Origin of the sequence: Ruegeria sp. YS9 (genome assembly GCF_024628725.1) — a bacterium.
GTDB lineage: Bacteria > Pseudomonadota > Alphaproteobacteria > Rhodobacterales > Rhodobacteraceae > Ruegeria > Ruegeria atlantica_C.
The window spans coordinates 2,432,194-2,545,522 of sequence record NZ_CP102409.1; the positions used below are offsets into that span (position 1 = coordinate 2,432,194).

Below are 113,329 nucleotides of genomic sequence, written 5' to 3' on the forward strand. Positions count from 1 at the left end.
TGATTTCGATCTTCTTGGCGGTGCCCAGCATGTCCATGGTGACGGATTCGAGCTTCATGCCCAGATCTTCGGAGATGACCTGACCGCCGGTCAGGATTGCGATGTCCTGCAACATGGCCTTGCGGCGATCACCGAAGCCAGGTGCTTTGACGGCAGCGATTTTCAGGCCGCCGCGCAGCTTGTTGACAACCAGAGTTGCCAGCGCTTCGCCTTCAACATCCTCGGCAATGATCAGCAGCGGTTTCTGCGACTGGATCACCTGTTCCAGCAGCGGAACCATCGGCTGCAACGAGGACAGTTTCTTTTCGTGCAGCAGGATCATGCAGTCGTCGAGCTCTGCGATCATCTTGTCTGCGTTGGTGACGAAGTAAGGCGACAGGTAGCCACGGTCGAACTGCATACCTTCGACAACGTCGGTCTCGGTTTCCAGACCTTTGTTTTCTTCGACGGTGATGACGCCTTCGTTGCCGACCTTCTGCATCGCGTCTGCGATCTGCTGGCCGATTTCGGCTTCGCCGTTGGCCGAGATGGTGCCAACCTGAGCAACTTCTGCCGAGTCTTTGACTTCGCGCGAGGCTTCTTTGATGCCTTCAACAACCTTGGCGGTTGCCAGGTCGATGCCGCGCTTCAGGTCCATCGGGTTCAGACCCGCTGCAACCTGCTTCAGGCCTTCTTTTACGATCGCCTGTGCCAGAACGGTTGCGGTGGTGGTGCCGTCGCCGGCTTCGTCATTGGTGCGGCTGGCGACTTCTTTCACCATCTGCGCGCCCATGTTTTCGAACTTGTCTTCCAGTTCGATTTCCTTGGCAACCGAAACACCGTCCTTGGTGATGCGCGGCGCGCCGAAGGATTTGTCCAGAACCACGTTGCGGCCTTTGGGGCCCAGGGTCACTTTAACCGCGTCGGCCAGGATGTTCACACCCTTCAGCATACGGTTGCGGGCATCGGTGTCGAATTTGACGTCCTTTGCAGCCATGTCGTTTCTCCTTGAGAAATAAGTTTGAAATGAAGATCAGAGAAAGCGCGCGGGCTTACTCGATGATCCCCATGATGTCGCTTTCTTTCATCATCAGCAGCTCTTCGCCGTTGACGTTGACCTCGGTGCCCGACCATTTGCCGAACAGGATCTTGTCCCCAGCTTTGACAGCCATTGCGATCAGTTCGCCGCTGTCCTTGCGCGCGCCTTCGCCGATTGCGACGACTTCGCCTTCGCTTGGCTTTTCTTTTGCGCTGTCAGGGATGATCAGGCCGCCTGCGGTTTTCTCTTCGCTCTCTACGCGGCGAACCAGCACACGGTCATGAAGCGGTTTCAATGCCATCTTTGCAGCTCCTTGGGCTCAAAGTTTATCTATCCTCCCCTCACCGGATGGCGAGGCGTTAGCACTCGGGGTGTGTGAGTGATAACGACGCATAGCTAGGGAGTCTGAAACTCCGAGTCAACAAGTTGTGAGAGATTTTTTGCAAGATGGATCAGTCAGCCTGTTCCCAGCTATAGGCCCAGTGTTTCAAGCCTTCCGCTCCGGCTGACGTAAGCCCGTAGATGCCTTTTTCAACCTTCTCGAACCACCCATAGTGATTTTCCCGCATAAGCCGGGTGGCAACCGGGACGCCGACCGACTTGGCGACGTCTGATCCCTTGGTCGGGCCATTTTCGGCCAAAAAGGCCGCACATTTCAGTGCATCCTGCCGATACGCCGTCACGATACCATGGCGCGTCGCGCCCCCGGCGTTCGGGTCACCTTCCAGCCGGTCGAATTCCCGCAGCAACCGTGCGGCCCTGGCTTTGTTCTTGCGGGGCGCATAGGGGCCGGGATCGCACTGAACCTCGACCGTGCCATCAGCCCGCACGGTGATCAGGCCCAGGCCAAGCCTTCGACACAGTGCCAGATTATCTTTCAGCGCCCGCCGGGCCGTTCGGCCCGTGGGTTTGCAGACTGCGATATAGACCAGATCGGTGAGTTTCAGCCGGGTGATCGCCTGATGAAACAGGGCCAGCGTGAAACGCAGTTTCAGTTCGACAATCACCGGCGCATCCCCATCGCGCACCGCAACGATGTCGGCTGCGCCGACTTCGCCCTTGACGGCGTATCCCTGCCGCTCCAGCAGCGCCTTGACCGGGGGATAGAGATCCTGCTCGCGGTTCATGTGGCCATGCTACGCAGATTGTCGGGGAATACCAGACGGGCGGCTTGAACATCGGAAGGTGGCGTGGCTAAGTCTGGGTTCAACTTCTTGACACCATTCAGGCTGGCTCCATGCGTTTGCTCACTTTTCTTGCGTTCCTTCTGTTTCCGATCTCGGCTCAGGCCGCGTGCGAGGGGGTGGACCTGCGACCGCAACTGCCCGAGGAAACCCGGACCAAATTGCAAAGCGCAGTGGCCCAGATCGCTTATCCCGAAGGCAATCACTGGATTGCACGCAAGGGCGACACGGTTTTGCACATCATCGGCACGCTGCACAGTTACGATCCGCGCATGGAAGGCGTAATTGACCGCCTGTCGCCCGAACTCAGCAAAGCGGACGCCTTTTATTTCGAAGTCACCCAGGACGACATGGACGCCTTCGAAAAGACCATGGCCAGCGACCTGAGTGCGGTGATGATTACCTCGGGCCCTACGTTGATCGACCTGATGGCGGAAGACGACTGGGATGCGCTGTCCGCAGCCCTGGCCCAGCGCGGCATCCCCGGCTGGATGGCTGCGAAGATGCGCCCGTGGTTCCTGACCATGATGCTGAGCATTCCGCCCTGCATGATCGAGGACCCGAATGCGACTTATGGAATGGACGCCCGTCTGAACGATCTGGCCGTCGAACAAGGTATCCCGCAGCACTCGCTGGAACGAATCGAAGACCTGATGGCCATGTTCGACAGTCACCCTCTGGAAAAACAGGTCGAGTCGCTTGTGCGCCTGTCCGGGGCGATGCAGGGCAATGCGGACCAGTTGGCCACCATGGCCAACGCGTATCTGGAAGAAAAGCACGCCGAGATCATACAGCTTGCCCGCCTACAGGGGCTGGAGCAGTCGGGCCTGAGCCCCGAGGCATTTGACGCGGAATGGCGCAATTTCGAGCAGCAGATGCTGGTGCAGCGAAACGCCAACTGGATGGCGCAGATGCTGGACATCAGGGATCAGACAGTTGTGATTGCGGTCGGCGCGGGGCACCTGAGCGATGATTACGGCCTGCTGAACCAGCTGGAAGAAGCCGGATACGTTCTGACACGCGCCGCATTCTGAACGGGCCCGGCGGTTTTCAGACCAAGCGTCGCAGACGGTGGTCTGCGGCGTGACAACGGCATCTACCCGCCCTATAAGGCGCGCAAATTCTCATTCCGCAGGACTCTGACATGACGACGCTAGTATTTGGCCACAAATCCCCCGACACAGATTCCACAGGTTCGCCGATCCTGTGGTCGTGGTACCTGAACGAGGTCAAGGGTGAGCAGACCGAACCCGTACTGCTGGGTGAACCCAACACCGAAGCAACATTCATGCTGGAAAACTGGGACCTGCCCAAGCCGCGGATCCTTGAGGACCTGCCCGCGGAAACCCCGGTAGTTATCGTCGACACCAACAACCCCGCCGAACTGCCGGCCAACATCAACGACGCCGACATCCGCGCCATCATCGATCATCACAAGCTGGTCGGTGGCCTGGAAACCAAAGGCCCGATCGACATCACAGTGCGCCCCCTGGCCTGCACCGCCACCATCATGGTCGATCTGATGGGCGAAGATGCGGCCAAGATGCCCGACGCCATCAAAGGCGCCGCGCTTACCTGCATTCTGTCGGATACTCTGGAGTTCCGCTCTCCCACCACCACGGCGCATGACCGCGAGGTTGCAGAACGTCTGGCGGCCGAGCTCGAGCTGGACATTTCGGCATATGCAGCCGACATGTTTGCGGCGAAATCGGATGTCTCGTCCTTCTCGGACGCCGAGTTGATCCGCATGGACAGCAAGGAATACGAGGTCGACGGCACCAAATTCCGGGTCTCGGTTCTGGAAACCACCGCCCCCGGCGTCGTTCTGGACCGCAAGGCCAGCCTGGCGGACTCGATGGTGGAAGTTGCCAAGGAAGACGGCGTCGATCAGGTGCTGCTGTTCGTGGTTGATATCCTGAACGAAGAGGCCACCCTGCTGGTCCCCAATGATCTGGTCAAAGCCGTGGCCGAGAAAAGCTTTGGTGTTACCGTGGACGGGGACGCCGTCGTTCTGCCCGGTATCATGAGCCGCAAAAAGCAGATCATTCCAAACCTGAAGGTCTGATTTCCGTACAAATCGAATTCATAGGGCGCCCCAACGGCGCCCTTTTTAGTGTTCGACCGCCTCAGATTCTTCCGACCAAAGGTACAGATTTCCGTCGCGGCGATAGAAGATCATTTTGTGATCTTTGAACAAGTCATCCTCGGTGATCTCTTCCCAATCCGTGGAGTCGCTATTCAGGACTTTGCGGAAATATTGAATACACAGATTGGTCACACCCACCCACAAGAGATCACCGGGGCATGGTTCTCCTTGTTGGGGCTCAAAGGTGTCAGCCCGGAACTCAAAACACGTCTCGAACGGGTAGATACCCCTGCACCTTTCGGCGGCATAATAGAAAATTTGATACGTGAAGAAGTTTGCTCTGGCTGTATTCGCAAGGAACAGAATTTCGCTCCACTGAGTTTCATTCCTTTCGAGATAATAGTACGGCGTGAAAATCTCATAGGCCGTTGCAAAAGCAAAAACCCTTTCGCCAATATCCCTCATATATTTGTATGGCCTGTATGTCAGCGTGCTCCAGTCTCGAATGTCAAAACGATCGTCTGGCCTCTTGGGAATGACATCCTCTTCGGCAAAGATTGCCTTGGCAAAAATAAGGTTCACACCCTTTTGCCCGGAATTGCGGGCTGACGTTGTAATCTTGACCGGCACAATCCCTTCACCCACGGGCTTACCAACATCTGCTGAAACGTTCACTTCGAGCACGTAGTTCTTTTTGACCTCGAACAGACCAAATTGAAAAACTGCCCATAGCCCGGCAAGCGTGATGGCAACGATTTGGAACCATCGGAAAAGCACATCGGTCGTACTGTGGGTTTTGGTATTATTCCCCATGTCACGCTCCGCAAATTCTTTAAAACATTCGCATTACTATACCACAGAACCCTTTTTCGACGAATTACAGGACCGCAGGCGAAGGGTGCGGGATGGTCATTTGGCCCGTGCTTTGGCATAGCTGTCGCCAACGCGATATCAGACCCAGAGGCCCCCATGACCCAGATCGTTTCCTCGCTTTCCGAGATCTCGGACCGTTACAAGGCATTGTTCGTCGACCTTTGGGGCTGTGTTCACAACGGCATCACGGCCTACCCCGAGGCCGTCGAAGCGCTGAAGGCCTATCGTGCCAAGGGTGGACTGGTGGTTTTGGTCACGAACTCTCCCAAACCTCGCGCCGGGGTGGCAGAGCAACTCGTGCAATTCAACGTCCCCGCCGACGCGTATGACACCATCGCCACCAGCGGGGATTCCGCGCGCTCGGCGATGTTCCGGGGTGCTGTGGGGCGCAAGGTTTACTTCATGGGCGAGTGGCAACGTGATGCGGGCTTTTTCGAACCGCTGAAACTGCTGGATCATCCCATCCATATCGAGCGTGTGCCGCTGAAGGAAGCCGAGGGTATCGTCTGCTGCGGCCCGTTCGATCCGATGGCCGACCCGGATGTGAACCGGCCGGATTTCCTGTACGCCAAGCAGATGGGGATGAAACTGCTTTGTGCGAACCCTGACATTGTTGTCGACCGCGGAGAGGTGCGCGAATGGTGTGCCGGTGCTTTGGCCAGGCTGTACACCGAAATGGGCGGTGAAAGCCTGTATTTCGGCAAACCGCATCCCCCGATCTATGACCTGGCCCGACGCCGGTTGCAGGAACTGGGGCACGATATCCCCGACAGCGACATTCTGGTGATCGGCGACGGCCCCCATACGGACATTCTGGGCGGCATGGGAGAGGGCATTGATTCTCTGTTCATCTCGGGCGGGCTGGCTGCGGCCGAGACAAAAACGTCGCATCATCCGCATCACGAATCCCTAACCGCCTATATTGAAAGGGAAAAGATCAATCCAACCTACACGATCGGGCGCTTGAGGTAGCAAGAAAAGACTTGATTTTCTGCAACTGCGAAGTAATAAAGTTGCCATCGCTGGCCAAATGATGGTTTTTTCTTTCACGGCCGATTTCGAGTGAGGGCAACATGTTGGACAATCTTCCGCGCGGAACGATCTGTATCGAAGACATCGAAATGGGCATGTCCCGCCACCTGCGCAAAGTGGTGACGGATGAAGATATCGAAATGTTCGCGCAGGTCTCGACCGACCGGAATCCGGTGCATCTGGACGACGACTATGCCCGCGATACGATCTTCGAAGGCCGTATTGCCCACGGAATGCTGACGGCGGGTCTGATCTCGGCCGTGATCGGTGAACAACTGCCGGGCCACGGCACCGTCTACATGGGTCAGTCACTGAAGTTTCTGGCGCCTGTGCGCCCGGGTGACATGGTCTATGCCGAGGTGAAAGTGATCGACATCGATTTCGCCAAGCGCCGCGTCAAGCTGGACTGCCATTGTTCGGTCGAGGGCAAGAAGGTCCTGATCGGCGAAGCGATGGTGCTTGCCCCGTCGCGCAAGTTCGACTGACCCGCAAACACAGTCTTGCAAAAGGCGCCCGACCGGCGCCTTTTTTGTTTGGACACTCAACTGGACGCAAGGTCGTTAGGACGAACGGGTTCGTTTTCGTCCCTTCAGCGCACCTGATTCCAGTATGATTTCAGACACCACGTGTTCACGCCTGTAGGCCATCACGTGAACCCCGGAAACACCGGCGATGTCCCGGATCTGCTGGATCAGTTCGATACAGATCTTCTTGCCCTCTTCAGCGGGCTTTTCGGCCTTTTCCATCCGCTCGATGACATGATCCGGGATGTGAATTCCGGGCACATTGCTGCGCATCCAGCGTGCCGCGCGTGCCGAAGCGATGGGACCCACACCGGCGATGATGAATACTTTTTCGTCCAGACCGGCATCCCGAACCCGATCCATGAACTTTTCAAAAAGCGGAATGTCGTAGATGTAATTGGTCTGAATAAACTCGGCCCCCGCTTCAACCTTCTTTGCAAGACGTTCCGGGCGCCAGTCATAGGGCGGTATGCAGGGGTTTTCCGCCGCTCCCAAAAACAGTTGAGGGGGACGCGTGATCTTGCGGCCTGAAAGAAACTTTCCCTGATCGCGCATCGTTCGGATCGTCCGCAGCAAGGTCAGGGAATCGAAGTCGAACACCGGTTTTGCCCCCGGTTGATCCCCAACCCCGACACCGTCGCCCGTCAGGCACAATACGTTGCTGACGCCCAGCGCCGCAGCCCCCAGAACATCCCCCTGAATGGCGATCCGGTTCCGGTCTCGGCAGGAAATCTGATAGACCGGAGAATACCCCGCGCGGGTCAACAACGCACAGATCCCTAACGAGGACATGTGACAGTTGGCACCAGACGCATCGGTTGCATTGATCGCATCCGCCACTTCACCCAGCGGCTGTGCCGCCTGAAAAACATCTTCGGGGTCAGCACTGTCTGGCGGGTTCAGTTCAGCGGTCACCGCAAAACGACCCGAGCGCAGAACTCTTTCCAGTCGACTGTGCGAGACATAACCTTCGGGAACAGGCACATAGCCGATCGGCTCGACCTCGCTGCGATGGGCGTCGTTCATTTCTTCAGCTCCCGGTTCACCGCATTGGGGGGTTCAGCAGCCAGAGGTGCCGCAGAGGGTTCATTCTCGCGCGCCTCCGGGAATGCCTGCGCAAGCGTTTCGCGTGCAGCGTCACGGGCCTCGCGTTCCTGTGCTGCAATCTCGCGGCTGACCCGCAACCAGGATGATGACCCCTTCAACATGTGTTCCACCGGCGGAAGGACCTCTTTTATCTTGTCGCCCCCGTGTTGCATACGGCTGGCCCCGTCCCAGGCCAAGGCCCAGACACATTTCATGTCGGGTTTGACCTCGCAGAACTCACCGGGACGTACACCGCCGCATGGGCCGTTGCGCAGTTGCTTGGGGCAGTTCATCGGGCAGGACATACCCGTCGAAGACAAAACGCATTGCCCGCACATCTTGCAATCAAACAAAAGGCTTTTGACGCCTTTTTCGACCAACGCGATGGGGCGTTCAACGCGGTTGTAGCCGATCTTTGCAAAGACCGGATCCATCGCGACCATGCCCCGTTCGACACATTTGTAGATCCACTCGAACGCACGGGCGTTGCGAATCGCGAACAGTCGCAATCGATACATGGTCTGCCTCCTGTGCTGGGTTCATTTGAACCTGGCCGGGCCATCGTCCGCCCCCAGCGTGGTCCGGGGCCGGAAACCCAGTCTACACCCAGTATTTTTTTGGGATCAAGAAGTTGGCCGAATGTTGCACGGCATTCCGGGGATGCCCTGTGTGCAATCAGGTCTGACGAATGGTTTTGGTGTGTTTCGCCAGGACGCATGCTTTGAATTCAAACTGCCGCTTGAACAAATCGCAACGCAACGCTACGCAATCGCCTATGCACATCATCCGGGATTTCCAGTTTGTCGAGCCAGAAGACCGCGGCGCCAGCGTTGCGATCGGGAATTTTGATGGCGTCCATCTGGGGCATCAGTCGGTCATCGAACTGGCCCGCGACGCGGCCCCGGATGCGCCACTGGGTGTCATGACCTTCGAGCCGCATCCACGTGAATACTTTGCGCCGGATTCTCCTCCGTTCCGCCTGATGCGCGGCAATGCGCGGGCGCACCGGCTTGAAAAGCTGGGTGTGAAGAAACTGTACGAGCTGCCGTTCAACGCGGCGCTGGCCGGGCTTTCCCCCGATGAATTCGCGCGCAACGTGATTTGTGAGGGGCTGGGCCTGTCCCATGTCGTGGTCGGGGCCGATTTCTGTTTTGGCAAGGGCCGCAGTGGGACGGCGGACGATCTGGTTCGGTTCGGGCAAGAGATGGGATTTGGCGTAACGATTGCCCCGTTGATGCAGCGGTCGGAAAACGTGGTCTCGTCAACCGCCATCCGCACCGCACTGAGCGAGGGTCGCCCAAGAGATGCCGCCGCGATGCTGGGCCATTGGCACAGGATCGAAGGCGAGGTGATCGGCGGCGAGCAGCGCGGGCGGGAACTGGGTTTTCCAACCGCGAACATGTCCATCGAAGGGCTCCACCCGCCGAAATTCGGCGTCTACGCCGTATTGGTCGACGTGCTGGATGGCCCGCATCAGGGCAGCTATCACGGTGCGGCCTCGGTTGGGGTGCGCCCGATGTTCCATGGCGAAGTGCCAAATATCGAAACCTTCCTGTTCGACTTTTCCGGCGACCTGTACGGGGCGACCTTGTCAGTGGGGCTGATCGAATTCCTGCGCCCTGAAATGACATTTGACGGGCTGGATGGTCTGATCGCGCAGATGAATGCCGATTGTGAACGGGCCCGGGGCATTTTGGCCGCCTTATGAGCGCTGATCCGATTGAACGCACCGGCCTTCCCGCCCGGTTCTGGGAGCGCAAACCCCTGCGCAAGATGAATCAGCGCGAGTGGGAGGCCCTGTGTGACGGCTGTGGCAAGTGTTGCCTCAACAAGCTGGAAGATGAAGACTCGGGCGAAGTTGCCCTGACCTGTGTCGCCTGCCGTCTGCTGGACGATGAAAGCTGCCGCTGCACACAATACGACATCCGGCATCAATTCGTGCCTGAATGCATCGTCATGACACCCGACAATATTGACGAACACGCCTATTGGTTGCCGCAAACCTGCGCGTATCGACTGCTGTGGGAAGGCAAAACGCTTTACGACTGGCACCCTTTGATATCTGGTACGCCGGACAGCGTGCATGCCGCAGGCGTTTCAGTTCAGGGGCGCACGGTGTCCGAGTTCGAAACCCCCATGGAAGAGTGGGAAGACTACATTATCGAGGAGCCTAGCTGATGTATTTCGCATCTGACAATTCCGGGCCGGTTCACCCTCAGGTCATGGCCAAACTGGCCGAGGCCAATCAGGGCTATCAGATGGCCTATGGCGCCGACACGATGATGAACGAGGTGCGTGACCGCATTCGCAGCATCTTTGAAGCGCCGGGGGCTGCTGTCTATCTCGTCGCAACGGGGACAGCGGCAAATTCGCTGGCCCTTGCCACGTTGTCCAACCCCTGGGAAACGATCTTCTGTTCTCCGGTTGCCCATATCCATGAAGACGAGTGCAACGCGCCTGAGTTTTACACCGGGGCCAAGCTGACCCTTGTTCCCGGCGGCGACAAGATGTCACCGGACGCGTTGCGCGGGTCCATCCTGGGCGAAGAAACCCGCGGGGTACACGGGCCGCAGCGCGGGCCGGTGTCGATCACCCAGGTCACCGAGCGCGGATCGGTCTATTCGCTGGAGGAATTGCAGGCGCTGTGTGGGGTCGCAAAGGAATATGGCTTGCCGGTCCATCTGGATGGGGCCCGGTTCAGCAATGCTCTGGTGGCCCTGAATTGTTCTCCGGCTGACATGACATGGAAAGCTGGGGTGGACGCGGTCAGTTTTGGCGGCACGAAAAACGGGCTGATGGGCGTTGAAGCGGTGGTGTTCTTTGACGAGAGCAAGGCCTGGGAATTCGAGCTGCGGCGCAAACGCGGGGCGCATCTGTTTTCCAAGCATCGCTACCTGTCCGCTCAGATGGCGGCTTATCTTGAGGATGATCTGTGGCTGAAGCTGGCGCGTCAGGCCAACGCAAACTGTGCCCGGCTGGCCGACGGCCTGCGTGCAAAAGGGGCCGAGTTCCTGCACGAACCACAGGCCAATATGATCTTTGCCGCTTTTTCACGCGCGAAGCACAAACAGCTGCATGAGGCCGGGGCAATCTACCACCTCTGGGGGGACGAGCTGGAAGGTGGCGATGACGATGAAAGCCTTGCCTGCAGACTGGTCTGCGACTGGTCGATCGGGACAGCCGAGATCGATCAGTTTCTCAGCCTGTTGTAACACCCGTTCCGCGGCCAGCTTTCCAGAGCTCCTGAAGAAGCGCGCTGGTTTCACGGGGGTGCGAAATGGGCAGCATGTGCCCTGCACCTTGAACGACCTCATGGCGTGCGTTCGGTAGACGACGCTGCAATCCATCACAGATTGCGGGGATCGTCGGGTGGGTCTTTGATCCGCTCAGCAACAGGGTTGGCATCGATACGCGCTTGCATCTGTCGGGGTCAAGCAACCCGGCGCGGTCATCGTACAGAACGGGGTAAGACGCAGGAACAACATGAATCCCACGCACCATTCCGGCGCGCGTCCGCTCTGGCAGGTCCGGCCATTTTGGGCCGATACCGGTGCTCCACATCCGGTTGAACAACCGCGCGGCCAGCGCTTCGTCGCCTGCTTGGAACGCTGCTTCAATCGGTTGTGACTCTCGCCGGTGCTGATCGTACAAATGGGGCGCGTCCTGTTTTGCCACGGCAAAGAACACGGGCTCGATCAGGGTCAAGCTTCGAACAAGGTCCGGATGCTCGATGGCCAGTCTGAGCGCAACGATCGCCCCAAAGGAATGGCCGACCAGATCCATGGGCTTGGTCAACTCGACCGCCGCCAGATCTGTCACAGCGTCAAAGAAATCGCTTTGACCGTCCCAATCCGGACTGCGCCCGTGGGACAGCATATCCGGTGCAACAAGACACACGCTGCCATCCAATGCCTTGGACAGGCCAGACCACGCGCCGGAATGCGCAATGGTGCAATGAAGGGCAAGCACTTTGCGCCCTCCGTCGCCCAATCGTCTGACGAAGACGGATTGCATCGCCGTCGGGGTTGTCATCCTTTCATCTCGGACAGATGCCGATCCAGATCATCCAGGCGATCCTGCCCCCAGAACCTTTGACCGTCCGGCGTGATGTAGAACGGCGCGCCGAACACGCCGCGATCCACGGCTTCTTCCAGATTGGCGGCATAGGTCTCGGCCCCGACCAGCAGTCCACTGTTGGCCAGTTCCTGGTCAAACCCGGCATTTGCCAGGCAGTCCCGGATCACATCATCCTGAGCGACGTCTTTTTCTTCGGCCCAGCAGGCGCGCAGGATCAACTGGCACAACTTGCCCACGTCGCCCGAACCATCCCTGATCGCGGCGATGATCGCATAAGAAGACGGTGCCATGTTGGTCGGCCAGTGCGCCGGTTGCAGGTTGAACTCCATCCCCAGTTTCTGCGATTGGCGCAGCAATTCCTGAGCGCGGTATTCGATGCGCGAGATATGACGGTCTTTTGGCGGCGTACCCCCGGTGCGTGCGAACAGTGCCATGATGTCCAGCGGTTTGTAGCTGATCGATGCTCCACGTTTCGCCGCAATCTCTTCCAGCCGGTTTCCAGCCAGGTAGCTATAGGGCGAAATTGTCGCAAAATAGTAGTCAATCCGGGTCATGTTCACTTTCTCCGCTGCGTTACCTTTGCGGGACGGTAAGGCCATGCTAAGCGGTGTCAACATCACGAATCTGTCACATTGCCATTGCTGCCCGGGGACCTCAGCCGATGCCGACACTTCACGAACCCAAGCTTATCGCTGGGAACGCCAACCTTCCACTTGCCGAAACCATCGCACGCCGCATGAGCCTGTATCGCGGCGTTGACCAGGGATTGGTCGATGCGCGCGTTGAACGTTTCAATGATGGCGAGATCTTCGTCGAAGTGTTCGAAAACGTACGCGGCGAGGATATGTTCATCATCCAGCCGACCTCGAACCCGGCCAATGACAACCTGATGGAGCTGCTGATCATCGCCGACGCGCTGCGCCGTTCGTCGGCACAGCGGATCACCGCCGTGATCCCGTATTTCGGCTATGCCCGCCAGGATCGCCGCACCAAGGCCCGCACGCCCATCAGCGCCAAGCTGGTGGCCAATATGCTGACCGGTGCAGGGATCGAGCGGATTCTGACGATGGATCTTCATGCCGCGCAGATTCAGGGCTTTTTCGATATGCCCGTCGACAACCTCTACGCCTCGCCGATCTTTGCGCTGGATGTCAAAAACCAGTTCAAGGACAGTCTGGATGAAATCATGGTGGTTTCACCCGACGTCGGCGGCGTGGCCCGCGCACGTGAACTGGCCAAGCGCATCAATGCCCCCTTGTCGATCGTTGACAAGCGTCGCGAGAAAGCAGGCGAAGTCGCGGAAATGACCGTTATCGGGGATGTGAAGGACAAGATCTGCCTGATCGTCGACGATATGTGTGACACCGCCGGAACGCTTTGCAAGGCCGCGCAGGTCCTGTTGGACAATGGCGCCAAGGAAGTTCACTCCTACATCACGCATGGCGTCATGAGCGGCCCGGCGGTCGAGCGGGTGACGAACTCGGTCATGAAGTCACTGGTGCTGACCGATACGATCCAGCCGACGAAAGAGATATTGAAGGCGAAGAATATCCGCATCGTTCCCACTGCGCCAATCTTCACCCAAGCAATCCTGAACATCTGGAACGGAACCAGTGTGTCTTCGCTGTTCGAAGACAAAACGCTGACCCCGATCTACGAATCCATGTATCAGATGGATTGAGCAACAGGGGGCGACCGAACATGTCGCCGCCTGATTTCCGGAATACCGATTGCGCAGGTATCTGACCATGGGGCGCGATCGGCGACACAAGTGGAAACACCCCCATGACTGCCAACAAACGTATTGTTCTTTCCAGCGATCACGCGGCAATCGAGCTGCGTCAATCCGTGGCCAAACACATCGCGCAACAAGGTTGGGACGTGGTTGATATCGGCCCGACAACCCCGGAAAGCACCCATTACCCCAAGCACGGCAAGGCCGCGGCGCAAGCCGTTGCCTCGGGAGATTGCAGCTTGGGTATTGTCCTCTGCGGCACCGGACAGGGTATCATGATGGCTGCGAACAAAGTGCCCGGCATCCGCTGCGGCGTTTGTTCAGACACATTCTCGGCCCGCATGATCCGTCAGCACAACAATGCCAACATGCTGTCGATTGGCGCGCGGGTTGTCGGTGAAGGTCTGGCGCTGGACATCGTTGACGCATTTCTGGGTGCCGAATTCGAAGGCGGCCGCCACGCCACGCGCGTGGACATGATCGAAGCGCAGGACGACTGAGCCCAATCTGTCGTTCAAACGTCCGAAAAAATAGGGCACCCCCGGATCAGGAAATACTCCAGTCGTCCGGGTGTGCCACCTCTCCTATCGCAGTCCAGCTTGCGCGGATGCGGGCAATCCGCGTGTCGGACCAGGTCCGGAATACTGCGTCGAATCCTTCGGTTGTGATATGTTCGGCCTGAACTTCGGCACGTAGCGCCGAGGACGTGTCCACATCCCACAGAGAGATCCCGATCTGCACCACGGGCGGGGTTCGAAATGCTTCTTTGAACCGAATGGGGGTTCGGCGTTCGCGTGGCCCCTGCCCGGTCCACATTTCGCCGCCTTCGGCAAATTCCGAAAACAGGACATTCTCGCCCTGCGCAATTCCAATCGGATGGGTTAGGAACTTTTTCATCATATCATCATTATTCTTGAATTCCCGTAACTTACCCCGGCATTTCGGCAAAAGCACGACAAAAAAACGGCCCCGCAATTGCGAGGCCGCTCAATTTTTTCACTGGTGGGCCCGTTACAGGCTCATATGTGTTCCAAGCGCTTCCATGTCGGCCAGCAGCTTGGCTGCGTCGTCGACGATGGTCTGATCATCGCCACCCTTGGCTGCCTCATGCGAGGCGCGGGCGTCTTCGATCAGCTCGTCCAGATGCGCGCGGGTCACTTCATCCACCGGGATGGCCTTTTCGGCCAGAACCGACAGGCTGTCGCCGTTGATCTGGGCAAACCCGCCGGTGACCAGGTATTCGCTGGACCCTTCGGGTGCCTCAACCTTCAGCAGACCGGGGCGCAGCGTGGTGATGGTGGGGGCATGATCGGGCATTGCCGTCATGTCCCCGTCCGCGCCGGGAATCTGGACCGCCGTCGCGCTGAGCGAAGCAAGGCTCCGCTCGGGGCTGACGAGGTCGAATTGCATCGTGTTTGCCATCAGGGATACTCCTTAGGCGGCTTCTGCGGCCATCTTTTCCGCTTTGGCGATCACGTCGTCGATACCGCCTACCATCAGGAAGGCCGCTTCGGGCAGGTGATCGTATTCGCCGGCCACAACGGCCTTGAACGACGAGATGGTGACATCCAGAGGAACCTGAACGCCGGGCGAACCGGTGAAGACCTCGGCCACGTCGAACGGCTGCGACAGGAAGCGTTCGATCTTACGGGCACGGGCCACGGTCAGTTTGTCCTCTTCCGACAGTTCGTCCATGCCGAGGATGGCGATGATGTCCTGCAACGACTTGTAGCGCTGGAGGATCTGCTGAACGTCGGTCGCAACCTTGTAGTGCTCTTCACCAACGATGGCCGGGTCGAGCAGACGCGAGGTCGAGTCGAGCGGGTCAACGGCCGGATAGATACCCTTTTCCGAGATCGCGCGGTTGAGAACGGTGGTCGCGTCGAGGTGCGCGAACGAGGTTGCCGGCGCAGGGTCGGTCAGGTCGTCCGCAGGCACGTAGATCGCCTGCACCGAAGTAATCGAGCCCGACTTGGTCGAGGTGATCCGTTCCTGCAAGGCGCCCATGTCGGTGGCCAGCGTCGGCTGGTAGCCCACCGCCGAAGGAATACGACCCAGCAGAGCCGATACCTCGGAACCCGCCTGCGTGAAGCGGAAGATGTTGTCGACGAAGAACAGAACGTCGGTACCGGACTGGTCGCGGAACTGTTCGGCCAGGGTCAGACCGGTCAGAGCAACACGTGCACGCGCACCCGGAGGTTCGTTCATCTGGCCGTACACCAGGGCCACCTGGCTTTCCGACAGATTGTCGGGCTTGATGACGTTCGATTCGATCATCTCGTGGTACAGGTCGTTCCCTTCACGGGTCCGTTCACCAACGCCCGCGAACACCGAGAAGCCCGAGTGCACTTTTGCGATGTTGTTGATCAGTTCCATGATCAGAACGGTCTTGCCCACACCGGCGCCGCCGAACAGGCCGATCTTGCCGCCTTTGGCGTAGGGCGCCAGCAGGTCAACCACCTTGATGCCGGTGACCAGGATTTCCGACTCGGTCGACTGTTCGTCGAACTCGGGCGCGGGCTGGTGGATGGCGCGGGTTTCGGATGCTTCGACCGGGCCTTTTTCGTCGATCGGTTCGCCGACCACGTTCAGGATGCGGCCCAGGGTGGCGTTGCCGACCGGAACCGAGATCGGTGCGCCGGTGTCGGTCACGGCCTCGCCGCGGACCAGACCTTCGGTCGCGTCCATCGCGATGGTGCGGACAGTGTTTTCACCCAGGTGCTGAGCAACTTCCAACACCAGGCGCTTGCCGTTGTTGGTGGTTTCCAGCGCGTTCAGAATTTCAGGCAGCTGATCTTCGAAGTGCACGTCGACGACGGCCCCGATGATCTGTGTGACTTTGCCTTTTGCATTCGCCATGTTTCGTCTCCGGTTTTCTTACAGCGCTTCGGCGCCGGAAATAATTTCAATCAGCTCGTTGGTGATCACGGCCTGACGCGAGCGGTTGAACTGGATCGTCAGCTTGTCGATCATTTCACCCGCGTTGCGTGTCGCGTTGTCCATCGCGGACATCCGTGCACCCTGTTCAGACGCCCCGTTTTCGAGCAGAGCCGAGAAGATCGCAGTCGCAACCCCCTTGGGCAGCAGGTCGGCCAGAATGGCTTCTTCGCTGGGCTCGTAGTCGAAGATGGCACCGCTGTCGTCACCCGCCGCTTCGTCCTCGAACGAGGCGGGGATGATTTGCTGTGCCGTCGGGATCTGGGTCACGACGTTGACGAACTTCGAGTAGAAGATCGTGGCAACGTCGAACTCACCCCCGTCGAAGCGGGACAGGATGTCCTTCGCGATGTCCTGCGCGTTGGTGTACCCCAGACGCTTGACCTCGCTCAGGTCCACATGTCCAACGAACAGATCACCCAAATCACGCTTGAGCGCGTCGCGGCCTTTCTTGCCGACGGTCAGAACCTTGACCGTCTTGCCCTTCAGGCGCAGCTCTTCCGCTTTGGCGCGGGCCAGCTTGGCGATGTTCGCGTTGAAGCCGCCACACAGGCCGCGTTCAGCTGTCATGACAACCAGCAGATGGACATCATCACTGCCCGTACCCCGGAGCAGCTTGGGGGCGCTGTCGCTGCCCCCGACCGAAGCCGCCAGCCCCGCCATCACGGCATTGAACCGTTCGGCATAGGGGCGCGAGGCTTCGGCAGATTCCTGGGCGCGGCGCAGTTTCGCGGCCGCGACCATCTGCATGGCCTTGGTGATCTTGCGGGTCGATTTGACCGACTCGATCCTGTTTTTAAGGTCCTTCAGACTAGGCATCAGAACCTCCTATCAAGCGAAGGTCGCGGCGTATTCGTCGATCGCTGCCTTAAGCTTGTCTGCCGCGTCACCCTTGATCTTGGGATCTTCGTCGGTGATCCACTGAAGCAGGTCAGCATGCTTGCCACGCAGATGCGCCAGCAGGCCGGCCTCGTAGCGGCCCACATCCGAAACGTCGATCTTGTCGAGATAGCCGTTGGTGCCAGCGAAGATCACGCAGACGATTTCCGCGTTGGTCAGCGGCGAATACTGCGGCTGCTTCATCAGCTCGGTCAGGCGTGCACCACGGTTCAGCAGTTGCTGGGTGGCGGCGTCGAGGTCGGAACCAAACTGCGCAAAGGCAGCCATTTCGCGGTACTGAGCCAGCTCCAGCTTGACCGGACCGGCAACCGATTTCATCGCGTTGGTCTGAGCCGACGAACCCACACGCGAAACCGACAGACCGGTGTTCACGGCAGGACGGATGCCCTGATAGAACAGTTCGGTTTCCAGGAAGATCTGGCCGTCGGTGATCGAGATCACGTTGGTCGGAATAAAGGCCGAAACGTCACCACCCTGGGTTTCGATGACCGGCAGAGCGGTCAGCGAGCCCGCGCCGAAATCTTCGTTCAGCTTCGCCGAACGTTCCAGCAGACGCGAGTGGAGGTAGAAAACGTCACCCGGGTACGCTTCACGGCCCGGCGGGCGGCGCAGCAGCAGCGACATCTGACGATACGAAACAGCCTGCTTCGACAGGTCATCATAGATGATCAGCGCATGGCGGCCGTTGTCACGGAAGTATTCCGCCATCGCAGTTGCGGCGTAGGGTGCCAGGAACTGCATCGGTGCCGGGTCCGAAGCGGTCGCAGCAACGACGATCGAGTATTCGATGGCGCCGGATTCTTCCAGTTTCTTCACCAGCTGCGCAACGGTCGAGCGCTTTTGACCGATCGCTACGTAAACGCAGTACAGTTTCTTCGACTCGTCGTCGCCGGCTGCGTCGTTATAGCTTTTCTGGTTCAGGATGGTGTCCAGAGCAACGGCGGTTTTACCGGTCTGACGGTCACCAATGATCAGCTCACGCTGGCCACGGCCGATCGGGATCATCGCGTCAACCGATTTCAGGCCGGTTGCCATCGGCTCGTGAACCGATTTACGCGGGATGATGCCGGGGGCTTTTACGTCTGCAACGCCACGCTTGGTTGCGTTGATCGGGCCTTTGCCGTCCAGCGGGTTGCCCAGACCGTCCACAACGCGGCCCAGCAGCTCGTCGCCGATCGGAACGTCCACGATCGAGTTGGTGCGCTTGACGGTGTCACCTTCTTTGATGTCACGGTCGGAACCGAAGATAACGACACCGACGTTGTCGCTTTCCAGGTTCAGCGCCATGCCCATGATGCCGCCGGGAAATTCGACCATCTCACCGGCTTGCACATTGTCCAGACCGTATACACGGGCAATCCCGTCACCGACGCTCAGCACGCGACCGATCTCGGCCACTTCGGCTTCCTGACCAAAATTCTTGATCTGGTCCTTCAGGATTGCAGAAATCTCTGCAGCTTGGATTCCCATTTATCCGACCTCTTTCATTGCATTCTGTAGGGAGTTCAGCTTCGAACGGATCGAACTGTCGATCATTTTCGAGCCCACTTTAACGACAAGACCGCCGATGAGGCTTTCATCCACGGTCGCATTGATTGTCACCGTCTTGCCCACGCGCTCGGACAGTGTCTTGGACAGTTTTTCCATCTGGGTCTTGGTCAGCGCCTTGGCCGAGGCGACCTCGGCGGTCACTTCGCCGCGCTCTTCGGCCAGCATGTCGCGCAGAACCTTCAGCAATTGCGGCAAGACGAACAGGCGACGCTTCTGCGCCATCAGACCCAGTGTGTTGCGCAGGATGGGGTTCAGACCCATCTTGTCTGCGATCGCAGTGATCGCGCCTTCCTGTTCAGCGCGGGAAACCAGCGGCGAGGCGATCAGGTCGCGCAGCTCTGCACTGTCGTCCAGCGCTGCTGCCAGATCATTGATGCCGGATTCCAGACCTGCAAGGTCGTTGTTCTCTTTTGCGATCTCGAAGATCGCGGTGGCATAGCGCTCGGCGATGCCAGTGGAAATCGAAGCTGGTTCGGACACGTCCACCCTTCCGATATTTTGGGCCCCGAATTCGCGTGCGGCAGCTACCCCGGGGGCGTGAAGAAACCCCGTCCTTGAAGGGCGGGGATCAAAATCACCGGGGATGTAGCAGAGCCGAACCAACCAAGCAATACGCTATAGCGGTAACAGAATTATCCACAAATTGTTATTTTTCATGAACTTACGGCAAGTGCGACGGTTTGAACACATTGGCCCAGTTGAAAAATGTTACGAATATGCAGGTTTTTGCGATTCCTGTGACTTTTTTTCCTCTGTTTTTCACATGGAAATGCCCGGGTTTGTCAGGCGGGCTTCAGCAAGCCGTCAAGCGCCTTGATCGGCTTTTTGACCGCATCCTTGGTCACGCTGCCGCTTGGCGGGCGTATATGTTTGCTGACTTCGACCATCAGCACCCCGCCCGCCATCACCGTCGGAATCCGCTGGCCGGTCTTTTCGATCAGATTGCCGGATTTCAACCAGAAACGCCGGAATGACGGAGGCATGTACAAGGCCGAGCAATGCACCTCGGGCAGGAAGTGATGCGCCTTGAGCTGGTTTTCCAGCTGAGTTGCAGAATACGGACGTCCGAACCCGAACGGGGTCTTGTCCGACCGTGACCACAGGCCCGCCCGGTTGGGTACGATGAAGACGGCCCGGCCACCGGGGCCCAGCACGCGCCAGCATTCGTCAAGCAACTGGTTTGGCCGTTCCGACGTTTCCAGCCCATGCATCACCACAAGCTTGTCCACGTGGCCGGTCTCGATCGGCCAGAGGGTTTCTTCGGTCAGGACCGAAACGTTGGGCATACCTGCCGGCCAGGGCATCACGCCCTGTGGTCCCGGCATCAGCCCGATGACCCGGCGCGCATCCGACAGGTAAGGGCGCAGCAAAGGGACCGCGAAACCGAATCCCGCCACTGTCTGGCCCTTTGCTTCGGGCCAAAGCTCGATCAGACGCCCGCGAATAGCCGCCTGCGCCGCACGACCCAGTGTGCTGCGGTAATAGAAGTTCCTCAGATCCTGTACATCAAGATGCATTGCGGACATCCGGTCAATCGGCTTAGCTGGGCGCAGTCTAGCAATGAAAGGGCAAAAAGCCATGCCTCTTGAAATCGTTACAATCCCGTGCCTGAGCGACAATTACGCCTTTCTGGCGCATGACGCCGTCACTGGCCAGACCGCCCTGATCGACGCACCCGAGGCCGGACCGATCCTGAAAGCGCTGGATGACAGGGGGTGGTCACTGTCACATGTTCTGTTGACCCATCATCACTGGGATCACGTGGACGGGCTGGCGGAAATATTGGCCAAACAGCCGGCAAAGGTCATCGGGGCCGCTGCTGACGCAAATCGCCTGCCGCCGCTGGATCAGCAGGTCACCGAGGGGGACAGTTTCGAGATAGGCGGCGAACCGGTTCAGGTTCTGGACGTTTCCGGGCATACGGATGGCCATATCGCTTTCTACATGCCGCAGAGTTCTGCCGTGTTCACCGCCGACAGCCTGATGGCGCTGGGTTGTGGACGCCTGTTCGAGGGCACGCCCGCACAAATGTGGGCCTCTCTGAGCAAGCTGGCCGCCCTGCCGGACGACACTTTGGTCTGTTCAGGGCATGAATATACACAATCCAACGCCAAATTCGCGATTACTGTCGATCCCGAAAACCAAGCCTTGAAAGATCGCATGGCGGATATCGACCGCGCGCGTGCCGCCGGGAAAACCACTGTTCCTTCCATTCTGGCCCTTGAAAAGGCCACAAATCCGTTCCTGAGGGCCGCCGATCCGGCGATTCAGGCGAAATTGGGTATGGTCGGCGCTGACCCCGAGGCCGTTTTTGCCGAAATCCGGGCTAGAAAAGACCGGTTCTGATGCCTATTTCCCCCTCTTCACGGCCACGGTCACAACAAATGTGACTGTCAAGTGAAAGAAAACCCTTGAAGCCGCGCCACGATCAACCAAACTCTAATAGTATGAGGACATGGTTGGGATGGGGTTCCGGCCGAAAGCCCGCCCCTTTCTGACCCAAGACAGAGGAGCACCCGCGTGCCTTCATTCTCGAGCACATTGGAACAAGCCATCCACGCGGCCTTGGCGGCTGCGAATGAACGGCGCCATGAATTCGCAACGCTGGAGCATTTGCTGCTGGCCCTTCTGGAAGAACCCGATGCCGTGCGCGTCATGAAAGCGTGCAGTGTCGATCTGGACGAGTTGCGCAGCACTTTGGTTGAGTTCATCGACGAGGACCTTTCGAATCTGGTCACCGATATCGACGGATCCGAAGCCGTACCCACCGCAGCGTTCCAGCGCGTCATTCAGCGCGCGGCGATCCACGTTCAAAGCTCGGGCCGGACCGAAGTGACCGGCGCCAACGTACTGGTTGCCATATTCGCCGAGCGCGAAAGCAATGCCGCCTATTTTCTGCAAGAGCAGGACATGACCCGTTACGACGCGGTCAATTTCATCGCGCATGGTGTCGCCAAAGATCCGGCCTATGGCGAAAGCCGCTCGGTATCCGGTGCGGATCAGGTGGAAGAAGACGCCCAGACCACATCCGGTGAAGCCGAACAGAAAGAAAGCGCGCTTGGAAAATACTGCGTGGATCTGAACGCCAAGGCTCGAGCTGGCGATGTCGATCCGCTGATCGGACGCTCGGACGAGGTGGAACGCTGCATCCAGGTGCTGTGCCGCCGCCGCAAGAACAACCCGCTGCTGGTGGGGGATCCGGGTGTGGGCAAGACCGCCATCGCAGAAGGCCTTGCGCACAAGATCGTCGGTGGCGAGGCCCCCGATGTGCTGGCCAACACCACGATCTATTCGCTGGACATGGGCGCGCTGCTGGCCGGAACCCGCTATCGCGGTGATTTCGAAGAACGTCTGAAAGCGGTTGTGACCGAGTTGGAGGATCACCCGGACGCGGTGTTGTTCATCGACGAGATCCATACCGTGATCGGTGCCGGGGCAACCTCGGGCGGGGCTATGGATGCCTCGAACCTGCTGAAGCCTGCGCTTCAGGGCGGCAAACTGCGCACCATGGGCTCGACCACCTACAAGGAGTTCCGTCAACACTTTGAAAAGGACCGTGCGCTGAGCCGCCGGTTCCAGAAGATCGACGTGAACGAACCTTCGGTGGAAGACAGCGTAAAGATCTTGCGCGGGCTAAAGCCCTATTTCGAAGAGCATCATGACATCAAATACACCGCCGATGCCATCAAGACGGCGGTGGAGCTGTCGGCCCGCTATATCAACGACCGCAAACTGCCCGACAAGGCCATCGACGTGATCGACGAGGCTGGCGCGGCGCAGCATCTGGTCGCGGAAAGCAAGCGGCGCAAAACCATTGGCGTCAAAGAAATCGAAGCGGTTGTCGCCAAGATCGCGCGTATTCCGCCCAAGAACGTCACAAAGGATGATGCGTTGGTGCTGAAAGACCTCGAAGCCTCGCTGAAACGGGTGGTGTTTGGTCAGGATCTGGCCATCGAGGCGCTGTCCAGCGCGATCAAACTGGCCCGTGCCGGTCTGCGCGAACCTGAGAAACCCATCGGCAACTACCTGTTCGCTGGTCCTACCGGGGTCGGGAAAACCGAGGTGGCGAAACAGCTGGCGGATACGCTGGGTGTGGAGCTTTTGCGGTTCGACATGTCGGAATACATGGAGAAGCACGCGGTCAGCCGCCTGATCGGTGCCCCTCCGGGCTATGTCGGGTTCGATCAGGGTGGTTTGCTGACCGACGGTGTCGACCAGCATCCGCATTGCGTGTTGTTGCTGGACGAGATCGAAAAAGCGCATCCGGACGTGTTCAACATCCTATTGCAGGTGATGGACCATGGCGAGTTGACCGATCACAACGGTCGCACGGTGAACTTCCGCAATGTGGTTCTGATCATGACGTCGAACGCCGGCGCGCAAGAGCAGGCCAAAGCCGCCATCGGTTTCGGGCGCGATCGGCGCGAAGGCGAAGACACGGCCGCGATCGAGCGCATGTTCACACCGGAATTCCGCAACCGTCTGGACGCCGTGATCTCCTTCGCACCGCTGCCGAAAGAGGTCATTTTGCAGGTGGTCGAGAAATTCGTCCTACAGCTTGAGGCGCAACTGCTGGATCGCGGCGTGAGCATCGATCTGACGCCCAAAGCTGCCGAGTGGCTGGCCGACAAGGGATATGACGACAAGATGGGTGCACGCCCGCTGGGACGTGTCATTCAGGAACATATCAAGAAGCCTCTGGCCGAGGAGTTGCTTTTCGGCAAACTGGCCAAGGGCGGTGTGGTTCGTGTCTCGGTCAAGAAGGGCGAACTGGATCTTGAAATTCTTGGGCCGGACCAACGGCGCATTTCAGGAGACAAGCCACCTCTGTTGACGGCAGACTGACCGGAGAACAGACAATTCCTTCAAAGCCCGGCGATCACCATCGCCGGGCTTTTTTCTCTGTCGGCAGCATGATTTTTCTCTGTCGGCAGCATGAAATGCGACGGAACCAGGCTTCTGCTGCGTGTCATCTTCAATGATGAACACAAAACAGGGATCGGCACGTGAGCAAAATTTCAATCCTTTGGAGCGCCGCTTTTACCCTTTCTGCCGCGGCCGCGGTGGCAACCGCACAGCACAGGTTTCGCTATCACGACGAAACGACCGCAGAACCGCTGAGGTTGGTGCCCGCAACCGAAAACCCCGGAGAAAACAGCGCCTCGGTGAAAGAGAAAGGCGGAAAAATCAAAGTGACGGGCAATGGCATTCCTGATCATCTGGTTGGCCTGTTTCCAAACCGAGGCAACCCGCACCAGATCGAACAGCAGAAGGTTAGGTTGAAATTGCCTGCACAGCCCGCAGCCGAAGGAGCAGTCACGCCGCTGCAAATGGGGTGGAACTTTGGCGTGTCGCTCAATGGGGTTGTGTTTGACCCGCTGGCGGCCGAGTTCTGGCATGGCGACCCCCGCTCCGGGTGGTCCTACGATGCGTTGGGAGGTGCCATTTCTTTAGGGCTGGATGCCAACTATGCCCATGTACAGCCGAACGGAAAGTACCACTATCACGGTGTACCGACAGGGTTGGTCAAACGTCTGGGATGGTCACCGTCCGAGCACTCACCGTTGATCGGCTACGCCGCAGATGGCTTCCCCATCTATGCTGTGACTGGTGTTGTTGCGGGCAAAGTGACTGAAATGTCGTCGTCCTATCGTCTGAAATCCGGTCGCCGCCCCGGTGGCAATGCACCGGACGGGCGGCATGACGGCACCTTCAACGAGGATTACGTTTTTGTTCAGGGTCACGGCAAGTTGGACCAATGCAACGGCGCCTTTACCGTTTCAGCAGAATACCCGTCAGGAACCTATGCGTATTTTCTTACCGAGGATTACCCGGTGGTGCCCCGATGTTTCATGGGCACACCAGATCAGAGCTTTCGCTTCGGCAGACGGTAATCGGTTTGGCCCCGTCACGCGGATTGCGCAGCCAAGAGTAAGGGTCTTGCTATCTTTCCGTGAGTTTCAGCTCGATCCGGCGGTTTTGTGCCCGCGCCTCGGGCGTGTCAGCCGGGTTGACGGGCTGGAACTCTCCAAAACCGTTCGCAGACAGACGGTTGGGTGGAATGCCCAACGCGTCGACCATATAGCGCACAACAGACAACGCGCGACCCTGGCTGAGTTCCCAGTTGTCCCGGTATCGGCCCGAACCGGCCAGCGGAACGTTGTCGGTATGGCCGTCGACCCGGATCACCCAGTTCAGGCCGGGCGGAATTTCGGCGGCGACACTGCGCAGGATGTCGGCAACTTTCGCAACCTCCTGCCGCCCTTCCGCGGACAGCACGGCTGATCCTGTCGGAAACAAAACCTCGGACGAAAAGACAAAGCGGTCGCCTTCAATCCGCACGCCTTCCTGATCGCCAAGGACATCCCGAAGACGTCCGAAGAATTCCGAACGATAGCGTTGCAGATCTTCCGCCTGCGCTGCCAGTTCCTCATTCTGACCGGCCAGGGCTTCGGCCTCGGCCTCGAGACGCAGACGTTCGGCTTCTTCCAGCAGTCGGCGGCGGCGTTCTTCCGAAGCGGCACGGGCAAGCGCGGCATTCAGGTCCTGCCCCAAAGTCTGGATTTGGATCTCGGCGGCCTCGTTGCGCTCTTCAAAATCATCCAGCAGGGCCTGCAATGACCCCAACTGCCCACGCAGGGCGGCAATCTGCTGGTTCAGCAGGGCCGCCTCACGCTGGGCCTCGGCAGAGATTTCTTTCTCCTCCGACAAGGTCGACTCGGCCAGTGCCAGCAAGGCCTGCCTTTGTTCGGCCAGGGTGCGTTGCTCATCTGCATCCGCCTGCGCTTGCGTTTGCGCCTCCAGGGCGGCTTCAAGCTGGGCGCGCAATTCCTCAGGGCTCACGTCGCCGAATTGCCGCTCAAGCTCGGCCCGCGCGGCTTGCGCGGCGGCCAGAAGGGTCAGCGTGTCTTCGGCATCTTTGCGTTGTGCCTCCAACGCGAGCGTCATGGCCGTCAGCTCGGCATCTGCATCCTGAAGGCGGTTTCGCAATGCTTCGGCAGCAGCAGCTTCGGCCAGACGGGCGGCTTCCTCATCGCTCAGTTGCTGTTCAAGGGCCGTGATTTCCGCCGCGTGTTCCTTGCCGCTTTGCTCGAGATCCGCGACCAGTGCCTCCAGCGCCTCGCGGCGGGCGGCAGCCAAACGGGCCGCTTCGGTCTGTGCATCGATTTCGTCGCGACTTTGTGCAAGGGCAAGGTTCAGTGCCTCTTGATCCGTCAGCAATTGCGCGCGCTCGGTCTCAAGCGCGGCAATGTCGCCCAAAGCCTGTTCCTGTTCGGCAAGCAGCGCCGCAACCTGTGCTTCGAAATTCGTGATACGGGTCTGCGCCTGATCCAGCGCGGCGGCCTGACGGTCGCGTTCGGTGGTTAGTGAGGCGATCAGTGACTGCGCTTGCGCCAGGTCGTCTTCGGCCTGCGACAGCGTCGTGTTCAACGCGCCCAGCCTTGCCTGCAAGCGACTGTTTTCACGCTCTTCCAACCCCAGCGCGCCCGCAAGCGCTGCAACTTCGTCTGCCAATGTCGTCAGTTCGTCTTCCTGCCCCGAGATGGTTTCTCGCAACACGAACTGAATCACCATGAAGATGGTCAGAACGAAAGTCAGCACCATCAACAGCCCCGTCATCGCGTCCACGAATCCGGGCCAGACCGAGCCCTGAAAGCGTTGACCGGTGCGGCGGGACAGCGCCATGGGCTACTCTCCTTCCGGCGTGGTGCGCACCGCACCCCGCGGCAGAGTCAGGGCCTTGACCAGCAGTTCGATATCCTTGCGGAATTCGTTCATGCTTTCCTGCCGACCCGCCGAAATCTCTTCGAGAATGCGCAGCAGTTGCACATCCATCGAGCGCAGGCGCATCCGGCTTTCGGCGTCGATGCCATCGCCTGCACCGTGTTCGCGCATGTGGTCAAGCAACGCATCCTGCCCCAGCGCGACACGCTCCAGAGCAGACGTGACGCTTTCGGTATTGGCCTGACGATTGTTCATCTTGGCAATCACATCGACCAGCTGCCCCAGCTTGGCCGAAACCTCAGCCCGCTCACTTTCCTGAGCGGCGAACAGATCCTGCAATGCATCCATCTGTTCGGACATGGCATCCAGCACAGGTGTCAGTACGGCGATCTCTGCCCCGCCCTCTTCGCCGCTGGCAAATCCAACGCGGGTGATCGAGGACAGCCATTCTTCGAGCTCGCGATAGAAGCGGTTCTGCCCGTGCCCGGCAAACACTTCGAGCAGACCAACAATCAGCGATCCCGCCAGACCCAGCAGAGACGACCCGAACGCAACACCCATCCCCTGCAACTGCGCCTCGAGCCCCGTCATCAGACGATTGAAGACGGCCAGCCCCTCTTCGCCTTCCTGCGGGTTCAGGCTGCGGATTGTGTCGACAATGGCTGGAACGGTTGTCGCCAGGCCGAAGAATGTACCCAGCAGACCCAGATAGATCAGAACGTTGGTTATATAACGCGTGATTTCCCGTTCTTCTTCGACACGCTCGGCCACGGAATCCAGAATGGACCGGGTAGAGGTGGAACTGATCTGCGAGCGCGCGCCTCGCTCGCGCAGCAGCGATGCCAAAGGCGCCAGCAACTGTGGTGTGCGCGCATCTTCGCGAACAACACCACCGACAAAGGCCTCGATCCAGCGCACGGACCCGATCAGCTGCGTAACCTGATAAAAACAGGCGAAGACGCCGATAAAGAACACAATCAGGATGAAGCCATTCAGATACGGATTGGCATAAAAAACCGGCAAAACGTATGGAAGCGCCAGAAACACCCCCAGCCCGGACAGGCCGATCGCCATCAACATCAACAGAATTTGTCGAATTGGATGCGAGAAATGGGGTCTCGCGCCCTGATGTGCCTGCGCCATGCGCGTGGTTCCCGATTTTTGCCTGCTTTGCGTCGAATCTAGCGGGATTCCGCGCGTGACGCCAAGAGTTTATGCGGTGATATCGCGGACCCGTTGCGCCAACCACTCAAGATCGTGATCACGCAGGCCGATCTCGGCCAGATGTTCGGCAGTATTATAGAGGTATTCGTCATTCGGTCCACGCCCGCCGACCGCATGTGCGATGATCCGGGCCTGTTCCTCCAACGGCATCCCGCCGCAATACTGGACGTGGTCGGCATCGATCACATAGGTCACGGCATTTACGACGCCTCCGCTTTCCAGATGCACGTCCAACATACGTTCGACATAGGCCGAGGAAATCAACTCGCGCTCGCGCAGCTCTTGCAGCGTGCGGTCTTCGTGACCCGCCTCGACCGCAAGGGCCAAACCGGTGCAACTTGCGTTCTCCTGTTCGTCCAGTGCCAGCACCAGGCCCGGTTTTTCCTCTGTCCCGCGGTGGTGGATCGAACTCATGCAAAAGGACCGGGCAAACCCGTGCAACGTCGCGCGTTCACTGCGCGCCACCGGAAAGCCCGGATTCCACAGCAGCGATCCATATCCGAAAACCCACATCGTCATTGCACTGGTCCTTGCCTGTTTCGGCCTATAAACATCAATTCCAAGGCGGGAAAAAGGGCCATTTCGGATGCGTCTGATACGAGTGTTGATTTTTGTTACCCTTGCGTGGAGCGCATATTGGTTCGTGGCCGGGTATGGCCTGCGCTCTGCGATCACTGGCTGGTTCGACCAGCAGGAGGCACGCGGCTGGCAGGCGGATTTCTCGGATGTCGCAACGGCCGGGTATCCAACCCACCACATGACCCGTCTGAACAATCCGGCACTGGCCGACCCGGTAAATGGCACGGCGTGGAGCGCGGACTGGATCGAGTTCAAAAGCCCCGCCATCTGGCCCGGTCGTCAGGTATTGCGCTTCGCTGACACACCGCAACGCCTGTCATACTTCGACCAAACATCAACAATTGTGGCTGACGAATTGCTTGCCGAGCTGCAATTGCAGCCGGGCGTCTCGCTCGTGCTGGAAAAAATGGCTTTGACGGCCGGGGCCTGGTCGGTGACGGAAAGCTCCACCACGCTGGCCTCGGGTGACACGCTGAGCCTGATCATGGAACAAACGCCAGTTTCGGAAGCCTATGCCATCACCGCCCGCGCGGATGGGTTCACACCGGGGGAAAGGCTGCGTGCTGTGATGCATTCCGCAAGTTCCTTGCCGCAAAGCTTTGAAACGCTGGAACTGGAGATGGTCACCACCTTCGACAAGGTTTGGAGCCGGTCCGCCCTCGAAGACGGCCGTCCGCAGCCCGTGGCCATCGACCTGCGTCTGGTCGAAATCAAATGGGGTGAGTTGCGCCTGTTCGCGACCGGCGATCTGGACGTGGACGCCCAGGGTATTCCGACCGGAGAGATCGCCGTCAAAGCCGAAAACTGGCGCGACATGATCGCCATGGCGAACGCGGCGGGCGCCCTGCCCGATCAGGCCGTAGATCCCGTCACCCGAGGGCTGAACTTTCTGGCAGGGCTGGGCGGCAACCCCAACGCGCTGGATCTGCAACTGAATTTTCGCGATGGTTTCGTGGCGCTCGGGCCATTGCCTTTGGGCCCCGCCCCGCGCCTGATCCTGCGTTAACGGCAGTAAGGTCCGCTGCGGTAGCGGGCCGTATCAAGGTGGAAATGATCCTTGTGATAACGATCTGAATTTGGCCCCAGCACGGTGCCGAACGGACCGCACGCTCCGCGCCAGATTTTCTTGAGCTGTTTCTGAGACGGGTTCTTGCGCCACCCATTCAGGACGGTCACCACCTCACCGTCGGCCATTTTGAAACCTGAGATATCGATCGCACGCCCCTTGCCGTGTTCGGATATCCGCGCGCCTTTGCGGTTGTTGCGGGTTCGGCAGGCATAATGGGCGGCGATTTGCAATTCGACCACGGGCCCGCGGCGTTTGAAGGTGGGTTTGACGGTCTTGTCGACCCACTTGTTCAACGCAATGGCGGTGCCACAATCCATAGTCGAGGGACGGCTGAGCGTCACACCCGAAACCGAGGTGATCTGCACCGCGTCCTTGACACCGCAGGCTGAATTCTTGCTGCCCACGCGGCCAACAGGCTTGCCCTGAATGGCAACATCCCCGCAAACAGACCCTTTGCGCAGCTTGCGCCTTTTGAACAACACCTGCTGTTCGACGGACTCGGGTCGCAAATAAGGCATCAAGGACGTGTCCGGCCCCAGAAGTGGCAGTTCCGACGGGCGCGCCGCCGCGGCGGTGACTTGCGGGGAAACCGGGCGCGAAACCGGACGCAGGTTGGCAGTGTCAGAGGGGGCAGGCGTGCTGACAGCCTTCTGAACAAGCGAGGGACGCATGAGAGGCACCAAAGACTGGTCAAGGGGCGCCGCCTGAACTGGCGCGGCACCCAAAGCCACGACCCCGATCAGAATATGCCCCCAGCGCAGTCTCATGAACTTGCCTTTCCCCGCCCAAAGTCCGGTGCATCCGTATCCTGCCCGGCATCGATGATACCGCGACGAATAGCACGGGTGCGGGTAAAGTAGTCAAATAGATGATCACCGTCCCCGGTACGGATGGCACGTTGCAGGGCAAAAAGCTCTTCGGTGAACCGGCCCAGGATTTCCAGCGTCGCATCCTTGTTGGACAGGAACACATCCCGCCACATGGTCGGGTCGGACGCGGCAATCCGGGTGAAGTCCCGGAAACCGGCAGCCGAATACTTGATGACCTCGCTGTCGGTCACCCGTCGCAGATCGTCGGCCACGCCGACCATCGTGTAGGCGATCAGGTGCGGCGCATGGGATGTCACGGCAAGGACCAGATCATGGTGATCCGCATCCATCTCATCGACATTCGACCCCATGCCCTCCCAAAGCGCGCGCAGGCGGGCAATGGCATCCGGGTCCGAACCCTCGACCGGGACCAACAGACACCAGCGATTGTCAAACAGCTCGGCAAACCCGGATTCAGGGCCGGAATGCTCGGTCCCAGCCAAGGGGTGCGCGGGTATGAAGTGCACGCCGTCGGGGATGTGCGGTTGCACCGCCCGAATGACGTCCCGCTTGACCGAACCCACATCCGAAACGGTGGCGCCGGGTTTCAGCACGGGTGCAATCTCTTTTGCAACTGCGCCCATAGCCCCTACAGGCACACACAGGACGACAAGATCGGCACCTTCGACCGCATCGCGTGCCGTGTCGCAAACACGGTCGCACAATCCAATCCTGCGTGCCGTTTCTCGGGTTTCCTCGGACCGGGCATAACCCGTCACTTCCCCGGCCAGCCCTGCACGTTTCATCGCCCAGAACATGGACGAAGCAATCAGGCCCAGCCCGATCAGCGCAACGCGGTCGTAAATCTGGCTCATGCTGCGCCCTCTTTGAATGCAGTGATCGCCGCAACCACACGGCGGCAGGCTTCTTCGTCGCCCACGGTGATCCGCAAGGCGTTCGGCAGGTTGTAGCCTGCAACCCGGCGGACAATCAAACCCTGCGTTTTCAGGTAGTCGTCGCAGGCCTCGGCTTCGGCCTGATCGCCAAAACGTGCAAGGATGAAGTTGGTACAGGACGGGTCCGAAGGCACGCCCGTCTTGGCCAATTGATCGGCCAGCCACACGCGAAGCCGCGCGTTTTCGGCCTGACAGAAGGTCAGGAATTCCACATCGTTTACCGCAGCTTCGGCCGCCGCCAATGCGGTCAGCGACAGGTTGAACGGCTGGCGCACCCGGTTCAGCACGTCGATGATCGGTTGATGCGCATAGCCCCAGCCGACACGCATACCGCCCAGCCCGTACACTTTTGAAAAGGTGCGCGTCATGATCACATTCTCATGGGCGTCAACCAGTGACGCCCCGCCATCGAACCCGTCGACAAATTCCGCATAAGCGCCGTCCAGAACCATCAGGCAAGTGTTGGGCAGACCCAGCGCCAGAAGTTCCAGTTCGTCGTTCGAGATCATGGTCGAGGTTGGATTGCCGGGATTGGTGACAAACACGATCCGCGTCCGCCCCGTCACAGCGGCAAGAATGGCATCCACATCCACCTTGCGGTCACGCTCGGCCACCATGACCGGCGTCGCACCGGCCATACGGGCGATGATCGGGTACATGGAAAACCCGTGCTCGGTATAGATCACCTCGTCCCCAGGCCCCGCATAGGCCTGAGCGACGAACTGCAATACCTCGTCGCTGCCGACACCGCAGATGATCCGCGCCGGGTCCAGCCCATGGCGTGCGCCGATGGCCGCGCGCAGGCTCGCGTGGTCGGTGCTGGGATAACGATGCAGAGTGGCCGCGCTGTCGCGCACCGCCTCTATGGCCCTGGGGCTGGGTCCAAAGGGGTTCTCGTTCGAGCTCAGCTTGATCACATGCTCCACTCCCGCCACATGCGACTGGCCGCCCTGATACAGCGCGATGTCCATAATGCCGGGTTGTGGGGTGATCTTGGTCATGAGAGGCTCCGTTCAATGGGCCTCTCATACCTGTCTCAAAGGGTTGAGAAAAGCGGCAATTCCCTCATGCGGCCTTGAAGCGCGCTGTTGCCGGGTCAGCGTTGTAGTAGGGCGTGAATTCTTCGGTCCGGTGCGACAGGTCATTGACGCTGTCGATGATGAACTGAACCGTTTCCTCACTCATCAGATATGAGAAATTCAGGCGCACCCAGCCGGGTTTTTTCATTTCTTCCCCTGCGGACAAGGCAGCGTGCAGCGCCTCGGACGTTGCCTGATCGATCCCCAGCAAGCGGTGGGCATAGGGTCCGGCACAGGCACAGCCGCCCCGCGCCTGAATGCCGTAGATATCGCTGAGCATCCGGGTGAACAGCTGCTGATGCACGGGCCGACCCGCATTGTCGCGCACCAGGAAGGAAAAGATCGGCAGCCGATGCGCGCGCTCGACCCCAAGCAGGGTCAGGTTCGGGTTGTTCTTCCACCCGTCCAGCGCCATTTGATTGTACTGCGCCTCGCGCCGGGCGATTTCGTCCGTTCCGACGACATCCTTGACGATGAAGGCCAGCGCCGCACGAATGTCTCCGATCACGTTGGGTGTCCCGGCCTCTTCGCGGGTGGACAGATCGGCACTGTAGTCATGCCGCCACGGTGATACGAAGCTGACGGTTCCACCACCCGGCCAGCTGGGACAGGTCCGTTTCACGGCAGTTTGGTTCACAACCAAAACACCTGACGCGCCCGGGCCACCGGGAAACTTGTGCGGCGAAACCACGATCGCATCCTTGCGGGCATCTTCGGGTCCCATGTCCATCGGCAGGTAAGGCCCGCCACCGGCATAGTCCCAAACGGCCAAAGCACCATACGCCTTCAGCATCCGTGTGACCGGATCGGGATCGGTGATAATGCCTGTTACGTTGGACGCGGCAGAAAACGATCCGACCACCAAATCGGCATCCGCATGGGCCTCGAGCGCGGTTTTCAGCGCATGCAGGTCCACACCACCGCCCTCGGCTTCGGGGATTTCGACGACACGTGCTTTGCTTTCGCGCCACGGCAGAATATTCGAATGATGCTCATATGGACCGATCAAGACAATCGGCTGGTCAGCCTCTGCCACCCCTAGCAGGCTGACCAGCCGATTGAGCCCCGCAGTGGCGCCAGACCCGGTAAAGATCACCGCGTCCTCTTCCCGAGCACCAACAATGCGGGCTATTTCTGCCCGCGCTTCGCGGCGCAGACGTGTCATGTAGGATCCGCAGTAGGAGGCCTCGGTGTGACTGTTTGCGTAAAACGGCAAAACGTCCTGCGCCACAAAATCCTCGACCTGCCGCAATGCGCGGCCCGAAGCGACGTAATCCGCATAGACAAGCGGCACGTCTCCATGCAGACCCGGGATCAGAACATTCTCGCCGATCAGCCCATCGCGCAGATTTGAATTGTGAGTGGTGGAACAGAGTTCCGCACGAAATTTGGACAGGGTCATTGCATTGGCTCCTTACTGCCCTACCAATGTGATATTTTTGAACCGCGAAAACTTCACCTATCTTTGCGTAGATTTTTAAGATTTCGTGTCATATGATCCGTTATGAAATCAAAATTAGATCAAATTGACACGCGCATTCTGAAAGAACTGCAAAAGGACGCCACCCTGTCGCAGCGCGAATTGGCGGATCGTGTAGGACTTTCTCAAAACGCTTGCTGGCGGCGCTTGAAGGCCCTGAACGAAAACGGTGTGCTGATCGGGTCCACGGCCCGCATCGCACGTGAGAAACTGGGGTTGAGCCTTGTCGTCTTTGTTATGCTCCGCACACGACACCACTCCGCCGAGTGGCTTCAGGCGTTTCGGAGCCATGTTCTGACGATCCCGGAAGTCGTGGATTTTCATCGGATCGGAGGCGATTACGACTATCAGCTGAAAGTCGTAACGCAGGACATGTCGTCATATGACAAGGTCTATCAACGATTGATCGAGAAGGTCGAGTTGGACAGCGTGACCTCGTATTTCGCGATGGAAGCGATCGCCGAAGGCAGACCCCTGCCGATCTGACCCGCACGTCATCTGGCCAACAACCCTCAGGGAATGCGCGGGCTGTCGCGATGGCGGCAGCGTCCTCATCAAACAAAAAAGACCGCGCAAAAAGCGCGGCCTTTCGGAATTCGGTTGCTGCGAAGATCAGTTCTTCGCGTAGAATTCGACAACCAGGTTCGGTTCCATGACGACCGGGTACGGCACATCGCTGAGGCCCGGAGCGCGCACGAAGGTCGCGGTCATTTTCGAGTGGTCGGCGTCGATGTAGTCAGGAACGTCGCGCTCGGCCAGCGCGGCGGCTTCCAGGACAACAGCCAGTTGCTTGGACTTGTCGCGCACCTCGATCACGTCGCCTTCTTTGACGCGGTAGGACGGGATGTTGACCCGCTTGCCGTTCACTTTGACGTGGCCGTGGTTCACGAACTGGCGCGCGGCAAAGACGGTTGCGACGAACTTGGCGCGGTAAACCACAGCGTCCAGACGGCGCTCCAGCAGGCCGATCAGGTTCTCACCGGTGTCGCCCTTCACACGCTCGGCTTCGGCGTAGATACGGCGGAACTGCTTCTCGGTCAGGTCGCCATAGTAACCTTTCAGCTTCTGCTTGGCGCGCAACTGCAGACCGAAGTCCGACAGTTTGCCCTTGCGGCGCTGGCCGTGCTGGCCGGGGCCATATTCACGACGGTTGACCGGGGATTTCGGACGACCCCAGATGTTTTCGCCCATCCGGCGGTCGATTTTGTACTTGGCAGACGTGCGTTTGGTCACGGCTGATCTCCTTCGTTAGGTCGAAGCCCTGACGGGCCACTATGAAGGGCGTTGTCCTCTTGAGGTCTCCCCCATGACAGGCATCCCCTTGCGGGGGCCACCAACACCAATGAAGCCGCGCTTATATCCGCGATGCCGGCGGAGTCAACACAGCATTCCGCAAAGTTCAGAAAAAACGATCGGGGCAGACAGCCAGCGGACCGGGCATCGCGCCGAAACCGTCTGGCGGCGCCTTGAAATCTTAGTTTGAGGTCGGGAAAGAAACGACCGTCGCGCCGCCTTTCGCGGCCGGGTTCGGGATCATCGCAAGCTCGGTCACTTCGACAATCCAGAACTCTTCATCCCGTGGCGGGCAAGCGCCTTCGAACACGAGAGTCCGCGACGTATCGTTGCCATCGCCAACAATCCTGGCAGTGAATGTCTGCGCACCGTTGGTAAGGGCAAGGGTTCCGGTCACATCGCCCGAAATCTCACGGACAATTGGAAACTGGCTGTTCACGTGGGTCGCAACGCCCCCCACATTTCCGATTTTTCCGATGCTTTGCTCGGCAGTCTCACTCATGACGATTGCTTGTCCACGCCATGACCATGCTGCTCCGACCGCCATGCAGGAAAGGGGCGCATCTTCAAGCCCGTCAATTTCCGTCTGACACCAGGAAATAGCTATTTGACCGTTTGTTCCGGCTCTCATCCGCCCACTCGCACTTACCAGCACCCCAACACTCAATTTTCTCCTTATCAGCACAAATTCCGGCGGAAAAGAGACAGAACTGTAGCAATCACAAGAATGTTGTTAATGTGACTCAATATTGCCGCCACCCGTTAGGGGTGACGGCCCGTCGATGACGGTTGTGACCAGCGATGGCCGAAACCAATGCCCCAAAAAACACGCGGGTCCTGAGCGTCAACGGGGCTGAAGGGCCTTTGTTTGAGGCAATTTCAAATTGGCAGAAGAAATTCACCCACGTCGCCCCGGGGACGCCGGGATCACCGGTGCCCTGCGCGCCAACCGAAGCCTGACTCCGATAGTTGTCTTTGAACCCGCCCGGGATAGTCGGATACGATTGCATCCACGCCCAGATCGATCATCTTGCCGATATCTTCATGTTCATTGACGGTCCACACGACGACGCACAGGCCCAGTTCTTTTGCGCGCGTGACGTTTTCGGGCGTTACATCCGCAAAATACGGGCACCAAAGCGAACCACCGGCCTGCTTTACCAAGTCTGGTATTTCGTCGCGACGACCACGAAAGTCGGGACAAACGGATTTTGAGGAATCCTCGCCAACATCGTCGGCATTTTCCGGAAGTTGCGTCAGGTAGGATGAAGGCATATCCGAAGCCTGCCTCTGACATTCCGCCAACAGATTCCAATCGAAACTGTGCAGCACCGCGCGCGAAGACAAACCCTTGCCGCGAACGTCCCGAAGTACTCTCCGGACAAAGTTCTCTCGGTAAAGCGCATCATGGGCCAGGTCGGGGTCCGACTTCAGCTCGAGCATCAGATGGGCATCACTGTGTTTCGGGTCATCGACCAAATCGAGCAGATCCAACAGCTTTGGCACATGGACGTCGTCCATTTGCGCCTGATCCGGGAAGCGTTGGCCATAGGCGGATTGCCCGTCCAGACGCCCGATATCGAATTGTCGGATCTGTTCGTAAGTCAGCGAGGATACTTTCGGCTCTTCCCCGGTCAGGAACACGCCATTGCTATCGCGGAAACTGGCCGAATGCAGGCGATGATTGTGCGTAATGACCGGCACATCATCGGCCGTCAGGACAACGTCAAACTCAAGAAGCGGGACGCCGATGGAAAGTGAAAAGTCGAAGCCAACCATGCTGTTTTCAGGCAACACGCCCCGTGCCCCCCGATGCCCCACAACCCGGATCAGGTTTTCGCCGCCGCGAAAGGCCTCAACCTGCTGAAACGCCATCAGCTTTCCAGCCTTCTGCCTGTCGCGTGGTCAAACAAATGCATGTTCTCCGGTGCCACCGAGAACCGCATAACAGGATGGCGTCCTTCGATCGGGTGGACACCGGGAAGGCTTGCGGTGATCGTGCTTTCAGAGCCCGACAGGTGACCGTGCAGCAACGTGTTGGCCCCAAGCGGTTCAGCCATCTGAATCGCGGCTTCAAGCGGGCCATTGTCATCCAACAACAGGTGCTCTGGTCTTATGCCAAGCTTCACGGCGCTGTCTGCGCCCCCGGAGGGTCCGACTTCGATTTCTCCGATCTTGATCGCCCCGTTTTCGCGCCGTGCTTCAAAAATGTTCATCGCCGGGCTGCCGATGAACTGCGCGGCGAACAGCGTTTGCGGGGTTTCATAGACTTCCAGCGGCGTGCCGATCTGCTCGGCGATGCCGCCATTCATCACGATCATCCTGTCCGCCATCGTCATTGCTTCGACCTGATCATGCGTGACGTAAAGCGCCGTGATCCCAAGTTTCTCCTGAAGTTCGCGTATTTCCAGACGCATCTGAACACGAAGCTTGGCGTCGAGGTTCGAGAGCGGCTCGTCAAACAGGAATACAGCGGGCTCGCGGACAATGGCCCGGCCCATCGCAACCCTTTGGCGCTGACCACCGGACAACTGCCTGGGTTTGCGATCCAGCAAAGGTTCAAGCTGCAACAGCTTCGCCGCCTGGGTCACCTTTTGATCGATCTGAGCCTTGGGCAACCCGGCGATCCTCAGGCCATATCCCATGTTCTGACGCACGGACATGTGCGGATAAAGCGCATAGTTCTGGAACACCATGGCGATGTCGCGATCCATGGGCTCTTTGTCATTGGCGCGTTCACCGCCGATCCGGATTTCGCCGGACGTGATCGTTTCCAGCCCCGCCACCATCCGCAACAATGTGGACTTGCCGCAGCCTGACGGGCCGACGATCACGATGAACTCTCCATCGGCAATATCGACATCGACACCGTGGATCACATCCGTCGGGCCAAAGCTCTTTTTGACATTCTCTAAGGTAACTGTTGCCATTTCTTACTTCTCGCTATCGACAAGGCCACGGACAAAGAGCTTTTGCATCGACACCACCACGATGACCGGCGGGATCATCGCCAGAATGGACGTCGCCATGATCGTCGGCCAATGTGCAAAGTCGTCACCGGACGGAAACATCTGTTTGATACCCATCACGATGGTATTCATCTCGGGATCGGTCGTGATCAGCAGCGGCCAAAGGTACTGGTTCCAGCCATAGATGAACAGGATCACGAACAGTGCGGCGATGTTGGTCCGGCTCATCGGCACCACGATATCGATGAAGAACCGCATCGGTCGCGCGCCGTCGACCCGGGCGGCCTCGGCCAGTTCATCGGGTATGGTCAGAAAGAACTGACGGAACAGGAAGGTTGCCGTTGCCGAGGCGATCAGGGGAAAGATCAGCCCGTAATAGCTGTTGAGCATACCGAACCCGGCGACAACTTCGAACGTCGGAACGATGCGGACTTCGACCGGCAGCATCAGGGTCAGGAAGATCAGCCAGAAGAACGTCGTTCGTCCGGGAAAGCGGAAATAGACGATCGCGAAAGCCGACAGCAGAGAGATGATGATTTTGCCGACTGCAATTCCGATTGCCATCACCAGACTGTTGAACAGCATCGTGGCCACGGGCACATTTACCCCCGAGAACAGCGCCGCCTTGTAGTTCACCCAGAACTGATCGCCGGGCACGACTGGCATCGGCGGTGAGACGATCTCGGCCTGGGTCACGGTCGAAGCCACGAAGGCAAGCCATATCGGGAAGAATATGATCAGGACACCGAGGATCATCAAAGCATGGGACAACCAGATGCCCGCGCCGCGTTTTTCGACCATTCCGTGTTGTTGGGCTGCCATCAGTAATGCACCCTCTTTTCCACGTATTTGAACTGGATGACCGTCAACAGGCCCACGACGATCAGCAAGATGACCGATTGCGCCGAAGACGAGCCGAGGTCCTGCCCCACAAACCCATCCGAGAAAACCTTGTAGACAAGGATTGTGGTCGACTGTTGCGGCCCGCCACCGGTGATTGTGTGGATCACACCAAAGGTTTCGAAAAAGGCATAAACAACGTTCACCACCAGCAAGAAGAACGCCGTCGGCGACAGCAACGGCAGCACGATCGTGAAGAACCGGCGCCAGAAATGCGCGCCGTCAATCGCCGCCGCCTCGATCACGGATCTTGGAACGGATTGCAGGGCAGCGAAAAAGAACAGGAAGTTATAGCTTATGCGCCCCCAGGCAGAGGCAACGACCACCAGCCCCATGGCTTCGGTGCCGTTCAGAACGTGGTTCCAGTCATACCCAAGCTGGCCGAGGTACCACGACACGACGCCGACGCGCGTGTTGAACATGAACAGCCACAGAACGCCCGCAACCGCCGGGGCAACAGCGTAGGGCCAGATCAGCAAAGTCCGATAGACCCCGGACCCTTTGATCAATCGATCCGCAATGACCGCAAGAAACAAGGCAGGGATCATCGAGCACAACGTGACCAGCGTGGAAAACACCGCCGTTGTCACGAAAGAGGCGCGATAAAACTTGTCACTCAGCAGGAATTCAAAGTTGCCGAGCCCCACGAACTGGGACGACAGCCCGAACGGGTCAGGTATGAACAGCGACTGCCATATGGCCTGACCGGCGGGGTAGAAAAAGAAAACAGCGGAAATGATGACCTGAGGGGCGATCAACGCCAATGGCAACAGCCAGCCGCGAAAGGTGACGCGTTTTTCCATCCTGAAAACCCACCGAAGAAAGAAAATGCGGGCCCTGAAAAGGCCCGCATGACGTTACGACTTATTGATTGGCGGATTCGAACCGGCGCAGCAACGCATCACCGCGTTCCTTCGCGCTGTCCATCGCTTCCTGAGCCGTTTTCTCACCGGACCAGATCGCCTCGAGCTCTTCGTCGATGATGCCGCGAATCTGGTCGAACGATCCCAGGCGCAAGCCTTTCGAATTTGCGGTCGGCTCTTTCGCGGTCATCTGGATCACTGCGACGTCGGTGCCCGGGTTTTCGTCATAAAAACCAGCGGCGCGCGTAACCTCCCCCGCCTCTGTGGTGATTGGAAGATAACCGGTGTTCTGGTGCCAGGCCGCTTGTACGTCAGGTGATGACAGGAAGCTCAGGAACTCTCCGACGCCTTTGTACTCTTCGGGCTCATGACCCTCCATTACCCAAAGAGACGCGCCACCGATGATGGTGTTTTGCGGTTCACTGGTGACGGATTCCCAATAGGGCAGCGGACGCACGTCAAAATCGAACTCGGCCTCGGCCTTGATGCCGGCGTATCCGGCCGAACTTTCGGTGAACAATGCGCACTCGCCTGACCGGAAGTTCGCACCGCCTTCGTTTCTGCGACCGGTATAGATGAACTTGCCGTCCTTGGCCCAGTCACCCATTGCGGTCAGATGTGCAACCTGCACCGGACCGTTCAGCATCAGCTCGGTATCCAGACCGGCAAATCCGTTGTCACGTGAGGCAAAGGGAACGTCGTGATAGGCCGACAGGTTTTCAAGGTGAATCCAGCTTTGCCATGCCGTCACCAGCGGGCAATCCTCGCCACCCGCCTTCAGCTGTTCAAGGACTTCGCCGACTTTTTCCCAAGTGGACAGATCCGTGTCCGGATCAACGCCCGCCGCTTGCATGGCATCGCGGTTGACCCACAGGACCGGCGTCGAGGAGTTGAAGGGAAGCGACAGCATCTCTCCGTCAGTGGTTGTGTAGTAGCCTTTGACGGCGCCAATATACGCGTCGGGATCAAAAGACGCGCCGCTTTCGGCCATCACTTCATAGACCGGCTTGATCGCCCCTTTGGCTGACATCATTGTCGCCGTGCCGACTTCGAACACCATCAGGATATGCGGCTGCTCACCGGCCCGGAAGGCAGCAATCCCGGCATTCAGGGTTTCCGAGTAGTTGCCCTTGTGGCTTTCGACCACGACGAACTCATCCTGACTGGCGTTGAATTCTTCAACCTGTCCTTTGACAAGTTCACCAAGGCGACCGGTGAAGGCATGCCAGAACTGGACTTCGGTCTGCGCCATTGCCGCCAAGGGGGACAAGGCCGTGGTGATGGCAAGAGCGCCAAGCAGATTCTTTTTCATGATTCCTCCCATGCATCAGGGTTGATGCTTCGTTGATTACCGACCGCAACGCGTAAACGGCACACATGACGATTTCACGACGTTAACGTTACAAAACTATAATTCAAGGCCTATCTACTTGGTAAAAAAATAACATAGTGTTATGAAATGGCGCAGCAGATCGGGATCGGCAATGAGTCAAATTCTGAGAGTTCGGCAGTTGGAGGCCCTGATGGCCGTGACCACCAAAGGGTCTGTCACGGCCGCCGCGGCTGATCTGGGCGTAACCCAACCAGCTGTCAGCAGATTGCTGTCCGATCTTGAAAAATCGCTTGGGTTTCAGCTTTTTGACCGCCGCGAGGGCCGATTGGTGCCAACGCAGGAGGTTCGTTACCTCTTGCCCAGCGTCGAGCGCGTTCTCGAATTGATGCGGCAAATCTCTGATGTCAGCCAGGATATCACACAACGCAAAGCAGGGCACATCCGTGTCGCTTGCCTGCCGGGATTTGCCACCAGCCATTTGCCCAAAGTCGTCGCCGGTTTTCTGAAAGATCGGCCCGGCGTCACCCTGACGATCGAACCTGACAGACCTGAACGCATTCTGGAATGGATGATCGGCGAGCAGTATGATTTCGGTATCACTGACAGCTTTCACGGTCATCCGGCGGTAGAAAGCAGGGACATCGACGTTCGCACGGTATGCGTGTTCCCCACCGGGCACGAGTTGGAAGGCCTTTCCGAAGTTACCCCGGCGGATCTCGCACATAGCAAAATCATCCACTCCCGACGCGACAGCGACTTTTTCGGGCGGCTTTCGAAAGTATTTCAACATGCCAATGTCGAATTGAACTCGCATATCGAGGTCAGGCAGTTCACGGCAGCATGCGAATTGGCGCTGGAAGGTGCCGGTGTCTCGATCGTAAGCGAACTGGATGCTGTCCAGTATACGTCGAGGGGGTTGAGTTATCGGCCGTTCAAGCCGTTTTTGACGCATACCCTCTCGTTGGTGCGTCCAATTTTGAAGCAACCGTCATTGGTAACGCTGGAATTCATCGAACAGTTTCAGGAAAGCCTGGACCCTTTCAAAGTCGGGTAACCCGGCCTTTCGGCGGAAAGTCGCATATGATCTGCTCATGCTCGGCGGGATCGAAGGCGACTCTCCCTGTCCTGCCCCCGGATCCGACTGATGTTGGCACGGCGCCGCAGAAGTCCGCCGCAACGCCGTCCGACGTGGTGTTTCTTCAGATCGCGGCCTTTCGGCTTTCATCCAGGTAAATTTCACGAAGGCGTTTGGCTATCGGCCCGGGTGTACCATCACCCAGCGCGACTCCGTCGATTTCCACCACGGGCATCACGAAAGCACTGGCCGAGGTTGTGAACGCCTCGTCAGCCTCTTTGGCTTCGTCGATGGTAAACAGGCGTTCTTCAACTTCCATCTGCGCTTCGGCCGCCAGGCGCAGCACGGCCTTGCGGGTGATCCCGTGCAGGATGTCGTTGGACAGCGGGCGGGTCACGATCTTGCCGTTCTTGACGAAATAGGCGTTGTTGCTGGTGCCTTCGGTTACAAAGCCGTCCTCGACCAGCCATGCATCATCGCACCCCGCTTTCTTGGCCATCATCTTGCCCATCGAAGGGTAAAGCAGCTGCACGGTCTTGATGTCGCGGCGACCCCAACGGATGTCCTCGATCGAGATGATCCTGGCACCTTTCCGTGCCGCCGGACTGCCAGCCAGCCCGGGCTTGTTCTGGGTGAACAGAACGAGGCTGGGTTTGGTATCGGCCGAAGGGAAGACAAAATCCCGGTCACCGTCACTGCCGCGCGAGACCTGAAGGTAGACCAGGCCCTCTTCGATGCCGTTCAGATCAACCAGCTTGCGATGGATTTCCAGCAGCTCTTCCTTGGTGCAGGGCTCGGCCATCTCCAGCTCGTCCAGAGACCGCTTCAGGCGTACTGCGTGACCTTCGAAATCAATCAGCTTGCCATCCAGTACACTGGTCACTTCGTAAACCGCATCAGCAAACAGGAAGCCACGGTCAAAGATGGATACCTTGGCCTCGGTCTCGGGCAGGTATTCGCCATTTACAAAAACGGTTCGGGTCATGTTTGTCTCCTCAGCCCCAGAGCGCCGCTTCGGGCGGGTGAACTCCGGCGTCGTCAAAAATCAGCGGGGTGTCGCGGTCTTCGGCCAACAGAAGCGGGCCGTCAAGGTCCGTCACCATCGCACCCTGCGCCAACAGTGTCGCGGGCGCCATGGCAAGCGAACTGCCAACCATGCATCCGACCATGATGTCATACCCTTCCGCGATTGCAGCTTTGCGCAGCTCAAGCGCTTCGGTCAGGCCACCGGTCTTGTCGAGTTTGATGTTGATGACATCGTATTTCCCCTTCAGCCCGGGCAGGCTGGCGCGATCATGGCAGGACTCGTCGGCGCAGACGGGCACCGGGCGGTCCATTCCAATCAAAGCGTCGTCGTCACCGGCCGGCAACGGTTGCTCGACCAGCGCCACGCCCAGACGTACCAGATGCGGGGCGAGGTCGGCGTAAACCTCGGCCGACCAGCCTTCGTTCGCATCCACAATGATCTTGGCGTTCGGAGCACCGGCGCGCACCGCCTCAAGCCGCGGCATGTCATCTGGCGTGCCCAGCTTGATCTTCAGAAGCGGGCGATGCGCGTTCTCGGCCGCCTGGGACTGCATCGCCTCGGGCGTGTCCAGCGACAAAGTGTAGGCCGTGATCTCAGGTCCGGGCACTGGCAGGCCCGCTAAATCCCAGGCGCGCTTACCCGCGCGCTTGCTTTCCAGATCCCACAAAGCACAATCCAAGGCGTTCCGGGCGGCACCGGCAGGCAGCAGATCCATCAGCGACCGACGGCTGAACTCAGCAGGCAGACCGGCGATCTCGGCCTCGACCGACTCGAGCGTTTCGTCATAACGCGCATAAGGAACGCACTCGCCCCAGCCCTGATGCGTTCCGTCCGACACCCGCACTGTCAGCACCTTTGCTTCGGTCCGAGACCCGCGCGAGATGGTGAACACCTGCGCCAACTGAAACACATCGCGAGAGACCTCTATCTGCACAGGCCCGCTCCTTCATCTTTTTCCAAATACTCCCGCCAGCGGCGGAACCGGCCCGCCACCGGCGGACCGGTTGGATCACATCGCGGCCAGCGCGTCCACCAACTTGCCCGAGCCGAACCGGAACGGATCGGTCGCCGGCAGCCCCATGTCTGCTTCGATCCTGGCCAGATACGCCGTCGCGTCCTCTTCGGACATGTGCTGCGTGTTGACGGAAATACCGACGACCTGACAATCGGGGTTCGCCACTTTGGCCAGGGCCAGCGCGGTGTCACGCAGGGTTTCGAGCGTCGGCAGCTGATAGGTCGGCAGACCACGCATGTGCTCGCGGGTCGGTTCATGGCTCAGGATCAGCGCGTCAGGCTGGCCGCCGTGGATCAGCGCCATGGTCACACCAGAATAGGATACATGGAACAGCGATCCCTGGCCTTCGATCAGGTCCCAGTGATCGTCATCATTGTCAGGTGTCAGCCATTCGATCGAGCCGGCCATGAAATCCGCAACTACGGCGTCCAGCGGCACGCCATCGCCGGTGATCAGAATGCCCGTCTGACCAGTCGCGCGGAAGGTCGACTTCATACCACGCTTGCGCATTTCCGCATCCATCGCCATTGCGGTGTACATCTTGCCGACCGAACAATCGGTGCCCACGGCCAGACAACGCTTGCCCTTGCGCTTGATCCCGTTGGCAATCGGGTAATCGACCTCAGGTACACGCACATCGTGCAGCTTTCGACCCGTCGCTTCGGCCACCGCCACCAGATCGGGCTCGTCGCGCAACAGGTTGTGCAGTCCAGAGGCCAGGTCAAACCCTTCCTCAAGCGCCATGACCAGAACCTTTTTCCATTCCTGGCTGATGACGCCGCCACGGTTGGCCACACCTATAACCAGCGTTTTTGCGCCGGCCGCTTTGGCCTCGGTCAGGGTCATATCGGTCAAACCCAGATCAGCCTTGCAACCGTCCATACGATATTGGCCGACGGCGTTTTCCGGGCGCCAGTCCTTGATGCCCACAGCCACTTTGGCCGCCAATTGGTCGGGCGCATCGCCCAAAAACAGCAGGTACGGTGTCTCGATCATTGCGGTCACTCCTTTGATTCCGGCCTAAGCTAGAGAAGCGCTTAAACGAGCGTTTCGCGTTTTGATCCGCCAAACACGACAAGTGCGCGATGTTCTTGCACCATTGACCCAGAAAGCGCAAAATAATTCGAAGTTTTCAAAATGATTAAACTTTAATCACCACTTCTCAGCTGTTGGAATGCAGCTTTCTGCAACCGCATTGCCGCAGATGCACAATCTCCTTGCGCCAGGTTGCGCAATTTAATACCTCATTGGGCGAGAAAATCGCAATTTCATTACCCATACGAGGTCCAGATGAGCTTTCGCATCCAACCCGCCGCGCCTGCACGACCCAATCGCTGCCAACTGTTTGGTCCGGGATCGAATACCAAACTGTTCCCGAAAATGGCAGCTTCTGCTGCGGATGTGATCAACCTTGACCTCGAGGATTCGGTTGCGCCTTCGGACAAGGACATCGCCCGCGCCAATGTCATCGAAGCCCTGAACACTGTTGACTGGGGCAACAAATACATGTCCGTTCGCATCAACGGATTGGATACCCCCTATTGGTATCGTGACGTTGTCGACGTGTTGGAGCAGGCAGGCGACCGTCTGGACCAGATCATGATCCCCAAAGTCGGCTGCGCATCGGATGTCTATGCCGTGGATGCCCTTGTCACCGCCATTGAACGCGCCAAGGGCCGGACCAAACCGATCAGCTTCGAGGTCATTATCGAATCCGCTGCCGGCATCGCGCATGTGGAAGAGATCGCAGCCTCCTCACCCCGTTTGCAGGCAATGAGCCTTGGGGCCGCAGATTTTGCGGCCTCGATGGGAATGCAGACCACGGGCATCGGCGGCACACAGGAAAACTATTACATGCTGCGCGAGGGTGAAAAACACTGGTCCGATCCGTGGCACTGGGCCCAAGCCGCCATCGTTGCGGCCTGCCGCACCCACGGGGTGCTGCCAGTGGATGGGCCATTCGGGGATTTCAGCGATGATGAAGGGTACATCGCTCAGGCGAAGCGCTCGGCCACGCTGGGCATGGTCGGCAAATGGGCGATTCACCCCAAGCAGATCGCGCTGGCCAATCAGGTCTTTACCCCGTCGGATGAGGCCGTTTCCGAGGCCCGCGAAATCCTGGCCGCAATGGAACAGGCCAAAGCCAACGGTGAGGGCGCAACCGTCTATAAAGGCCGCCTTGTCGACATCGCCTCAATCAAGCAGGCCGAAGTCATCGTGGCACAGGCCGAACTGATTGCGGCGGGCGGCTAAGCCCAAAAAAACGGGCGCTCGATGGAGCGCCCTTTCATGAATTCTTCAACGGCCAAAAACGTCATTGGGCGTCCATGTGAAGCGTTCCCCTTTCTTTCCTGACTTCATCATCAGGCAAGAGGTTCCCAGTTTCTGGAAATAGACGATCTTCAATGGATACCAGCCCGCCTTGGGCACCTCCACTTCGGTGCGTTGATTGGCTTCACAGCCCTGAATACCCTTGACAAGGCCAATCTGCTGGCCGCCAACCCAAGCTTCTATCCCGTCATTCGACCACGTTTCCAGCTCGTAAACGCCCGGTGAGTCAAACCGCATATACCCTGTGACCTCGGCGGCAACGTTGTAGGCCTCGTCGAACGTCATGACGTCCTCACCCTTGCTTGTGTCCCTGTAATCCAACCCACGCAACGGCTTTCCGGGCTTCGCCTTAGACAGCATGCTTTTTGCCTGACTCAGATCCCGGATCTTCTTGTGTTGATTGCCCGTACCAATGTATTTGACATTCAACCCTGCCTTCGGAGAAGGCTGTGGATTGGCAGGTTGCAGTTTCAGCGGGGCAGACAAAGCGGCCCCGGCAATGACCGACATGGCAACTGCGGTCGCCACTGTTCGAACGAGTTTCATCCTAATCTCCCTGTTTGCGTGCCGTTTTGGCTGGGCATATCCCCTGGCAACGTCATTACAGTGACACTAGGCTCTGAAAATTTGCGCTGCAAGAGAGTGTGGCTTCACAATTGCAGAGGCTACGCACGCAGATCCTTGGGCGACCCCATGACCACATAGGACGTGATCGACGTGACATGCGGCAACGTTCCCAGCACCTCGGTATGGAAGGTCTTGTAGGACGGCAGATCGGCGCATTCGACGCGCAGCAGGTATTCGATCGTACCGGTGATGTTGTGACATTCGACCACTTCGGGGGCTTGTTGCAGGGCCCGCTCGAACCCCTCTTGCGCCGCTTTCGTGTGTTCGCCAAGACCGACCCCGATATAGGCGACAAAGCCGACACCCATCGCGGCCGGGTTCAGAACCGCACGATAGCCGGTGATCACACCGGCCTTCTCAAGCTCTTGAACACGACGCAGGCAGGCGGACGGCGACAGCCCGACCCGTTCGGCCAGTTCCAGATTGCTGACGCGCCCATCACGGGTCAGTTCGTGCAATATCCGGCGATTTATCTGATCATTCTTCATCACAAGTTGCAGAAATAGCCGAAACGCGCACGAAAAAGCAATTTCATTTGCTGCCGGTCGGACGATACTTCGCAGTATGACCTACGACATCCTTCTGGCCCTCATCGCCTTTGCCTTCGTGACATCCATTACGCCCGGGCCGAACAATCTGATGCTGATGGCATCGGGTGCGAATTTCGGCTTTCGGCGTTCGATCCCGCATATGCTGGGCATTGGCCTTGGCTTCACGCTCATGGTGCTGCTGGTCGGGGCCGGGCTGGTTCAGGTCTTTGACAGATATCCGGTCAGTTATTCAGTGCTGAAGGTCGTGTCGGTGATCTATCTGCTTTATCTGGCATGGAAGATCGCACATGCCGCACCGGCCGGGGGCGCTTTGGCAGCGGGGACTCCCATGACGTTTCTACAGGCCGCTGCCTTTCAGTGGGTGAACCCCAAAGCCTGGGCCATGGCCCTGACCGCCACGACCGCTTACACGCCCAGTCAGACCCTGCACGCAATTGCCCTCGTTGCGCTGGTTTTCGGGGCGGTCAACCTGCCATCGGTGAGCACATGGACCTTTCTTGGACAGCAAATGTCGCGGGTGCTGACGAACCCGCGCCGATTGATTGTGTTCAACTGGACAATGGCGGTGCTGCTTGTGGCCTCGCTCTATCCCGTTCTCTGGCCCGGTTGACCCGCTACGACAGCAGGCAAGTTTCGGCCAGCACATCCTCGGGCGCGGTGTCGGGTGGGTACAGGGTCAGACGCCGCGTTAGACTGTCGTGGGTGCAGGTCAGAACGCGCAGCGCGGGGTCCTTCTTGGCGGCGGCCTTCAGTATCCGTTTTTCCATTCGCCCATCTGAAATCGAACATCTTCACCACTCGGGTCTTGCCGAGTTGCATCCGGAGCACCATCAGGCCATATAGCAGGGAACTTTCGCGTTGAGAGGCGTCATGACCCAGTATCTGGATTTCGAAAAACCGCTGGCTGAAATTGAAGGCAAGGCTGAAGAGCTGCGTGCGCTGGCCCGCACCAACGAAGAGATGGACGTAACCGAAGAAGCCGCCGCGTTGGACGCCAAAGCCGCCAAACTTTTGGATGAGCTTTACGCCGACCTGACCCCATGGCGGAAATGCCAAGTCGCCCGACACCCGGAACGCCCGCATTGCAGCGATTACGTCGATGCCCTGTTCACCGAATTCACCCCTTTGGCCGGAGATCGCAATTTTGCCGATGATCTGGCCGTGATCGGCGGGCTTGCACGTTTCAACGATCAACCGGTCATGGTGATCGGCCATGAAAAAGGCAGCGACACCAAATCGCGGATCGAACGCAATTTCGGCATGGCCCGCCCCGAAGGTTATCGCAAGGCGGTCCGCCTGATGGAGATGGCCGGTCGGTTTGGCCTGCCGGTGATCACCCTGATCGATACTGCCGGCGCCTATCCCGGCAAGGGCGCCGAGGAACGCGGTCAGTCCGAAGCGATTGCCCGCTCGACCCAGATGTGCCTGAAGATCGGTGTGCCCCTGGTGTCGGTCATCATCGGCGAAGGCGGCTCGGGCGGGGCCGTGGCCTTTGCCACCGCCAACCGCGTGGCGATGCTGGAACACTCGGTCTATTCGGTGATCTCGCCGGAAGGTTGCGCATCGATCCTGTGGAAAGATGCAGAAAAGATGCGTGAAGCGGCCGAAGCGCTGCGTCTGACCGCTCAGGACCTTCACAAGCTTGGCGTTTGCGACCGGATCATCCCTGAACCCAAGGGCGGCGCGCATCGCGATCGTCCGGCCGCTGTCGAAGCTGTACGCGCGGCTCTCACCGATATGTTGGCGGAACTGGACGGCAAAGATGCGGCGACCCTGATTCAGGACCGCCGTCAAAAATTCCTCGATATCGGCTCAAAAGGGTTGGCGGCGTAACCGTCAGCCACCCAACCTGCGCAACAAGGCAACCGAGGGCTCTCCGGTGACCGCAAGGCCATTGGCGCTTTGATACGCGCTGATGGCTGACGTCGTGTTTTTGCCGATCACCCCGTCCGCGCCTTTCGTATCATACCCTTGGGATGTCAGCCGCCGTTGCAATTCCTTGCGGTCGTCCAATGTCAGACCGTTTGCATCTGGCCCGAACGAGGCCTGAAACGGAGCGCCGCCGGCGATTCTGTCCGCCAGATGACCGACCCCGATCGCGTAACTGTCCGAATTGTTATAGCGCTTGATGACCTGAAAATTGCGGAAGACGGCAATGCGCGGTCCGGGCACCTGCGGTTGCAGCACGGCCACCGGAGTACCGGAAACCGTTCCGACCTCGCCCCCCCAGGGCTGCCCCCGCACCCAGCCTGCGCGCGACAGGTAAGCAGCGGTCGAAGCCAGCGAATCCGTCGGATCGTCCGACCAGATATCCCGCCGCCCGTCGCCGGTGAAATCCACCGCATAGGCCAGGTAGGAGGTTGGAATGAACTGCGTATGCCCCATCGCACCGGCCCAGCTGCCGGTCATCTTGTCAGGCGTGGTGTCGCCATTCTGAAGGATCTTCAGCGCCGCGATCAACTGGCTTTCAAAGAACTGACCACGCCGCCCATCATAAGCCAGTGTCGACAGAGCTGACACAACGGGCACATCGCCGCGACGCGCCCCATAGCGGCTTTCCAGCCCCCACACTGCAACGACGATTTCCTTGTCTACTCCGTACTGCGCCTCGATCTGCGACAGCGTCCCGTTGTATTGCCGCAGCATCTTCTGGCCGGTGCGGATCCGCTCGTCCGAGGCGGCAATGGCCAGATAATCTTCGAGCGAACGCTTGAACTCTACCTGATTGCGGTCGCGCTCGATCACATCGGGAAGGTACCCTGCCCCCTGAAAAGCGCGGTCAATTGTGGATTGTGAAATTCCCTGCGATGCCGCCCTGCCCTTGAACCCGGCGACCCAGGCATCCCACCCTGCATTGGGAACGGACCGCATACGCGACGCAGGCGCGCTGGATGGCGCATTGCCACCCGTGCAGGCGGCCAACAATATAGATCCAAGGCAAATGGAAAAAGTCCGGCGAGTGATCATGGCTGTGGTCTGCTCTTGTTTGTGATTTGCCTCGAGAGTAACCCAGTCGGGCTGAACAGGCCAGAACAGTGAAACCCTCTATCTTGTGCGCAGAAAGGTCGGCGGGATGCCGCTCAGCTCACCAGCAAGCGCAGTCCCTGCGTCACGTCCGAGCGGACCGCCAGGCGCAAGCCCGGTTCGTCCCCTGCCTTGAGAGCAGCAATGATCAGCTTGTGATAATGCGGTGGTTCAGTGCGCCTGAGACGCCCGTAAAGCGCCCTCATCGTCGGCCCGAGTTGCAGCCAGACCGTTTCGGCAATGGCCAGCATCGCGGGTGCCTGAGCCCGCAGGTACAGGGTGCGGTGAAACTCCAGATTTGAACGGATGTACCCAACCGCGTCCCGCTTGGTCACCATCTCGGCAACGGTCATGTTGATGGTCTGCAACCGGTCGATCAGCGCAATATGCGCCCGGGGCAGAGCCCGGCTGGCCAGCTCGACTTCCAGCAACGCGCGCAAGGCCGCCAATTCTTCGATCCGGTCGTTGGTCAATTCAGGTGTCGAGACCCGGCCGGAATTGGACAGAAACAAAGCCCCCTCGGCGGCCAGACGGCGCACGGCCTCTCGCGCCGGAGTCATCGAGACGCCGAATTCCTTGCCGATGCCACGCAAGGTCAGCGCCTGACCCGGCGCCATCTCGCCATGCATGATTCGAGATCTCAGGGCGCGGTACACCCGGTCATGAGTGGCAGTTTGGGTGTCAGACGGGCGTGTGCTCAGCATCCGCTTATGTGATCACAAAACAGCGCAAGGTCAACTCGGCTTTGCGTCAAACCTGTATCGATGCAACTCTGCCCCATTGTCGCGCAACCAGCGACGGGGTTGCTGATAGGGGCCGAAAATGCGTTCCACCTGCTCCCAGAACGCGGGCGAGTGGTTCATCTGGGCAAGATGCGCCACCTCGTGTGCGGCCACATAATGCAGCACCTCGGACGGCGCGAGAATGAGCCGCCACGAGAACATCAATCCACCGTGCGAACTGCATGATCCCCAGCGTGACCGCGTGTCGCGCAGGCTGAGCGTGCTGTACGACCGCCCCAGCATTGCCGCGTAATCATCGCACGCGCCGATCAGACGGTCCCGCGCCAATTCCTTCAGAAACCGGGCCAATCTGCGCGCCTCGGCCCCTTCCGGCACTGCGACCTCGTCCGCCAGCAACTGAACACGCCGACCCTTCGCGGGCACGATTCGCCGGACAATGCCTTCAATCGGTATCTTCTGCCCGAACTGCACCACGGCCGTTTCCGGCCTGTCCTGCAGATGCTGGCGAATCCACTCTTCCTTGGTACGCGCGAAACTCAGCGCCTCGGATTCAGGCACTCCGACCGGATAGGTCAGCGTAACCCGGCCATCCAGTTGAGAAATTCGCAAACTGATGCGCCGCGCCCGGGCGGATTTGCGCAGCCTCAGCGGCACCGGCGGCGTCCCTGGCAATGCGTGCTCTCCCATATCGCGACCTCTCTTGCGCAAAGACTTTGACAGTGCCCTCTGCCTGTGGCAGGTGAGCTGAATCATTTAGACGACTCACCTGATATCAAGGGGATTTGACATGCCCAAGGAAGAATGGGGCGTAAAGCGCGTTTGCCCGACCACCGGTAAGCGATTCTACGACCTGAACAAGGACCCGATCATCAGCCCCTACACTGGCGAGATCGTGGAGCTTGAAACATCCAAAAGCCGCATGATCGCGGCGGATGCAGAAGATGCCGCCTCGGTCAAGGCGCGTGAAAACGCGTCGGAAGAGGAGCTGGTACTGGATGACGACGACTCTGTCGACGTCGAACTGGATGACGATCTGCTGGATGACGATGATGACACCAGTGATGACGTTTCGCTGGATGATATCACCGACATATCTTCGGAAGACGAAAACTGATCACGTCAAAGGCGACCACAGGGTCGCCTTTTTCGTTCCACGTACAGCTTGGTGCGGAAATTCGCGTTCGATTCCATTTTTGGACTTGCACTCGTCGTCACTGTCTCCTAAACGTCCGTCCACCGCATCAGCGGTACCTAGATGGGGCCTTAGCTCAGTTGGGAGAGCGCTTGCATGGCATGCAAGAGGTCAGGGGTTCGACTCCCCTAGGCTCCACCAAAACCTAACAGAACAACCAGATAGCAAGCATTAGAGCGGTGTGACACACAGGTGTGACACAAACTGAAGCTGCATGCGTAACCGGAAGAGACCAAGCTTGTTCACCGCTCGTCTTTCGAACCATCAAGACGCCGACCTGCCGAATTCACTGGGGTCTGAATCCGGCAGGTGACCCTCAGAATCTCAATGACAGACAGGACATGCCACCATCAAGCTTTGCACAATCGGTATTGTCAATTTCAATGACCTCATAGCCTTCGCGATCCAGCATCTCTGCGGTGCGAGGGAAGCCAGCGGCCATCAGCACCAGATTGTTGAACCGGATCGCGTTGGCCGCTGCCTCTTCACCGTCTGCAACATGCAGCACCCGGTAGCCTTCAAAGCAGCCCGAAGCGTCCAATCGCCGGGTCGCAAGGATTGTCTCGGCATCCATCAGCGAACAATCCGTTTTGAAGTGCAAAACGCCCTCGGGCGTGAACACTTCCCGCAGTTTGCAACCCCATTCAGAGGTGATTTTCGCCAGTTCCTCGACACCTTCCGCGTCGGTGCGGTCTGACCGGCCCACAAGGATTTCGCGACCGGTTACAAGGATGTCTCCGCCCTCGATATGGCCGGGACCTTTGATCTGTGTGACCGTATCATAGCAGGCACGCAGAGCCGGAGCGATCTCGGCCACTTCCCCCATCCGCGAAGGCGCGCCCGGCCGCATCAACACAGCACCCTGCGGCAGGCACAGCGCCGTATCTTCGACAAACTGCGCGTCAGGGAACGCATCCAGAGGATCAAGCTCGATCACCTCGGCCCCGGTGCTTTTCAGTGCTGCCACATATGCCCCATGCGCGGCCATCATCCCATCGAAATCCGGGTTTCCGATATCTTCTGCGCGCAATCCATCAGCTATGGTCGGTGCCGGGCGGCGGGTGATCGCGCGGGAAAACTCAAAAGTTGGGTCTGACATGTTTCAATCTCTCTGAGGTTCGAATTTCGGAGCGGTGACTTCGATCATCGCGGGCCCGTCCAGGGCCGCCGTTTCGCGTAACGCTTGTGCGACGGCCTGAGGGTTATCGGGAACCCTGGTGTGTGGAATGCCAAAGGATCTGGCTGTCGCTGCAAAATCGGGGGGTGTGGGGTCACATCCAACGACCGTCACACCTGCATCCTGCATCGATGTGGCGATTTCCCGGTACCCGTGATTGTTCCAGATCACGAACGTGACCGGCAGGTTTTCGTCTACTGCGGCCATTGCTTCCGGCATTGAAAACTGCGCTCCGCCATCGCCGACGATGCATATTACCCGCGCCGTTGGATCGGCAATCGACGCGCCGATGGCGGCGGGTATGCCATAGCCGAGCGCACCATACCCCGTTGCCGCATTGAACCAGCCACCTGTCCGGTCGTGGTCATAGTAAAGATTGCCGGCATAAATGGGCTGGGTGGAATCCCCGACCATCAGAGCATTCGGAGACGCAGAGCGCATCGCATTCAGTATCTCCACCTGTTTGCGATAATCCGGGCCGATCTCCTGCCAGGCCGCGTCGCGCGTTGATCTGGCACGTTCCGCACCGTCGCTTTGCCGTGCCCTCTGCGGCAGGGCCTCATACAGTGCTGGCACAACCAGGTCGACGTCACCTTGAATGGCAATCGTTGCCTCATGCCGTGAAAGCTGATCGCTGCACCGTTCAACCCGTATCAGGCCGGACAGTTTCGCAACCTGACCGGTGGCATACATGTCATAATCGGTTGGCCCAAGCTCGGTTCCCAAGGCCAGAACGCAATCGGCGCTTTCCAACAATGCGCGCACCGCCTTCAGGCTGGGGCTGGCCGGAACGGTCAGAGCGTGCCCGTGCATTAGGCCGCGCGCATTGACGGTTTGCACAACAGGGGCATCCAGGGCTTCGGCCAGTGCTTGCAATCCCGCCTCGGCACGCTTCGCCCCGCCGCCCGCCAGAATGACGACTTTCTTTGCCTCAGTCAGTTGCCCTGAGGCCTGCCTGATCAAAGCCGGGTTGACCGGAGGATCAGGGTCAGGCGTCTCGACTGCTGTTTCCTGATATTCCGCCGCTGCGATATCCAGCGGGACCTCTATATGTACCGGCCCGGGGCGACCGTTGGTGAGGTTGTGAAAAACACGCGCCAAGACCGGGTCCAGAGCGCCGGGGCCGGTGACCTGTTCGGACACCAACGCAACCGTTTTCGCCAGCCCCATTTGGTCTGGCAATTCGTGCAGATGCCCCAAACCCTTGCCAAGCGATCCGGTTTTGTTGACCCCGGACACCACCAGCATCGGTATTGAATCGGCCCGCGCCTGCACCATCGGCGTCAGCGTATTGGTCAATCCGGGGCCGGTGATCACAAAGGCAACACCCGGCTTGCCCGCCACACGCGCATAGCCATCGGCCATGAAACCCGCGCCCTGTTCGTGTCTGGGCGTAACATGTCGTATGCCAGAAGCGGCAAGCCCTCGGTACAGTTCCACCGTGTGAACGCCTGGTATTCCAAAGACGCAGGTCACATCCCTTTGGCAAAGCTTGGCAACCAGAGCTTCGCCAATTGTCATACCGCTCATGCGACCTCACGTGATTTGCTGTTGGCGTGATCGATGATACGGGAAACCGCAATTCCAAAGTCCGTGTCACTGATCGTCAGGGCGACCCGCACCCAGTCCTTCAGGCTGTCCCCAAAGGCGGACCCCGGCATGACGGCCACCCCGGCCTGTAGCAGGTCCCAGGCATAGGCTTCGCCATCCAGCCCGGTGGCAGAGACATTGATGAGTGCGAACATTCCCGCCTCGGGCCGGTGAACAGTCAGATCCGTTTCCGCTTCAAGACGATCGGCCAGCAGGGTCGCGCGGCCAGAAAAGCGGGCGGCCATGCCGGGGGCAACCTCGGACCCGTCGCGGATCGCTTTTTCGGTCATGTCCGCGATGAAAGGCTGATTGCCAAAAAGCATGGTCTCGGAATAGGGCAGCAGCGCTTCGCAGAACGCGGCGGGCCCGACACACCAGCCACTGCGGAACCCCGGAGCGGCATGAGATTTCGAAATGGATGATACGCCAATGACACGATCCGCCAGTTCCGGATCCGCCAATGGTGAAACAAATCGGGCACCGTCAAAGATCAATTCTTCATAAACCTCGTCCGAGATGATCCACAAGTCATGCGCAATCGCCAGCTGCCCGATCTCGGCAATGTCCGCGGCGGTCAGGACCGCGCCCGTCGGGTTATGCGGCGTAGTCAGGAGAATGGCACGGCTGCGCGGAGTGATGCGGGCCGCGATATCTGCGGCCTGCATGCTAAACCCTTTCTCGGGCCGCAGCGGTACGGGCACCATCTCGGCCCCGGATGCGCGAACGACACCTTCATAGGTCGCGTACATCGGATCGCCGACCAGTACTTCGTCGCCCGACTCTGCGACCCCGGCCATGGCTGCAAACAGGGCGGTCTGCGTCCCGGGAAAGCACAGAAAATTCTCAGGCCCGAATGCCCGCCCACGCGAGGCAGAGTAGCGCGCAGCCAGCGCGTCTAGCAGTCCGGCTTCTCCGCGCCCATTGGAATACCCTGTCCGCTGCGCCCGCAATGAGGTTACGGTGGCTTCGACCAATGCGTCCGGCACGGGCACGTCCGGTTCTCCTATCGTCATTTCGACGATATCCGCTCCGGCCTTGATAAGGTCGCGCGCTTTCAGGTGCACGCCCCATTTGGCGCCCCCCAAGCCCGCCAACCGTTCTGTCACGGATGTGGTCTTCATGACTGCTCCACTTCTTTGGTCAATGGAATCCCGACGATGGCGCTGACGGAATCCAAACCGATCTGCGCCAGTTGGCCTTCGGAAAAAGCATCCGGAAGCGCGCCCCCTTCAAGCCACAGGCCGTCGATCACCGCGTTGCAGGCGATGGCCAGTTGCATTGCCTCTGACGCATCAACCGAACGCCCAGTTTCTTGCAGCGCAGCAACGATCAGCTTCTCGAGGTGATCCCGGAAATAGTTGTAGGTTTGCTGGTGAATGCGCTGCATTTTCGGGTCATGCTGCACCTTGTTCAGGAAGCCTGCCCACAAGGCCACAGCGCTTGGATCGACGATTGGCGGTCGCAGTGACGCGTCGACGAAGTTGGTCAGCCGAGAAACCGCGCTTCCCTTTCCTGACGAAGCAGCTGTCTGGTCTGTCAGCGTATTCATGTGGTGCTCATACGCCGCCTGAACCAGATCTTCCTTGGATGAGAAATAGTGCCGGATCAGCCCTTGGGTCACGTTCGCGCGGGCTGCGATCTCACGCACTGTGGCGCCCCGAACGCCCATCTCGGCGATCAGATCCAAAGTCGCCAGAATCAGCGCCTCGCGGCGAAACTCGGCAGACTCACGTTTGAATTTGCGGCTGTCGTCCTGCACGTCAGTGTCATCCATGGCATGGAGTTATTATACACTTGCATAATTGCGAGATTCGGGGCTTACTGCAAGCTGAAATCAGAAGATTCTTGGATATGGACACAGCCAAAGCAGTTTCACCCGCACCCGAAGCAACCACGCCCGACGAGGCGATCAAGGTTGAGGATCTGCACAAATCCTTTGGCACGCTGGAGGTTTTGAAAGGCGTATCCCTGACCGCAAACAAGGGGGATGTTGTTGCCATTATCGGGGGGTCAGGCTCTGGAAAATCCACCATGCTGCGCTGCATCAACTTTCTGGAAACGCCGAGTTCAGGAAAGATCAACATTGGCGGCGAACTGGTTGAAATGCACGCGGATGGCAGCCCTTCCAACCGCCGTCAGATCGAACGTATCCGCACACGGCTGGCCATGGTCTTCCAGCAGTTCAATCTGTGGACACACCGTACGCTTTTGGAGAACGTGATCGAAGTGCCCGTGCATGTCCTCAAGGTGCCGAAGGCAGAGGCGATCGCGCGGGCGCATGAACTGCTGAAGAGGGTGGGCCTCGGCGACAAGGCCGACACCTATCCGGCCTATCTTTCGGGTGGTCAGCAACAGCGCGCCGCCATCGCCCGGGCGCTTGCGGTCGATCCTTCGGTTATGCTTTTCGATGAACCCACGTCGGCGCTTGATCCCGAGCTTGTTGGCGAGGTTCTGACCGTGATCCGCGATCTTGCCGCCGAAGGGCGCACAATGCTGCTTGTCACCCATGAAATGAAATTTGCACGCGAAGTCGCAGACCACGTTGTCTATCTCTTCGAGGGCCGTATCGAAGAGCAGGGTCCGCCTGCCGAGGTCTTCGGCAACCCGAAATCAGAACGCTTGAAGCAGTTCCTCAGCTCGGTCGCCTGATCCGGAAAAACAACACATAATGAACCAAAAGGGAGTATCAAAATGAACATCAAGAAACTGCTCGCGTCCGGCCTTGCCGCCGCTGTCCTTTCGGCTGGTGTCGCCAGCGCCGAAGAGGTCAAGATCGGCATCGCGGCCGAACCTTATCCGCCCTTCGCGTCGCTGGACAGCTCAGGCAACTGGGTCGGCTGGGAGATCGATGTCATCAATGCGGTCTGCGCCGCTGCGGAACTTGACTGTGTCATCACACCGGTGGCCTGGGACGGTATCATCCCGTCGCTGACCGGACAGCAGATCGACGCCATCATGGCATCAATGTCGATCACCGAGGAGCGGCTGAAAACCATTGATTTCAGCGATCCTTACTACAACACACCTGCCGTCATCGTCGCGGACAAATCGATGGATATCGAAGCGACCCCCGAGTCGCTGGCCGGTAAGGTTGTCGGCGTTCAGGCTTCGACCATCCATCAGGCTTATGCACAGGAATACTTCAAGGATTCCGAGCTGAAAGTTTATCAGACTCAGGATGAGGCCAACCAGGACCTGTTCGCAGGCCGTATTGACGCCACACAGGCCGACAGTATTGCCATGGCGGACTTCGTGAACTCGGATGCCGGGGCATGCTGTGAAATCAAAGGCGCCGTCGCAGATGATCCGGCTATCCTGGGGCGAGGCGTTGGCGCCGGTGTTCGCAAGGGCGATGATGACCTGCTTGCAGCGCTGAACAAGGGCATCGCGGCAATTCTCGCCGATGGAACGCACGAGAAGATCACCTCGAACTATTTCTCGGCCAGCATCTACTAAGCTGTCGCTGTGACCGGACTGTTGGAATCGCTTGGATTGGCGCAGAGCGCAGAGCTACTGTCGCTGTCGCCACCGGGTTGGGGGGGCAATCTGCTGCGCGGATTGTCCCACTCATTGCAGATCGCTTTTGGTGCATATGCGCTTGGCCTCGTGATCGGATTGTTCGGAGCCTATGGCAAACTATACGGCGGGAAGGTCACACGCGACCTTCTTGCCATTTACACGACCGTGATCCGGGCCGTGCCGGAACTGGTCTTGATCCTGATCCTGTATTACGTGGGATCTGACATCATCAACAAAATCTCCGCTGCAATGGGTGGAGGCCGGGTCGAGGTCAATGGCGTCGCCGCGGGCATTTGGGTTCTCGGCGTTGTTCAGGGCGCATACGCAACCGAGATTCTGCGCGGAGCCATTCAGGCGGTTCCACCCGGACAGATCGAGGCGGCCAAATCCTACGGGATGCCCGCATTCATGACCATGCGGCGTGTCACGATCCCCGCCATGATGGGTTTTGCTGTACCCGGTCTGGCCAACTTGTGGCTGATTGCCACCAAGGACACTGCACTGCTCGCGGTCGTGGGGTTCAACGAACTGACACTGGAAACCCGGCAGGCCGCCAGCAGCACCCGGGCCTATTTTACCTTCTTTCTGGCAGCGGGTTTTCTCTACCTCATGGTCACTCTCTTTTCGGGTGGTATCTTCGCGCGGATCGAGAAATGGGCGCGTCGCGGTCAACCTTCTCTGAAAGGAGGTGGCAGATGATCGACCTCAGGTCCTTGATGCAACCCCATCGGATCGTGATGATGCTGATCTTTGCCGGGATCGTGATCTGGTGTGCCATGTCTTTGCGATGGGACTGGTTGCCAAAATACGCCCCGCTTGCCTTGCAGGGGATCTGGACCACGCTCTGGCTGCTTGTTGTCACCGTCGTTCTCGGATTTCTGCTGGCCGTACCACTCGGGTTGGCCCAGGCCGTTGGGCCCTGGTACCTTGCGGCCCCGGCCAAGGCGTTTTGCACCATCATTCGGGGCACACCTCTGCTTTTGCAGCTTTGGTTGCTGTATTATGGCCTCGGCTCATTGTTCCCTCAATTCCCATGGATACGATCGTCCGAGCTTTGGCCGTATCTGCGTCAGGCCTGGCCTTATGCGGTGCTGGCTTTAACGCTTTCTTATGCCGGCTATGAAGGTGAGGTGATGCGCGGAGCCTTCAAAGGCGTCGCCAAAGGTCAGCTGGAGGCGGCAAAGGCGTTTGGCATGCCAAGGCTGACGATGTTCCGCCGCATCTGGTTGCCGCAGGCAATTCGCAATGTCCTGCCGACCCTGGGCGGTGAAACCATTCTCCAGTTGAAGGCGACGCCCTTGGTTGCCACGATCACGGTGGTTGATATCTATGCCGTGTCATCCCGGGTGCGGTCCGACACGTTCATCATCTACGAGCCGCTCATCCTGCTGGCCGTATTCTACATTCTCGTTGCTGGTATTATTGCCCTGATGTTCCACTGGCTGGAAGTGAAGGTGCTGGGAACCGGAAGCCGCAATGGGTCTGCCGGATAATACCAGCCGGAAGTGAAGCGAGACCCACGGCCCCGCTCCGGACACAGGTTTCGTCGGCGCGTTTTCAGACCGATTGAAACCATGGGCACACGGTCAAGACGGGTGCCCGGAATGGCTTGGGGAAGGTTCGGCTTGCAGCCCTTGCGACGTAGGTACCGGCAACCCGGGACTGGTGCCTGGCCTTCTTATCCATTGCACAACGACCTGGAACACCGCGCCACAATCGTCTGGTCGGCGCAGTGGCGGATGTCACGAACTGATCGTGCCCATTGGCTCTGTTTGCCAATCAGAACAACGCTCAGATCGCCAGATATTCCTCACGAAGGCTGGCGTCCTCAAGCACTTCTTTTGCCGTTCCGTCGAACACGATGGTCCCGGTATCAAGGATGATCGCGCGGTCCGCCAGCTCCAAAGCGCGCACGGCGTTCTGTTCAACGATGATCGTTGTCATACCCTGCTGCTTGACGTGTATGAGGGTTTTTTCGATTTCGTCGACAATGACAGGCGCCAAACCTTCATAGGGTTCATCCAAAAGCAGCACTTTGATGTCCCTGGCAAGAGCCCTGGCGATCGACAGCATCTGCTGTTCGCCACCCGACAGTGTAATCCCTTCCTGCTTCCTGCGCTCTCCGAGACGCGGAAACAGCTCGTAAAGCCGTTCAAGGGACCATCCGATCGGAGGCGCAATCTGTGCGAGTTGCAGGTTTTCTTCGACTGTCAGGCCGGGAATGATGCGTCTGTCTTCCGGTACAAGACCAAGGCCCACTGCCGCCGCTTCATAGCTTGTCATGTTGTGCAGCGGCTTGTGGTCCAACCAGATTTCGCCATGTCTGACTTCTGGATCTCCAACTCTCGCGATCGAACGCAGCGTCGAGGTCTTGCCCGCGCCGTTGCGTCCAAGAAGGGCAAGGATCTCGCCTTCATGTACGTTGAAGCTGACGCCCTGCACGATGTAGCTTTCTCCATAGTAGGAGTGCATGTCCCAAACGGAAAGAAACGCAGGGGCGGTGCTGGCCAGATTGGCGTTTTTCGAAAAGTCAGGTTTCTCGTTCATAGCTTTTCCTTACGCAGCCTCGCCCAGATAGGCCTCGCGAACCTTTGGGTTTCCGCGGATGTTTTCAGGAGTATCTTCAACCAAAGGCGTGCCCTGGGCCAGAACAGTGATGCGTTCGGCAAGGCTGAAGACAACATGCATGTCATGCTCGATGATCGCGATGGTGATATCGCGTTCATCCTTGATCTGTTTCAGCAGGTCGATCGTGTTGTTGGTATCCGCCCTCGCCATCCCCGCCGTCGGTTCATCCAGCAGCAACAGCCGCGGATTCTGGCTGAGGCACATGCCGATCTCGAGCCGTCGCTTGTCGCCCCGCGACAGCGAGGCCGCGTGCATCTCACGCTTGTCGGCCATGTTCATCTCTTCCAGCATCGCTTCGGCCTGTTCGACAACAGCCTTTTCGTTGGCGATGGTTTCATAAGCATGCATCCGGAACGCCCCATCCCGCATGGCGAAGATCGGAATCAGCATGTTCTCCATCACCGTCAATTCACCAAAAATCTCTGGTGTCTGAAACACGCGGCTTATGCCCATCTGGTTGATCTGGAAGGGCTCAAGCCCCAAGACCGAAGCGTTGTCGAACAACACGGACCCGGTGTCTGGCATGAGCTTGCCGACCAGACAATTCAGCAAGGTCGATTTGCCCGCCCCATTGGGCCCGATGATTGCGTGAACCGAATTCTCCTCGACACTGAGATTCACATCCGTGAGTGCCTTGAGGCCGCCGAAGCGCTTGCTGACGTCTTTGACTCTTAGAATTGCCATGGCTCGCCCCTTATTCCGCCGGTTCCGTTTTACCCGACGTCGCGTCGTCGGATTTTGATTTCTTGCGCTTGAGCCGGTTCAGCAAACGCTGACCACCTTCGACAAGACCACCCGGCAGGTAGATAACGACAAGCATGAAAAGAATGCCCAGCGTCAGATGCCAGCCCTTGCCGATGAACGGATGGATCACGAATACCACCGCGTCCTCCAGTCCGTCAGGCAGGAATGCAAACCAGCTGTGCAACACGTTGTCGTTGATCTTCGAGAAGATGTTTTCGAAATACTTGATGAAGCCCGCACCCAGCACCGGACCGATCAAGGTTCCCGTGCCGCCCAGGATCGTCATCAGAACGACCTCGCCCGATGCGGTCCACTGCATCCGTTCGGCACCTGCCAGCGGGTCCATTGCGGCCATCAGCCCACCAGCCAGGCCGGCATACATGCCCGAGATGACAAATGCCGCCAGCGTGTACGGTTTCGAATTCAGGCCGGTATAGTTCATCCGCTGCTGGTTCGACTTCACCGCCCGCAGCATCATCCCGAAAGGTGAACGGAAGATTCGGATCGCCAGGTAGAAGACCACCATCATAATCACCGCGCACAGATAGTATCCCGCGTTGAAGTCAAAGCTCCACGCGCCCACGTCCATCGTGTAGGTCGCGCGCATCGGCAGGCCGAACAGATGCGGCAGATCCGGCGAGTTCGCCCCTTGCAGGATCTGTGGATCATCCGCGTAAACCTGCAATCCCGTTTCCCCGTTCGTCAGGTTGAACTTGGGGTTGGACAACACCGAATAAGCCAACGCAAAGCTCATCTGGGCGAAGGCCAGCGTGAGGATCGAAAAATAGATGCCCGACCGGCGCAGGCTGACAAACCCGATCAGCAAAGAGAACACTCCGGCGACCACAACGCTGAGTGCGATAGCCGGGATGATGTTGTAGCTCAGCAGCTTGAACATCCATACGGCGGAATAGGATCCAACGCCCAGAAAGGCCGCGTGTCCGAATGACAGGTATCCGGTAAGGCCGAACAGGATGTTGAAGCCGATGGCAAAGATGCCAAAGATCACGAAACGTTGCATCAGGTCCGGATAGCCCGCGTTGAATTGCGCCATGGCGCTGCCTTCGGGGAACGGATTCAGGATGAAGGGCGCCAGCATCGTAAGGATGCCGACGATGATCAGCAGGCTGGTGTCTTTTTTGTTCAGTCCCAACATCGATTATTCCTCCATCACGCCTTTGCGTCCCATCAAACCGCGCGGGCGTGTGAGCAGCACAATAATGGCAACAAGGTAGATGATGATTTGGTTGATGCCCGGGATCGTCGTCGTGGCCCAGGTCGTAGAGGCGAAGCTTTCGAGAATGCCCAGTAGAAAGCCAGCCAGCACGGCGCCGGGAAGAGACCCCATGCCGCCAACGACAACCACAACGAAACTGAGGACCAGAAAATCCATCCCCATGTGATAGTTTGGTGGGTTGAGCGGCCCGTACATGACGCCCGCCAAACCGGCCACCGCGGCAGCAATACCGAACATGATCGTAAAACGCCGGTCGATGTTGATCCCCAGCAGGCCAACAGTTTCGCGATCCGCCATGCCGGCGCGCACAACCATTCCGAAGGTGGTGAATTGCAGGAATGAGAAGACGGCACCGATTATGGCAACTGCAAAGCCAAAATAGACGAGGCGCCAGATCGGGTAGATGATCGCGTTGGGATCAAACCCGATCATTGTGCCAAGGTCGATAGAGCCACTCAGCGCGTCGGGCGGCGGGGTCTGGATGGGGTTGGCACCAAAGAAATACTTTACGATTTCCTGCAACACGATCGCAAGGCCGAACGTGACAAGGATCTGGTCCGCGTGGGGGCGTTTGTAGAAATGCTTGATAAGCCCGCGTTCCATCACATAGCCAACCGCCAGCATGATCGGGATCGCAAACAGGATGGCCAATGGAACGGACCAGTCGATGATCGTCGCCCCGAACTCTGGGCCGAACCATGCTTGGACATAAGGCGTTTCCACTTTCAGCGGGTTGCCAAGAAAGTCAGTTTGGCTCTCGTCGATGGTTACAAAGCTCAGGTTCATGAGCTTTTGCAAAGTGACGGCACAGAACGCGCCGATCATGAACAGGGCCCCGTGGGCAAAGTTCACAACGCCGAGCGTCCCGAAAATAAGCGTCAGCCCCAGCGCAATCAGCGCATAAGCCGACCCTTTGTCCAGACCGTTCAGAATTTGCAATAGGATGGCGTCCATTGGCCCACCTCAGGGTTGGTCAGTGTGAATTGAGTGGCACAACAGGATCAACCCTGCTGTAGATGTCTGGCCACCATTTTGGCGGCCAGACTTTGATACGAGGCTTTATGCGCCCGGGTTGCACTCACCCAGTGCGCCACCGGCGAACATCGGATGCTCCGGATCGTATTCGACCTGCGCGCGTGGCGTGATCTCGACGATCTCCAGCGTGTCATAGGCGTTGGTCGGGTTCATGTTGCCACGCACGACCAGCACGTCCTTGAAGCACTGGTGATCCGCGCCGCGATACCAGGTCGGGCCGTTGCCCAGGCCGTCGAACTCGAAGTCTTCCAGCGCTTCCGCAACACCGCATGGGTTGAATGTACCGGCACGCTCGCAAGCATCCGCATAAAGCAGAACCTGTGCATAGCAGGTCTGGGCCGAGTTGGACGGCGGCTTGCCGTATTTCTCGCCGAAGGACTTCACGAAAGCCTTGGTGCCTTCATCCTGCAACTGCCAGTTCCAGTTCATCGAACCCAGCACGCCCTTGATGTTCTCGCCCGCACCGGCGGCCATCAGTTCCGAGTACAGCGGCACGACGATCTTGAAGTCCTTGCCGTTGGCGACCTTGTCGAGCAGGCCGAACTGAATCGCGTTGGTCAGCGAGTTCACCATGTTGCCGCCATAGTGGTTCAGAACCAGAACGTCCGCGCCCGAGTTCAGAACCGGAGTGATGTAGGACGAGAAGTCTGTTGACGCGAGTGGCGTTTTGACGGTGTTGACCGTTTCCCATCCCAGGGCTTCGGTCGAGGCGACGATCGACTCTTCCTGGGTCCAGCCCCAGTTGTAGTCAGCCGTCAGGTGATAGGCGCGGCGGTCATTGCCCATCTCGGCGGCCAGCACCGGCGCAAGCGCAGCGCCCGACATGTAGGCGTTGAAGAAATGGCGGAAACCATTGGCCTTCTTGTCCTTGCCGGTGGTGTCGTTGGCGTGGGTCAGACCTGCCATAAAGATCACACCTGCTTCTTGACACAGGCCCTGAACCGCAACGGCCACGCCCGAGGACGACCCGCCGTTGATCATGATCGCACCGTCTTTTTCGATCATCGACTTTGCTGATGCACGCGCGGCGTCCGACTTGGTCTGGGTGTCACCTGTGACGAACTCGACCTTCTTGCCGAGGATGCCATTACCCTTCAGCGCCTTCGACGTGAAGGTGTTCAGGCAACCGCCGTCACCCTCTCCGTTCAGGTGTTCCACCGCCAGCTGTTGCGCCAGCAGCTCGTCATTTCCCTCTTCCGCATACGGCCCGGTCTGGGGAACGTTGAAGCCCAGGGTCACGGACCCTCCGGTTGGTTCGTTGGTGTAAGCGGCAGCCGACGAAGCCGTGAAGATCGTAGGCAGGGCCAGACCGGTGCCTGCAACGGCACCAGACTTCAACACGCCGCGGCGTGTGACAGATTTGTTGGTCATTAATTCCTCCCATTTCCCTTTCTTTCGTCGTCTGGCTCCTCTTCCAGCAGACGAAAGCGCACTTATGTGCATTTCAATAATGGAAACGCGGTGGAAAATTTCACAACAAATTACTGGATTTGAAACAAAATTTTGTAAACGTCTTGACGAAATTCAATATCATTTGAAAAACTCTCTGGCATTGAATAATTTAAATATATATTTTTCATATATTTAAATGTAAATATAGACGACGCAATTTCCAGACATGACAGCAATGTTCGTTCACTGCTGCGCCAAAAGACGATTTCCCATGCAAAGCCAGCCTTTTCAACACGTTGAATGGAAACAAGCTCTCTGCCCCTCCCTCATCTGGCGGTCCAGTTTGATTGTTGTTGGCGCAAGATCGTCCACGGGGCGGCCGGTATGATTGTGTCCGGCGCGGGTGGGCGGCATCCCAGCGCAATGAGCAGTCTTTCATGTTCCGGTGTTTCGTCCATTCCACGATCAGGATCCGTTTGCCCGAGCCACCCCCCGGATTTCGGACACTGACGTCAGCTGTGACTTGCCGAGCCGGCGCGCGGCGCGACCGACCTTTGGTCAGGGAACCAAAACCGCTGCCCCTTGCAATCGCCCGGCGCTCAGATCCGCGAGGGCTGTGTTGGCGTCCTTCAGTGAATATCTTTGTGTCCGTGTCTGGATACCTGCGGCTTGGGCCATTGCAAAAAACTCCTCACCATCCTGACGCGTCAGGTTTGCGACAGACAGGATTTGACGTTCCCCCCAAAGATCGCTGTAGGGAAAGGAAGGAATGTCGCTCATGTGAATTCCGCCGCAAACCACCCGGCCTCCCTTGCGGACAGCTTGGAGGGCTTTGGGCACAAGGGCACCGACAGGTGCAAATATGATTGCAGCATCCAGTTCCACCGGTGGTCGTTCGTCGGACCCACCAGACCAAACCGCGCCAAGATCACGCGCAAACTTCTGCGCCTCGATATCCCCGGGCCGGGTCAGCGCATATACTTTCCGGCCCTGCCAGACGGCCAGTTGTGCAAGGATATGCGCGGCGGCTCCGAATCCATAAAAGCCGATATGCTTGGCATCCTGCGCCATTCGCAGACAGCGAAATCCGATAAGCCCGGCACATAACAACGGTGCCAGTGCAACCGGATCGGCAACCTCTGGCAGGGCAAAGACATACCGTGCATCCGCAAGGCAGGCTTCGGCAAACCCTCCGTTTCGCGTGTATCCCGTGAACACCGGCACGTCACACAGGTTTTCCTGCGCGCGGTGGCAATAAGGACATCGACCACAAGTGGACCCAAGCCACGGCACGCCCACGCGCTGACCGGTTTCCAGCCCTGTTACAGCATCTCCCTTTCGCAGGACCCGTCCCACGATTTCGTGGCCCGGAACCAGTGGAAGTTCAGGATGTTCGAGGTCACCATCGACGATGTGCAGATCCGTGCGACAAACACCACAAGCCTCGATCTGGATCTGGATATCATGATCGCCCGGCGCCGGAAGTTCGATGTCTTCCAGTCTCAGCGCACGGCCGACCTCGTTCAAAACCATTGCGCGTGTCATGGTCCAACTCTCCAGATATGTCCGCCCGTGGTCATCTGTGTATTGCCTCTTTTCGTTGCAAATTGCGGGCTCGGCCTTCGACAAAGTCGCAAATTTGGCACAGGGTTCCGACGACCTGCACGATAACACAACTGCGCCGCAGCAAGGCTTGATCCATCGCAAAGTCCCGGATCCAACCGAGCGACCAAAACCTCGGTTGCACCCGAAGGACTTGTTCGGGTGTCCAAGTGTGATTGACCAGGCAATGAGGGGTCAGAGCTTCGCCACCGGTTTCAGGTCTGATGAATGTAGCTGCCCGGCGCTTTGGGCAGGTTTTCGGCCCCTCTTCGTTTTCCGCCCATCGGCGGCGGCGCAGTTTCGCCCGATGAACGGTCTTTGATCCAATCCACCATCGCAGGCCACCAGGAACCTTGCTTTTCCTTGGCCGACTCAAACCACTCATCCGGCGAGGTATACAGCGCGTCCACCGGCCTGTGGCCCAACCGATAGTGGCGGTGCTTGTGCCCCGGTTCGCTTAGGATACCACCATTATGACCGCCGTTGGTCAGCACGAAGGTGAGGTCTCCGTCGGTAAACAGCCGGATTTTGTACACTGATCGCCACGGAGCAATGTGGTCGGATTCCGTTCCGACCACAAACATGGGAACGCGAATGTCCTTGAGCGCGACGACCCGCCCTTCGACGGAAAAGCGCCCAGCGCTCAGCCGGTTTTCCAGGAACAGACCGCGCAAGTATTCGGAATGCATTCGCGCCGGCATCCGGGTCGTGTCATTGTTCCAGACGGTCAGATCCGTAGGCAGGTCGTCTTCACCCAGAAAATAGCGGCGCACAGCCCGGGCATAGATCAGATCTTCGGCGCGGATTGTCGTGAAAGTTCGCGTCATCTGAGGGCGGTCAAGATAGCCCTGCAACCACATCAGATCTTCGACAAAAGCGACCTGACTGTCATCGATAAACAGCAAAAGCTCACCGGCTTCGGCAAAATCAACCTGCGCCGCCATCAGCGTAACGCTTGCAAGCCGGTCATCACCATCGCGTTGCATCACCGCAGCTGCAATCGCCAGAAGTGTGCCCCCCAGGCAATAACCATTGGCGTGGATCTTTTTACCCGGAACGATTTTCTCGATGGCCTCGATCGCGGCCATGACACCGTTCAGGCGATAATCCTCAAGGCTGAGATCAGCCTGATCAGCCGTGGGATTGACCCAGGAAATCATGAAAACGGTAAAGCCCTGCTCGACCAGATACCGCACCATGGAGTTTTCCGGAGAAAGGTCGAGCACATAGTATTTCATGATCCAGGCAGGCACGAAAAGGATCGGTTCCGCCTGCACGCGCTTGGTGCGCGGTGTGTATTGAATCAGCTCGAACAGCGCGTTGCGATAAACGACCCTGCCGGGGGTCGCGGCAATGTCTTTACCGATTTCATAACCCTGAGGGGCAGGTTCGTGCTGTTGCGTTATGGTATGGGCAACATCCTCAAGAAAGTGGGCGGCGCCCTCCATCAAATTGCGACCGCCGGTCTGGAACGTGCGATTGATGATTTCCGGGTTCGACCACGGGAAGTTCGAAGGAGAGACAAGATCAAGTGCCTGGTGAACCTGAAATTGCGCCCGTTCGGCGTCACGGGGGGCGATGCCCGGCATTTCGTCCGTTGCGGCCTGCCACCAATCCTGTGCGCTCAGAAAAGCCTGCTGCCAAAGGGAAAATGGCGCCTTTTGCCAGCCGGGCGCATTGAAACGGTGATCCTGCTTGCGTGGCTGAAAAGGTGGAGCGGCCCTCGCACCGGTCGCCATCTCGCTGGCATAGACCCAGAGTTTGGCCGTATCGCGTGCTGCACGCTCTGTCAGTTCAAGCTGGCGTCCGGGGGAACGACCCAGGTGCAGGGCCCAATCCATCCAGGTGGCCATTATCGAATGCGGGGAAACACCGGCTGTGGCACGGGCAAGGGCCGCGCGCGTTGCGCGGTCAAGTTTCTCATAGGGGTGTGGCGGGGCATTCTTGCCGGTATCTGCCGCGCAAACCCCGGCCTCGGCAGACAGCTTGTCAGGTGAGAGTTTGGTCATCTGGGTTCTCCGATCCGGGCAGAGTGCTAAAACGCTGCAAACCTAAGCCTATGTGCCCACCAGGCCCCGAGGCGACCAGTCAACCGCCCGTTTTCTGATTGGACGTACCTGTTTGCACACCGGACCAGGCGAGGCGTCCTGAAATGGCCGCGAGCGCTTGGGATCCCGTGTTGCCAGGAACCGTTCGCTATTTTGGCAACATAAAGAACTCTTCCAGTACAATCTTGCCATCCTCAACGGAATAAATGGCAATCTCGCTAAGGTTCATCCTTTGTCCGGTGTCTTTCTGCACGACCTCGGCATTGAAACGCACCCCAAAGCGATTGGGCGGATGAACAAAAGGACCGTCCGCCGTAAGTGTCAGGATTTCATGTGTTTTCAGCCAGTCTTCCCGTTTTGCCTTGATGGCGTCGCGGCCCTTTGTGATCCGAAATTGCCGTACCGGAGGCACAACCGCCTCTATGGACTGAGCGTTTTCCGCGTACATCTCGTCAACGCTTGCCAAGCCATTGCGATCACGCATCGCCTGAACAAACGCCCGCCCAATTTCGACTAGTCTTTCCATGCGAGACCTCCTGATACGTTGGTGACTGTATCTCGGCGGGCCGCGTTCAACCTTGACAAAGATCAAAATGAGACGGCCCTGCAAAGATTGGCCACATGGCTTGCTTCGGAACAGGCAGAACAGTGCCTTGCAGATTTGGACGCAGCAAGTCGCCGTCAATTGTCGGGCAAGATGTGTCCCTGCGGGTCTTGGCGCATCTTCACTCCTTGACGGTTACGATGAGCCTGAAATCCTCCGCTACACAATCAATACAATCTGTTCCATGGGTGCTGACGGGCTTCATGCAAATCGGATCAACCTCTCTGCAATCGGACTGTGATTTCGGACAGCCGGGACCAGGATTGGAACGTGATCGGCAAAGCAAGTGCGGCTTCAGAAAACTCCCATGAATAGCTGACAATCGAAAAAATCATTCCAGGTGTCGCATCCAGGTTCTGCGTCGCGAACCACAGGTTGAACAGGATCAGACCTATCAGCAGAACGAAGATCACACCGTACAGGAAGGCTTCGGTATCCGAGAGCTTCACTTCGAAACGACGCAGTTTCGTCAGGTGGACAAGCACCGGGCGGTTGCGGCGCCGTTCCAGAACGCTGACCTGTTGTTCCATCTGCTCATTCAGCGCACGGTTCCATCGCCAGAACGTCGAATGAAACAGGACGTAGATGCATACCATTCCGACAAGCACCCCACAGGCTGACAGAGCCAGCACCGGCGAGAAGTAAAACAGCAACACTGCTGAGACGACGAACTGCATGATCCCTGAAATTGCCGAAGGCAGGATCTCTTCCAGAAAGTCGGCCAGTTCGCGCCCCATTCCGATCCGGGCGTTCAGCGAAGAAATCGGCAGGTTTGAAAAACGCGCAGCAAGCGCTTTGCCCAGCTCGACGCGGATCGTTCCGTAGACACGCGTATCGTATATCCGCCGGATCACGCCGATCAGCGTGAGGGCGACCATAAGAGCACCCAAATGCACAAAGGGCTGAAACTGTCCGCTTAGCAATCCATCTATGGCAAAGCCGATAAACAGCGGGATCAACACGGATAACACAGTTTCCGACAGTATCAGAAACCAGGTGATCCCGACACGCCACCGAAACACGCTCAGCAACGTGCCTATTGTAAGTTTTCTATCCCTCAACATGCGGCATCACGGATCATAGTGGACACGAACGCGGACATCGCCTGGCCAGACCGAGGCGGCCTTGAAATCAGGCATGTCCTGAGGGTTCGGGGCACCGGTTGAACCCAGCCCCTCCAAAAGCTTCGTCTCGGTCATGTTCAGGTCTTCGTCCTTGTTTTCGTCGTGAAACAGCAGCACCGCATAGGGGCCCGCGGTCAGGTCGGGAAACTCATGGCTGACGCTGCCTTTGCGGGACGGAACCTGGGCGTAGTCAATCGCGCTCTGGGCATCCAAACCGTCAAAGGCGCGCGCGTCGTCGAAAACAAGGATCACAATGTTTCCCTTGGCGTTGCGGATACCCTCCACAATCACGTTCAGACCATCAGAGGCGGCCGGCGTTGCAAGCGCCATCAGGGCGAATGCGGGGGCCAGAATGCTACGTGTCATAACTGTGTCCTTTCTCCGGAAGGGTGCGGCGGGACTGACTTGAAGACGACAAGGACATCTTCGGCAATGGCGATCAGCACGGGCACCAGCAGCAGCATGAGGGCGGTGCCGAACAGTTCGCCAAAAGCCAGAGAAATGGCGGCAGGGATGAGATACTGCGCCTGTTCCGAGGTTTCCGTCAGCAAGGGCAGCAGGCCGATCACCGTCGTTGCGGTGGTCAGGAAGATCGCCTTGAAACGTCCGATGCCAGCGCTTTTCAGCGCCAGGTTCACGGGCTGACCTTCCTCGCGCGCCTGATTGTATCGGGTGATCATGACCAGACTGTCGTTCACGATCACGCCGGTCAGCGCCAGCATGCCGAAGAACGAAAACAGCGACAGCGACACATCCATGATCAGGTGCCCGACCGCAGCCGCGATAAAACCAAAGGGCACGATGGCCAGAATGACAATGGGCTGCCAATAGCTTTTCAACGGCACGGCCATCAACACATAGATCAAAACGGCGGCCAGCAGCAGCGCACGTTTCAAGCCACCGCTGATATCGGCCATCTCTTCCAGTTCACCGGCGGGCAGAACTTTGACGCTCGGGTACTTTTCGCGGAGTTTCGGGACCAACTGTTCGAACACCGCCTGACCAACCTCTTCGGGGGCAACACGGTCGCGGTCGATGGACGCGGCCACGATGTTCATGCGCTTGCCGTCGCGGCGATCGACGGTGTCAGAGGCGTAGGTGCCTTCGATTTCGGCAACCGTCTCAAGCGGCACCCAGGCACCGGATGCGCTGCGCAACTGGGTCTGCATCAGATCGGCGAGCGTATCGCGGTTTTCCCGCGCGTTCTGCACGACCACGCGGATTTCGGACCCGTCGCGCCGAACCTTGGTCACCTCGGCCCCGCCAAACCCATAACCAATCTGTCTGGCCAAAGCCTCGGCATTGAAGCCAAGGTGCCGCGCGTCCGGTCGCAGGCGGAGCTTCAGTTCGGGCTGGCCGCCCGCCAGCCCATCCCGAACATTCGCCACGCCCTCGATGTTCGACAAAAAGTCTTTCATCTCGGCGCTGGCCTGTTGCAGCAGGTCTTCGTCTTTGGACGCCAACCGGATGCGGAAACCTCCGGCGAGTGTTTCCGAGCCGGTGAACTCCAGTTCGGTTGCACCTTCGACCGCACCAACCCGGTCGCGCCATTCACGGACCAAAGTCAGGATCGGAACGTCCGGGCGCTCTGCCACCGGGATCATCTCGGCGTATATTTGCGCGCTTCCAGCGCCGTTGATGATGCTGAACACGGTCTGAATAGGCAGCGTGGCCATACCTGCGTCTTCGGCAAGCTCGGCGTTCAGACCGTTCAACTCGGCTTCGATCCGATCCACGTTCGCGCGGGTCAGCGCAAAGGGCGCGCGGGCGTCCATTTCCAGATTCATCGTGATGATCTGACCGGGCACTTCGGGAAAGAACACCGTTCTGACCTTGCCCTTGTACATCAAGCCAAGCCCCAGCGTCGCGGCGGCAACGAACAGGATCAGTACGGCATAGCGATGCCGCACCGCGGCGACAAGCAAGGGCTGATAGATGCGATCCCGTACCCAGACCAGGCCGCCCTGCGCAGTATCCTGTACGCGGCCCCAGAGGCGGGACAGCAGGTACTTGCGCTCTTGCCCCATCGAAACCTGCGCCAGATGGGCGGGCAGGATGAACTTGCTTTCGATGAGCGAAAAGATCAGCGTCAGGATCACGATCCCTGCGAACCCGGCCAGCACCTTGCCCAGCGGGTTGTCGATCAACAGCATCGGGAAAAACGCCGCGATTGTCGTCAGCACGCCGAAGACTGTTGCGACCGCCACGCGGTGCACGCCGCGTTCGGTGTCCTGGACCGGGTCCCTGCCCTTTCGACGTTCCTCGAAAACGCTTTCGCCGACCACAACGGCGTCATCGACTAGAATGCCCAAAGCAATGATCAGGCCAAAGGTGGTGACATCGTTCAGCGAATAATCCACCCATTTCGAGCCCGAAACCGCGACCGCCCCCATGACCGAAACCGGAATGCCCATGGCGACCCAGAAGGCCAGGCGCACGTTCAGAAACACCGACAGCATCAAGGTCACAAGGATCAGCCCCTGCACCCCGTTTGACCGCAACAGCGCCAGCCGGTCCGAGATATAGCCGGCGCTGTCGCCCCAGACCCCGACCTGAACCTGCGACGGCAATTGGCGGCTGAACTCATCCACCGTGCTGCGCACGACATCACTGATCGTCAGCAGGTTCTCTTTCTGCCCGACCAGAACCTCCATTCCGACGGTTGGTTTGCCGTTCAACCGAAACAGATACTCGCCGTCCTGAAACCCGTCTTCGATCTTGGCGATATCACCCAAGGGCACAAAAGACCCGTCGTCACGTTCAATGATCGGCAGGGCCGCGTATTCAGGAACGTATTTTGCGCGATCATCGGCCCGCAGATAGATCGTGCCGCCCGCGGTCCGCAAACGGCCTGCCTGAAATGTCACCGAGTTTTCCTCGATTGCGCGGGTCACATCCGCCACGGTCAGGCCATAGTGGCGCAGCAGTGCAGGGTCGATTTCGATGCGCAGTTCCCGCGGGATCAGACCCCAGATTTGCAGCCGGGACAATTCCGGTTGCGCCAGCAGCTCTTCCTTCAGGCGCTGCGCCAAGCTCTGCAATGTGGCCGGGTCCGTTTCGCCGTAAAGGTTCAGATACAGCGCCGGAAAATCGAAACCCGACGCTTCGATCACAGGGCGGCGCGCAGTATCGGGCAGATCGGTCAACCCATCGACCCGAATGCGGACCCGATCCAGAACGGCTTGCAGTTTCTGGCCACCCGCGCGGCGGACGGTCACGACACTCAGGTCGTTTTGGGATCGTGAAGTCACACTGCGCACGCCCTCCAGCCCTTCCAGCGCCTGCTCAACTTTCCGGGTCACCAATTCATCGACCTGTTCGGCAGTGGCGTCCGGGAACTCGATCGAAATCGTAACGCTTTCCGCAGGAATGCGAGGGAAGCCCTCGATCCGAATATTCAGCAGCGTTTGCACCCCAAGAAAGAGGATCAGCGCCATCATCAGATTGGCGGCGACAGGGTTGCGGATAAACCAGGATGTCAGCGCGTGCATGGCTCAACCCCCATCCGACAGCGGCGTGACACGCTGACCCGGCAGAAACGAGGCCAAAGGTGTCTTGGCCACGCGCCATGGGCCGCTCCCTTCGGGGGCCCGTATCGTGAAAGCACCTTCGCTGCGGAACAGGATGTTCGGGCTGAACCTCTGAAGGTGGTCGTTTTCATCCACAAGCCAAATGTACCCCGCACGCGTCAGGGCGCTTTCCGGCAGGGTCACGGTGTCGGCAATTTGCCGTCCGGGAATGTGCACCTTCAGAAAGTCTCCGGCGAGTATACCGTCACCGGGATTTGCGACGTCCAAGAAGACGCGCACCTGTCGTGTGTCCTGATCCAGAAACCCGCCACCACGCCGGACGCGTGCCTGCCCCAGGCTTTCGCCCGAGCGATGCGTCAGTTCAGCAGTAACGCCAGAGATCGGATGATCGAACAGCGCCCAATCCGCTTGGCTGAACCCGGCAACCAGTTCGAATTGTCGGTTGTCCGACAGGTGTATCAGGGGATCGCCCGGGTTGACTGTCTGGCCAAGGCTGGCAAAGCGACGGGTGACAAAGCCTGAAAACGGGGCAACAACTTCGGCGTCCTTCAGGTCATTCCTCGCCGCATTCAGGCGCGCCTGCGCTGCTGCAACGGTTTTTTCGGCAACGCGCAATTGCGGCAGGTTCACGGCCAGTTCGTTTGGCGGTTCCACCCCATCCCGATCGAACTGCCGTTTCGCGACGGTTACGTTGTTCTGCGCGCGCAACAGTGCAAGTTCCGCTCGCTCAAGCTCCATCTCAGCGGCTGCAACGGCGCTTTGATAAGGGGCATTTTCTATTGAAAACAGAGGGTCGCCCCGTTCCACCTGTGTCCCGGCCAAAGCGCCGGCATGCACTTCGGTGATGCGCCCGGACACAGCAGATCGCAGCTCGGCATCCCAACGAGGCCGAACTTCGGCAAATGCAGAAACACGCGCCTGCACGGTTTCCGGAACAACGGTTACGACAGAGACGGTCGGTGGCAGAGGCGAGATGTTCGTTGCCTGAACATCAATTGTATCCTCCGTGTCAAACAACACGATTACGATCGCCACAAACAGCACCAAGGACAATCCAATCCAGAGCCATCGCCGAATTGGCCTTTGCTGAGCTTCCGAAGTTTTGTCTGTCATTGTCCTGTTTTTCCTGATCCGCCTGATCCATTGCGCCTTGCGGGGTACGATTGGATGTCATATACTATGAACGATCGTTCGTTCAATATGAAAAAGCAAAAATGACCGAAAACACCAAGAAACCAGGTTCAGCCCGGGAAAAGGCAACGGCCAAGCGTCGCAACCAGATTCTGGAGGCCGCCGTTATGTGTTTTCTCGAGCGCGGCTATCATCAGACCGGCGTCCGCGACATCGCTGCGCGGGCCGGCGTCAGCCTTGGAAACCTCTACAACCACTTTCGCGGCAAGCATGACGTGCTTGTGGAAATCGCGATGCTTGAACGCCGCGAGCTGGAGCCGTTTCTGAAAGTCCTGAATTCAAATGCACCCGCACCCAAAGTGTTGAAGAAGTTCATCAAGGCCTATGCCAACTATCTGGCTGCGCCGGAAAACATCATCCTCACCTTGGAAATTTCGAGCGAAGCCATTCGTCAACCGGATATCGCGCGACTGTTTGTCGAAAACCGAGCAAGACTGACCGAGGCGCTTGAAGAAGTTGTGAGACGCGGAGTTGACGCAGGAGACCTGCGCGCTGTTCCGGATCCACTACAGGCGTCGCAATTGGTGATAGAGGTTCTGGAAGGAAGCGCGTATCGCAGCGTACTGTCGGAAACGCCCATGAGCAAAATCGCTGGAAGCATGGAGGATTTCATTCTGAGCTCGTTGCTGGCGCGTCAATGAAGCCTGTGTCGCGCGTTTACTAGAAGCTGATGAAAGCCTGCGAACCGAAAGCCGTACTGTGGCATTCGTGCGGATAGCTGAGCTCAGCTTTCCGCCCATCTTTTCGGAAAACAACGTGTTTCTGGCGCAGAAATGACCTGTGCAGCCCCAACCGCCACAATTGTAGTGGGGCCAGCGGGATTTGGACAAGCCAAACGCCCCGTCGAAGAGCATTGCCTCGCCCCTTCCGGCCTTCCCAACGTGGCAGTTCAGCAGAAACAGGCGCCTTCGGTGTCTGACTGAAAAAAACGCCGTTTTCCCAAAAGGAGATCGGGTTCAACGAAATCAGTCTGGGTGCTGGATGAAGGAAGTGAGGCGAAAACGGCAAGGTTCTGTCGTCAGTGGCAGAACTATGTGTCGCCTTACAAGGAAATGTGGAACGTCACTGATATTTGACTCAATTGACACCCAAAACCTCAGCAAATCGGTAAATTCCGTCATTCAATTCTGACCCAAACGTCAAGCATTTCTGACCCAAAACACTTACAAGCTTTTTCCGATGCCGGTGATGTTTCAGTTGAAGAGATCATCTCTTGTACGACGCAGTGTTAGCCCAAGATATTGAACCTGAGCACAGCGGCACTTGCCGTTCTGTTTTGCAAACATAGGCAAGTGCCTTACGCGTAGAAGTACGCCCAAATTCTAAACTACGTCAGGTTGCGACGTGCGAAACATCCCTGTCTGGCGAATAGATGTCGAGGATGTTCCAATGCCCGGTAGTTGGCGTCGGATTGTTGATCATCGGGACATCAAGGACAGTTGGTTTGCCGCTGGCGATTGCCGCTTCCAATGCCGGCAACAATTCATCAGCAGCACTGAGCCTGTGCCCTTCAGCACCGTAGGCTCGTGCGATGTCTGCATAACCCGGTCCGTTTGCGGGAGCTTCAGCTGATCCAGGGAACGTAGTCCCGTATGTCAGACCATAATGCGCCTTTTGCAGACCTGCGATAGTGCCGAAGGCGTTGTTGTTCATAACCAGCCAGATGATGCCCAGATCAAGTTCGACCGCCGTTGCCAGCATTGACGGGTTCTGACCGAAACCGCCATCGCCAACCAGACTGATCACCACGCGATCCGGCGCTGCCAGTTTCGCACCGATCGCTCCTGGCGGACCAAAACCCATCGTAGCGAACCCGCCCGGGGTCAGGATTGAACCCGGCGTCAAAATGTCGAACTGTTGCCCGACACCGTTCTTGTTCCACCCAACGTCCGTGGTGATGATGGCATCCTCGGGCAGTGCCTTGCGGGTATCTGCCAGAATACGCTCGGGCATCATCGGAAAGGCCGATGAGGTCGCCATTTCCACGTTGCGCGCTTTGAAATCCGTTCGGAAGTCGGCGATCTTCTGTTCCAGCGCGGGGCGTTTGAAGCCGTCCGGATACATCTCGCGGGCGACCCGGTTGAGGACGCGCAAAGCGGCCTTGGCGTCCGCGACGACTCCGATCTCAGTGGGATAGTTCCGACCGATCTCCTGCGGCTCAATGTCGATATGAATAACCTTCGAACCGGGAATGTTGAATGTGTATCCGGGATACCAGCTGGAGCAATCGGCCTCTTTGAACCGTGTTCCCACTGCAAAGATGTAGTCCGCATTCAAGCAGGACTGGTTAACCAATTCGGTGCCCCAAAACCCGGTCATTCCCAGCACAAGCGGGTGGTCGTCACGCAATGCACCCTTGCCCATCAGGGAGTGCGCGACGGGCAGGCCCATATGGTCAACAAATTCTCGCAACTCCTCGCTGGCCTGAGCCAGAAGAATACCACCTCCGACATAGGCGACAGGGTTTTCGGCTTTAGCCAACGCTTTGACAATCTCTCGCGCTGTCTCGTCGTCAATCGATGGTTTCTTGAGCTCGCTCGTGTTACCGAGAATACGATCAAAGCTGTCCGACGGGATGACTTTGGAGAAGATGTCCATCGGCACATTGACCAACACGGGGCCAGGCTGACCGCTTTCCGCGAGGTGAAACGCCTTCTCCAGAATCTCGGCCATCAGGTCGGCGCGATCCACGCGCCAAGCGCGTTTCACGAAGGGTCGGTAAATCTCCCATTGGGCTGCGTCTGCATGCAGGTTCACCTCCTGATGCGGATGTTTACCGTAGTAATGCGTGGGAATGTCACCGGCGATCACCACCATCGGGATACAGTCAAGCGCCGCGTTGGCGACCCCGGTGGCGCAATTGGTCAGTCCCGGGGAGAGGTGAGACAGCACCACCGAGGCCTTGCCCGTCACGCGGGCATATGCGTCCGCCGCGTGGCTCGCGATTTGTTCGTGCCGTACGGTGACGAAATCGATGGGGCTATCCGCCAACGCAGCCAGAACCGCTATGTTCGTGTGGCCGCATAGACCGAACACATGTTTGACCTCACGGCGCTCAAGGAAATCGACGATGTGCTCAGCAACGGTTTTGCCGTCCAGTTTCGCTCCGTCCATCACGCGACCTCCTGTCCGTAGAATTCACCGAACAGGTCCGGCTCCGAGGGGCGATCCTCGGGGATCGGACGGCTGACCCAGGTGTAGTTCATCATGTGTTTCATGGTGACGTTTTCATTGGTGATGTTGCCACCCCAGATGCCGCAGCCCAGGCTGCTGGTCATGGGCATCCCGTTAGTCCAAGCACCCGCGTTGGCCTTGGACTGAGGCTGTCGCACCATCATACGGCTGACCGGAGCCAGCCGCGCCAAGCGATCGATGTGATCGTCATTATGGCTGTAAATACCGCAGGAATGGCCCTTGCCCCCGGTGTTGTAGATTTGGCGGACTGTGTCCAGCGCGTCATTGAACGTGTCGAAGTGATAAAGCGCCATCAATGTGGTCAGTTTTTCCTTGGAGAACTTGTGCTGCGGCCCGATTTGCCCCTGATTTTCGACCATCAGAAACTTGCGATCTTCGGGTATCGAGAAGCCGGCAACCTTGGCCGTTTGCTGAGGCGGACAGGCGATAGTCGGGAACGTTCGGTTGCCCTTTTCGTCCCACATAGCGGCTTCGAGCATGGCCTTCTCATCGTCCGAGCACAGGTACCCGCCTTCGGCTTCGAGAGCATTGACCATATCGTCGTAAACCGAGCGCTGGATGATAATGTTGCCGTCGGCTGAGCAACCGGACCCAAAATCAGAGGTCTTTGAAATACGCGTATTCTGCGCGGCGATGTCCAGATCGGCTGTCTCGTCGATGACGATGGAGGAATTACCCGCGCCGACGCCATAGGCCGGACGTCCGGAACTGTAAGCCGCTTTGACCATCGGTTTGCCACCGGTCGCCAGTGTCAGGTCGCAGATCTCCATCAGATGTTGCGTCAAAGGGATCGACGGTTTGCGAATGGATTGAAACAGGTTCTCTGGGGCACCGGCGGCACGGCAAGCAGCACGCATGACCTCGACCATCTCAAAAGTGGTATGGGCGGTTCGTGGGTGTGGGCTGAAGATGACCGCATTCCGGGCATTCGCGGCGGACACGCCGGTCACCGGTGGAGTCATCGCCGGGTTCGTCATCGGGATCAGTGAGGCGATCACACCGGCAGGTTTGGCATATTTCACCAGACCTTTTTCCTCATCCACCTCGACGATACCGGTCGAGGGTGTGCGCAAGACATCTCGCAGCACCATGTGAATCTTGAAGCGCTTCGCAGGACGCCCTGCGCGATCTCCGATACCGCTTTCGTCCACGCCCTGCTGGGCTAAACGCGTAAAGGTTTTCTCGTTCCCCGCATACCACGCAATGGCCTGAGACAGCCGGTCCAGCCTGTCCTGATCCCAATCCTCGATTTCGGCCATGGCAGCGCGGGCGCGTGCCAGCATATCGGCCGCCATGTTGCGGTCGTTTTCAGTGAGCTCTTTGCCCATGATGATCCTCTTGGTGTTTTAGAAATGCAGCATCAGGCGTGCGGCGCTGTGACCGCGCCTCGCCGAATGTTCGCTTGGCGTGGCTGAGACAGCGACGCGCGTGTTCTTCGAACCCCAATTCGGCCACGCGGCTTTGGTTGGGCAGTTCGATGGAATAGTCGACGGGTGGCATCCGTTCGATGATGCCGGTGAAATCGATCCAACCTTCGCCAGGATAGAGCCGCGCATCGCGAGCCAGCTGGGTCATACCTTCGCGCGTGTCGGCGATGCCGGGCAAGCAATCGGAGATATGCAGGAAGTGAAACAGGTCCGAGGGGACGTGCAACAGTTCGCCCAGATCCACACGGCTGAGGTGCAGATATAGCGTGTCGACCAGAATACCGCCATTCGGCTGATCGGAGGCGCGGACAATATCCAGCGCCTCATCCAGAGTGCGCAGGCGGGAGAAGCTCGGGAACTCCAGATCCACCGTCAGCCCGTAGGGCGCTGCCAGTTCGCAGGTTTCAGAATAGACGTCGATCAGAAAATCACGATCATCGCGGGTATTGGTCCACGCGCTCATGATCATGCGTTTGGCGCCGAGTTCCCCTCCGATCTCCAACGAGGGTTCAAAGCTGCGCGGATCGACATCTTCGGTGATGCGCGCAAGTTCGACATCAAGGACCTTCAAACCGGTAGTAGACAGAGCCGTTTTGGTCGCCTGAACCTGGGTCCTGTCGATCGGGGATTGGGTGAATTCACCGGGCACATGCATCGGGATGAACCGGGGACTGACGGCATCGTAACCGGCCCGCGCGGCGATATAGACCAGCTCGGGCGGCGTACAGCCAATCAGCGTCAGATGCGCCAAGGAATAGAGAGAGGGGCTTGTGCCAGCCTCTTCGGGTTTCACCATAAACGACAGCTCCACGTGTCTGCGAATCTTAAATTCATCACATGTAGTAAAAAATATCTGATATTTCTTAAAATATCAACTTTTAATGCCGAGCAGAAAATGAAAGCGCCCGGGCAACTGCCCGGGCGTGTTTTACATACGTGTTGGCAGAGCCTTAGAGAGTGACCCAGCCCCCTCCGGACTGGTGAGAGCGCACGGAGGCATCAATGAATCGGACACCGTCTGCGCCTTGATTGACACTGGGAAAAGCAAGCCAATCGGCCGGAATGGTAACGCCATCCCGACGCGCGGCTACGGCCATGGCAAATTCCGTATAGAGGTTGGCCCAGGCTTCGATAATCCCTTCGGGGAAGCCGCGCGCGGTACGGATCAGACGTTCTGCGCCGGGGCCGATGCCATGCCCGTGACCTCGGCTTATGATATTATCCGGCTCACCAAACCGATTGAACTTCAGCTGCTCCGAGTTCTCCAAATCCCACTCGAGACCTCCTTCGCTCCCGAATATGCGCAACCGCAACCCACCCCGATTTCCCGGTGCAAGGCGTGTCGCCAAAAGGGTTCCCGGAACCTCGTTTTGATAGCGGGTGAACATGAATGCTGTGTCTTCCAAAGGCTTTGGCGCGCCGCAGACATGAAACTCGGCCCGTAGGTCGGTCAAGGGCAGGCCCGAGACAAAACTGGCCAGATGCGCGGCATGGGTGCCGATATCGCCGACACAACTGGTCGGGCCAGAAATCTTTGGGTCCAGCCGCCACTTTACATGAGGCGCATCGGCCACATTTTCGGGCGTCATCCAGTCTTGCATAAACTCAACATGTATTTGGTTGATTTTACCGATGCCGCCTTCCGCCACGATTTGTTTGGCCTGACGGATTACTGGAAAACATGACATCGCATAGCCGACAGCAAAGATGTGTCCCGTGCGCGCGGTAATCTCCTCAAGCCCCTCGGCCTCGGCGACTTCGTTGGTCAGGGGCTTGTCGCACAGCACGTCAATACCCGCCTCCAGAAACGCCTTGGCCGCATCGAAATGAACGTGGTTCGGGGTGGTGATCATGACGGCATCTACGCCATCCGGGCGCGCTGCCTCGGCCTGAGCCATCTCGTCGAAGGACGCATAACACCTGTCTGCCGGCAGGAACCACTCGGCCGCGCGCGCCTTGCTGCGAGCGGCATCTGAACTGAGCGCGCCTGCGGTGACCTCCCACCGGTCGCTCATCCTCGCTGCCATCGCTTGCGTGACAGAGATACGTCCACCGCCGACGACGCCCAGCCTCAAACGGCGAGACAACCGGGGGAAATGGCCGTCAAAGTTCAGGTCTTCGGGTAAAATTCTCTCAGCCATTCTGAACCTCCATGTCCGGGACCCGTGCGCCTTCCGGCAGCATTTCTACCGCCATGAAGATGCTGGGGGTAATCGTCTCGTATTGATGCCAGGGATAGTTGCCTTCAGCGTCATACATCGGCTTGTGCGTCGTGCCGGGGGCCATGAATTCTTCGAGGTAAAGGGTTGCAACGTCCCGTTCGCGGCATTGCTGCATTTTGCCAAAGCCTACGATTTGCGTATGCACTTCGCGAAACCCCGGTACCGGGCAGAACGGATGATCCTTATGCAACCCGACATTCAATGGGACCGAACCGGAATGGTACATGGTCAGTCCAACGTTACCCACGAAGACCTTTGGCGACATGTAGTGGCTGACACCGCGCAAACGCTCCTCTCGGCGAACATCAAAAGCAGATGGCCATGTATCTTTCACCCATGCGAACAACTCGTTGTCATCGGCATGGGCGTCGAAACCGTGGACAATGACGGCACGTTCCACGCCGCTAAGCGTGCTGTCTTGCACGATCACAGAGGAAAGCGGCGCAATGGTCTGATCCTCGACAGAGAGATTTCGCCCCCCAAGGTTAAGGACGATGGCGCGACCCTCGATAGAAATTCTGCGCTCGTCAGTTATGTGCTGGACGCGAAAGAATGGCTGAGCAAAGTCGAGTGTCTCAATCGGCATGAACCAATTCCTTCCTCTCATCATTAAGGAAATCGACCGGTAAAAGCTCCGGAGCCGCGCAACGGCTTTCTATCGTCTGATAGGCACCAAATTTCGGCGCCCGTTCAATCGCGTCCATGACCTCGAACACATGGTAGGCAACCGCTCCACTCGCGCGGGGTTGGCGTCCTTCTTGTGCCGCCAGAGCCAGGTCCAATAGGCCGAGGCCACGGCTGTCTTCGTTAAACCCATGTTTGTTTTCGACCACCTGCCAGTCTTCGCGACCGGTTGGACGAGGTTGATGAGCCCAGCGCGAGGTCTCCCGTGTCTTCAACCAGACATCTCCTTGAAAGATATTGGCCCCATGAACCGGGTCAGGATCAGGGATGCTGATGGTGCCGTTTTCACCATAGATCTCGAACCGCGGCGTTTCGCTGTCCCAAACGTCGAAACTCATAGTCATTGACCCGATGGCACCGGACGAGAACTGCAGCAGGCTCAGGGAGTGCGTGTCGACCTCGACATTCATCCACTCTCCGTTGCGCGGACCGTTTTCGATCATCCGCTGGTCAAATGTCCGCCGCGCCATTCCGGCGACACGGTCAATTGGTCCAAGACAGCAGATCATCGCGGTCAGGTAGTATGGTCCAAGGTCCAGCAAAGGCCCACCACCCGCCTGATAGTAGAAGTCCGGGTTAGGATGGTGGCGCTCCGTCCCGTGGGTACCGACATGGGCAAAAACCCCTGTTGGTTTGCCAATGGTACCCTCGTCGATCAAGCGCCGAACGGTCTGCCAGCGACCGCCCAGAAATGTGTCGGGTGCGCAACCGACCAGCAACCCCTTTTCAGAGGCCATGTGCAGGATCGCCTTGCCATCCGTTCGGTTCATGACCAGTGGCTTTTCGGAATAGACGTGTTTCCCCGCCTCCAGCGCGCGCAGGCTGATTTCGGCATGCGCCGCCGGTATTGTCAGATTCAGAACGCAGTCAATCGTCGGATCGTCAAACACTTCATCTGGCGTGCAGGCCTGGGCGACACCGTATTGATCCGCTTTGGCGCGGCTTTCCGAAGGATCAAGACTTGCACAAGCCACGACTTCGACGCTCGAAAATTTGGATAGTGTCTTTAGGTAAATATCACTGATACGACCACAGCCAATAAGGCCGACCCGGAAGGATTTCGATGTCTCACGTGTCATCATTCCTGTCTTCGTAGAGGGGTAAGTAATTCGGGGGCATCGGCCCTTTGTTGCGGCCACCCTGGTTCATCTGTTCCCAAGCGTGGGCGAGTATTCCGACCGAGCGGGACAGGCAGAACAGCCCTCGTGACAAGGGCGCAGGAAAGCCAAGTTCGCAGAAGATCACAGCTGTCGCGCCGTCAATATTCATGGCAATTGGCCGACCGCCTCGTTGACGACCGAGTTCGGCTTGAACCTCTTCTCCGATATCGGCAAACCGGCCAGAAACTGTGCCTTCTGCCGCCGCATCACGAACAAGTTGCATCAATCGAGGTGCGCGTGGGTCGACAGGCTTGTGAAACCTGTGACCAAAGCCCGATACGATCTTGCCGTAGGTCTCGCGCCAGCTGTCCAAGCCATCCCGAACAGCGTCATTCAGCGAAGCTCCCGCATCCATGCGGACTGCGGTATCATTGTACAGCTCTGCACACTGCTCTCCTGCCCCGCCGTGCACGTCGCCCAGCATGTTCACCGCAGTCGCCATCGCATTATTGAGACCTACCCCGCAGGTGGCAGCCATACGCGCAGCCGCGATTGAGGGAGCCTGTGGGCCGTGATCCACGCCTGCGACCAATGCAGCTTCGAAAAGGCGCGCTTGCGCGTCGATGGGCAAGTCGCCCCGCACCATCAGCCAGATCATCTGCGGGAAAGATACGTTCCCGATCAGGTCCTCTATGGCGTTGCCGCGAAACGCGATCTGGCCGGGCTTCATGTCGATGATAGATGTGCGCCACCATTGGCGGATAGCTTGCTCGTCGTTTGTCATACCGTTGCACCTCTAAACTCGCGCATGCGCTGCTGACGAAGTGAATCGAAAACGTTTTGAAGACGACTGATTGAGGCGGTGCAGCCGGTGAAGATTTCAAAAGACGCTGCAGCCTGATGAACTGCCATTCCAGCACCATTCATCACTTTTAACCCAGTTGTGCTGGCGCTGCTCAGAAGGTGTGTCTCGAGCGGGAAATATACTATATCTGCCACCCAAGCATCCGGCCGCAACAATGATGGATCAATTACCGACCCGGGGTACTTATCCATCCCGAGCGGTGTTGCATTGACCACTCCGTCCACAAATTTGACCCGTTCCAACGAAATCGAGGGGGAACCCTGAAGCTTCGCACAAGGGCGCAAGACCTTTAGTCGACTGACCAGCGCCTGCGCTCGGTGGAAGTCAGGATCGATGATCTCCAGATCTCGAACACCTGAATCAAGCAAAGCCAAAGAGACTGCACTGCCCGCGCCACCAGCACCAAACATGAGAACCGTTTCAGTCTTCGATGATCCCAAAAAATCTCCGAAGGCACTGTGGAAACCTATGTAATCGGTGTTGTGGCCAACCATTCGGTCGTCACAAAAAACCACCGCGTTGACAGCTTGAAGCTCCTCAGCAGTCTTGGAAAGCTCATCGAGATGATCAATGACCGACGCTTTGTAGGGGTGTGTCACGTTGACCGCCGCACAGCCTAATTCAACGGAATAATGCAGTAAATCAGCGACCGACATTCCACGAAATGGCTCTTTTGCAGTGTCGATCCTACCGTAGCTCAGATCGATGCCCTGCGCCCGGCTCTCCGCCTCGTGCATCTCAGGGGTCATGGAGCCAGAAATCCCTTGTCCGATTAGTGCGGCCTTCATATTAGGTTGTTCCTTCCGCCACGTGGTGTCGCGTTTGCGCCGCTAATCGAAACGCAGCGTTACGCGCGCCATAGCCGGCGTAAGCAGTTCGGCGCTCAACAATTTCAAAGAAAAAGCCGTTAAAAATGGGACGACTGTAGATCTGAAAGTACTCGGCACCCGCCGCCTGATCGTAGAGTATGTTATCCCTGCGCATTTGGGCGATCAGGTCTTCACTTAACCCGAATGTCGCTTGCAGATCAGCGTAGTAGTTTTCTGGGATGGACAGGCTGGGAAAACCGGACTTCCGCAATTGGGCTGAGGTTTCAAATATGTCGTCCGACTGGAAGGCGATGTGCTGAACACCGGCACCAAAACCGTCTTCAAGGAATGAAGCCGCCAGTGTTCGACGCCCAACTGCACCATTCAGGTTTAAACGCACTTCGCCTTCGGGGCTTTCGATGGCTTGGCTTTGCACAACACCCAACGGGTCGGCAACGTTTACGATCGGGGATTTCGCCATCTCAAAAGTCGAGATGTAATAAAGCAGCCAGCTTTGCATCTCATCGTGACGCATTGTCTGCGCCAGATGGTCGATACGACGCAGACCGGCGGGCTGGGTCGCTTTGGTTTTCGCCACTGGCTCAAACTCGATGTCCCATACCCGATGCAGATCGGATTTCTCATCGATGAAATGGACGACATTGCCACCAACGCCCCGAATGGCCGGGATATCCAGTTCCCCTGTTCCCACCGGCTGTGAGAAATTCGGCGCGCCCAGCGCGGTCGCGCGCTGAACCGTCTGATCCGCATCTTTGACACGCAACCCCATGTCACAAACGGAGGGGCCGTGACCCAGGAACGCCGAATGGGCAAAACCTTCCTTTTCGGTATTCACAACAATGTTTATCGCGCCCTGCCGCCACAGCTCGACGGACTTGGTGACGTGTTTTCGCTCCATTCGAAAACACATTGCAGACAGCATGTCTGCCAGCTGCGCGCCGCTTGTTTCGTCGGCTGTGAACTCGACAAACTCAAAGCCTGACGCATAGACGCGTTCCGGCAGATCCGGGATGCCGAAATCGGTTCCCGGCTCGGTCCTTGATACCTCATCCAGGAGGTTTACCAGCGACCTGTAGCTGTCCCGGGCCAGTGTTCGGCCACCGGGCTGTGGTGCCGCTTCGTTGACGCGCGCAATCGACCAAGGCCCCTTGTACCCGGCGCGGGACAACACCCGCACGAAGCCCGCAAGGTTCAGCGACCCAAGCCCTGGCAGAAGTCCAAAATGCCGTTTGAGCCGACGTATATCCATCTCAAGCCGGGGTGCATCGGACAGTTGCACATGAAACAGCCGTTCTCCGGGAATGTCCCGAAGGCGGGCGGGTTTGGAACCGTCGGCAAGCGAGAAGAATGAGTTCAAAGCCAACCCCAAATGAGGGCTGTCGATTGCTTCAACGATGCCTAGCGCCCGCTCATCCGAGTGAATAAGGTTCGACCATGGCAAACCCATATAGGCCAGACGCAACCCCATCTCTTTCGCGATCTCGGTCGCTTCACCAAGATCTGCGATTACCTGTTCTTCGGTCGCGGCGACATCGACCTCAAAGGCAGACCCAATTAGCAGCAGATCCGTACCCAACTCGCTCATCAGATCGAGTTTGCGCTTCAGTCGATCAAAGGCGCGCTCACGTCCGGCATCGGGCTGGCCTTCAAGGTTATGGAAGGGTTGTAGCAGGCAAATCTTCAGGCCGAGATCCGATGCAATCTCGCGGACTTGCGATGGCGGCCCGTCAAAAGCGGTCAGATCCGGTTCGTGCAATTCGACACCTTCGAACCCTGCGTCAGCGATAGCACTTAGTTTTTCGGCCAGATCACCGGGGATCGACGTTGTCGAAACCGAGAGGCACATTATCCCTGATATCCAAACATACGCGGCAACCACAGGACCAGATCCGGCATCAGCATCATTATCACCAGAGCGAAGATGAGAACCGCGAGGAAGGCCCAAATTTCCGAGATGATTTCGCGCAGCGGAATGTCCGTCACGGCGTTGATCACAAAGAGTAGAATGCCATAAGGCGGCGTGATCAGACCGATCATCGAGTTCACGACGACCAGCACCCCGAAATGCACCAGATCAATCCCAAGCGCTTCGCAGGTTGGAATGAACAGGGGCACGATCACCAGAATGATCGTTGTTGCGTCCAACACACAACCCAGCGCAAGGATCAGCAGGTTAACCAGGATCAGGAACACAATCGGACTGACATCCGAACCCTCCAGCAAGGCCGAGATCGACTGTGGAATCTGTTCCTGAATGACGATGAAGTTCAGAATGAACGCGCCACCAATGACCACCCCGACGGCGGCGGAAGAGCGCGCGCTGTCGACGAACACTTGATAAAGGCCACGGAAGGTCAGTGCGCGGTAGAACAACGCTGCCAGTAGCAGGGCGTAGAATGCAGCAACTGCGGCGGCCTCGGTCGGCGTAGTGACGCCTCCATATATACCGTACAGCAGGATCGCCGGCATCAGCAGCGCCGGGAACGCGTTGGCGGTTTTAGCCGGTAACTCGCGCAGCGGAACAGGTTCTTCCAATGCAAAGTTCCGCTTTCCGGCCAGATAATAGTTCATCGCCATCAAGACGATACCCATGATCAGGCCCGGCAGAATGCCAGCAAGGAACAGCGACCCGATAGACGCCTTTGAGACGAGCGCATACAGAACCATTGGGATCGAGGGCGGAATGATCGGGCCGATCGTCGCCGACGCCGCAGTGATTGCGGCAGCATAACCTCGGCTGTAGCGGCCATCCTTGGTCATCATTTCAATGATGATCTTGCCGATCCCCGCAGCGTCAGCGACGGCAGAACCGGACATGCCGGAAAAGATCAGCGATGCCACCACGTTGACGTGCCCGAGGCCGCCTTTGAAACGACCGACAGCAGCGACACAGAAGTTCAGCAGTCGGTCGGTGATCGACCCCGCATTCATGATATTGGCGGCGACGATGAACAACGGTACGGCAAGCAGGATCGTGCTTTTGTAGAAGCCTTGCAGGATTTTTTCACCCGCCAGCGCGACGTCCAGGCCAGCGACACCCAGATACATCAGTGACGCTAAAAGGATGGAGTAGCCGATAGGTGTCCCGATGCCTGCCAGAACAAAGAGAGTCAGCAGGCAGGAAAGAAGTTCGAAACTCATTTGCTTGCGTCCTCGTCGTCTTCCACATCGACCCGGGGATGATCGTCGACCACGTTGAATCCCACGACCATTTCAAGTTCGGTTTTTGGAGGGCCGTTGCGCAGGATGTCGAAGAACAGCCAGCCATAGCGCGCAGCCACCACCAGCATGAACACCGCGTAGATCGAAAACACGGTGCGCAGCGGTATCTTCTCGCCCGAGAACGGATTGCGGACCGTCGCGGTCTTGCGGATTTTCATCCAGTCGATGTAATCCCACGTCGGCAGGAAGCTGTAGAGCATGCCCACCACGATTGCCGCGGCCGCGAGCATTGCAAAAACCTGACGGACGCGACGGGGCACAGACAGGTAGATGATGTCGAATTTCACGTGATCCCGTTCGCGCACGATGAAGGCGCAGCTGAAAAAGATCACCCAGACCCAAAGAATGCCGATCAATTCAAGCGTCCAACCTGCGGGGGTAAAGAAATACCGCAAGAGAATTTGCAGAAGGAAGATCAGGAAGATTGCCGCCAGCATCCCGCCGGCAATCGCTTCGGTCAGTCGGAAGAACCCCTTGATAAAGGCTTTCATTGTGGTTCTCCCTCCCTTGAATTACAGGGCTCAGTTGCCCAGAGCGTTGATCTGATCCAGAACACCATCCGGCCAGGAACCCGCGAATTCGCTGTCCAGATACATAGACTGTACCTGATCGCGGAACGCTGCGAGATCGGGCTCGTAGATCTCCATCCCCTGCTCTTTCAGGAAGCTGACGAGATCCTCTTCCTTCTGCAACTGTTTCTGACGGCCGGACTCGGCAGCTGCGTCAGCTGCTTCCTGAACCTTGGCCTGCTGTTCAGGGGTCAGGCTGTCCCAAACCTCTTTGCCAATAGCGATGTAGTTCAGGTCGACTAGGTGCGATGTCAGAACGATCTGGTTGGTCACTTCATAGAACTTCGCGTCAACCACGGTCGGCAGCGGGTTGTCCTGACCGTCAACAGCGCCGGTCGACAGCGCGGTATAAACCTCTGAAAACGCCATTGGTGTCGGAGCAGCACCCAGAGCTTTACCCAGGAACTGCCACGCATCTGTGCCCGGCATCCGCAGGTTCACACCCTCCAGATCAGCCGGAGTGCTGACGGTCAATTCATCCTTGGGTTGGCGCAGGTTCACCTGACGACGGCCCAGATACATGACCGACAGCAGTTTGACGCCCAGTTCTTCTTCGGCCTTTTGCTTGAAGGCATCCATCAAGGGATCGTTGAAGACAGCCACCTGATGCGCGGCGTCCTGGTGGACATAGCCTGCTGTAAAGATCGAAAACTCGGGGAAGAACTGTGCCAGTTCCTGCGCCGAGGTGATCGACATTTCCAGGTTGCCCCGGCTGATGGCGTCCAACTCCGTACCTTGGGCGAAGATTGTCCCGTTATAGCTGGGCTCATACGCCGCAAATTCAGCGACCATGGGTGCGAAAACCTCGGCCATTGCGACCGAGCGCTGATCGGTCTCCGATCCTGATGTTGCGAGGCGAAGTTGAACTTTGTCTTCCGCCAGCGCACCACTTGTTGCGCTAAACAGAACACCGGTTGCGACCAGGGCTGATACAGCAGCCCGGCGGGTAAGTTTGGTAATCACTTTGCTCCTCCCTGAGACATCATGATGCTTCTTTTTTGCGATTCAGAGTTTTGACCTATTTTGGACATTTTGCAAGATGTTTTACAAAATATCAGATATTTTTCATTACCTGCAATCTCTGTTGCTGCGTTTCCTGAAGGTTTCTTATCCTAACAGTCTCGCCAGTTCTGCAAGAATTCTGTATAGCTTCAATAACTTGAAGCGTTCTGAACCCTTCCCACCCAGACACAATCGGCACTGCTTCGTGCCGAGCTACTTCAACAAAGTGCCTGAGCTGATTGACCAGAGGGTCAGACGCACCCTTCTTCAGCGCGGTCGATGAAATAGGTGTCCACCAGTCCCTTTGCTCACTCTGGTAACTCCACAATCGAAGATCGGGAACGGACAACGAACCATGAGAGCCACCTATCATGTAGCTACTCTCAGTGGTCGACGGATAGATTGGATATTCCTGAGACGTCATCTCCCAGCTCCATGGAGCAACGATGCTATCGGACACACTTATGGTCCCGATCGCCCCACTTTCAAACGTCAACAGCGCGCCGGCGACATCTTCGTTGTCGTAACCCCGCTGCGATGAAGCCGACTGAGCCTGAACGGTCATGACTTCTCCGGCCAGGTACCGCAGCAAATCCACATCGTGGACAAGATTGACCGAGATAGGCCCTGCACCGGGTTTCTTTCTCCAGGGCGCAGCATCAAAATACTCGTCTGGCTTATAGAACCAGCAATTCGCATGGACAGCGCGCACATCTCCAATCTTCCCATCGACAACGGCTTCCTTAGCCGACCGGATCAGAGGATTGTGCCGACGATGATGTCCGACCATCAGTGGCACATTGGCCTTCTCCGCTGCTTGAACAAGCTCAAGTGCAGCGGTGGCTTCCACGGCGATCGGCTTTTCGACGAGAACGGGACAACCATGTCGAATACACGTGAGGCCTTGTTCAACATGAAGCGTGGTCGGGGTCGCAAGAACAGCTCCGTTCGGCGTCTGATTTGCAAACATTTCCTCAAGGGTCTCGTAACATGCGACCCCGTGCTCAACGGCGTAAGCACGACCTTCATCGCTGGGGTCGACCACCGCGACAAGATCAACATGGCGCAACGCTCGGATAGCGTCTGCGTGGCGGCGTCCAACAAGGCCAATGCCGACAATGGCAATGCGAAAGTTTCGAGACACTTTGCTTCCTTCCGGAGGGTCTGGAAGTCCCAAACCCTATGTTTGCGAACGGGCTGCATTGCCCAACTTGGCCACGACCGTATTGGGGTTTTCGCGATTCCGCAATAATGTATGATATTTTTATTTTTACCATACACCTGATTGGATTGCTGATACCTCCGAAAAATGCTAATTGAACGAAGAAACTGATAATATCGGGTGAAACGCATGGCGAAACAGCCGTCTACGATAGGTGCAAGCACTTATCAGCGCATCAAGAGGGACATCATCTTCGGGGAATTGCAGCCCGGCTCCAAACTGAAGCTGGACGCCTTGAAGGAACGCTACTCGGCAAGCCTTTCGACACTTCGTGAAACGTTGAACAGGCTCGCCAGCGACGGATTTGTCGAAGCTCCCGAGCAACGGGGTTTCCTGGTCACGCCGGTTTCACGAGAAGACCTGACCGAGATATCAGAGCTGCGCGTCCTGTTGGAATGCCACGCATTGGAGTTGTCCATTGCGAATGGCGACACGGACTGGGAAGGCAACCTCGTTGCCGCACACCACAAGCTGCACCTGATGGAACAGCAGCTTCTGAAGGGCGACGAATCCGAGAAAGAAACCTGGAAACGATATGATTGGGAGTTTCACCAAGCGATGATCGCGGCCTGCAACTCCAATAACCTTCTGTCTCTGCACTCGATCATCTACGACAAGTACCTGCGGTACCAGATGCTCGTACTAACGTATCGCGGCGAAGAGGCCGTCAAGGAGCACAAGGGCATGTTCGATGCAGCACTGGCCAGAGACGCCGACACGGCCAAGAAACTGTTGGAAGATCACATCCGAAACGGTCTCGCACATACGCTGGAAGCTATGTAGCTCGCCGTGGTTACCGCCTGTCTCTATCACCTGGATCAGCGACGCGGGACCTGAAAGGTAAGTTAAATTACTGTGCTTACTAGGGTCAGGACGCATTGATTTCCCGCGCATGACGTGATTCACGGCCCCAAAAACGGAGCGGTGATATGAGCGACCTTTACTGGCTGAGCGATGAGCAGATGGCCAAGCTTACCCCTTTTTTCCCGAAGTCGCACGGCAAGCCACGTGTCGATGACAAGCGCGTCCTGAGTGGGATTATCTTCATCAATCGCAATGGTTTGCGCTGGCGTGACGCTCCTGCCGCCTATGGTCCGCACAAGACGCTCTACAGCCGCTGGAAGCGCTGGAGCGAGAAAGGCATCTTTGCGCGGATGATGGCGGGTCTGGCCGCCGAACACGGCGAACAGAAGACCGTGATGATCGACGCGACCTACCTCAAGGCCCATCGAACAGCGACCAGTCTGGCCGCGAAAAAGGGGGGCGTGGGCGCCTGATCGGTCGAACCAAAGGCGGCATGAACACCAAACTGCACGCCATCTGCGATAGCCAAGGCCGCCCACTCAACCTGTTCGTCACCGCCGGTCAGGTCAGCGACTACATCGGTGCGCGGGCGTTGCTCAGCAGCCTGCCAAAGGTCGACTGGCTGCTCGGGGATCGCGGTTACGATGCCGATTGGTTCCGGGAAGCGTTGCAAGACAAAGGGATACGCGCCTGCATCCCTGGACGAAAGCAGCGCAAGAAAGCCGTCAGATACGATAAGCGTCGATACAAACGCCGAAACCGGATCGAGATCATGTTCGGCAGGCTGAAGGATTGGCGGCGCGTGGCAACCCGCTACGACCGTTGCCCAAAGGTCTTCCTCTCTGCCATCGCTCTGGCCGCGCTCGTCATCTACTGGTTATGAATCCTGACCCTAGGACTGTATCTTCATCACTCTATGAAACCGTCTATTCATTTGCCAATCGGCTTTCCAACAACTGTCCACTTTCTTTCAAAAGCGGATAGGCGATCATCGCGAATGCCGTGTTTAACATTTTCAGGGCGCGCAAGAGATCAAGGTGAATCGCACTGGTTTCGATGGTTTCGGACGCCCCAGCACGCAGCCGGGTAAGATGCGCGCGCTCCAGCTTTCTCTCGATCTCGCGGATCATTTCCTTTTGCTGCACCAGCTCCCGTGCTGCCCCGGCATCCTCGGTCATCAGTACCGCGATTCCGTGCTGAACGTTGCGCAACACACGGTCAAAGAAATCGGTCAGTTCCTGCCAACCCTCTTCCGAAAAGTTCACGTTTTCCGCACTCTTGCGCTTGGCCAATTCGACCATTTTCCGTGCAATCGTATCCGCCCCGGCCTCAAGGTTCACTGCCACGCCGGACAGATCAAATGCCCGCGTACCGGTGTCCTCTTTCGGATTGTCGCTTTTGACTCCTGACAAATAAACCCGCAGGTCAAGCGACATTCGGACAATTTCGACTTTTTCCCTCTTCAGTTGTTGAGCAATGGCATCATCGTAATTGTCAAAGAGTGACATTGAGTCCCGCACCATGATCTCGATCCTATTGCCCATTTCGACCAACTCACGATGCGCACAGGCAAAGGCGCGCGCCGGCTGGTTCTGAACCGAAGGATCCAGGGCCGTACGTCCGTTGGCCTTGGTGCTGTTTTTATTGTCATCAGCGAAAACACTCTCCGCCAAACGCATTATCGGGCCAAGAAACGGAATACAGACAACAAGAAGCGCAAGGTTGAACAGGAGATGCAGGTTCAAAACCTGCTGAACGGGGCTGGCCCCGGGAATAAGGTCAACACCGTCAAGCCGGTAGAGCAAAAACAGCACCAGCCCCGCCCCACCGCCACGCAGGAACAAATTGCTAGACACGACCCGCCGCACCGAGACATCGGCCTGCAAGGTCAGAACAAACGCAATAAAGGCACCGCCCAGATTGGCCCCAAGGACCATGGCAAACGCCGCCGACAGCGGCATAACGCCCTGAGCCGCAAGGGTTGCAAACAACAATATCGCCGCAACGCTGGAATGCACCAGCCAGGCAAAAACCGCCGCCAGCAAAAAGGCCGTCAGTGGATCAGCAGACAGGTAAATCAAGGCCCCCGAAGCGGCCTCGCTGTTTGCCAGCGGCGCGCTGGCATCGCGAATAAGGTCAAGCGACAGAAAAATCAGGGCCAACCCAATAAGGATCCGACCAACTTGGCGCACGCTGCGTCGGGAACTGCGCAGGAAAATCAGCACCCCGATCAAAAGTAGCAAGGGCGTCAGCAAAGCAATCCGGGAATTCATGATCTGGGCTACGATGGCAGAGCCAAGGTCCGCCCCCAGAATAATGGCCAACCCGGCGGTGCCGCCAACCGAACCCGCGGCCATGAATCCGGCAAGCAGCATTGCGACGGCAGTGGAACTTTGCAGCAGGATCGCAGTCAGCGTGCCGGTTCCCGTCGCGGCCAACCGGTTTCCCGTCGACCGACGCAACCAAAGCCGCAACTGGCTTCCAAAGGCTCTCTCAAAACCGGTGCGCACGAGGCGAACAGCCCAGATCAGAAGTGCCGCAGCAGCAGCCAAATTCAAAACAATAATTATGGGTGAGCTATCCATCATCACCGGGTCTTTGGTTTCCGGGCCAATCCGGCCACTTCAGAATGAATACGGTCCCTCGGCAGCGTCTAGCGAAACAACGCTCCATATACCGCTCTTTCCGGTTTCGAGAACTGCACAGCCCGTAGGACCAGAAAAAAAACCAGCAGGAGCCACCGCGCGCCGGTCCAGTGCAAAACCGCTGCAAAGGCCCGGCGCTGTCATGGCAACGTGACCGCCAACGCGACCAATGTGAACGCCGTGGACATGCCCAGCCAGCACCGTGATATCCCCTGAGTGCATTGAAAGAATTTCTGCCAGATCGGAACGGTTCTCCAATCCGATAACATCCATGAAATCAATCCCGATGCTAAATGGCGGATGGTGCAACATAACGACAACCGGCCCGTCAAACCCAGAGAGTTCCCGCTCCAAAAGATCAAGACTTTCCCGGCGCAGCCTGCCACCGCCCTGTCCTTCGACCAGCGTATCAAGCCCGATAACACGCGTATCGCCCACTGTCTCCGCCCAGTCGACAAGCCCGTCCGGCGGCATGATGCCAAGGCCTGAAAAGGCCTCTTGCATTGGCTTGCGCGCATCATGATTTCCAGGAACAACGTAAATCGGCAGGGCAAACCGCTCCAGTTGAGTGCGTGCGAAATCGTAGCTGTCCGGGCTACCATCTTCGCTGACGTCACCAGTGACCAAAACCGCGTCGAGCGGGCCAACAGCTTCGCCTTTATCGATCAATCGGTCGATGGCCCCGATCAGGATCGCGCGGGTATCAAGCACGCCTGAACACAGATCGCCATGCCCTACCGCGTGCAAGTCACTTAGATGCAGAAATGTCGCCATGACTATTTGATCCCCGCGCGCAGGAAGGCCTGAACGAATTGACGCTGGAACACGAGGAACGCGATCAACAAGGGCGCAACCGACATCATCGTGGCCGCCGAAATGACGCTTATATCCACACCATTTTCCGGTGCGCCAAAGATCGACAGGCCAACCGTCAGCGGTCGTGTGTCGGGCGAGTTGGTCACGATGAGCGGCCAGAGGAAGTTGTTCCAGTGGGTCGATACCGACACCAACGCATAAGCAAGATATGTCGGGCGCGCCAAGGGCACATAGACTCGCCAAAGAATTCCGAACCAGCCGCAGCCTTCGACGCGCGCTGCCTCATGCAGTTCTATAGGAACACCCTTAAACGCCTGCCGCATTAGGAAAATGCCAAAGGCAGAGGCCATATAGGGCATTCCGACGCCAAGAATCGTGTCAAACAACCCGAGGCGTGACACCATTGCATAGTTTTCCACGATCAACACTTCAGGCAGGATGAAAAGTTGCATCAGCACGAGGATGAACACGAAATCCCGACCCGGAAACTGGACCTGGGCAAAGGCAAATCCTGCCAGCGTCGTGACAAAGAACTGACCAATAAGGATCACCGTCACTAAAAGGAAGGTGTTGAGGAAATAGCGTAGCCACGGCGCCCCCTCCCAAGCTGTGCGGAAATTGTCGAGCGTCCATGGCGACGTGATGTTAAAGTTGACCGCGTCAGAGGTGCTGTGGAACGCCGCCCAAAAGGCAAAGACCAGCGGGGAAATCCAGATCACGGCCAACAATAGTGCGCCAAAGGATTCGATATGCCTGGAAAATCCGCTCATTGGTAATGGGTCCGCTTGTCGAGAATGGTGAACTTGACGCCCGCAACCACGCCAAGCACGACAAGCACCAGGATGGTCATTGCCGCTGCGTGGGGCGCATCAAAGAAGGCAAAGGCCATTTCCCAGATGTAATAAAGGATAAGCTTGGAGGCGTCGTTGGGCCCGCCCTTGGTCAGGATGAACAAATGATCGATCAATTTCACAGAGTTGATCAACGCATTGACCATGATAAATAGCGTCGTCGGCATCAACAACGGCAACACGATCCGGCGCGTGTAGGTCCAGCGGCTGGCGCCTTCAATGTCGGCAGCTTCCTTGAGGTCCTCAGGGATCGTCTGCAAGGCCGCCAGATAGAAGATCATGAAAAACCCAGCCTCTTTCCAGATCGTCACGATGATTACAGCCCACAGCGCAGTTTCAGGCTGTCCCAACCAGTTGATTGAGGGAAGGCCAAACAGACCGCCGATCTGGTCGAGCACACCCAATCCGGGAGTATAAAAAAACAGCCAAAGGTTTGCCGCTGCGATCATTGGCAGGACCGTGGGCGTGAAATAGGCGGTGCGTACAAACCCGCGAGCCGGGATCTTTGAGTTCGCCCAAAGCGCCATCGAAAGCGCAATTGCAATAGAAATAGGGATGGTCGCGCCCGCATAGATCAAGTTGTTCACAACAACTTTCCAAAAGGTTGGATCGGCAAACAGGTCGGCATAGTTCTCGCCGCCGACAAATTCGCTGGGGCGTCTTCTGGTTTCTCGGCTGAACAAGCTCGACCACAAGGTCGCAAGCGAAGGATAAAATGCAAACGTCGTCAGCAGAATTGCCGCTGGTGACAACAGGATCCAACCGTAGATGGCCTGTCGACGACGCTCGATGTTCACATGCTCTGCCATATAGCGACCCTCAAGGTTGGGTGCGTCGGGCATCTCTGCCCGACGCCAGGGAGTTGAGGTTACTGGTAATCACGCAGCAGGCGCACAGCCGATGTCTGGGCTTCCCCAAGCGCGTCTTCAGCCGATTTTGTGCCGGTCAAAGCCGCCTGAATTGCGTTGTTCAAACCCTCACGCACGCGTGCGGTTTCAAAGGTCGAGAACTCAGCAACCGCGTTTTCCAGCTGGTTTCGGGCAACGAGAGCGGGTGGGAACTCTTCTGTATAGGATTTAAGCGCCTCGGTTTCATACGCCGCCGGAGACACGCCCATATAGCCGGTCGCGATGGACCACGCTGCCGCTTGCTCGGGCGAGGTCATGAATTCGATCAGCTTCATGGCCGCCGCGCGCTCTTCGTCCGATGTCTCCTTGAAAACATAGAAGTTGCCGCCGCCGGTAGGCGAACCCAGCCGCACATTGGCCGGAAGCTCGGCGACGCCAAAGTCAAAACTGGCATTGTTCTTCACAGCCGTAAGGTTGCCGGTCGAATGCCACATCATCGAGGTCTGACCTTCAAGGAACGCCTGCCGCAGGGTACCCCATTCAACGGTGCCAGTGGGCATGATGCCATGCTCCTGCGACAGCGACTGCCAGAATTCCAACGTATCGACAACGGTTTCGTCATCGAAATAGGTGGTCAGGCCGTCATCGGACATCACCTCCTTGCCGTTCTGGATCGCCAACGCCTGGAACATCCAATAGGGATAGCCTGTCGATGGGATCATCAGGCCATAGGTGTCGTCGTTGGTCAGTGCCTTGCCCATGCTAATCAGCTCGTCCCAGGTCTTGGGCGGTGCCTCAGGGTCAAGACCTGCCGCACGAAACTGGTCCTTGTTGTAATAGGCAACGATAGTTGAACGCTGGAACGGAATGCCCCAAGTTTTACCCTCGATCCGGCCATTGGCCATCAATGCAGGATAAAAGCTCTCTAGCCAGTCCGGGTTAACCCCGTCGATATCTTCGTAGGCCACGATCAGATCCTGCTCGATCAGATCATAGGCATCGATTGAGAACATCACCGCCAGCTGAGCCGGTTCACCCGATGCAAGTGCGGACAAAGCACGAACACGCGTGTCGTCATAGTTGCCTGAATAGATCGCGTTGACCTTGATGTCAGGGTTGGCGGCTTCAAAATCGGCAACGATGCCATCCACTACCTCGGTCAGCGCGCCGCCAACCGCGATAGGATAATACATTGTTAGTTCCGTCTCAGCCGCCGCCGCCGACGTCAGCGCGGTGGCCGAGACGGCAGCCAAACTTATCTTCTTAATAACGTTCATTTTTTCCTCCCAGTGATGACAGTTATTCTTGTCTTTCCAAAGTTCAGTTGCTCGACCTACCCGGCCAGTCGCTTGCCCATGTCGTCAAAGAAATGCAGGTCTTCATCGGCAAAGCTGATCTCCAGATCTTCTCCTGCCGGAATATGTTTCAGTCCGGGCATGGATACGGTCAGACCATTGGCAGCAGGATGTGACAGGCCAATGAATGTTTCGGAACCCAGGAATTCGCATTCCGATACTTTACAAGTCAGCCTGCCCTTGCCCGATTCCACCACCTTCACCGCTTCGGCGCGAAGGCCAATTGTCGTTGCGCGCTCAAATCCCGGCACGCCTTCTGACTTGATCAGCGCCATTGGCGGGGCACCGACAAACTCGGCGACAAAAGTGTTAGCAGGCTTGTAGTAAAGCTCTTCCGGGGACCCTGTCTGCTGGATATGGCCGTCTTTCATCAGCACGACCATGTCGGCCATGCTCATCGCTTCGGTTTGGTCATGCGTGACGTAAACTACGGTGATGCCCAAATCGACCTGAAGTTTTTTGATGTCCTTGCGCACAGAGGCGCGCAGCTTGGCATCAAGGTTCGAAAGCGGCTCATCCATCAGGCACAGCGGCTGGTTTGCCACGATCGCACGTGCAAGCGCCACACGCTGGCGCTGACCACCCGACAATTCCCCCGGCTTACGCTGCTCATAGCCCAGCAAGCCAGTGATCTCGAGCGCCCGGGTCAGTTTCTCGCGCCGTTCCGCCGCGACGACTTTTCGTACCTTGAGGCCAAAAACAACGTTTTCCGCGACACTCAGATGCGGGAACAATGCATAAGACTGGAACACCATCGACAGATTGCGTTCTGCAGGGGCAGAAGTAGTGATGTCACGCCCGTCAATGACGATCCGCCCCTCATCCGGCAATTCTAGTCCCGACAGCAATCTCAACGTCGTTGACTTGCCGCAGCCCGACGGGCCAAGCAGCGCTACGAACGAACCACGCGGGATCGAAAGATTAATATTCTCGACGCCAAGCTGCCCATTCCAGCGCTTAGCAATATTGTCGACGTGAACAAACGGTTCTGCCATATTCAGCGCTCTCCTTGTGAGTAAGTAATGGCTTCGCCCAAACTGTCTGCGAGATCGGAAAAATCAGGGCCCGGAGGACGGTCGCACACGACAACGTCGACATCCGAGATGTTGCCGCCCAATGCTGGCGCAATGCGACCAAATTTACTGCTGTCTATTACAAGGATCGATTTGGCTGCGTGCTGCTGCATTTTCATTCTCACCCGAACCTCAGCTGGATGAAATTCTAACAACCCACCATCATGCGCCACACCGGCAACGCCAAATATTGCGAACTCGGCACGAAACCTGTCAAAGAAATCGGTTGCTTCTTCGCCGATAAAATCACGATCGGGCAGGCGCAGCTCGCCTCCTGGCAAAAGGATACGGTTTGAGATTTCATTACTCAGCGCCATCGCGGCACTCAGGTTGTTCGTGATGACCGTTAACTCCTGGTGGCCGGACAGTGCCTTAGCCACTTCGAGCGGAGTCGACCCAATTGAAAGGAACACGTTCGCCCCATTGGGGATCATGCTCGCAACAAGTTCGGAAACCGACCGTTTGCCACGTAAGTTCGTTCCGGCTCTCTGATCAAACGGGGTATTCAAACGGGTTTCAGCCAGCTCGATCCGCCCGTGCGCGCGTCGCAGGTTTTCACCGTCGCACAAAATGTCCAGATCACGGCGGATGGTTTGCGTCGAGACCCCTAGCATTTCCGCTAAGGCCCCCACACTGACACCGCCACGCTCTTGCACGACCTGCTGGATTAAATCCCTCCGTCTGATCTTCTTTGACGCCATTTATCCCCCTTCAAGTTGCCAGAACCATATCACCAAAAAACAACAAAACAACATTTTTCAATCAAAGCCACATAGAACGTTGAAGGGTGACTTGATCGCAAGTGTCGAAAAATTATATTTTTCAAAGCTTTGCGCGCAAAGCTTCAGAACTCGCTAATGGCGACTTGCTAAAAATGTTGTTTTTTCTTCCATTTTGTTTTGTTGATGTTACATTCCGTATTGCGTCAAACCTGTCGGGGGCGCCCATCAAAAAAGGACATTTGGACACATGCTTGACGCCAACTCGATATTTTCGCGTTATCAGTCCATACGTCCCAGGCTCCCAAAAGCAACATTCAACGCGGCCACTCTGGATATTGAGTCACTTCTGGATATTGGCACCGAAGTAGACGCCTTTGTTTTTGATGCTTTTGGCGTTCTAAATGTTGGCGAAACTCCGATTCCCGGCGCGGCAGCTCGTTTGAAAGAGCTCAGGGAGGGCGGACACCAGATTCGCATTCTTTCCAATGCTGCCAGCTATAATCACCAGGGCGCGACTGCCAAGTTTCAAAAACTCGGAATGCAAGTTGACGCAGATGAGATTGTAACCAGCCGCGACGCAGCCTTGGCAAACCTGAACGACGGTCTGTGGGGTTGCATCGCCTCTCCGTCTGACGACCTGACGGACATCTTATCCGAGACGATCAGGCTTGAGGCAGACAAGACAGACTTTGACAAGGCTGACGGCTTCTTGTTTCTCTCGACCGAAGTCTGGCAACAATCTCAACAATCCATGCTTTGCGACAGCTTGTTGGCCAACCCGCGCCCAGTGGTGATCGCAAATGCTGATCTGGCAGCGCCACGAGACTTCGGATTCTCACTGGAGCCCGGTCACTACGGGCATTTGCTGGCAGATGCGGGCCTTCAAGACATCAAGTTCTTTGGCAAGCCATTTCCGGAAGTATTTGAAATGGTCGAAGCCACGCTTCCAGGAATTCCGCCCGAACGCATCGCGATGTGCGGTGACACTCTTCACACCGATATCCTCGGCGCAGCAGCACGGGGTTGGCGCACAGTCCTTGTCGCGCAAGATGGAGTGTTTTCGGGGCTGGATACTCGCACTTTTTGCGAGCAATCGAGCTTGACACCGAGCTGGCGCCTACTTCGCATATAGAAAACATCGTGATGCTCCCACTTTTGGCGAAGTATCAGACCGAAAATTAGCCTTGGTTCGAACGGCGGCTATGTCCCAAACAGCGGTCGACTTCGAACCGCGTCTCGAATGGCAGTTTTCTGCAACCAATGCACGAATTGCAGCGTCATAACAAACCGGAAACATCACTGAACGGGTGTTATGTGAAGCGATCTCTGGTTGAGTGATCCATTTATCTGCGGGTCAATCGCACCATCATTCCACTCCGGCTGATAGGCGTCATTGATCCTGCGTGCAGAGAAAGGTTGCGACGTTGCGCGTCACCGCCATTGCATACCGGGAAAGGCGTGTCCGGTTTGAGCTGCTCGCGGCCTTATGCGTGAGCACTCAACGGAATTGCTTTCGCCAGCCTGTAAGGTTCGACCATCGCCCTTTGCCGCGCCGCTCGAAAAGCAAAACCCGCCGCCAAAAGGCAACGGGTTTTCTCGCGACAATGAGGGAAAATGACCATAGCATCCGCGAACCTCAATGCCTATCGTGGCAAAACTACTTATGGGGAACAACAGGTGTCAACGCAGATATTCAAATTCAAGCTTGATGTCACAGGCACCTTGCGTGCCAAACTGATCTCTGATCGCTGCAGCTTTGTTTCAATGTGCTGTTGACAGTTCGAACGACGGCGCTGCGCAACATAAGTATGTTTGAGCTCGAATTCGACATTGGTACGCACCGCTCATGAACCGGACCAATCGGGTTGTGCTGGTCAGCATTAAGCTTCTCATTTCGGTGGCGAGGTTTGTTGGCGCCTGAGTGTTACAGCGGGTGCACTTCAAGGCAGCCCGTCACCCGTCAGGATGGCCCTCATTCGAGCCACCCAAATCAAATAGTCCCTGTTTCTTTAAACGGCGTATGAACGCAATGTAATTCACAACCCGATCGATCTGAGCCGCCTCTGCCGTGGCGTACGCGGCCGCAATCATCTTGAGTTGCGTTTCAAGGTCTTTTGCGAGTTCTGCATCACTGATGCCCAGACTGTTTCTGGCTTCCCACAATGCCGCAGACTCCGCATAGTCTTCTTCCCACATCTCATCGAGAAAGGTCTTCGCATCAAATTCAGGGTCAATTTCGCCCAGCTTTTCAACAGCCTCCCATATTGGTTTGAGCCGCTCAAAAAGACTTTTCTCACTATCAGCCATTACCTTGTGACCTCCATTTCAGCATTTTCGATTCTCGGCCGAACGAATGCTGATGCGTCTTCTATACGCAAACTCAGCGTCGCTGATTGTGCCAACCGTTTCATCCGCCTGTCTCGACCGATAAATCAGAAACCCCGGCGCCCTCATTGCATCTGTCCCGCTCATAGGCCTCAACGTCTTCAACGGGCACAAGCAATCCCGTCACTCGACTTCGGCTATGCTTCATTCGCTTCTGACGGAGGACGCCACTTTCGATCAATCGATTGAGGTTTGGGCGGCCCATGGACCATCTTTGAACCAGCTCTTCTTTGGTGAACCCATTTCGAGGCAGCTTCGACCAAGCGTTAGAAATCTCAGCTTTGGAAACAAGCAAGTTTCTAAGTGCAAGATCTTGGCCAACGCGCCCTATCACCTTCACGTGACCTGACAATATCAGCTCAACGATATCCGCAACTCGGCATTGGGTGCGCCGCGTCACTTCCGGCAGTGTGTACCCCGATCATCGAAGGCGCGACCGGTTCCGCTAGTAAGGCCGCTGCAAGGATCAAGCCGAAAAATGGCTGAAGCAGTTGTAGCTGCCCAACACCTGCTGTGCCCCCGCGAACCAGACCGCGATACCAAAACACAAATCCAACCAGCATCGAAAAAATGGAGACGTATCCCAAACTGAGCCAGACAGGCATGCTCAAATCGGCAAATGTGTCAGGCCAAGATCAGGCAAACCCCACTCACAATAGTCCTAAGCACGTTCCAGACCTGCCAGGAGGCTGAGTAATCTAGCCAAATTTCACGGGCTGATCCGATGTCAATTGGTACGGCAACCTCCGCCAGGGCTTCGTTCATGGGGACATTCACCGCTGCTGTGATGAGGAAGGCACCGACGATGTAAAAAATGGCGGCCAGACCAAATAACATGGCTGACCTCTTCCTGAGCTGCCAAGCGGCGATGTAGGCCGTTACTCCCAGAATGATCGGGGTCAAAAAGAAAGCCGGGAAGAACACTCCGTTCCGGACCGAGGCGTTCATTGCCTGCATTGCGGCGATGGCTGTTCGCGGGTCTGTCGCGTCCAAGCCCCACACTGTCGAACAGACCCAGGCGTAGAAAAACCCGAAGATGGCACCGATGCTTAGGAGTGAAAGCATCGACATCGGCAAAAGCAACCGAGCCATTAAACCCGCTCCGCCCCGAGTTCCCGGTGTTGGCGCGCCGCTGACGCGACCAAGGCAAAGATGACCAGCGCAGCGAATTGACCGAGCAGTACCGCCGGGTAGATCAGGCCAAATTGAGCATCGAAGTATTTCTGCGGCCCGAAGGAAACCAGGGCCATGAGCGCTGCGAGAACGCTCATGATGCGTCCTGCCCGACTTTCCAGCGGCTGCACGATGATAGCCCCCAAAGCGACAGACATCGCGGCCCCAAGAAACGGAGCAATGCCGAACAAAGGCGTGGCGATGGGCGGGTGGGGCCTGATCCCGGCATATAAGGCGGACAGCATGATTCCCTGCAGAAGGATGAGTGTCGCCAGCGCGGCGATGACATGACGATTAGATTGTTCCATTTGCTTCTCCAAAGCGTAACGGTGATTACGGTTGCATATATCCGTAATTATCGTTACGGTTTCTGTCAACATGCTGGAGAATAATTTTGCGTGAAGAGAAGCGATCCCTGCGTCAGCAACAGATCGAGGCGGCTGCATACGAAGTGTTGGAGGCCAAAGGGTACGGAGGAACGTCCATGCAGGGCATTGCCAAGCATGCGCGCGCCTCGAATGAGACGTTGTACAACTGGTACGGGGACAAACAGGGGTTGTTCCGCGCACTTGTCACAAAGAACGCTGAAGAAGTTAAAGCGCATCTGGAATCCGAACTGCAAACCGACAACGACGCACTTTCAATTCTGGGAACGTTGGGTCCGAAGCTTTTGGATTTGCTAACAGGTGATCGCGCTGTTGCCCTTAATCGAGCCGCAGCAGCCGATAGTAGCGGTGAACTCGGCGCGACGCTTTCAAAGGCGGGGCGGGAGGCAGTGTTTCCACTGCTCGAACGGGTGTTGCTGCGTGCCCGGGACGAGGGCGTGCTCAACTTCGAAAATACCAGAGAGGCTGTGGCGCTCTATCTCGACCTGTTGATTGGCGATCAGCAGATCAGGCGCGTCATAGGTCGCCTTCCTCAGCCATCGGAGACCTTTTGCCAAGAGAGGTCCGCGAGGGCTGTAAAGCTCCTCCGCGACCTTCTCGGCTAGACCCAAAACTACCAAAGGAAATCAAAACATGACGACCCTTCTCGCGCCCAATGCCTGCCAGACCATGGCCGATCTCCGCGTCCAAATCGACGCGATCGATACGGACCTGATAGGCCTGCTGGTCAAGCGGAGCCACTATATCGACCGGGCAGTGGATCTGAAGAAGATTGAAGGATTGCCCGCACGCACAACGGATCGGGTTGCTGCGGTGCTGGACAAGGTCAGCACAACCGCGTCGGAACAGGGGCTGGACCCAGACCTCGCGCACAAGCTTTGGGCTGAGCTGATCGAATGGTCGATTCAGCGGGAAATCAAGGAGCTTGGGCAATAATGCCTTTCGGAGACGCCAGCGGCGCAGATGATGGGGCGGACCTATGAAACTCATCCGCGATATCAGGGCCGCTGGGATTTTTCATAAGGCAGTGAAGTCAATGCAAGCAGGTGACTATCAGGGCGTTCTTGACCGCCTGGACGGGTTCCAAGCGCAACCATATTTCTTGGCCAAGGCGGAACTTTTTCGTGCAATGGCGCGGCATCGGCAGGACAGGTTTGCGGAAGCGGTTCACCACTACGACAACTTCCTGACCAACCATCTCGCTGACATGCCGCCAAAGGACCGTGTCTATGTGGAAGAGTACGGGAAATTCTTCCGAAGCCGTGCTCAAGCAAGACTTGATCCGTCAACGCCGTTGTATTTATCACTTGAAGAATTGAGAAAACTTGCAGAAAACGCGCCTTTTCTCACCCGCGCCGAGTTTACTTTTGGTAACTTGGCAGAAGCCGACCTTACCGGACAAATCTGACCTTCAACTTCTTGGCCAAATGGCGTCTCGGTCCGCATTGTGTGAGATCGACGAAGCCCTGAGTTCGTGCTTGCAGCGAATGTCCGGAATGCGGGCTGCGACCGCAGCATCTCGACCAGTCGGAAAATGGCAGGAATGGGCCGTTCTCATCGGCACGATCCGAGTTTGGCTACAGGATGCTGCGGTAACTCGGAGGTCTGCAAGGAGCCTAACCCGTGAATTTGATTTTTTCGCTGCGAGCGCCCGCAGCACGGATTTTGCCGCGCAGGCATCATCTTTAGCGCGGCAATGCTGTGTTAACAGCCGCCATTCGTGTCGGGCGCAGCAAGATTTCGTCAGGCAAGGAACGAGTCGCGGGACAAAGGGTAAATTCGCCGCGTTTGCGCCAAGGTCTGCAATATCGAGTAACCGGCCGCATAATCGACGTGCGGCACTCACTAGAAACCATTTCAGCGGATCACGTGGACAGAACAATTTGCGTTGTGAACGACCCGGTTCGCAGTCGACCCAATAAAAATGTTTTCGATCCCCGGCTTGTGTGATGCTAGCACTATGCAATCGATGTCATTTTCATTTGCGAAGTCAACGATCGCGCGGCCAGCGCTCCCCGAGATAAGCCGCGGTTTCGCGCCCGTTAGCTCTCCAGCGTTCCGATGTAAGCCTTCCTGAAGCTCTTTTCGTGTGTTTGCCAGAACTTCCTCGGGTATCTGAGATGCCACATATGCAGGGATCGGTTCCTGCACATGAAGCACTGTGAATTCCGCATCGGCATTCGCCAGCAAACGAGCAGCTTCAAATGAGGCCTGTGTATCGTGATCTTTGTCCAGTGCGACTGGTACCAGAATGTTTTTATACATATGAGCTACCTTCCATTGCTCCAGCTGCGATCGTTCCGACCTCTGCGGTAATACGGCTCTCTATACCGGATCGGATTTCGGAGATTTACCCGCCTTCTTAGCTGTGCTTGCAACATCATCCATTGTCTTTTCGACAGCTTCGACTTCGGTTTCCGCTGCATATGCTGCACATCGGGCAACTGTTTCGAACCATTCCTGTGCGTCAGCCACAAGGCGTTCGGCTGAGTGCTTCTGCCACTCTGCTATGGATTGCAGCGCTTTCGCCGGATCAGTCGGGTCTGCAGCAGACGCCGAGCGCGCAGCTTTCAGCGCGGTTCGCACAGCCTCGTGACGCCTCTCAAACCAATGTTGAGCAAAGGCCTCTGCCTCTTTCAGTGACTTCTCCTGCGTGTCCCAAAATTGCTCAAGCTGAGCGCCCAGAAACGGATTGGCTGTAGTAGTCGGCTGCATCTGCTTGAAAATATCTACAAGTGCGTTGGAGTAACTTGATTTTGGCTTCTCTTCAGGCATCGGAGATTCCTCCTCATCTCTAAATGCTGAATATTAACTGAGATCGTGGAAACTTGCCTTAATGTAAATCAACCACCGCCGGCAAACGTGGTAGTGGTGTCCTGCAATCCAAGGGTGGGCTTTGTGCCAACCTATTCAGTCTGTATAGACTCAAGATACGCAATCACATTCGCCAACGGCACACCTGCGAACATCGGTTGGCCGTCAGGCATCGTCAGCGCAACTTTTTGATCTGAATCCAAAGCTGGTCCAAAAATGGGCATTTCTCCACCATGCGCGAGCAATGGTGCGCGACCATCAATTTGACGCGCCACCGCCTCAATCGGAAAAACACCGTCGTTTTGGGCCGCGAGCCTCGTCAGATCAGGTGTCCTTATTGCCAGCATCTCCGCCATTGGACCATCTCCTGTGGCCTCGAAACCATGGCATTGCCAACAATAAGTTCTGTAGAGATCGTGCCCATTTTGAAGGTCAATATCCTGCGCCAGTGCAGCACTTGCAGCAAATATTGACAAAAGAAGTCCGCGACAAACTAGCATCTGTTCCTCCTCCGAGATCGGCATTTCGAGTTGAAAATACGCGATATCGAATGAATGCTTCATTGATCTCGCTCATATTCAACCTTTGAGTACCAGCTGGGAAAAACCATCACGAAACGACGGTCGCAGCATTCGGATCCGCCTCTTTGATCAGTCTTAGAGCCTGATGATATAGATCAATGCCAAACAAAGAATTACATATCAAAGTATGAATGTTTCAGAAGAAGCTCGGCATGAGCGGTGATGAGCCATTGGTTTATCATCGGGGTGCTTGTTTGCGGCACTGCTTCGGTAACCCGGCAATTGCCCATCAAGGAGTGAGGTGAATGCATACAGTTGATCCACCGTCCCCTAAACTCCGACGTTCTCTCACCACCCCGTTGCTTACATTATATGGGCTCGGTGTTACCGTCGGTGCGGGAATTTATGTGCTTGTCGGCGCAACCGCCGAGGCCGCGGGCCCTTATGCTGCAGTTTCGTTTCTTGTTGCAGCGCTCGTCGTTTCGCTGACGGCTTTGTCGTACGCCGAACTCGCGACACGCTATCCCGTAAGCGCGGGTGAAGCGGCATACGTTGAAGCGGGATTTCAAAGGGGCTGGATGGCGGTTCTAATCGGTCTTGCCGTTGCTGCGTCTGGGATTATTTCAGCCTCCGCTGTTGCGATTGGGGCGGCCTCATACCTTCACACCCTGACGGGGCTTGGCACCGCATTGCTTACGATCGGCGTTGTGTCGGTCATGGGGCTGATTGCAATCTGGGGCATTACACAATCGGTATTTGTGGCAGCCGTGATCACGGTCATCGAGATCGCGGGGCTTCTTTTTGTGATTGGCTGGGGCATGTCTGTGCAGGAACCGCAAGGCCATGAAATTAGTGAGATGATTCCGGGACTCGAGCTCAGTACCTGGCGTGGTATTATGGCGGCATCTCTGCTGGCATTTTTTGCCTTTGTCGGCTTTGAAGACATGGCAAACGTCGCGGAAGAGGTAAAAGACCCAACCCACACAATTCCAAAGGCTATCCTTTTGACGCTCGTTCTGGCGACGGGTTTGTATCTAGCGACCTCGATCACGGTCCTGCTCGTTGTTCCTATCGATACCTTGTCGACCTCGGCCGCCCCACTCACGCTGGTTTTCTTCGACGCACCCGAAGTAATCAAACAAGGGTTCGCCGCAGTCGCAGTCGTTGCAACAGTCAATGGCGTCTTGATCCAGATGATTATGGCGTCGCGGGTGATCTATGGTCTTGCCGACCGGGATCATCTTCCGAAAATACTGGCGACTGTCCCGCAGGTTACCCAAACACCGGTCGTCGCAACCCTGTTGGTAGTTGCTATAATTCTTCTGCTGACGCAAACTTTGCCAATCGGCATACTAGCGGAACGCACATCCCAGATCGTTTTGGGAGTGTTTGTTTTGGTCAACATCTCGCTGATATTGCTGAAGTCCCGGCCGGGGTCAACTCGGGAACATTTCCGCGTACCTCTTGTTGTACCAATCCTTGGGGTGCTGACCAGCGCTCTGCTTTTTGGTGCCGGATTTCTCTGAGAGGAAAACCGACAGCACGGGGTCACCAGAACGGGGTCCGACTGACGCATGAACACTGACCGATCAACATTTGGAAGGCGGATTTCAGGCTGGTGGCACCGGACTTTCGTCGATCTGATCGCGCAATTGCAATGGTCTTACCTGCCACCATTGATGGTTTACTTTGCGGCCGGGGTTTCGGGGCTAACATCCGTCGTCGGTGCGTTTTTTCTTAAGGACTATCTGAATCTATCCGCCGCTTTTGTTGCGGGATTGGCATTCTGGGCCGGGTTGCCATGGATTCTAAAAATGCCGCTGGGTCATCTGGTTGACCTGTTCTGGCGCTGGAAATCCCTGCTGATTGTTGTTGGCGCATCCTTTATCACGGCGTCATTGCTCATCATGTACAGGCTTGTGGCTGCGCCTGACCAAATGGCCGGCATTATGCCACTTGAGGATTGGTACGTCGTTGCCTTGATGTTGGCTCCTTCAGGTTATGCCATTCAGGATGTCGTTGCTGACGCCATGACAGTCGAAGCAGTGCCGCAATCGGACCGAGACGGACGCGCGTTTATTCAGGACGAAGTTCGTGCCCGACACACCACCATGCAGACCCTCGGCAGGATTGCGATCATATCCGGGTTTGCAGGGGTCGCCGCGGTTAACATCTGGATTTTTTCGGGGGCGGAAAATCTGGAGAAAGCCGATCGTTTGGTTCTCTACGGTCGGGTCTATCTCATTGCCCTGGCTATCCCACTGTTGTCCGTCAGTGGAGTGGTTCTTCACGCTCTGATACAGCGTCGCCTCGTTCGTCGAGGACACCTTCTGCACAGACCAGATCAAACCACCGAAGTCAGGTGGCCGATACTGCTGGGCGGATTTGCGTTTGTTGTTCTCAGCATAGTGTTGGGAACCGCAAATTTTGCCTTCGCGCAAGAGACCGTTTTTGCGGTGTCGCTCACGGTTATTCTCTACCTCATGTCGCGTTTGCTGAGAGAGCTAGAGTCGAAACAGGCCAAAGTTCTGATCGGGACAGCAACTATCATTTTCGTTTTTCGAGCAGTTCCCTTGCCAGGACCGGGCCTGACCTGGTTCGAGATCGACGAGCTTGGGTTTGACGAACAGTTCCTGGCCATTCTAGCGCTTCTGACCTCACTACTTGCTCTGCTTGGCCTGATTATCCTCAGGCCGTTTATGGCAAGTCGTTCGATTGCGCAGGTTGTAGTGTTACTCACGATTGCCGCCGGAGTGTTGTCCCTGCCAAACCTTGCCTTGTACTACGGGGTGCATGAATGGACGGCCGCGCGCACAGGTGGGGTCGTGGATGCAAGGTTTATCGCCATTCTTGACACAGCCGTTGAGTCACCGCTGGGTCAGATCGCGATGGTCCCAATGTTGGCTTGGATCGCGCGCAACGCCCCAACACATCTGAAGGCTACCTTTTTTGCGGTCATGGCTTCGTTCACCAACATGGCATTGTCAGCAAGCAGTCTCGGTACAAAATACCTGAATCAGATCTTTACCGTTACCCGCGCGGTTACCGATCCCAGAACGGGTACAGTTGCCTCCGTCGCTGACTATAGCCATTTGGGGAACTTGCTGATTACCGTGGGCTTGATCTCTGTCATCATCCCACTGGCTGTGGTTTTTCTGGTGCAAAACTCGCCTTATCAGACGCCCGATTGAATATGCGGATCAATCGCTTTCATCGAGAAGTATCTTGAGGTGTGACACCGGAACGCCAATATTCGAGCCGCCAAATTCGGGTAAGATCGCGGCATTTATAGCAACCACCTCGCCGTTTCGGTTAAGGGCAGGTCCGCCGCTTCCGCCGGTTGTGGTTTCAGCATCATAAACGACTGCACCGGGACTGGTCTGGGCGACGATCCCCCGGCTGGCCAGAGGCCTGATCTTGTTCTGCTCTGAAAGGTGTTTTGCAATAGTCCAGAAATCGACAGCGCCGTCTCTCTCAAGCGTTTTCAGAAAATCCGGCCCAGCCTGCACAATCAAGGCCTTAAGGCCAGTCGGAAATCCAAGCAAGAAAACTTCTTCACCTGCTCGCGTCGGGTGAGGTGCCAGTGAAAGTCCAAGCCCTTGAACACGGTTCGCATCAACGGACAGAAGCGCCAGATCGGCCGTTTTGCTTGCCCTAAGCAATACCGCTTCCATTGGCTTGGATTGTTCTGGAAGATAAGCCAGCAGGCTAAGTATCTCTGCTTCAAGCCCTGCTGCCTTCAGGGCCTGCGCTCGATCCCCGGTCGTCCAGGGCAAGGCGACATGACGGTTGGTCACCAAAAGAGATGTGTCCTGCAATAGAAACCCGGTTCCGGTGAACTGAAATTCTGCCGGCGCGCCTTCCGCATCTGGCTCAATCCATGGTTTTCCGAATGGAGTTTTTAGTTTCTCCCCGTCCGGGCCAAGCACATGCCGCAGCAATTTGCCGCTTTCGGTCTGTCGCAATCCGTAAGCACCCTGGATAAAGGCAATAGATCGCGTCGAGGCTGTGATAACTCGCCTTGACGCACCAGCGCGTTCTTCCAAAGTGCCAAGGCGCTGCTCGGTGGAAATCACCTGGTTGTCAAACGCTTCTCTGAGCGCGACCAGATCATCCGCCGTCAGTGCATCTTCTCGCGTCTGCGTAAGCATGACAGCAACCGCCTCGATCTTGAGAGACTCCTGTTTAAGGCTGTCCGCCAGCTTCCGATCGTTCTGAAAAAGCAAATAGCCAAAGGCAAAGATCAGAAGAAGCACACCGATAACGGTAACCCTGAACAAAACCGTGGTTTGTGATGTCAGCCGACGCCC

General features: G+C 57.5%; 114 protein-coding genes and 1 tRNA gene (2 of these 115 running past the window's edge). 33 read left to right on the forward strand and 82 right to left on the reverse strand.

Features of this window, described 5'->3' with window-relative positions; genetic code table 11:
- From groL to NOR97_RS12355, 3 genes are all read right to left on the reverse strand, one after another.
- Positions 1–976, reverse strand: the 5' portion of a protein-coding gene (gene groL / locus NOR97_RS12345; RefSeq protein WP_170346057.1) for a chaperonin GroEL. The gene continues 668 nt to the left of window position 1, outside the view; 976 of the gene's 1,644 nt are visible here — the first part of the coding sequence; its start codon is at positions 974–976; its stop codon lies beyond the left edge, outside the window.
- A 55-nt stretch (positions 977–1,031) separates the two neighbouring features.
- Positions 1,032–1,319: a co-chaperone GroES gene (groES, locus tag NOR97_RS12350; protein ID WP_257599285.1), complete on the reverse strand. Its 288-nt coding sequence runs from the start codon at positions 1,317–1,319 to the stop codon at positions 1,032–1,034.
- Positions 1,320–1,470: 151 nt separating this feature from the next.
- The gene (locus NOR97_RS12355; protein ID WP_257599286.1) at positions 1,471–2,145 is read right to left on the reverse strand and encodes a DUF2161 domain-containing phosphodiesterase; all 675 of its coding nucleotides are present in this window, start codon (positions 2,143–2,145) and stop codon (positions 1,471–1,473) included.
- Between the two features lie 110 nt (positions 2,146–2,255).
- Between NOR97_RS12355 and NOR97_RS12360 the strand changes: the two genes are divergently transcribed.
- Positions 2,256–3,236: a TraB/GumN family protein gene (locus NOR97_RS12360; protein WP_257599287.1), complete on the forward strand. Its 981-nt coding sequence runs from the start codon at positions 2,256–2,258 to the stop codon at positions 3,234–3,236.
- A 110-nt stretch (positions 3,237–3,346) separates the two neighbouring features.
- Positions 3,347–4,267 (forward strand): manganese-dependent inorganic pyrophosphatase, encoded by a 921-nt coding sequence (locus NOR97_RS12365; protein WP_257599288.1) that lies wholly within the window; start codon positions 3,347–3,349, stop codon positions 4,265–4,267.
- Between the two features lie 45 nt (positions 4,268–4,312).
- On the opposite strand, the gene NOR97_RS12370 is transcribed toward NOR97_RS12365, so the two are convergent.
- Entirely contained in the window at positions 4,313–5,101 is a 789-nt protein-coding gene (locus NOR97_RS12370) for a hypothetical protein (protein ID WP_257599289.1), read from the reverse strand.
- Positions 5,102–5,257: 156 nt separating this feature from the next.
- Here NOR97_RS12370 and NOR97_RS12375 point away from each other — a divergent pair, with 156 nt between their 5' ends.
- Together NOR97_RS12375 and NOR97_RS12380 are read left to right on the forward strand one after the other, a co-directional pair.
- Positions 5,258–6,133, forward strand: a complete 876-nt coding sequence (locus NOR97_RS12375) for a TIGR01459 family HAD-type hydrolase (RefSeq protein ID WP_257599290.1) — start codon at positions 5,258–5,260, stop codon at positions 6,131–6,133.
- Positions 6,134–6,234: 101 nt separating this feature from the next.
- The gene (locus NOR97_RS12380; RefSeq protein ID WP_117872517.1) at positions 6,235–6,678 is read left to right on the forward strand and encodes a MaoC family dehydratase; all 444 of its coding nucleotides are present in this window, start codon (positions 6,235–6,237) and stop codon (positions 6,676–6,678) included.
- A gap of 75 nt (positions 6,679–6,753) precedes the next feature.
- Here NOR97_RS12380 and NOR97_RS12385 read toward each other — a convergent pair whose 3' ends face one another.
- On the reverse strand, positions 6,754–7,743 hold the full coding sequence (locus tag NOR97_RS12385; RefSeq protein ID WP_170346051.1) for a methylenetetrahydrofolate reductase: 990 nt from the start codon (positions 7,741–7,743) through the stop codon (positions 6,754–6,756).
- Positions 7,740–8,321 (reverse strand): methylenetetrahydrofolate reductase C-terminal domain-containing protein, encoded by a 582-nt coding sequence (locus tag NOR97_RS12390; protein WP_257599291.1) that lies wholly within the window; start codon positions 8,319–8,321, stop codon positions 7,740–7,742. The genes NOR97_RS12385 and NOR97_RS12390 overlap by 4 nt, the downstream gene beginning before the upstream one ends.
- Before the next feature lie 257 nt (positions 8,322–8,578).
- Here NOR97_RS12390 and NOR97_RS12395 point away from each other — a divergent pair, with 257 nt between their 5' ends.
- Genes NOR97_RS12395 through NOR97_RS12405 form a run of 3 tightly spaced genes read left to right on the forward strand, consistent with a single transcriptional unit; the run spans position 8,579 to position 11,015 of the window.
- The gene (locus NOR97_RS12395; protein ID WP_257599292.1) at positions 8,579–9,511 is read left to right on the forward strand and encodes a bifunctional riboflavin kinase/FAD synthetase; all 933 of its coding nucleotides are present in this window, start codon (positions 8,579–8,581) and stop codon (positions 9,509–9,511) included.
- Positions 9,508–9,981, forward strand: coding sequence for a YcgN family cysteine cluster protein (locus NOR97_RS12400; RefSeq protein ID WP_170346048.1), 474 nt, complete (start codon positions 9,508–9,510; stop codon positions 9,979–9,981). Before NOR97_RS12395 ends, NOR97_RS12400 begins: the two co-directional genes overlap by 4 nt.
- The gene (locus tag NOR97_RS12405) at positions 9,981–11,015 is read left to right on the forward strand and encodes a low specificity L-threonine aldolase (RefSeq protein ID WP_257599293.1); all 1,035 of its coding nucleotides are present in this window, start codon (positions 9,981–9,983) and stop codon (positions 11,013–11,015) included. The genes NOR97_RS12400 and NOR97_RS12405 overlap by 1 nt, the downstream gene beginning before the upstream one ends.
- Here the strand turns inward: NOR97_RS12405 and NOR97_RS12410 are convergent.
- Positions 11,002–11,835: an alpha/beta fold hydrolase gene (locus NOR97_RS12410; RefSeq protein ID WP_257599294.1), complete on the reverse strand. Its 834-nt coding sequence runs from the start codon at positions 11,833–11,835 to the stop codon at positions 11,002–11,004. The genes NOR97_RS12405 and NOR97_RS12410 overlap by 14 nt on opposite strands.
- A complete protein-coding gene (locus tag NOR97_RS12415; protein WP_257599295.1) occupies positions 11,832–12,434 on the reverse strand; it encodes a 2-hydroxychromene-2-carboxylate isomerase in 603 nt (200 codons plus the stop codon). The genes NOR97_RS12410 and NOR97_RS12415 overlap by 4 nt, the downstream gene beginning before the upstream one ends.
- A gap of 107 nt (positions 12,435–12,541) precedes the next feature.
- Between NOR97_RS12415 and NOR97_RS12420 the strand changes: the two genes are divergently transcribed.
- The gene (locus tag NOR97_RS12420) at positions 12,542–13,561 is read left to right on the forward strand and encodes a ribose-phosphate pyrophosphokinase (RefSeq protein WP_224854138.1); all 1,020 of its coding nucleotides are present in this window, start codon (positions 12,542–12,544) and stop codon (positions 13,559–13,561) included.
- 104 nt (positions 13,562–13,665) lie between these two features.
- Positions 13,666–14,115 carry a ribose 5-phosphate isomerase B gene (gene rpiB / locus NOR97_RS12425; RefSeq protein ID WP_257599296.1) on the forward strand — a complete coding sequence of 150 codons (450 nt, stop codon included), beginning with the start codon at positions 13,666–13,668 and terminating at the stop codon, positions 14,113–14,115.
- A 46-nt stretch (positions 14,116–14,161) separates the two neighbouring features.
- Here the strand turns inward: rpiB and NOR97_RS12430 are convergent, their stop codons facing one another.
- The 7 genes from NOR97_RS12430 to NOR97_RS12460 form a co-directional block, all read right to left on the reverse strand.
- Positions 14,162–14,512 (reverse strand): H-type lectin domain-containing protein, encoded by a 351-nt coding sequence (locus NOR97_RS12430; RefSeq protein ID WP_170346043.1) that lies wholly within the window; start codon positions 14,510–14,512, stop codon positions 14,162–14,164.
- Between the two features lie 114 nt (positions 14,513–14,626).
- Positions 14,627–15,037 (reverse strand): F0F1 ATP synthase subunit epsilon, encoded by a 411-nt coding sequence (locus tag NOR97_RS12435; RefSeq protein WP_170346042.1) that lies wholly within the window; start codon positions 15,035–15,037, stop codon positions 14,627–14,629.
- A 12-nt stretch (positions 15,038–15,049) separates the two neighbouring features.
- Positions 15,050–16,474: a F0F1 ATP synthase subunit beta gene (gene atpD / locus NOR97_RS12440; protein WP_170346041.1), complete on the reverse strand. Its 1,425-nt coding sequence runs from the start codon at positions 16,472–16,474 to the stop codon at positions 15,050–15,052.
- Positions 16,475–16,492: 18 nt separating this feature from the next.
- Positions 16,493–17,371: a F0F1 ATP synthase subunit gamma gene (locus NOR97_RS12445; protein WP_257599297.1), complete on the reverse strand. Its 879-nt coding sequence runs from the start codon at positions 17,369–17,371 to the stop codon at positions 16,493–16,495.
- A 12-nt stretch (positions 17,372–17,383) separates the two neighbouring features.
- Entirely contained in the window at positions 17,384–18,922 is a 1,539-nt protein-coding gene (atpA, locus tag NOR97_RS12450; RefSeq protein WP_170346039.1) for a F0F1 ATP synthase subunit alpha, read from the reverse strand.
- Positions 18,923–19,483, reverse strand: a complete 561-nt coding sequence (locus tag NOR97_RS12455) for a F0F1 ATP synthase subunit delta (protein WP_170346038.1) — start codon at positions 19,481–19,483, stop codon at positions 18,923–18,925.
- A 302-nt stretch (positions 19,484–19,785) separates the two neighbouring features.
- Positions 19,786–20,520 (reverse strand): class I SAM-dependent methyltransferase, encoded by a 735-nt coding sequence (locus tag NOR97_RS12460; protein WP_152459015.1) that lies wholly within the window; start codon positions 20,518–20,520, stop codon positions 19,786–19,788.
- A gap of 61 nt (positions 20,521–20,581) precedes the next feature.
- Here NOR97_RS12460 and gloB point away from each other — a divergent pair, with 61 nt between their 5' ends.
- The 3 genes from gloB to NOR97_RS12475 all read left to right on the forward strand — a co-directional run bounded on the left by gloB (position 20,582) and on the right by NOR97_RS12475 (position 24,897).
- Positions 20,582–21,349: a hydroxyacylglutathione hydrolase gene (gene gloB / locus NOR97_RS12465; protein ID WP_257599298.1), complete on the forward strand. Its 768-nt coding sequence runs from the start codon at positions 20,582–20,584 to the stop codon at positions 21,347–21,349.
- A gap of 174 nt (positions 21,350–21,523) precedes the next feature.
- Entirely contained in the window at positions 21,524–23,848 is a 2,325-nt protein-coding gene (gene clpA, locus NOR97_RS12470; RefSeq protein ID WP_170346036.1) for an ATP-dependent Clp protease ATP-binding subunit ClpA, read from the forward strand.
- A gap of 161 nt (positions 23,849–24,009) precedes the next feature.
- On the forward strand, positions 24,010–24,897 hold the full coding sequence (locus NOR97_RS12475; protein ID WP_257599299.1) for a YHYH protein: 888 nt from the start codon (positions 24,010–24,012) through the stop codon (positions 24,895–24,897).
- Between the two features lie 49 nt (positions 24,898–24,946).
- On the opposite strand, the gene NOR97_RS12480 is transcribed toward NOR97_RS12475, so the two are convergent.
- The 3 genes from NOR97_RS12480 to NOR97_RS12490 form a co-directional block, all read right to left on the reverse strand.
- Positions 24,947–26,689 carry a peptidoglycan -binding protein gene (locus tag NOR97_RS12480; protein WP_257599300.1) on the reverse strand — a complete coding sequence of 581 codons (1,743 nt, stop codon included), beginning with the start codon at positions 26,687–26,689 and terminating at the stop codon, positions 24,947–24,949.
- Between the two features lie 3 nt (positions 26,690–26,692).
- Positions 26,693–27,871 carry a biopolymer transporter ExbB gene (locus NOR97_RS12485; protein WP_257599301.1) on the reverse strand — a complete coding sequence of 393 codons (1,179 nt, stop codon included), beginning with the start codon at positions 27,869–27,871 and terminating at the stop codon, positions 26,693–26,695.
- Between the two features lie 69 nt (positions 27,872–27,940).
- Positions 27,941–28,471, reverse strand: coding sequence for a gamma-glutamylcyclotransferase (locus NOR97_RS12490; protein WP_257599302.1), 531 nt, complete (start codon positions 28,469–28,471; stop codon positions 27,941–27,943).
- 67 nt (positions 28,472–28,538) lie between these two features.
- Between NOR97_RS12490 and NOR97_RS12495 the strand changes: the two genes are divergently transcribed.
- On the forward strand, positions 28,539–29,537 hold the full coding sequence (locus NOR97_RS12495) for a DUF2125 domain-containing protein (RefSeq protein WP_257599303.1): 999 nt from the start codon (positions 28,539–28,541) through the stop codon (positions 29,535–29,537).
- On the opposite strand, the gene NOR97_RS12500 is transcribed toward NOR97_RS12495, so the two are convergent.
- The 4 genes from NOR97_RS12500 to NOR97_RS12515 all read right to left on the reverse strand — a co-directional run bounded on the left by NOR97_RS12500 (position 29,534) and on the right by NOR97_RS12515 (position 33,846).
- Complete coding sequence (locus tag NOR97_RS12500; protein ID WP_257599304.1) at positions 29,534–30,367, reverse strand: extensin family protein; 834 nt, start codon at positions 30,365–30,367, stop codon at positions 29,534–29,536. The two genes, NOR97_RS12495 and NOR97_RS12500, sit on opposite strands and share 4 nt — an antisense overlap.
- Complete coding sequence (locus tag NOR97_RS12505) at positions 30,364–31,284, reverse strand: prephenate/arogenate dehydrogenase family protein (protein WP_170346029.1); 921 nt, start codon at positions 31,282–31,284, stop codon at positions 30,364–30,366. Before NOR97_RS12505 ends, NOR97_RS12500 begins: the two co-directional genes overlap by 4 nt.
- A complete protein-coding gene (hisC, locus tag NOR97_RS12510) occupies positions 31,281–32,366 on the reverse strand; it encodes a histidinol-phosphate transaminase (RefSeq protein ID WP_257599305.1) in 1,086 nt (361 codons plus the stop codon). The genes NOR97_RS12505 and hisC overlap by 4 nt, the downstream gene beginning before the upstream one ends.
- A 64-nt stretch (positions 32,367–32,430) precedes the next feature.
- Entirely contained in the window at positions 32,431–33,846 is a 1,416-nt protein-coding gene (locus tag NOR97_RS12515; protein WP_257599306.1) for an aminotransferase class V-fold PLP-dependent enzyme, read from the reverse strand.
- Positions 33,847–33,948: 102 nt separating this feature from the next.
- Here NOR97_RS12515 and NOR97_RS12520 point away from each other — a divergent pair, with 102 nt between their 5' ends.
- A complete protein-coding gene (locus NOR97_RS12520) occupies positions 33,949–34,410 on the forward strand; it encodes an Lrp/AsnC family transcriptional regulator (RefSeq protein ID WP_257599307.1) in 462 nt (153 codons plus the stop codon).
- 126 nt (positions 34,411–34,536) lie between these two features.
- Here the strand turns inward: NOR97_RS12520 and rpsD are convergent, their stop codons facing one another.
- The 7 genes from rpsD to ugpB form a co-directional block, all read right to left on the reverse strand.
- Positions 34,537–35,157, reverse strand: a complete 621-nt coding sequence (rpsD, locus tag NOR97_RS12525; protein WP_171725844.1) for a 30S ribosomal protein S4 — start codon at positions 35,155–35,157, stop codon at positions 34,537–34,539.
- A gap of 241 nt (positions 35,158–35,398) precedes the next feature.
- Entirely contained in the window at positions 35,399–35,719 is a 321-nt protein-coding gene (locus NOR97_RS12530) for a hypothetical protein (protein WP_170346024.1), read from the reverse strand.
- A 425-nt stretch (positions 35,720–36,144) separates the two neighbouring features.
- Entirely contained in the window at positions 36,145–37,092 is a 948-nt protein-coding gene (locus tag NOR97_RS12535; RefSeq protein ID WP_257599308.1) for a glycerophosphodiester phosphodiesterase family protein, read from the reverse strand.
- Entirely contained in the window at positions 37,092–38,147 is a 1,056-nt protein-coding gene (locus tag NOR97_RS12540) for a sn-glycerol-3-phosphate import ATP-binding protein UgpC (protein ID WP_257599309.1), read from the reverse strand. The genes NOR97_RS12535 and NOR97_RS12540 overlap by 1 nt, the downstream gene beginning before the upstream one ends.
- A 3-nt stretch (positions 38,148–38,150) precedes the next feature.
- Positions 38,151–38,987, reverse strand: a complete 837-nt coding sequence (ugpE, locus tag NOR97_RS12545; protein ID WP_152459916.1) for a sn-glycerol-3-phosphate ABC transporter permease UgpE — start codon at positions 38,985–38,987, stop codon at positions 38,151–38,153.
- Between the two features lie 20 nt (positions 38,988–39,007).
- Complete coding sequence (gene ugpA / locus NOR97_RS12550) at positions 39,008–39,889, reverse strand: sn-glycerol-3-phosphate ABC transporter permease UgpA (RefSeq protein ID WP_152459032.1); 882 nt, start codon at positions 39,887–39,889, stop codon at positions 39,008–39,010.
- A 61-nt stretch (positions 39,890–39,950) separates the two neighbouring features.
- Positions 39,951–41,261 (reverse strand): sn-glycerol-3-phosphate ABC transporter substrate-binding protein UgpB, encoded by a 1,311-nt coding sequence (gene ugpB, locus NOR97_RS12555; RefSeq protein ID WP_170346022.1) that lies wholly within the window; start codon positions 41,259–41,261, stop codon positions 39,951–39,953.
- 172 nt (positions 41,262–41,433) lie between these two features.
- Here ugpB and NOR97_RS12560 point away from each other — a divergent pair, with 172 nt between their 5' ends.
- The gene (locus NOR97_RS12560; RefSeq protein WP_257599310.1) at positions 41,434–42,336 is read left to right on the forward strand and encodes a LysR substrate-binding domain-containing protein; all 903 of its coding nucleotides are present in this window, start codon (positions 41,434–41,436) and stop codon (positions 42,334–42,336) included.
- 145 nt (positions 42,337–42,481) lie between these two features.
- On the opposite strand, the gene NOR97_RS12565 is transcribed toward NOR97_RS12560, so the two are convergent.
- The 3 genes from NOR97_RS12565 to dgcN all read right to left on the reverse strand — a co-directional run bounded on the left by NOR97_RS12565 (position 42,482) and on the right by dgcN (position 45,395).
- Positions 42,482–43,342 (reverse strand): D-amino-acid transaminase, encoded by an 861-nt coding sequence (locus tag NOR97_RS12565; RefSeq protein ID WP_257599311.1) that lies wholly within the window; start codon positions 43,340–43,342, stop codon positions 42,482–42,484.
- Positions 43,343–43,352: 10 nt separating this feature from the next.
- Entirely contained in the window at positions 43,353–44,318 is a 966-nt protein-coding gene (dgcA, locus tag NOR97_RS12570) for an N-acetyl-D-Glu racemase DgcA (protein ID WP_170346019.1), read from the reverse strand.
- Positions 44,319–44,393: 75 nt separating this feature from the next.
- Positions 44,394–45,395 carry an N-acetyltransferase DgcN gene (dgcN, locus tag NOR97_RS12575; RefSeq protein ID WP_170346018.1) on the reverse strand — a complete coding sequence of 334 codons (1,002 nt, stop codon included), beginning with the start codon at positions 45,393–45,395 and terminating at the stop codon, positions 44,394–44,396.
- Between the two features lie 294 nt (positions 45,396–45,689).
- Here dgcN and NOR97_RS12580 point away from each other — a divergent pair, with 294 nt between their 5' ends.
- Entirely contained in the window at positions 45,690–46,652 is a 963-nt protein-coding gene (locus NOR97_RS12580; RefSeq protein ID WP_257599312.1) for an L-malyl-CoA/beta-methylmalyl-CoA lyase, read from the forward strand.
- A gap of 45 nt (positions 46,653–46,697) precedes the next feature.
- Here NOR97_RS12580 and NOR97_RS12585 read toward each other — a convergent pair whose 3' ends face one another.
- Positions 46,698–47,276 (reverse strand): PA14 domain-containing protein, encoded by a 579-nt coding sequence (locus tag NOR97_RS12585; protein WP_170346016.1) that lies wholly within the window; start codon positions 47,274–47,276, stop codon positions 46,698–46,700.
- A 119-nt stretch (positions 47,277–47,395) separates the two neighbouring features.
- Complete coding sequence (locus NOR97_RS12590) at positions 47,396–47,848, reverse strand: Lrp/AsnC family transcriptional regulator (protein ID WP_257599313.1); 453 nt, start codon at positions 47,846–47,848, stop codon at positions 47,396–47,398.
- Positions 47,849–47,921: 73 nt separating this feature from the next.
- On the opposite strand from NOR97_RS12590, the gene NOR97_RS12595 reads away from it, so the two are divergent.
- A complete protein-coding gene (locus NOR97_RS12595; protein WP_257599314.1) occupies positions 47,922–48,518 on the forward strand; it encodes a LysE family translocator in 597 nt (198 codons plus the stop codon).
- Positions 48,519–48,522: 4 nt separating this feature from the next.
- Here the strand turns inward: NOR97_RS12595 and NOR97_RS12600 are convergent, their stop codons facing one another.
- Positions 48,523–48,675, reverse strand: a complete 153-nt coding sequence (locus NOR97_RS12600; protein WP_170346013.1) for a hypothetical protein — start codon at positions 48,673–48,675, stop codon at positions 48,523–48,525.
- A gap of 103 nt (positions 48,676–48,778) precedes the next feature.
- On the opposite strand from NOR97_RS12600, the gene NOR97_RS12605 reads away from it, so the two are divergent.
- Positions 48,779–49,741, forward strand: a complete 963-nt coding sequence (locus NOR97_RS12605) for an acetyl-CoA carboxylase carboxyltransferase subunit alpha (protein ID WP_152459042.1) — start codon at positions 48,779–48,781, stop codon at positions 49,739–49,741.
- Positions 49,742–49,744: 3 nt separating this feature from the next.
- Here NOR97_RS12605 and NOR97_RS12610 read toward each other — a convergent pair whose 3' ends face one another.
- The 3 genes from NOR97_RS12610 to NOR97_RS12620 form a co-directional block, all read right to left on the reverse strand.
- Positions 49,745–50,875 (reverse strand): lytic murein transglycosylase, encoded by a 1,131-nt coding sequence (locus NOR97_RS12610; protein ID WP_257599315.1) that lies wholly within the window; start codon positions 50,873–50,875, stop codon positions 49,745–49,747.
- A gap of 113 nt (positions 50,876–50,988) precedes the next feature.
- Complete coding sequence (locus NOR97_RS12615; RefSeq protein WP_170346010.1) at positions 50,989–51,636, reverse strand: GntR family transcriptional regulator; 648 nt, start codon at positions 51,634–51,636, stop codon at positions 50,989–50,991.
- Positions 51,637–51,666: 30 nt separating this feature from the next.
- A complete protein-coding gene (locus NOR97_RS12620) occupies positions 51,667–52,362 on the reverse strand; it encodes a M48 family metallopeptidase (RefSeq protein ID WP_257599316.1) in 696 nt (231 codons plus the stop codon).
- A 100-nt stretch (positions 52,363–52,462) separates the two neighbouring features.
- Between NOR97_RS12620 and NOR97_RS12625 the strand changes: the two genes are divergently transcribed.
- A complete protein-coding gene (locus NOR97_RS12625) occupies positions 52,463–52,789 on the forward strand; it encodes a TIGR02300 family protein (protein ID WP_257599317.1) in 327 nt (108 codons plus the stop codon).
- A gap of 143 nt (positions 52,790–52,932) precedes the next feature.
- Positions 52,933–53,008 (forward strand) — tRNA-Ala (locus NOR97_RS12630).
- 175 nt (positions 53,009–53,183) lie between these two features.
- Here NOR97_RS12630 and NOR97_RS12635 read toward each other — a convergent pair.
- From NOR97_RS12635 to NOR97_RS12650, 4 genes are read right to left on the reverse strand one after another with little or no spacing between them, the layout of a single operon-like run.
- Complete coding sequence (locus NOR97_RS12635; protein WP_257599318.1) at positions 53,184–53,966, reverse strand: dimethylarginine dimethylaminohydrolase family protein; 783 nt, start codon at positions 53,964–53,966, stop codon at positions 53,184–53,186.
- A 3-nt stretch (positions 53,967–53,969) separates the two neighbouring features.
- Entirely contained in the window at positions 53,970–55,574 is a 1,605-nt protein-coding gene (locus tag NOR97_RS12640; RefSeq protein ID WP_257599319.1) for a 5-guanidino-2-oxopentanoate decarboxylase, read from the reverse strand.
- Positions 55,571–56,755 carry a pyridoxal phosphate-dependent aminotransferase gene (locus NOR97_RS12645; RefSeq protein ID WP_170346005.1) on the reverse strand — a complete coding sequence of 395 codons (1,185 nt, stop codon included), beginning with the start codon at positions 56,753–56,755 and terminating at the stop codon, positions 55,571–55,573. Before NOR97_RS12645 ends, NOR97_RS12640 begins: the two co-directional genes overlap by 4 nt.
- The gene (locus NOR97_RS12650) at positions 56,752–57,408 is read right to left on the reverse strand and encodes a TetR/AcrR family transcriptional regulator (protein WP_174818450.1); all 657 of its coding nucleotides are present in this window, start codon (positions 57,406–57,408) and stop codon (positions 56,752–56,754) included. Before NOR97_RS12650 ends, NOR97_RS12645 begins: the two co-directional genes overlap by 4 nt.
- 77 nt (positions 57,409–57,485) lie before the next feature.
- On the opposite strand from NOR97_RS12650, the gene NOR97_RS12655 reads away from it, so the two are divergent.
- From NOR97_RS12655 to NOR97_RS12670, 4 genes are read left to right on the forward strand one after another with little or no spacing between them, the layout of a single operon-like run.
- On the forward strand, positions 57,486–58,283 hold the full coding sequence (locus tag NOR97_RS12655) for an ABC transporter ATP-binding protein (RefSeq protein ID WP_170346004.1): 798 nt from the start codon (positions 57,486–57,488) through the stop codon (positions 58,281–58,283).
- 42 nt (positions 58,284–58,325) lie between these two features.
- Entirely contained in the window at positions 58,326–59,090 is a 765-nt protein-coding gene (locus NOR97_RS12660; RefSeq protein WP_170346003.1) for a transporter substrate-binding domain-containing protein, read from the forward strand.
- Positions 59,091–59,099: 9 nt separating this feature from the next.
- The gene (locus NOR97_RS12665) at positions 59,100–59,852 is read left to right on the forward strand and encodes an ABC transporter permease (protein WP_117872369.1); all 753 of its coding nucleotides are present in this window, start codon (positions 59,100–59,102) and stop codon (positions 59,850–59,852) included.
- Positions 59,849–60,646, forward strand: coding sequence for an ABC transporter permease (locus tag NOR97_RS12670; RefSeq protein WP_170346002.1), 798 nt, complete (start codon positions 59,849–59,851; stop codon positions 60,644–60,646). Before NOR97_RS12665 ends, NOR97_RS12670 begins: the two co-directional genes overlap by 4 nt.
- Before the next feature lie 298 nt (positions 60,647–60,944).
- Here NOR97_RS12670 and NOR97_RS12675 read toward each other — a convergent pair whose 3' ends face one another.
- From NOR97_RS12675 to NOR97_RS12730, 12 genes are all read right to left on the reverse strand, one after another.
- Positions 60,945–61,700, reverse strand: a complete 756-nt coding sequence (locus NOR97_RS12675) for an ABC transporter ATP-binding protein (protein ID WP_257599320.1) — start codon at positions 61,698–61,700, stop codon at positions 60,945–60,947.
- 9 nt (positions 61,701–61,709) lie between these two features.
- Positions 61,710–62,465, reverse strand: coding sequence for an ABC transporter ATP-binding protein (locus NOR97_RS12680; protein ID WP_170346000.1), 756 nt, complete (start codon positions 62,463–62,465; stop codon positions 61,710–61,712).
- Positions 62,466–62,475: 10 nt separating this feature from the next.
- Positions 62,476–63,681 carry a branched-chain amino acid ABC transporter permease gene (locus NOR97_RS12685; RefSeq protein WP_170345999.1) on the reverse strand — a complete coding sequence of 402 codons (1,206 nt, stop codon included), beginning with the start codon at positions 63,679–63,681 and terminating at the stop codon, positions 62,476–62,478.
- A 3-nt stretch (positions 63,682–63,684) separates the two neighbouring features.
- Positions 63,685–64,716 carry a branched-chain amino acid ABC transporter permease gene (locus NOR97_RS12690; protein ID WP_170345998.1) on the reverse strand — a complete coding sequence of 344 codons (1,032 nt, stop codon included), beginning with the start codon at positions 64,714–64,716 and terminating at the stop codon, positions 63,685–63,687.
- A gap of 105 nt (positions 64,717–64,821) precedes the next feature.
- Positions 64,822–66,168 carry a substrate-binding protein gene (locus NOR97_RS12695; RefSeq protein ID WP_170345997.1) on the reverse strand — a complete coding sequence of 449 codons (1,347 nt, stop codon included), beginning with the start codon at positions 66,166–66,168 and terminating at the stop codon, positions 64,822–64,824.
- A gap of 579 nt (positions 66,169–66,747) precedes the next feature.
- Positions 66,748–67,734, reverse strand: coding sequence for a zinc-dependent alcohol dehydrogenase family protein (locus NOR97_RS12700; protein WP_257599321.1), 987 nt, complete (start codon positions 67,732–67,734; stop codon positions 66,748–66,750).
- Positions 67,735–68,006: 272 nt separating this feature from the next.
- Positions 68,007–69,800, reverse strand: a complete 1,794-nt coding sequence (locus NOR97_RS12705) for an alpha/beta hydrolase (RefSeq protein ID WP_257599322.1) — start codon at positions 69,798–69,800, stop codon at positions 68,007–68,009.
- A gap of 187 nt (positions 69,801–69,987) precedes the next feature.
- Entirely contained in the window at positions 69,988–70,365 is a 378-nt protein-coding gene (locus NOR97_RS12710) for a nuclear transport factor 2 family protein (RefSeq protein WP_170345994.1), read from the reverse strand.
- A gap of 293 nt (positions 70,366–70,658) precedes the next feature.
- Positions 70,659–71,507, reverse strand: coding sequence for an ABC transporter six-transmembrane domain-containing protein (locus NOR97_RS12715; protein ID WP_257599323.1), 849 nt, complete (start codon positions 71,505–71,507; stop codon positions 70,659–70,661).
- 6 nt (positions 71,508–71,513) lie between these two features.
- A complete protein-coding gene (locus tag NOR97_RS12720; RefSeq protein ID WP_257599324.1) occupies positions 71,514–71,933 on the reverse strand; it encodes a DUF2141 domain-containing protein in 420 nt (139 codons plus the stop codon).
- Complete coding sequence (locus NOR97_RS12725) at positions 71,930–75,058, reverse strand: efflux RND transporter permease subunit (RefSeq protein ID WP_257599325.1); 3,129 nt, start codon at positions 75,056–75,058, stop codon at positions 71,930–71,932. Before NOR97_RS12725 ends, NOR97_RS12720 begins: the two co-directional genes overlap by 4 nt.
- A gap of 3 nt (positions 75,059–75,061) precedes the next feature.
- Entirely contained in the window at positions 75,062–76,210 is a 1,149-nt protein-coding gene (locus NOR97_RS12730; RefSeq protein ID WP_257599326.1) for an efflux RND transporter periplasmic adaptor subunit, read from the reverse strand.
- A gap of 101 nt (positions 76,211–76,311) precedes the next feature.
- Between NOR97_RS12730 and NOR97_RS12735 the strand changes: the two genes are divergently transcribed.
- Entirely contained in the window at positions 76,312–76,929 is a 618-nt protein-coding gene (locus NOR97_RS12735) for a TetR/AcrR family transcriptional regulator (RefSeq protein WP_257599327.1), read from the forward strand.
- 691 nt (positions 76,930–77,620) lie between these two features.
- Here the strand turns inward: NOR97_RS12735 and NOR97_RS12740 are convergent.
- From NOR97_RS12740 to NOR97_RS12800, 13 genes are all read right to left on the reverse strand, one after another.
- The gene (locus NOR97_RS12740; RefSeq protein ID WP_257599328.1) at positions 77,621–79,402 is read right to left on the reverse strand and encodes a thiamine pyrophosphate-binding protein; all 1,782 of its coding nucleotides are present in this window, start codon (positions 79,400–79,402) and stop codon (positions 77,621–77,623) included.
- The gene (locus NOR97_RS12745; RefSeq protein WP_257599329.1) at positions 79,402–80,811 is read right to left on the reverse strand and encodes an aldehyde dehydrogenase family protein; all 1,410 of its coding nucleotides are present in this window, start codon (positions 80,809–80,811) and stop codon (positions 79,402–79,404) included. The genes NOR97_RS12740 and NOR97_RS12745 overlap by 1 nt, the downstream gene beginning before the upstream one ends.
- A complete protein-coding gene (locus NOR97_RS12750; protein ID WP_257599330.1) occupies positions 80,792–81,706 on the reverse strand; it encodes a sugar phosphate isomerase/epimerase in 915 nt (304 codons plus the stop codon). The genes NOR97_RS12745 and NOR97_RS12750 overlap by 20 nt, the downstream gene beginning before the upstream one ends.
- Before the next feature lie 154 nt (positions 81,707–81,860).
- Complete coding sequence (locus NOR97_RS12755; protein WP_257599331.1) at positions 81,861–83,051, reverse strand: Gfo/Idh/MocA family protein; 1,191 nt, start codon at positions 83,049–83,051, stop codon at positions 81,861–81,863.
- The gene (locus NOR97_RS12760; RefSeq protein ID WP_257599332.1) at positions 83,044–83,718 is read right to left on the reverse strand and encodes a hypothetical protein; all 675 of its coding nucleotides are present in this window, start codon (positions 83,716–83,718) and stop codon (positions 83,044–83,046) included. The genes NOR97_RS12755 and NOR97_RS12760 overlap by 8 nt, the downstream gene beginning before the upstream one ends.
- Positions 83,708–84,895, reverse strand: coding sequence for a Gfo/Idh/MocA family protein (locus tag NOR97_RS12765; protein ID WP_257599333.1), 1,188 nt, complete (start codon positions 84,893–84,895; stop codon positions 83,708–83,710). Before NOR97_RS12765 ends, NOR97_RS12760 begins: the two co-directional genes overlap by 11 nt.
- Positions 84,885–85,700, reverse strand: coding sequence for a citryl-CoA lyase (locus NOR97_RS12770; protein WP_257599335.1), 816 nt, complete (start codon positions 85,698–85,700; stop codon positions 84,885–84,887). Before NOR97_RS12770 ends, NOR97_RS12765 begins: the two co-directional genes overlap by 11 nt.
- The gene (locus tag NOR97_RS12775; RefSeq protein WP_257599336.1) at positions 85,697–86,569 is read right to left on the reverse strand and encodes a shikimate dehydrogenase; all 873 of its coding nucleotides are present in this window, start codon (positions 86,567–86,569) and stop codon (positions 85,697–85,699) included. The genes NOR97_RS12770 and NOR97_RS12775 overlap by 4 nt, the downstream gene beginning before the upstream one ends.
- 1 nt (position 86,570) lies before the next feature.
- Positions 86,571–88,457: a bifunctional sugar phosphate isomerase/epimerase/4-hydroxyphenylpyruvate dioxygenase family protein gene (locus tag NOR97_RS12780; protein ID WP_257599337.1), complete on the reverse strand. Its 1,887-nt coding sequence runs from the start codon at positions 88,455–88,457 to the stop codon at positions 86,571–86,573.
- A complete protein-coding gene (locus NOR97_RS12785; protein WP_058282995.1) occupies positions 88,457–89,752 on the reverse strand; it encodes a TRAP transporter large permease in 1,296 nt (431 codons plus the stop codon). The genes NOR97_RS12780 and NOR97_RS12785 overlap by 1 nt, the downstream gene beginning before the upstream one ends.
- Positions 89,749–90,324, reverse strand: a complete 576-nt coding sequence (locus tag NOR97_RS12790; protein ID WP_170727937.1) for a TRAP transporter small permease — start codon at positions 90,322–90,324, stop codon at positions 89,749–89,751. Before NOR97_RS12790 ends, NOR97_RS12785 begins: the two co-directional genes overlap by 4 nt.
- Positions 90,325–90,354: 30 nt before the next feature.
- Positions 90,355–91,365, reverse strand: coding sequence for a sialic acid TRAP transporter substrate-binding protein SiaP (locus NOR97_RS12795; protein WP_170347411.1), 1,011 nt, complete (start codon positions 91,363–91,365; stop codon positions 90,355–90,357).
- 91 nt (positions 91,366–91,456) lie between these two features.
- Positions 91,457–92,548, reverse strand: coding sequence for a Gfo/Idh/MocA family protein (locus tag NOR97_RS12800; protein WP_257599338.1), 1,092 nt, complete (start codon positions 92,546–92,548; stop codon positions 91,457–91,459).
- Positions 92,549–92,755: 207 nt separating this feature from the next.
- On the opposite strand from NOR97_RS12800, the gene NOR97_RS12805 reads away from it, so the two are divergent.
- Positions 92,756–93,409, forward strand: coding sequence for a GntR family transcriptional regulator (locus NOR97_RS12805; RefSeq protein WP_170734019.1), 654 nt, complete (start codon positions 92,756–92,758; stop codon positions 93,407–93,409).
- A 146-nt stretch (positions 93,410–93,555) separates the two neighbouring features.
- Positions 93,556–94,313 (forward strand): IS5 family transposase gene (locus NOR97_RS12810; protein ID WP_257599340.1). Its coding sequence is split into 2 segments (ribosomal slippage): positions 93,556–93,880 and positions 93,880–94,313, totalling 759 coding nucleotides; the frame shifts between segments, so codons are not numbered across the junction.
- Positions 94,314–94,356: 43 nt separating this feature from the next.
- Here NOR97_RS12810 and NOR97_RS12815 read toward each other — a convergent pair.
- Genes NOR97_RS12815 through NOR97_RS12845 form a run of 7 tightly spaced genes read right to left on the reverse strand, consistent with a single transcriptional unit; the run spans position 94,357 to position 101,719 of the window.
- Positions 94,357–96,018, reverse strand: a complete 1,662-nt coding sequence (locus NOR97_RS12815; RefSeq protein WP_306977035.1) for a Na/Pi cotransporter family protein — start codon at positions 96,016–96,018, stop codon at positions 94,357–94,359.
- 36 nt (positions 96,019–96,054) lie between these two features.
- On the reverse strand, positions 96,055–96,849 hold the full coding sequence (locus NOR97_RS12820) for a metallophosphoesterase (RefSeq protein WP_257599341.1): 795 nt from the start codon (positions 96,847–96,849) through the stop codon (positions 96,055–96,057).
- 2 nt (positions 96,850–96,851) lie between these two features.
- Positions 96,852–97,661, reverse strand: coding sequence for a carbohydrate ABC transporter permease (locus tag NOR97_RS12825; RefSeq protein ID WP_170352096.1), 810 nt, complete (start codon positions 97,659–97,661; stop codon positions 96,852–96,854).
- On the reverse strand, positions 97,658–98,551 hold the full coding sequence (locus NOR97_RS12830) for a carbohydrate ABC transporter permease (protein WP_117872581.1): 894 nt from the start codon (positions 98,549–98,551) through the stop codon (positions 97,658–97,660). Before NOR97_RS12830 ends, NOR97_RS12825 begins: the two co-directional genes overlap by 4 nt.
- Positions 98,552–98,610: 59 nt before the next feature.
- Positions 98,611–99,867 (reverse strand): ABC transporter substrate-binding protein, encoded by a 1,257-nt coding sequence (locus NOR97_RS12835; protein WP_257599342.1) that lies wholly within the window; start codon positions 99,865–99,867, stop codon positions 98,611–98,613.
- Between the two features lie 56 nt (positions 99,868–99,923).
- The gene (locus NOR97_RS12840) at positions 99,924–100,940 is read right to left on the reverse strand and encodes an ABC transporter ATP-binding protein (protein ID WP_170398781.1); all 1,017 of its coding nucleotides are present in this window, start codon (positions 100,938–100,940) and stop codon (positions 99,924–99,926) included.
- 2 nt (positions 100,941–100,942) lie between these two features.
- Positions 100,943–101,719, reverse strand: a complete 777-nt coding sequence (locus NOR97_RS12845) for a DeoR/GlpR family DNA-binding transcription regulator (protein WP_257599343.1) — start codon at positions 101,717–101,719, stop codon at positions 100,943–100,945.
- 268 nt (positions 101,720–101,987) lie between these two features.
- On the opposite strand from NOR97_RS12845, the gene NOR97_RS12850 reads away from it, so the two are divergent.
- Entirely contained in the window at positions 101,988–102,872 is an 885-nt protein-coding gene (locus NOR97_RS12850) for an HAD-IIA family hydrolase (protein WP_257599344.1), read from the forward strand.
- Positions 102,873–103,693: 821 nt separating this feature from the next.
- Here the strand turns inward: NOR97_RS12850 and NOR97_RS12855 are convergent.
- From NOR97_RS12855 to NOR97_RS12870, 4 genes are all read right to left on the reverse strand, one after another.
- The gene (locus NOR97_RS12855; protein ID WP_257599345.1) at positions 103,694–104,047 is read right to left on the reverse strand and encodes a hypothetical protein; all 354 of its coding nucleotides are present in this window, start codon (positions 104,045–104,047) and stop codon (positions 103,694–103,696) included.
- 437 nt (positions 104,048–104,484) lie between these two features.
- Positions 104,485–104,730 (reverse strand): EamA family transporter, encoded by a 246-nt coding sequence (locus NOR97_RS12860; protein ID WP_306977051.1) that lies wholly within the window; start codon positions 104,728–104,730, stop codon positions 104,485–104,487.
- Between the two features lie 19 nt (positions 104,731–104,749).
- Positions 104,750–105,217: a DUF1772 domain-containing protein gene (locus NOR97_RS12865; protein ID WP_257599346.1), complete on the reverse strand. Its 468-nt coding sequence runs from the start codon at positions 105,215–105,217 to the stop codon at positions 104,750–104,752.
- The gene (locus NOR97_RS12870) at positions 105,217–105,606 is read right to left on the reverse strand and encodes a hypothetical protein (protein WP_257599347.1); all 390 of its coding nucleotides are present in this window, start codon (positions 105,604–105,606) and stop codon (positions 105,217–105,219) included. Before NOR97_RS12870 ends, NOR97_RS12865 begins: the two co-directional genes overlap by 1 nt.
- Before the next feature lie 86 nt (positions 105,607–105,692).
- Between NOR97_RS12870 and NOR97_RS12875 the strand changes: the two genes are divergently transcribed.
- Genes NOR97_RS12875 through NOR97_RS12885 form a run of 3 tightly spaced genes read left to right on the forward strand, consistent with a single transcriptional unit; the run spans position 105,693 to position 107,092 of the window.
- Positions 105,693–106,289, forward strand: coding sequence for a TetR/AcrR family transcriptional regulator (locus tag NOR97_RS12875; RefSeq protein ID WP_171638572.1), 597 nt, complete (start codon positions 105,693–105,695; stop codon positions 106,287–106,289).
- Positions 106,290–106,317: 28 nt separating this feature from the next.
- Positions 106,318–106,620: a chorismate mutase gene (locus NOR97_RS12880; protein WP_171638574.1), complete on the forward strand. Its 303-nt coding sequence runs from the start codon at positions 106,318–106,320 to the stop codon at positions 106,618–106,620.
- A 43-nt stretch (positions 106,621–106,663) separates the two neighbouring features.
- A complete protein-coding gene (locus NOR97_RS12885; protein ID WP_171638576.1) occupies positions 106,664–107,092 on the forward strand; it encodes a hypothetical protein in 429 nt (142 codons plus the stop codon).
- A 449-nt stretch (positions 107,093–107,541) separates the two neighbouring features.
- Here the strand turns inward: NOR97_RS12885 and NOR97_RS12890 are convergent, their stop codons facing one another.
- The 3 genes from NOR97_RS12890 to NOR97_RS12900 all read right to left on the reverse strand — a co-directional run bounded on the left by NOR97_RS12890 (position 107,542) and on the right by NOR97_RS12900 (position 109,061).
- Entirely contained in the window at positions 107,542–107,949 is a 408-nt protein-coding gene (locus tag NOR97_RS12890) for a universal stress protein (RefSeq protein ID WP_257599348.1), read from the reverse strand.
- Positions 107,950–108,009: 60 nt separating this feature from the next.
- Positions 108,010–108,459, reverse strand: coding sequence for a phasin family protein (locus NOR97_RS12895; RefSeq protein ID WP_257599349.1), 450 nt, complete (start codon positions 108,457–108,459; stop codon positions 108,010–108,012).
- Positions 108,460–108,590: 131 nt separating this feature from the next.
- Positions 108,591–109,061 carry a cytochrome c gene (locus NOR97_RS12900; protein ID WP_257599350.1) on the reverse strand — a complete coding sequence of 157 codons (471 nt, stop codon included), beginning with the start codon at positions 109,059–109,061 and terminating at the stop codon, positions 108,591–108,593.
- 263 nt (positions 109,062–109,324) lie between these two features.
- On the opposite strand from NOR97_RS12900, the gene NOR97_RS12905 reads away from it, so the two are divergent.
- Complete coding sequence (locus tag NOR97_RS12905) at positions 109,325–110,545, forward strand: APC family permease (RefSeq protein ID WP_170411519.1); 1,221 nt, start codon at positions 109,325–109,327, stop codon at positions 110,543–110,545.
- A gap of 48 nt (positions 110,546–110,593) precedes the next feature.
- The gene (locus tag NOR97_RS12910; protein WP_257599351.1) at positions 110,594–112,210 is read left to right on the forward strand and encodes a hypothetical protein; all 1,617 of its coding nucleotides are present in this window, start codon (positions 110,594–110,596) and stop codon (positions 112,208–112,210) included.
- A gap of 9 nt (positions 112,211–112,219) precedes the next feature.
- On the opposite strand, the gene NOR97_RS12915 is transcribed toward NOR97_RS12910, so the two are convergent.
- Positions 112,220–113,329, reverse strand: the 3' portion of a protein-coding gene (locus NOR97_RS12915) for a trypsin-like peptidase domain-containing protein (RefSeq protein WP_257599352.1). Its footprint extends 465 nt past the window's final position; the window shows 1,110 of its 1,575 coding nt (coding positions 466–1,575); its start codon lies beyond the right edge, outside the window — the gene reads right to left on this strand; its stop codon occupies positions 112,220–112,222.

Coding starts and splice junctions, on each gene's coding strand:
- groES (WP_257599285.1), bottom strand. CDS start 1,319: ATGGCATTGAAACCGCTTCATGACCGTGTGCTGGTTCGCCGCGTAGAG.
- NOR97_RS12355 (WP_257599286.1), bottom strand. CDS start 2,145: ATGAACCGCGAGCAGGATCTCTATCCCCCGGTCAAGGCGCTGCTGGAG.
- NOR97_RS12360 (WP_257599287.1), top strand. CDS start 2,256: ATGCGTTTGCTCACTTTTCTTGCGTTCCTTCTGTTTCCGATCTCGGCT.
- NOR97_RS12365 (WP_257599288.1), top strand. CDS start 3,347: ATGACGACGCTAGTATTTGGCCACAAATCCCCCGACACAGATTCCACA.
- NOR97_RS12370 (WP_257599289.1), bottom strand. CDS start 5,101: ATGGGGAATAATACCAAAACCCACAGTACGACCGATGTGCTTTTCCGA.
- NOR97_RS12375 (WP_257599290.1), top strand. CDS start 5,258: ATGACCCAGATCGTTTCCTCGCTTTCCGAGATCTCGGACCGTTACAAG.
- NOR97_RS12380 (WP_117872517.1), top strand. CDS start 6,235: ATGTTGGACAATCTTCCGCGCGGAACGATCTGTATCGAAGACATCGAA.
- NOR97_RS12385 (WP_170346051.1), bottom strand. CDS start 7,743: ATGAACGACGCCCATCGCAGCGAGGTCGAGCCGATCGGCTATGTGCCT.
- NOR97_RS12390 (WP_257599291.1), bottom strand. CDS start 8,321: ATGTATCGATTGCGACTGTTCGCGATTCGCAACGCCCGTGCGTTCGAG.
- NOR97_RS12395 (WP_257599292.1), top strand. CDS start 8,579: ATGCACATCATCCGGGATTTCCAGTTTGTCGAGCCAGAAGACCGCGGC.
- NOR97_RS12400 (WP_170346048.1), top strand. CDS start 9,508: ATGAGCGCTGATCCGATTGAACGCACCGGCCTTCCCGCCCGGTTCTGG.
- NOR97_RS12405 (WP_257599293.1), top strand. CDS start 9,981: ATGTATTTCGCATCTGACAATTCCGGGCCGGTTCACCCTCAGGTCATG.
- NOR97_RS12410 (WP_257599294.1), bottom strand. CDS start 11,835: ATGACAACCCCGACGGCGATGCAATCCGTCTTCGTCAGACGATTGGGC.
- NOR97_RS12415 (WP_257599295.1), bottom strand. CDS start 12,434: ATGACCCGGATTGACTACTATTTTGCGACAATTTCGCCCTATAGCTAC.
- NOR97_RS12420 (WP_224854138.1), top strand. CDS start 12,542: ATGCCGACACTTCACGAACCCAAGCTTATCGCTGGGAACGCCAACCTT.
- rpiB (WP_257599296.1), top strand. CDS start 13,666: ATGACTGCCAACAAACGTATTGTTCTTTCCAGCGATCACGCGGCAATC.
- NOR97_RS12430 (WP_170346043.1), bottom strand. CDS start 14,512: ATGAAAAAGTTCCTAACCCATCCGATTGGAATTGCGCAGGGCGAGAAT.
- NOR97_RS12435 (WP_170346042.1), bottom strand. CDS start 15,037: ATGGCAAACACGATGCAATTCGACCTCGTCAGCCCCGAGCGGAGCCTT.
- atpD (WP_170346041.1), bottom strand. CDS start 16,474: ATGGCGAATGCAAAAGGCAAAGTCACACAGATCATCGGGGCCGTCGTC.
- NOR97_RS12445 (WP_257599297.1), bottom strand. CDS start 17,371: ATGCCTAGTCTGAAGGACCTTAAAAACAGGATCGAGTCGGTCAAATCG.
- atpA (WP_170346039.1), bottom strand. CDS start 18,922: ATGGGAATCCAAGCTGCAGAGATTTCTGCAATCCTGAAGGACCAGATC.
- NOR97_RS12460 (WP_152459015.1), bottom strand. CDS start 20,520: ATGCATCTTGATGTACAGGATCTGAGGAACTTCTATTACCGCAGCACA.
- gloB (WP_257599298.1), top strand. CDS start 20,582: ATGCCTCTTGAAATCGTTACAATCCCGTGCCTGAGCGACAATTACGCC.
- NOR97_RS12480 (WP_257599300.1), bottom strand. CDS start 26,689: ATGGCGCTGTCCCGCCGCACCGGTCAACGCTTTCAGGGCTCGGTCTGG.
- NOR97_RS12485 (WP_257599301.1), bottom strand. CDS start 27,871: ATGGCGCAGGCACATCAGGGCGCGAGACCCCATTTCTCGCATCCAATT.
- NOR97_RS12490 (WP_257599302.1), bottom strand. CDS start 28,471: ATGACGATGTGGGTTTTCGGATATGGATCGCTGCTGTGGAATCCGGGC.
- NOR97_RS12495 (WP_257599303.1), top strand. CDS start 28,539: ATGCGTCTGATACGAGTGTTGATTTTTGTTACCCTTGCGTGGAGCGCA.
- NOR97_RS12500 (WP_257599304.1), bottom strand. CDS start 30,367: ATGAGACTGCGCTGGGGGCATATTCTGATCGGGGTCGTGGCTTTGGGT.
- NOR97_RS12505 (WP_170346029.1), bottom strand. CDS start 31,284: ATGAGCCAGATTTACGACCGCGTTGCGCTGATCGGGCTGGGCCTGATT.
- hisC (WP_257599305.1), bottom strand. CDS start 32,366: ATGACCAAGATCACCCCACAACCCGGCATTATGGACATCGCGCTGTAT.
- NOR97_RS12515 (WP_257599306.1), bottom strand. CDS start 33,846: ATGACCCTGTCCAAATTTCGTGCGGAACTCTGTTCCACCACTCACAAT.
- NOR97_RS12520 (WP_257599307.1), top strand. CDS start 33,949: ATGAAATCAAAATTAGATCAAATTGACACGCGCATTCTGAAAGAACTG.
- NOR97_RS12530 (WP_170346024.1), bottom strand. CDS start 35,719: ATGAGTGAGACTGCCGAGCAAAGCATCGGAAAAATCGGAAATGTGGGG.
- NOR97_RS12535 (WP_257599308.1), bottom strand. CDS start 37,092: ATGGCGTTTCAGCAGGTTGAGGCCTTTCGCGGCGGCGAAAACCTGATC.
- NOR97_RS12540 (WP_257599309.1), bottom strand. CDS start 38,147: ATGGCAACAGTTACCTTAGAGAATGTCAAAAAGAGCTTTGGCCCGACG.
- ugpE (WP_152459916.1), bottom strand. CDS start 38,987: ATGGTCGAAAAACGCGGCGCGGGCATCTGGTTGTCCCATGCTTTGATG.
- ugpA (WP_152459032.1), bottom strand. CDS start 39,889: ATGGAAAAACGCGTCACCTTTCGCGGCTGGCTGTTGCCATTGGCGTTG.
- ugpB (WP_170346022.1), bottom strand. CDS start 41,261: ATGAAAAAGAATCTGCTTGGCGCTCTTGCCATCACCACGGCCTTGTCC.
- NOR97_RS12560 (WP_257599310.1), top strand. CDS start 41,434: ATGAGTCAAATTCTGAGAGTTCGGCAGTTGGAGGCCCTGATGGCCGTG.
- NOR97_RS12565 (WP_257599311.1), bottom strand. CDS start 43,342: ATGACCCGAACCGTTTTTGTAAATGGCGAATACCTGCCCGAGACCGAG.
- dgcN (WP_170346018.1), bottom strand. CDS start 45,395: ATGATCGAGACACCGTACCTGCTGTTTTTGGGCGATGCGCCCGACCAA.
- NOR97_RS12580 (WP_257599312.1), top strand. CDS start 45,690: ATGAGCTTTCGCATCCAACCCGCCGCGCCTGCACGACCCAATCGCTGC.
- NOR97_RS12585 (WP_170346016.1), bottom strand. CDS start 47,276: ATGAAACTCGTTCGAACAGTGGCGACCGCAGTTGCCATGTCGGTCATT.
- NOR97_RS12595 (WP_257599314.1), top strand. CDS start 47,922: ATGACCTACGACATCCTTCTGGCCCTCATCGCCTTTGCCTTCGTGACA.
- NOR97_RS12600 (WP_170346013.1), bottom strand. CDS start 48,675: ATGGAAAAACGGATACTGAAGGCCGCCGCCAAGAAGGACCCCGCGCTG.
- NOR97_RS12605 (WP_152459042.1), top strand. CDS start 48,779: ATGACCCAGTATCTGGATTTCGAAAAACCGCTGGCTGAAATTGAAGGC.
- NOR97_RS12610 (WP_257599315.1), bottom strand. CDS start 50,875: ATGATCACTCGCCGGACTTTTTCCATTTGCCTTGGATCTATATTGTTG.
- NOR97_RS12615 (WP_170346010.1), bottom strand. CDS start 51,636: ATGCTGAGCACACGCCCGTCTGACACCCAAACTGCCACTCATGACCGG.
- NOR97_RS12620 (WP_257599316.1), bottom strand. CDS start 52,362: ATGGGAGAGCACGCATTGCCAGGGACGCCGCCGGTGCCGCTGAGGCTG.
- NOR97_RS12625 (WP_257599317.1), top strand. CDS start 52,463: ATGCCCAAGGAAGAATGGGGCGTAAAGCGCGTTTGCCCGACCACCGGT.
- NOR97_RS12635 (WP_257599318.1), bottom strand. CDS start 53,966: ATGTCAGACCCAACTTTTGAGTTTTCCCGCGCGATCACCCGCCGCCCG.
- NOR97_RS12640 (WP_257599319.1), bottom strand. CDS start 55,574: ATGAGCGGTATGACAATTGGCGAAGCTCTGGTTGCCAAGCTTTGCCAA.
- NOR97_RS12645 (WP_170346005.1), bottom strand. CDS start 56,755: ATGAAGACCACATCCGTGACAGAACGGTTGGCGGGCTTGGGGGGCGCC.
- NOR97_RS12650 (WP_174818450.1), bottom strand. CDS start 57,408: ATGGATGACACTGACGTGCAGGACGACAGCCGCAAATTCAAACGTGAG.
- NOR97_RS12655 (WP_170346004.1), top strand. CDS start 57,486: ATGGACACAGCCAAAGCAGTTTCACCCGCACCCGAAGCAACCACGCCC.
- NOR97_RS12660 (WP_170346003.1), top strand. CDS start 58,326: ATGAACATCAAGAAACTGCTCGCGTCCGGCCTTGCCGCCGCTGTCCTT.
- NOR97_RS12670 (WP_170346002.1), top strand. CDS start 59,849: ATGATCGACCTCAGGTCCTTGATGCAACCCCATCGGATCGTGATGATG.
- NOR97_RS12675 (WP_257599320.1), bottom strand. CDS start 61,700: ATGAACGAGAAACCTGACTTTTCGAAAAACGCCAATCTGGCCAGCACC.
- NOR97_RS12680 (WP_170346000.1), bottom strand. CDS start 62,465: ATGGCAATTCTAAGAGTCAAAGACGTCAGCAAGCGCTTCGGCGGCCTC.
- NOR97_RS12685 (WP_170345999.1), bottom strand. CDS start 63,681: ATGTTGGGACTGAACAAAAAAGACACCAGCCTGCTGATCATCGTCGGC.
- NOR97_RS12690 (WP_170345998.1), bottom strand. CDS start 64,716: ATGGACGCCATCCTATTGCAAATTCTGAACGGTCTGGACAAAGGGTCG.
- NOR97_RS12695 (WP_170345997.1), bottom strand. CDS start 66,168: ATGACCAACAAATCTGTCACACGCCGCGGCGTGTTGAAGTCTGGTGCC.
- NOR97_RS12700 (WP_257599321.1), bottom strand. CDS start 67,734: ATGACACGCGCAATGGTTTTGAACGAGGTCGGCCGTGCGCTGAGACTG.
- NOR97_RS12705 (WP_257599322.1), bottom strand. CDS start 69,800: ATGACCAAACTCTCACCTGACAAGCTGTCTGCCGAGGCCGGGGTTTGC.
- NOR97_RS12710 (WP_170345994.1), bottom strand. CDS start 70,365: ATGGAAAGACTAGTCGAAATTGGGCGGGCGTTTGTTCAGGCGATGCGT.
- NOR97_RS12715 (WP_257599323.1), bottom strand. CDS start 71,507: ATGTTGAGGGATAGAAAACTTACAATAGGCACGTTGCTGAGCGTGTTT.
- NOR97_RS12720 (WP_257599324.1), bottom strand. CDS start 71,933: ATGACACGTAGCATTCTGGCCCCCGCATTCGCCCTGATGGCGCTTGCA.
- NOR97_RS12725 (WP_257599325.1), bottom strand. CDS start 75,058: ATGCACGCGCTGACATCCTGGTTTATCCGCAACCCTGTCGCCGCCAAT.
- NOR97_RS12730 (WP_257599326.1), bottom strand. CDS start 76,210: ATGACAGACAAAACTTCGGAAGCTCAGCAAAGGCCAATTCGGCGATGG.
- NOR97_RS12735 (WP_257599327.1), top strand. CDS start 76,312: ATGACCGAAAACACCAAGAAACCAGGTTCAGCCCGGGAAAAGGCAACG.
- NOR97_RS12740 (WP_257599328.1), bottom strand. CDS start 79,402: ATGGACGGAGCGAAACTGGACGGCAAAACCGTTGCTGAGCACATCGTC.
- NOR97_RS12745 (WP_257599329.1), bottom strand. CDS start 80,811: ATGGGCAAAGAGCTCACTGAAAACGACCGCAACATGGCGGCCGATATG.
- NOR97_RS12750 (WP_257599330.1), bottom strand. CDS start 81,706: ATGGTGAAACCCGAAGAGGCTGGCACAAGCCCCTCTCTCTATTCCTTG.
- NOR97_RS12755 (WP_257599331.1), bottom strand. CDS start 83,051: ATGGCTGAGAGAATTTTACCCGAAGACCTGAACTTTGACGGCCATTTC.
- NOR97_RS12760 (WP_257599332.1), bottom strand. CDS start 83,718: ATGCCGATTGAGACACTCGACTTTGCTCAGCCATTCTTTCGCGTCCAG.
- NOR97_RS12765 (WP_257599333.1), bottom strand. CDS start 84,895: ATGACACGTGAGACATCGAAATCCTTCCGGGTCGGCCTTATTGGCTGT.
- NOR97_RS12770 (WP_257599335.1), bottom strand. CDS start 85,700: ATGACAAACGACGAGCAAGCTATCCGCCAATGGTGGCGCACATCTATC.
- NOR97_RS12775 (WP_257599336.1), bottom strand. CDS start 86,569: ATGAAGGCCGCACTAATCGGACAAGGGATTTCTGGCTCCATGACCCCT.
- NOR97_RS12780 (WP_257599337.1), bottom strand. CDS start 88,457: ATGTGCCTCTCGGTTTCGACAACGTCGATCCCCGGTGATCTGGCCGAA.
- NOR97_RS12785 (WP_058282995.1), bottom strand. CDS start 89,752: ATGAGTTTCGAACTTCTTTCCTGCCTGCTGACTCTCTTTGTTCTGGCA.
- NOR97_RS12790 (WP_170727937.1), bottom strand. CDS start 90,324: ATGAAAGCCTTTATCAAGGGGTTCTTCCGACTGACCGAAGCGATTGCC.
- NOR97_RS12805 (WP_170734019.1), top strand. CDS start 92,756: ATGGCGAAACAGCCGTCTACGATAGGTGCAAGCACTTATCAGCGCATC.
- NOR97_RS12815 (WP_306977035.1), bottom strand. CDS start 96,018: ATGATGGATAGCTCACCCATAATTATTGTTTTGAATTTGGCTGCTGCT.
- NOR97_RS12820 (WP_257599341.1), bottom strand. CDS start 96,849: ATGGCGACATTTCTGCATCTAAGTGACTTGCACGCGGTAGGGCATGGC.
- NOR97_RS12825 (WP_170352096.1), bottom strand. CDS start 97,661: ATGAGCGGATTTTCCAGGCATATCGAATCCTTTGGCGCACTATTGTTG.
- NOR97_RS12830 (WP_117872581.1), bottom strand. CDS start 98,551: ATGGCAGAGCATGTGAACATCGAGCGTCGTCGACAGGCCATCTACGGT.
- NOR97_RS12835 (WP_257599342.1), bottom strand. CDS start 99,867: ATGAACGTTATTAAGAAGATAAGTTTGGCTGCCGTCTCGGCCACCGCG.
- NOR97_RS12840 (WP_170398781.1), bottom strand. CDS start 100,940: ATGGCAGAACCGTTTGTTCACGTCGACAATATTGCTAAGCGCTGGAAT.
- NOR97_RS12845 (WP_257599343.1), bottom strand. CDS start 101,719: ATGGCGTCAAAGAAGATCAGACGGAGGGATTTAATCCAGCAGGTCGTG.
- NOR97_RS12850 (WP_257599344.1), top strand. CDS start 101,988: ATGCTTGACGCCAACTCGATATTTTCGCGTTATCAGTCCATACGTCCC.
- NOR97_RS12855 (WP_257599345.1), bottom strand. CDS start 104,047: ATGGCTGATAGTGAGAAAAGTCTTTTTGAGCGGCTCAAACCAATATGG.
- NOR97_RS12860 (WP_306977051.1), bottom strand. CDS start 104,730: ATGCCTGTCTGGCTCAGTTTGGGATACGTCTCCATTTTTTCGATGCTG.
- NOR97_RS12865 (WP_257599346.1), bottom strand. CDS start 105,217: ATGGCTCGGTTGCTTTTGCCGATGTCGATGCTTTCACTCCTAAGCATC.
- NOR97_RS12870 (WP_257599347.1), bottom strand. CDS start 105,606: ATGGAACAATCTAATCGTCATGTCATCGCCGCGCTGGCGACACTCATC.
- NOR97_RS12880 (WP_171638574.1), top strand. CDS start 106,318: ATGACGACCCTTCTCGCGCCCAATGCCTGCCAGACCATGGCCGATCTC.
- NOR97_RS12885 (WP_171638576.1), top strand. CDS start 106,664: ATGAAACTCATCCGCGATATCAGGGCCGCTGGGATTTTTCATAAGGCA.
- NOR97_RS12890 (WP_257599348.1), bottom strand. CDS start 107,949: ATGTATAAAAACATTCTGGTACCAGTCGCACTGGACAAAGATCACGAT.
- NOR97_RS12895 (WP_257599349.1), bottom strand. CDS start 108,459: ATGCCTGAAGAGAAGCCAAAATCAAGTTACTCCAACGCACTTGTAGAT.
- NOR97_RS12900 (WP_257599350.1), bottom strand. CDS start 109,061: ATGAAGCATTCATTCGATATCGCGTATTTTCAACTCGAAATGCCGATC.
- NOR97_RS12905 (WP_170411519.1), top strand. CDS start 109,325: ATGCATACAGTTGATCCACCGTCCCCTAAACTCCGACGTTCTCTCACC.
- NOR97_RS12910 (WP_257599351.1), top strand. CDS start 110,594: ATGAACACTGACCGATCAACATTTGGAAGGCGGATTTCAGGCTGGTGG.